The sequence below is a fragment of the Roseibium limicola genome, from assembly GCF_017313085.1.
GTDB classification, from domain to species: Bacteria; Pseudomonadota; Alphaproteobacteria; order Rhizobiales; family Stappiaceae; genus Roseibium; species Roseibium limicola.
Genome location: NZ_JAFLNF010000004.1, coordinates 1 through 115343, shown reverse-complemented (window position 1 = coordinate 115343; position 115343 = coordinate 1). Strand labels below are relative to the sequence as shown.

Sequence of the window (115343 nt, the reverse complement as noted above, 5' to 3'; positions counted from 1 at the left end):
GTCGATGACATCGAGATGCGTTTCCGCCCGTCGTTCTTCCCCTTCACCGAGCCGTCGATGGAGGTCGACATCCAGTGCGACCGCTCAGGCTCTGAGCTGAAGATCGGCGAAGGCAGCGACTGGCTGGAAATCCTCGGCTGCGGCATGGTCCATCCGAATGTCATCCGCAATTGCGGTCTGGATCCGGACGTCTATCAGGGCTTTGCCTGGGGCATGGGCATCGACCGCATCGCCATGCTGAAATACGGCATGCCGGATCTGCGCGCCTTCTTCGACGCTGATGTCCGCTGGATCCAGCACTACGGGTTCCGCCCGCTGGATCTGCCGACCCTTTTCGGCGGTCTGTCCGCTTAAACCGATTTTCGGCCCACCCGGGCGCAGCCGCAAGCGTGCTGCCCGGGACCGACAGGCCCCAGAGATGCAAAGAGCAGAAACATGAAATTCACTCTCTCCTGGTTGAAGGACCATCTGGACACCGACGCCAGCCTTGACGAGATTGTCGAGAAGCTGACGATGATCGGTCTCGAGGTCGAGGAAGTCACCGACCGCGCCGCGCCGCTCGCCCCGTTCAAAACCGTCAAGGTTCTGGAAGCGACCCAACATCCGAATGCCGACCGACTTCAGGTGCTGAAGGTCGACACAGGCGAAGGCGAACCGATGCAGGTCGTCTGCGGCGCTCCGAATGCCCGCGCCGGCATGATCGGCGTTCTCGGCAAGCCCGGCGACTATGTTCCCGGCCTCGACATCACTTTGTCCGTTGGCAAGATCCGCGACGTGGAAAGCTACGGTATGATGTGCTCGGAGCGCGAGCTGGAACTCTCCGACGCGCATGAAGGCATCATCGATCTGCCGGACGATACACCGGTAGGCATTCCCTTTGCCCAGATCGCCGGCATGGACGATCCGGTCATCGAGATCGGCCTGACACCGAACCGCCCGGATTGCACCGGCGTTTACGGCATCGCCCGTGATCTGGCCGCAGCCGGTCTCGGCAAACTGAAGGAACGCTCACGCGAACAGATTCGTGGTGAGTTCCCTTGCCCGACAACCGTGACACTGGACAACGACGGCGACACCCCGTTCTGTCCGGCCTTCGGCCTGCGTCTGGTGAAGGGCGTGAAGAACGGCCCATCGCCGAAGTGGATGCAGGAACGACTGCTGGCGATCGGCCTGCGCCCGATCAATGCGTTGGTCGACATCACCAACTACATGACCTTCGATCAGAGCCGTCCACTGCATGTGTTCGACGCAGCAAAGGTGGCAGGCAACCTGACCGTGCGTCGGGCCAAGGCCGGCGAAAGCCTGGAAGGCCTGAACGGCAAGTCCTACGATCTTGATGCAAGCGCCTATGTCATTGCCGATGACAATGGCCCGGAAAGCCTGGCCGGCATCATGGGCGGCGAGCATTCCGGTTCGACAGCGGAAACCGTCGACGTGCTGATTGAATCCGCTCTTTGGGATCCGGATGCAATTGCCGCAACGGGCCGCAAGCTCGCCATCAACACCGATGCCCGCTACCGGTTTGAGCGCGGGGTGGACCCGGACTACATGATGCCGGGTCTCCATGCGGCCACCCGTCTGGTGCTGGACATCTGCGGCGGCCAGCCGTCCGAAGTTCATGTCGCCGGCGCGGTGCCGGAAGACGCCAAGATCATCGACTTCCCTTATGCGGAAGTGAAGCGCCTGTCGGGCATCGATGTGGCGACGCCTGAGATCAACATGATCCTCAAAGCCCTCGGCTTCTGGATTTCCGGCTCCGGTCCTGTGGTAAAGGTTGCGCCCCCGAGCTGGCGCCCCGACATTCACGGCAAGGCCGATCTGGTGGAAGAAGTCGTGCGAATTCTCGGCCTCGACCGGGTTATCTCCACACCGCTGCCGCGCACCGGAACGGTCGGCCAGAAAGTGCTGACCACCGGTCAAATCCGCCGCAGTCGTGCCCGCCGGGCTCTGGCGTCACGCGGCCTGAATGAAGCCATCACCTGGTCTTTCATCTCCGACGCTCAGGCCAACCATTTCGGCGGCGGTGCAGCGGAACTGAAACTCGCCAATCCGATCTCCACCGACATGTCGGACATGCGCCCCAGCCTGCTGCCGGGTCTGCTGATGGCAGCCCAGCGCAATGCGGATCGGGGCAATGGCGACGTTGGCCTGTTCGAAGTCGGTCAGATCTTTGAAACCGACACACCGGAAGGCCAGAAGATGGTCGCCGCCGGCCTGCGTCGCGGTACAGCCAAACTCGCTGGCTCCGGTCGTCACTGGTCGGCCCCGGTGGCCAATGTCGACGTCTTCGACGCCAAGGCCGATGCTGCTGCAGCCCTGGCCGCGATTGGCGCACCGGTTGAAAAGCTGCAGGTTTTCACCGATGCCCCGTCCTACTTCCATCCGGGTCGCTCGGGTGCGCTGAAGCTGGGTCCGAAGAACACGCTGGCTGTCTTTGGCGAGATCCATCCGCGCACATTGGCAGAGCTGGACATTGAAGGCCCGATTGTCGCGTTCGAAATCTTCCTCGACAATCTGCCGGCACCTAAAAAGGGCAAGTCCAGCCGCTCCAAGGGCGCGCAGAACGCCTCTGACCTGATGCCGGTACGCCGCGACTTCGCCTTCGTGGTCACGGGCGACGTCCAGGTAGAAACGCTGTTGAAGGCTGCACGCGGGGCAGACAAGGTGTTGATTAAAGACGTCACGCTGTTTGACATCTACGAAGGCAAGGGCGTGCCGGAAGGCAGCAAGTCTCTGGCCATCGATGTCACCCTGCAACCAGTGAAAAAGACGCTGACGGACGAGGAAATCGATGCCGTCGCCAAGAAGATCATCGCCTCGGTTGAAAAGGCCACCGGCGGCACTCTGCGCGGCTGAGTACCTTTTTAACGGACCCAAACTGAAGAACCGCTCCGGGCTACCGGGGCGGTTTTTTTGATGATCCACATCAGGTGAGACAGTCGGGCAGCGACGCTCATTCCCCTGTCACACGAATCCGCGCAAGATCATCATGGGGTGTTGCAAGGAACCGGCATGACGATTGATCTGACATCGGACACAGCTTACCGCGCCCGGCTCCGGGCCACTCTTGTCGCCACGCCGGACCTGATGCGCCTCATGACGACCTTGAGGTCGCTAGAATTACCCGACGCCTGGATCGTCTCGGGCTGTATCTATCAGACGGTCTGGAACCAGCTGACGGGCCGGGACTCTCTGCATGGGCTGAAGGACTATGACGCCATTTACTTCGACCCGAGCGACATCAGCTTCGAGGCCGAGGATAGGGAAATTCAACGCCTTGCGGCAGCACTTCCCGATCTGGCAGACAAGCTGGAGCTGCGCAATCAGGCACGCGTCCACCTCTGGTATCCTGAGAAGTTCGGTCAGCCCTACCCGCAACTGACCCATGCCACCCAGTCTCTGAACAATTATGCTGCCGAGACCCATGCGGTGGCCGCACGCCTGACATCCGATGACACTCTGGACATCGTCGCTCCCTTCGGCTTGTCACATATTTTCGAGCTGAGACTGGTGCCCAACTATGTGCTCGACAATTCTGCGACCTACGCCTCAAAAGGCGAGCGGATGAAGCAACTGTGGCCCGAGTTGACCGTCGTGCCCTGGGACAAGGCCGCTTAGAGGCCAACCATCTCGGCACGGATCAGACCTCGCACTGAATTTCCGACGAAGATCTTCTCCGCCATCTTCAGATCATCCGGTCGCAGGTCCGCCTCGATTGCCCTCCCGCTTTCCAGCAAGGCAGCACGCAGTGTGCCTGGCAAAAGTCCATGACGCAGGGCGGGCGTCAGCAGACGGCCTGCCTGCTGGATGAAAAGAGAGGTAAAGCTGCCTTCGGTCAGAAACCCTTCTTCATTGCTGAAAAGCACTTCCTGACAGCCCGTCTGCTTCGACAGGTCTACACGAACATCATCATAGAACGCCCTGTGCGTGGTCTTGTGCAGCCGGAAGGGCAGCTCGCCGCTGATGACCTTTGGCGCGAGTGCAAGCTTCCAGAGCGCATCCGCAGGCGTTTCTGTGAGCTGGGTCGCCGTGACGTCGATGTACCCATCGCTGTCCAGCGTCAGGCGCAGCCGCAACGGGCCATCGTGGTCTCTGATCTTATCGTGAAGCGCCCGCTCAATCTCCGCCGGAGAGTAGCGCATGCCGAAATAACTGGCGGCCGCTTCAAGCCGGCGCAAATGTCTTTGCTTCAGCAGAATCCCGTCGTCCGGCCAATAGGCCATGGTTTCCAGCAGGGCAAACTCCGGCACGCTGTCAGCCCGCATGAATTTGAGTTTCAGCTTGCACTCGTCATACTCGGGTGCCGCGCCGCTGTCGTAGACCACACCTGAGCCCGTGCCTACTTCGCCCGTGCCGTCCGTTTTCAAAACCAAAGTACGTATCGCCACGTTGAACTTGAAATCGCCATTGGGAGCAATAGCGCCGATGGAGCCGGTGTAGACCCCACGCGGGCTGGTCTCCAACGTATCTGCGATGGTCATGGCAGACAGTTTTGGCGCCCCTGTGATCGAACCGCAGGGAAACAAACGCTCGATGATCTGCGGAAACGCCATGTCGGGCAACAAAGCGCCTTCCACCGTTGATGTCATCTGATGCAAGCTCTTGTAGCGCTCCACCTCGCACAGGCTCGTCACCTTGACGCTGCCCGTCTCACTGATACGCGAAAGGTCATTGCGCATCAGATCAAGGATCATGATGTTCTCCGAGCGCTGCTTCGGATCGGCCGCCAGCTCGCGGGCAATCCGCAGGTCTTCCCGGTGATCATTTCCACGCGGCGCCGTTCCCTTCATAGGGCGCGACTCAAGCCGGTTACCCCGACGTTTCAGAAACAACTCAGGAGAGAGCGAGACGATGGAACGGTCCTGCAGCTTTACGAAAGCCGCATGAGCCACGGGCTGACGTTTAAGCAGCTCCAGGAACTGGCGCTCAGGCGTTCCTTCATGCAAGAATCTGGCGCGAAGGGTGAAATTGACCTGATAGATATCCCCGCAAGCCAGATGGGCCTGACACCGGGCAAAAGCAGCGTCGTAAGCATCCCGACCCATGTCGAAACGCGGTTCAGCCAGCCTGGGTGAGAGGGTCTCGCCCTCGTCTCCAAGTCGCGCCCGTACCTGATCGAGCGACAGCGTCTCGAACCCATCATAAACACCGAACCAGCCCAAAAGATCGCCGGTGCTTTTCCAGCGCGCCTTCAGCTTGTCCTCAAAGGCGAAGCCAAGCTCATAGGCAAGGAAACCGGCAAGATGCGCGCCTTGCCGACGATGTGCTTCGACATCTTGCAGGAATGCCTGAACGTCATCCAAATCACGGCACTGGAGGATCTTGCGCGGGCTCGTATAGAGCTGGCCGGTTCGCTCCGTCAGCGCATCCAGAAGCAGGACGCTGTTGGCTGGCAGTGAAGTCTTGGCCATATATACTTGGAGCCTTGGGGTTCACGCGACAGACGGCCAAGGACAGCCGCTTTCTTTGCTCGCGATTTGGCACCCTGCCCGCGACGCGTCAAGAGGCGGCACACCACCAAGACCCAAAAAGGCCGCTCCTTGCGGGAAGCGGCCTCCTCATCAATCACATGAAAGCAGCTTTTAGGCTGCGACATCCTTCAGGAAGTCATCAACGGCCTGCCGCATCTGTTCGGCTTCGCGCTCGAGTTCTGCTGCGACGTCAGCCACGCTGGCCGCAGAGGAAGTTGTTGTTTCAGCTGCTTCGGTCAATCCACCAACACTGCTCGCCACAATGCCGGTGCCATTTGCAGCTTCGGCGACATTGCGCGAGATCTCGTTGGTGGCGGAACCTTGTTCATCCACCGCAGCAGCAATCGTGGCCGTGTAGTTGTTGACCTGATCCATGGTGGTGGCGATGGCTGAAATTGCCTCCACCGCATCTTTGGTTTCGCCTTGAATGGCAGCGATCTGCGCGCCGATTTCCTCAGTCGCCTTGGATGTCTGTGTCGCCAGCTCCTTTACTTCGGAGGCAACGACCGCAAATCCGCGACCGGCTTCGCCCGCGCGCGCGGCCTCGATGGTCGCATTGAGGGCAAGCAGATTGGTCTGTTCGGCAATCGCCTGGATCAGCGTCACAACCTCACCGATCCGATTAGCAGATTCCGACAGGCCGGCAACTTTGCGATTGCTGGTCTGAACACTGTCGGTCGCCTGCGCCACGATCCTTGTGGTCTCATCCACCTGACGGGTGATCTCGTTGATGCTGGCCGAAAGCTCTTCAGCCGCACTGGCCACCGTCTGCACGTTCTGGGACGCTGTTTCTGCAGCCCGTGAGGCTTGCGAAGCCCGACCCGATGTATCCTCGGCAACGCCGCCCAGGTTCTGGGATGCGTCACGCATCTGCCGGACCTGCGTCGTTACAGAGGCCAGTTTGCTTTCAATCTCGTCTCGGAACTCCTGAATCCGAACCCCGATGAGAGCCTGACGCTGACGCTCCCCTTCCATCCGGTGCTCTTCCGCCTGCTGCATGCTGGAGGCCTGGATATTGGCCGCTTCAGCATCTGTGCGTGACTTTTCAACGCCGACGAAGGCGCGTTCGAGCTGGCTGACAACCCACAACAGGATGGAGGCCTCGACAACGACGATGGCAGCGTGAAAGACAACCCGGAGAAAGTTCGAGCCATCCGGGAATACGGCCCACGGCAAAGCAAAATTCAAGGTCAGGTGGTGAACCGCGACAACAGCCGAATAAGCCACGATGGAACGCCAGTCGACCCATCCAGTCAGAACCGCCATGACGGCAAAGAAGTACATATGGGCATCGATCTGGAAGGACGAGCCTTGCCCCTCGCTCGCCATGGAGGCCACCAGCAACCCAACCAGCGCCGCTAGGGAAATTGATGTGGCGAGGCGGGTTTCCGCCTTGGTTCCGAACTTGATCCAGGTGCCTGTCGCAGCAGCTCCAACCAGCAAGGCGGCGCCAGACAGGATCACGGTCGGGGCGTGTGGATGCCACCAGCTGCTGACCATGATCAGCAGGACATTCATCCAGATGAAATAGACGACGTATTTGGAAAATGCTTCTCTCAGCCGATCAAGGCTGTTGCTTACAGATGTTGTCATGATGATAACCTCCCCCAGTTTCCCGGAATCGCGCCAAGACAGCTCTGCCAAACCTTTGCAGACATGACCGCCATTGCTCCCGCGGAATAATATTGGCCGATGCTGCTCTGAGCGCCCTCCATGGACACCGCAACCCATCCGCCTGGGCTTGTCGACACGATGCGTCCGCCGGCGCGCGCGACCACTTCAGCTGCTGGCACGCCCCAGGGAGAGGACACCACAACGACTGCCTCTCCTGGCCCCGGCTGAACGGCCGCCAGGATCATGACGAGGCAAGCCCCGATGAAATAGCTGGCGATGAAACGGCGAGACATTGACCATCCCTATTAAAAAACTTTGCGACAAACTAACACATGCGGCATTTCCTTTAATATTTCCTGACTGCCCCTCTTCAGGGAAATACTAAAGTGACTTCCGCTACTTTTTTCTCGCCAAGCGTGCAATTACGCGTTGTATTTACTCATGACAAAACTCCCAAGCACCAATAAATCACGGATCTCGCACTTCAAAGTGACAGGTTTAACTCTAGGGAAAAGGCATCCCCCACTGCTCTTTTGACAAGAAAAAACGCCGCAACCCGAAGGTGCGGCGTCTCTTCAAACTGTTGCCGGATCAGCCTGTCGCAACCGGCGGATCAGCGCCTTCAGGCGAAAGCAGGACACGACACGCCTGTTCCACCGATGCCGCAATAGCCAGCAGGGTTCTTGGCCAGATATTGCTGGTGTGATGCCTCGGCATACTGGAATTCAGCCAGGGGAAGCTGACGCACCTCCGTGGTGATGTCAGCCTTGACGCCAGAGGCCTTCAAAGCATCCTGATAGACCCGCTGTGATGCCAACACCACAGCCAGATCCTCCTCGGTCTGGGCAAAGCAGGCCGAACGATATTGCGTTCCGGTGTCATTGCCCTGACGCATGCCCTGGGTCGGGTCATGGGCCTGCCAGAACACCTGCAGCAGCGCTTCAAGCGAGACCTTGGCTGGGTCATAGACCACAAGGACTGCTTCCGTATGGCCGGTTCGGCCGGTGCAGGTTTCCTGGTAGGTCGGGTTCGGCGTATAGCCACCGGCATATCCGACAGCGGTCACCCAGACGCCGTCCATCTGCCAAAAGACCCTCTCTGCACCCCAGAAACAGCCCATGCCCACGATCAGCGTCTTGAAGCCATCGGGAAACGGTCCGGTCATGGGGCGGCCTGAGACGAAGTGCGGTTCCTCGGGAACAATCGGCTGCGCCCGTCCGGGAAGAGCCTCCTCCGGGGTGGGCATGGAGAATTTTTTCATGAGTGTGGTCATGAACGACATGGCTCTCTCCTTGTCTGAAGATCGCTCCGGATCGGCCAAGAGGGCCTTGCGGATGGTGTGAACGATGGTTGTGAGAGATAGATAGGCCGGTCGAACTCAAGCTTCAATGTGCTTCAAGCTTCAAAATTTGACGGCGACGGTTCCCGCTGCAGCCGTCTGCATGGAAGGCGGGCTTTGTGCCACCTCCAGGAAGCCAAGCCTCGGTCTTCGCTCGACCTGCAGCTCAGGTCGACGGAGCCGGGCTCAAACGTATGACAGGCTGCGGGTCTGGCGCGGCCAGCCGATCCACATCAGCAGTAATCCTGCGATGGCAAACACCATGAAAACCGGAAGATAGGTCAGGAGTTCCAGCGAACTTGATGTGAAGGCCGCACTCATCGGCAGCGCCCCGGCAGATGCCGTGAGGGTCAGGCTATCACCGACTATGGTCGCCCAGAAATCTCCAAAGGAGGTGAAGGTCAGACTGGACTGGGCAATCATCTTGCTACCGTCGACAACCGCGACAACCAGCGCAGCGGCCAGAAAACCGCATCCGCCCAAACGACAAAGTACTCGTATCAACGCCAACATATTACTCTACTCACCTCCCCAGGTGACCGGGAATTACACCCGCCACCAATCGGTCTGTGCCGATCAGGTGGCAGTCCCATATTTTGCTGCAAAGTCCCGCGGAACGCACTTGGCTATTCCAACGCCGTTAAAACAGCTGCGTTCCAACAGCCAAAACAACAATTTCACAGGCCTGCAAAAACCGCAGAAAACCGCCAATAAAAATTACTATCCACAAGCTAAAATCAACCAGCCAAAAAAATCAGGCAGGCGACTTGCCATGCAGAAATCCCCGAGTATATTGCGCCACCTGAAGGCGGCAATCAACCGCTTTTAAGGACAGGTGGCCGAGTGGCTTAAGGCGCACGCTTGGAAAGCGTGTGAGCGTGAAAGCGTTCCGAGGGTTCGAATCCCTCTCTGTCCGCCATTTACTTTTTTACCCTAAAATCAGATGTTTATCATTTCCCCTCTGGGGAAAGACGATTGATTCCTGGCCAGAACTGCGGTCGAGCGGTTAAGCTTGCAGCTGGAAACCGGGCGCTTGTTTATCTTCACGTTTCAGTGTGCACCCTGATCCACCAAGGATGCGGGAGACCTGACGCATGCATGTCCAAACCACCGACTGGATCTCTCAGTTCGCAGGATTGAGCCGACTGCCGCAGGACTTGCGGGATGTGCTCGTGGGCGGGTCGCAGGTCATCTCTGTCGCTGCCGGCACCGAAATATTTGCGCCGGGTCAGTCTGCCGACAACCTCCTGCTGCTGCTTGATGGCACCGTCCGGGTGCAGCAAAAATCCGAAACCGGACGTGAAGTCTTCCTGTACCGGGTGCATGCTGGCGAAAGCTGTGTCCTGACCACCGCCTGCATGCTGGCCTATGAGGATTACTCCGCTGACGGCGTTGCCGAAACGGACATCACAGCGGTCGCCATTCCGCGCAAGACCTTCGACGACCTGGCCGGCAGGTCCCCGGTGTTTCGCGAATTCATCTTCAAGGCTTACTCCCGACGCATCACCGACCTCTTCACCCTGATCGACGACATCGTCTTTCAACGCATGGACGTGCGCTTGGCGGCGCGGTTGCTGGAGCTGGCCGACACGAAGAATGTCGTTCACGCCACCCATCAGACCCTCGGCAACGAGCTGGGTACGGCGCGCGAGGTGATTTCTCGAACGCTGGCGGAATTTCAGCGCCGCGGCTGGGTGCAACAGGCGCGCGGTGAAGTGCATCTTGTCGGCAAGAGCGGCATCGAGCGGTTGGCGCACTCCTCTGGCGAGCGCTAGACACAGATCGCCAGACAGGTAGCTCCCGCATTTCGCGCTCTCCGCATCTCCTGCAGCTGCTTCGCAGCCCTTCCCCCTGCTCGATCGAACGTCCGTTCCAATGTGACGAAGTCACCGTGGCGCAATCGGCTCACGGTCTAGGATGTCTCATCGGGTTTGTTCGAGGAGACGACATCATGAGCATGAATATCGGAAGACTGGACCGGGGACTTCGCCTCGTTGTCGCGGCCCTACTCTACGCACTTGCCTTCGCACCGCAGATTGCCTTGACCGGCTTGGCCTATTGGCTGGCTCTTCTGGTTGGCGCCATTCTCGTTCTGACCGCCCTCGTCGGCATCTGCCCGCTTTACAGCGTTCTCGGACTGACAACCTGCCGGAAGTGCTGAGCCAACGGATGGAGGATGACATGAGCTATGCAACCCATATGGAGATCCGTCCCGATGTGACCGGGTTCTTCGATGCCGCAACCAACACCATTTCCTATGTGGTCCAGGATCCCGCATCCACCGCCTGCGCGGTCGTCGATCCCGTCATGGACATCGACTATGCCGCCGGGCGCATTTCCCACGCCCATGCCGATGACATCATCGCGTTTATCCAGAAAAACGGGCTCACGCTCGACTGGCTGATTGAAACCCACGTTCACGCCGACCATCTGTCGGGCGCCCCCTACATTCAGGAGAAACTGGGCGGCAAACTAGGCATCGGCGCGAACATCATCATCGTACAGGAGACGTTCGGCAAGGTCTTCAACGAAGGCACCGAGTTCCAGCGTGATGGCTCACAGTTCGACCAGCTGTTCGAGGATGGCGATACCTACCGCGTCGGCGGCATGGAGTGTCGGGCGTTACACACGCCGGGCCACACCCCGGCCTGCATGACCCATGTGATGGGCGATGCGGCCTTTGTCGGCGATACGCTGTTCATGCCGGACGGAGGGTCTGCCCGTGCGGATTTTCCCGGCGGCGACGCCGGCACGCTTTATGACAGCATTCAAAAAGTGCTCAGCCTGCCCGACGAGACCCGTCTGTTCATGTGCCACGACTATGGGCCGAACGGACGCGATATCCGCTGGGAGACCACGGTCGCCGACGAAAAGGCCCACAACATCCATGTCGGCAACGGCACATCCCGGGAGGAGTTCGTCGCCTTCCGAACCGCACGAGATGCCAAGCTCGACATGCCGAAACTGATCATCCCGTCGCTGCAGATCAACATGCGGGGCGGCGACCTGCCACCTGCCGACGACACCGGCAAGCGGTTTTTGAAAGTCCCCATCAACGGCCTGTAAAAGGCCACGATCCCCTGACGACGGTCTGTGATGCAGACAGGAGCTGCGTCGCAGACCGTCGCGCATCCATGCCCATCTGCCGAAACTGTGAGCCCTTCCAATGTTGCGACGCTATCTGCCCGTTCTCGACTGGGGACGCAGCTATGATCGACATGCCCTGTCGAACGATCTGATTGCTGCGGTCATTGTGACCATCATGCTGATCCCACAGTCCCTCGCCTATGCGCTGCTTGCCGGTCTGCCGCCGGAAGCCGGTATCTATGCCTCCATCGTGCCGATCCTGCTGTATTCGGTTTTCGGCACATCGCGCTCTTTGGCGGTCGGGCCTGTTGCAGTGGTCTCCCTGTTGACGGCCACGGCGGTGGGGCAGGTGGCCGCGCAGGGCACTGCGGGCTATGCGGTCGCCGCGCTGACACTGGCGCTGCTGTCCGGTGGCTTTCTGGTCATTCTCGGGCTCTTCCGTCTCGGGTTCCTGGCAAACTTCCTCAGCCATCCGGTGATCGCCGGGTTCATCACCGCCTCCGGCCTGTTGATTGCAGCCAGCCAGTTGAAGCATATCCTGGGCATTCCCGCCGAAGGGCACACGCTGTTCGAGATCCTGGCTTCGCTGGCAGGGCACCTTTCCGAGATCAATCTGCCGACCGTGTTGCTCGGCGTCGGCGCCACCGGGTTCCTGTTCTGGGTGCGCAAGGGACTGAAACCCCTTTTGATCCGGCTTGGCCTGGGGCCGCGCCTGGCCCACGTCATTGCAAAGGCAGGGCCGGTGGCCGCCGTCATAGTCACCACCGTTCTTGTCAGCCAGTTGCAGCTTGACCGGGAGGGCGTTGCCATCGTCGGCGCCGTGCCGCAAAGCCTGCCGCCGTTCACCCTGCCCGACCTGTCCCTGGATCTGGTGCGTCAGCTCTGGCTTCCGGCGGTGCTGATTTCTATCATCGGTTTTGTCGAGAGCATGTCCGTGGCACAAACCCTGGCTGCCAAAAAACGCCAGCGGATCGGTCCCGATCAGGAGTTGATCGGGCTGGGCATGGCCAACATCGGCGCGGCCTTCACCGGTGGCTATCCAGTGACCGGTGGCTTTGCCCGCTCCGTCGTCAACTTCGATGCCGGGGCCGAGACCCCTGCTGCCGGCGCCTTTACGGCGCTCGGATTGGCCGTGGCTGCTGTCGCCTTGACGCCGTTGGTGTTCTTTCTGCCCAAAGCCACGCTGGCTGCGACCATCATCGTCGCCGTGCTCAGTCTCGTCGACCTCTCGACGCTGAAGAAGACCTGGTCCTATTCGCGCTCAGACTTTGCAGCTGTTTCCGCCACCATCGTTCTCACACTTGGACTCGGCGTCGAGATCGGCGTCGCCTCGGGTGTGCTCCTCTCGGTGCTGCTTCACCTCTACAAGACATCGCGCCCGCATGTGGCCGAAGTCGGGCTGGTTCCCGGCACCCAGCACTTTCGCAACATCGACCGACACGCCGTCGAAACCGATCCCCACCTGCTCAGCCTGCGGGTCGATGAGAGCCTTTATTTCGTCAACGCACGGTTTCTGGAGGATCTGATCCTCGACCGGGTGACGGACGGCTGCCAGATCCGCCATGTGGTGCTGCTTTTCTCCGCGGTCAACGATCTGGATTACTCGGCTCTGGAAAGTCTGGAAGCCATCAATGCCCGCTTGCGCGACATGGACATCAGTCTGCACCTGTCGGAGGTCAAGGGCCCGGTGATGGACAAGCTGCAGACCGGCTCTCTTCTGGCAAGCCTCAACGGCGAGGTGTTTCTGTCGCACTATTGCGCCTGGCAACGGCTGGCCTCACCCGTACCTCTCCCACCCGCTGGGGCATAGGTCAGACCCCGTGCGTCCGGCAGCTGTTTTCCTCGTGGACGCGGACATTGCCGAGACGCGATGCCGTTCGCCCGCCACCGGCGTCATCCTCGGGCTTGACCCGCTGCTGTTTGGGATTCCATGCCGCTCCCGTGCCACACATTCGGGCTCCCATTGACCAAGTGTAACGGCATGGATGCCATGATCAAGTCATGGCATGACGGAGAGAGATGGGGAATGAGCGAAAGGCTGGCATGATTCAGGAGCAACGCCCGCACCTTTCCTCGCAGCGAGCCTCTCCTCCCCACCCGCGTCATCCTCGGCTTGACCCGCTGCTGTTTGGGGATCCATGCCGCTCCCGTGCCACACATTCGGGCTCCCATTGACCAGGTGTAACGGCATGGATGCCATGGTCGAGCCATGGCATGACGGACACGGTGGGGCATGACGGACAGAGTGCGGCAGGACTGAAGGGGGCTGCGCCAAAACACACAAAAAGCCGAGAGATTTCTCCCCCGGCTTTTCATATGTCAGGCGCGCAAATCCGGGTTAGCCGGATATGGCCTTCGCCAGACGCGGGCCGGTGTTTTCGTCGACGACTTCAGGCTTGTCGGCGTTCACATCGCCGTTCCAGCCGCCACCCAGCGCCTTGTGCAGCGAGATGTAGTAGGTCGTCAGCAAAACCTGGCTCTGGATCAGAGTGTCTTCGGCCGAGTAGGTCGAGCGGTCTGTATCCAGAACGTCAAGGAAGCTGACCGCACCGGTCTTGTAAAGCGACTGGGACAGCTTGGAGGCTTCGCGGTAGCTGTCGGCAGACTTGGACAGGGCCGCCAGGCGGCGGCGTTCCTGGGTAAAGCCGACGAGGGCGTTTTCCACGTCCTCAAGCGCCCCCAGAACCGAGGCCCGATAGGCCAGGAACGACTGGTCGCGCTGAGCTTCGGCCAGCTCCACCGCAGCCGCCAGTTTGCCCGCATTGAACAACGGGACGCTGAGCGATGGCCCGAAGGACCAGCTGATGGAAGAGTTCTTGCCGATATCGCCCAGATCCGTCGCCGAGGTGGCGATGGCGCCTGTCAGGCTGACCGACGGATAACGCGCTGCCTCGGCCTGACCGATGGCAGCTGTCGACTGCGCCAGCTGACGCTCTGCCAGGCGCACATCCGGACGGGCCAGAAGCACATTGGCCGGAACGCCGGCCGGGAGCGGCAGACGTGGACGCGGGATCCGCTTGGACGCCGCGAGCTGTGAGGTCAGAGCCGTCGGCTCCTGCCCGGTCAGCACCCCGAGACGGTGAACGGACGCCGCCAAAGCCGTTTTCAGCGTCGGAATATTCGCCAGTGTCGAAGAGGCCTGACCTTCCGCATTGGCCACATCCACCCCGGACGAGGATCCGGCCTGGAAGCGGTTGCGGGTCAGCTTGGCGGTTTCTCCCTGAGAGTTGGCCGTACGCTGAGCCAGAGCGAGGCGCTGCTGGAAGCCACGTGCCTGAACGTAGTTGGTTGCCACGTCGCCGATCAGGGTCAGCATTGTGGAGCGCAATTCTTCCTCGGCTGCATCGAGGCCGTACTGGGCAGCCTCACGCGACCGCCGGTTGGCGCCGAACAGATCCAATTCCCAGCCGGCATCGAAGCCGCCATTCCAGACAGTGTTGACGTTGCCGGAAGCAGACGTTGCCGTCTTGGCCCGCGTTACAGCGGCCGAGCCGTCGAGGCTCGGGAACAGTGAGGCATTGGATTGCTTGTAGCTGGCACGCGCCGCCCGGATCTTGGCTTTGGCTGTGCGCACATCGAGATTGCTCTCAATAGCCTGGGCAATCAGATGGTCAAGCTGACTGTCGCCAAGCTTGGTCCACCAATAGGCCAGCTTCGGCACAGAGGCCGGAGTTGACGAATCCGCATTCTTCCAGCTGCCAGGCACCGACATGTTCGGTGTCTGATAGTCAGGGCCGACAGCACATCCACTCAGGAACGTCACCATCAGCAAGCCCGTCGCGATACGCTTGAAGCCTGACGTGCGACCAGCGGAGCTGGCCTGTCTTGCAGCCCCCGCCGGCCGTTCTCTAGTTACCCGCATGATAGTCCGCTCTTAAGTTATGTGTTTTCGCCCGAGGCCGATCCCGCAGAAGCAGGCAGCATGGCCGATTTTCCGCCGAAAATACGCCGTACTGCCACGAAGAGCAGAGGCACGAAGAAAATGCCGAGGACAGTGGAGGCAATCATGCCGCCCATCACCCCGATACCGATGGAGTTCTGCGCTCCCGAGCCTGCCCCGGTTGCAATTGCCAGTGGCAACACACCCAGAATGAAGGCGAAGGACGTCATCAGGATTGGCCGCAACCGCTGGCGGGCCGCGTCCAGAGTGGCCTCGACAAGCCCCTTGCCCTCCCGTTGCCGCTCAATCGCGAACTCGACGATCAGGATAGCGTTTTTCGCCGCCAAGCCAATCGTCGTCAACAGACCCACCTTGAAGTAGACGTCGTTGGTCTGATCAAACAGCATGGCTGCTGCCAGTGCTCCGAAAATACCGATCGGAACGGAGAGCATGACTGCAAATGGAATCGACCAGCTTTCATACAATGCCGCGAGGCAAAGGAACACCACCAGAATGGAGATGGCATACAGCGAAGCGGCCTGATCGCCGGACAGGCGTTCCTGATAAGACAGGCCCGTCCATTCCTTGACAAAGCCGGATGGCAGCTGGCCGACCAGGTTTTCAATCTCGTCCATTGCATCACCCGAGCTGACCCCGGCAGCAGCCTGGCCTTGCAGCTCTACAGCAGACGACCCGTTGAAGCGCTCGAGACGTGGCGATCCGTATGCCCAACGCGACGTGGCGAAAGCCGAGAACGGGACCATGTCGCCGTTGGTATTGCGCACATGCCACTGGTCGAGATCCGACGGCTGCATGCGGTAAGGTCCATCAGCCTGAACATAGACCGGCTTGATACGGCCACGATCAATGAAGTCGTTGACGTAATCCGAGCCCCAGGCAATCGACAGGGTGCTGTTGACGTTGGAGATCGACAGGTCGAGCAGGCGGGCCTTCTCAGTATCGATATCGATCTTGAACTGCGGCTCGTCTTCCTGACCATTCGGACGCGTGGCTGTCAGAAGCGGCGACTGACCGGCCATGCCGAGCAGCTGGTTGCGCACCTTGATCAGGCCGTCATGGCCGACGCCATTGATGTCCTGCAGATAGAAGGTGAAGCCGTTGGTGTTGCCCATGCCCTGGATGGCGGGAGGTGCCAATGCGAAAACCCGGGCATCATTATAGCGGAAGAAGGAGCCCATCGCCCGACCTGCGACGGCCTGGGCCGAAAGGCTCGGGTCCTGACGTTCCGAGAAGTCCTTCATGCGAACGAAAGCCAGACCGACATTCTGGCCCTGACCGCCGAAGCCGAAACCGGCAACCGTAAAGACACTCTCGACCGCATCCGGTTCATTTTCAATAAAGTGGGTCCGCACCCGATCCAGAACCTTGAGGGTCCGGTCCTGTGTGGCGCCCACCGGCAGGTTGACCATCGAGATCAAGATGCCCTGATCTTCCTGTGGCAGAAACGAGCTGGGAAGCTTGTTGAACATCCAGGCCATGCCACCGGCAATGATCAGGAAGATGACAAGGAAGGACTTGCCCCAGCGGATCATGCCGCCACTGGCCTTGCGGTAGCCATCGGCGCTGCGGTCGAAGCCGCGGTTGAACCAGCCGAACGGACCACGCTTGTGGCCGTGCTCGCTCTTTTTCAGAATCGTGGCACAAAGTGCCGGTGTGAGGACAAGCGCAACCAGAACCGACAGCATCATCGCTGAGACGATGGTGACCGAGAACTGGCGATAGATGATACCGACTGAGCCGCCGAAGAAGGCCATCGGCACAAAGACGGCGGACAGCACGACGGCGATCCCAATCAGCGCGCCGGTGATTTCCTTCATCGACTTGCGCGTGGCTTCACGGGGCGACAGCCCCTCTTCTTCCATCACACGTTCGACGTTTTCCACCACGACGATGGCGTCATCCACCAGCAGGCCGATGGCCAGCACCATGGCGAACATGGTCAAGGTGTTCACCGAATATCCGAAGAGTGCCAAAATCCCGAAGGTTCCAAGCAGCACCACCGGCACTGCCAAGGTCGGAATGATCGTCGCGCGGATATTCTGCAAGAACAGGAACATCACCAGGAAGACGAGCACCACCGCTTCGATCAGCGTGTGAACCACCTTCTCGATGGAGAGCTCGACGAAAGGCGTGGTGTCATACGGATAAACCACTTCCACGCCGGCTGGCAGTGTCGTCGACAGACGGTCAATGGTCTCACGCACGCGGGACGCCGTATCGATGGCGTTGGCGCCGGTGGCCAGTGTGATTGCGAGGCCTGAGGCGGGAAGGCCGTTGTAGGCAGCAGCCGTTGTGTAGCTCTCGTTGCCGATCTCGACCCGCGCCACATCATTGAGGCGGACGATGGATCCGTCACCGGAACTTTTCAGAATGATGTCGCGAAATTGCTGCACCGTCTGGAGACGGCTGGAGGCAGTCACCGTGGCGTTGAGCTGCTGGCCCTGCACTTGCGGCAAACCGCCGAGCTGGCCAGCGGAAACCTGGGTGTTCTGAGCTTCAATTGCCGAGCTGACATCAGTCGGCATCAGCGCGTATTTGTTCAGCTTGGCCGGATCGAGCCAGATGCGCATGGCATAGCCGGAGCCGAAGAGCCGGGTTTCGCCCACGCCTTCAACACGCTTCAGCGTATCGTTCAGGGTGTTGTCGACATAATCGGCGATGTCGGTTGAGGTCATGCGGCCGTCATTCGAGACGAAGCCCAGAACCATCAGAAAGCCGGAGGTCGACTTGTTGACCGTGATCCCGGTGGACTGAACCACCTGCGGCAACTGGCTGCTGACGAGCTGCAGTTTGTTCTGCACCTGCATCTGGGCGATGTCCGGATCGGCTTCACTGTTGAAGGTCAGCGAGATCTGGGCCGAGCCCGTGGCCGAGGACGTCGATGTCATGTAGTCGAGATTATCAATCCCCGACATGCCCTGTTCGATCACCTTGGTGACCGAGTTTTCAACTGTTTCGGCGTCGGCGCCTGGATAGCTGGCAGAAATGTTGACCGCTGTCGGTGCGATCTGCGGATACTGCGAGACCGACAACTGAGTGATGGCCAATGCGCCCGCCAACATCGTGACGATCGCGATGACCCAGGCGAAAATCGGCCTGTCGATAAAGAACGCTGACATCAGTTCGTCTTCTCGCCCTGGTTCGTGACGGCATCGCCGCGACTCTCCACCTCACCGGTGGTCTCATTGATGGTCACCAGAGTGCCGGTGGCCTCCTGTCCGGCCTTGACGAAGAGGGTTCCCTCAACGATCAGCCGTTCACCATCGGAAATACCTTCGCTGACAAGCCAGTTGTTACCGACATTGCCGTTGACCTCCAGGATGCGCTCGTCAACCTTGCCGTCCTGCCCGAGGAAAAAGGCAATCGGCTCGCCACGGGCGTTCCGGGTCACCGCTCGCTGGGGCACCAGATAGGAGTTCTGGGCAATGCCCTCCTCAACAGCTGCCTGCACATACATGCCAGGCAGCAGCAGACGATCCGGGTTGGGGAACTCGGCGCGCAAGGTGTAGGTGCCGGTGGTCGGGTCCACATAGGCTTCGGAAAACTCAAGATGACCGGTGAGCGGATATTCTTCCCCGGTTTCCAGGTCCAGGCGCACCTGGACGTTGTCACCCGTCAGCTTGACGCGACCTTCACGGACCGCTTTGCGCAGGTTCAACAGATTGGTGCTCGACTGGGTGAGATCGACGTTGATCGGATCCAGCTGACGAATGGTCGTCAATGCGGTCGTCTGGCTGGCAGTTACCAGCGCCCCAACAGACAGGCTGGAGCTTTCGATGCGGCCGGCGATGGGCGCACGGATCTTGGTGCGGTCGAGATTGATCTTCGCGGTCTGAACGTTTGCCTTGGCGGAGGCAACATCCGCCTTGGCCTGGGCCAGCGTCGCGCGCGCATCATCTAGATCCTGCTTGGCAACGGCATTCTGGCTGATCAGCTCTTCATAGCGCTCAAGCTTGGTCTGAGCACTGGGGAGTGCAGCCTCGGCGCGTGTCAGCGCGGCGACCGCACTGTCGTACGTTGCCTGATAAGCATCGTCGTCAATGCGGTAGAGAATTTCGCCAGCCTTGACTTCAGAGCCTTCCTTGAACAGACGTTCTTCGATGATGCCGCCGACCTGTGGGCGAACTTCGGCGTCAAGCGAGGCAACCGTGCGTCCCGACAGCTTTGCAGTGACCGCAACGGACTGGGGATGCAACTCAACCACGCCAACCTGCGCCTTGGGAGCTGCCTGACCTGCGCCCTGCGCGTAAACTTGTGAGTGTAATCCGGTCGCAGCAAGCAAACCTGAGATCATCAGAACGCGTGCCGCTCTTGGCACTGAAAGACGCCGGTGGGCGTGCCTAATTTCAGGAGTTTGGGTCATGATGGCCGGATCCTTTTCGCACTCGAACTCATGTCGAGTTTTACAAAACTCACGAGTACCACTAGTGTGGACTCAGCACGGGAGTCAATCAAATATCCGTATCAAACCGTAACGAATGGGGCGGAAGATGAAACCTTCCTCACATGCACTCGAAAAAGGCAGCAAGCCTGGCACCCTCAAGCTGGAGCGCACTTCTTTGTGCCGACCCAGAGGCCGACAGAAAGTGCATGAGACGGAAACCCTCAAGTCTCAAGTTATCGAGATTGCCTTCCAGACCTTTCAAAAGCATTCTTACAAGGGCACGACGATGTCCCTGATTGCAACGAATTGCGGTATTTCAAAAAGAACGCTTTACGAATTGTTTCCGTCAAAGACTGATCTATTCGCTGAATTGGCAATGCTCCACCGCTCTAATATCGTTCAACTGTCAGGGGACTATGACAACTTGCCACTTGAACAGGCTTTGTTGGAAATTTTTCGTGTCGAGCGCTGCGACGAAGAGCATCGCCAGCAATCTGCCGAGATGCGGCTTTTCTACGTCGAAGCGGTCGCCAACCCGGAACTCGGGGAAATTCTGAAGAAATTCTGCGGTGCGGATCTCCATAATCTGCTGACCGGCTGGGTCATCGGCCAGGTCGAACGCGGGAGAATCTCCTCCCCTTCGCCTCCCGATACCGCGAAGTATCTGATGGATGTGCTGATCGGCGCCCAAATATTCCGGGCCAAGGATCCTGCCAGTATTCCCGGCGTGTCAGATCTGCGCACCTATATGCGCAATGCAGTTGCCATGCTGGTTCACGGACTGGCGCCGCGCGAAGATCCCTGACGGCTCACATCACCTGGGGCTTAGAACGCAAAACGGGGAGGCTTGCATCCTCCCCGCTGGCCTTTTCTGCTTGCCGAAAGCTACTGGAAACTGATCGGAATACTGAAAGACATGCTGTTGCCCGGCATCTCGGGCGGCATCTTCGGCATGCGACCGGCCTTCCGCACCATCAGCACCGCGGCCTGATCCGTCTCGGAATTGCCCGATGACCCGCTGATGCGGATGTTGCTGACTGCCCCGTTGCGGCTGACCACGAAGCTTATGCGAACCCGTCCCTTGACCCGACGGTTGCGCACATAACGCTTCGCCCGGGCGATCTTGGAATGCACCTTGCCGGAATAATTGGAGCGGGCAGCATTGCCCTGCTGCTTCGCGTTGCCGGCGTTGGTGCCCTGACGGCTGGACTGTTGCTGCTTGGGATTGGCGTTATCCGCGCCCTTGCGGGAACTGACATTGGTGCCGCGCGGCTTGGCAGGCTTCTTCTTCGTAATCTTCTTTTTCGGTGGTTCCGGCTTGGCCATGGGCACCTGAGTGACCAGTTCCTCCGGAGTGATTTCTTCCTCGACCTCTGTCGGGGCAATGGCCGCTACAACCTGCGGCTTCACCTGCTCGACCGGCTTGATTTCCAGCGGTTCAGTCTGCTGCACCGGCTCGATCTGCTCCACCGGCTTCGCATCGAGCTGCTCAACGGGTTGGGTCGTGGGTGTCGTCACCGGAGTGGCCTGCTCGATTTCCTTTGGCGGCTCGACCGCTTCAAGCTTTTCGACAGGCTGCGTCATTTCCACCGGCTTGACCGCAGCGGTCTCGACCAGCTCGACATCCCCCAGAGGCTTCATAACCTCCATTTCGGGCTGTTCCAGCTCCGGCGGAGGGGGCAGTTCGTCGGCACTCTCTGTATTCACCGGCGCCACATCGGTGACGCCTCGCACCACAGGCTGAACAGCCGCGACCTGCATTGGTTGAACCTGGGTGACCGGCTGGATGATCTGTTCGACCGGCTCGGCCTTGACGGCTTTCACTTCCTCAAGCGGCTCTTCGACCGGTTCCAGCGGCGTGTCGGTGCCCTCAACCAGGTCTTCCAGAGAACCGATCACGGAGACCGATCCGCCGTCAGAGGCGGCGATCAGGGTTTCTTCCGGGTCCGGTGCAAAATAGGCCGATCCCGCGCCATGAACGGCAAGAGACAGCACACCACCTACAAGGAGAAGACGGTAAAACTTCACGGCTTGCCTTTCCGGGTGATCAGAACCACGTCGGTCCGTTCGATGTCGCGCAGCTGGGCGAGCACTTCTTCCAGCCGATCTGCCGGCAGGTTGCCGTCGGCAGCGATCTTCAGTGGCTCATCCGCCAGGTCTGAAACAGCATGGGCGGCGACAAAGTCTGCGACCGTCGTCTCCTGGTCCTGCGACAGCAGCAGGCCATCGAAGGTCAGGATCATCGCCCCGGTGGAGCGGATGTTTTCGTCCTCGGAAATATCTTCCGGTGGCTCGACCTGACGCGCGTCGTCACGCGCCACGGAGCCGGCGAACAGGAAGAAGATCAGCATCAAGAACACCACGTTGATCAACGGAATGGTATTCTCGGGCGGCTCTCGCCGTACCGGGCGCTTCATGCGCATGGGGGCAATTCCCTATCTTCTGGCTTTGCAATCAGGCCCGACCCGAAGGTTCCGGCCCAAGGCCTTACTTTCCAGTCACAATGACCGCGTCCAATCCGGACCTGCGGGCAGCGGACATGACATCAACCACATTCTGGACGGTGGCTTCCGGACCCGACCAGATCGCCACCAGCTTGCCTTCGGCAGCGGCTACATCGGCGAAACGGGCTGGCATTTCCTCACGGCTCAAGGGGCGCCCATTGAGGTCCATCTTGTCGGCCGTGTGAATGCGGAAGTAGGCTGGCCTGACCTCGGCTCCCCCCCCTTGCGCCCCGCTGGCCAGTGGCAACGACTGATAGCGGGTGAAACTGGAAGCAAGCATGAAGAACAAGAGCAGCAGGAAGATCACGTCGATCAACGAGGTCAGACCAACCGCCTTGCGCTTGACCCTCGGCTTAAACCGCATAGCGCGATTCCGCCGGGGCGACCTGCTTGTCGAGAGGCACCACGCGGGACGTGCCACGATCGGCAGCAGCCCCGGTGAAGAACGCCGTGACCATGCTTTCCATCTCAGCCTGCTCGGCCTCGATCTTGGCATCATACCAGCCGACAATGGCCGACATCGGGATGGCGATTGCCAAACCTACGGCGGTGGTCAGCAAGGCCACCCAGATGCCGCCAGCGAGCACGGAAGGATCCACCGCAGCACCTGCGCCCTGCATTGACTGGAACGCCTGGATCATGCCGAGAACTGTTCCCAGAAGGCCGATCAGCGGCGACGTCTGGGCGATCATGTCCATTGGGCGCATGTAGGCGCGCAGCGTGTTGATGCGGGCATTGCAGACACGCTCGATGTCTTCCTTCAGAAGCTCACGGTCCACCCCGGACGTCGACGCCCCCTGCATCAGCTTCTGCAAGATGCCAGCCGAGACCGACTTGCTGGAAAATGCCCGCTTCATCGCATCGGACTGACGCCCTTCCAACCACAGGCCGAGGGCCTTGCGGGATGCGCCATGGCTGCCGACACGCAGAACCTGAAACTGCAGGAACTTGGCGATCACCAGCGCCACAGCCACAACGGACAGGCACAGCAGGATGGAGACGACCGATCCACCCGACTGGATCAATTCGGCCAGAGGCTGGGCAAAGGGCGGAAGGCTGTTCAGAAACTCTGCGAACATGGTTGGATCCATCGCTTGGGTCATTTGATCAGGAACAAGACCGATCATCCGAAACAAGGACCGGTCCGCTCGACCAGACTTCATGAGAAGCCCGTCGCTACTTCCTGAATTTTATAGTCAAGTTTGCTGTGGCGCAACATGCGCTTTGCAGTCGAGATGTCAATCCCTTTTCAACCCTAAAATAACGGCTTTTCCGCTCCGAAATTCGGGTCAAAGCCGCCTGGGCTATGCGCTAGCACCAATCTCATTGGCAGCGTCCGCGATCAACACCGGCGCTCCCTGGCTGCAGCGTTCCAGACGTGCGGAAACACCATAGACGTCCGCCAGAAGCGCGCTGTCGATGACCTCTTCCGGCACCCCGCTGGCCGCCACGCAGCCATCTTTCAGAACGACGAGCAAATCGCAGAACCGCAGGGCAAGGTTGATGTCATGCAGCGCGGCCACGCAAATGGCCTCCCGCGAACGGGCATAGTTGCGCGCAACACTCAGCGCCGTCAGCTGCCAGCGCAAATCGAGCGCCGAAGTCGGCTCATCCAGCAGCAGGTACTTGGGTTCATTGACCATCGCCAGACACATGCCGACCAGCTGACGTTTGCCGCCCGACAGCTCATTCAGTTTGCGATGTGCATCGGGCAGGAGTCCGAGCTTGCCAAGCAGCTCGCCCATGCGATCTCCCAACTGGGCATTGGACAAACCCAGATTGGTGGCGCGGGCATAGCTTCGCAGCAATTCAAACGGCGTCAGAGTGGAACCGAGAGGCGGCGTCTGCGGCATCAACGATATGTTGGCCGCCCGTTCCGCCCGCTTCATGGCTGTCACCGGTTTGCCGCCCAGGCTGATGCCCCCTTGCGTACCATTGCCCATCGCAATGGCCCTGAGCAGGGTCGATTTTCCGGACGCATTCGGCCCGATCAGACCGACCATCTGGCCTGCCCGCATTTCCGGCAAGGAGATGCCTTTGAGGATCTCGCGCCCCGACAACCGGACATGGAGATCAGCAACGCTCATCACTGCCATGAGGCTTCCTTCCGTCGCCAGGAGATCAGGACCAGGAACACCGGCACGCCGATGATCGCGGTGATGATGTAGACCGGCACGATGGCGCCGGGAACCAGCACCTTGGACAGGCAGGACGCCAGCGAAAGCAACGCCGCCCCCGTCAGGCAGGCACCGGGTACGAGGAACCGATGATCCTCCCCCAGCAACATGCGCGCAATATGCGGCCCGACGAGGCCGATGAAACCGATAGTGCCGACAAAGCAGACTGCCACGGCGGAGAGGATCGCCACACGGATCATCACCACCAGCCGGATGCGGTTGACGGACAGGCCGGAACTGCGGGCCTGGTCCTCGCCCCCGCGCAGGGCAGTCAGGATCCAGACATCGCGCAGACTGAGAGGCAGCACCAGGGCAAAAACCGCAGACACCACGGCAACCTCTGTCCAGCCGGCACGGGTCAGATTGCCCATGTTCCAGAACACGATCTGCTGAATGACTTCCGCACTCGCCACATATTGCAGGGCTGCGGTCAAAGCCTCACAGAGGAACACCAGCGCAATTCCGTAAAGCACGATGGTGGTCGACGATCCGCCATGCAGGGTCGACAGGGTCAGGATCGCCATTGCTGCCATCATGGCAAACGAAAAGGCGAAAGCCGGCAGCATCAACGTCTGGCTGAAGCCGCCGACATTCGGTGCCACCACGATGAAAAAGGCCGCGCCCAGTGTGGCTGCCGCCGAGATGCCCAGTGTGAAGGGACTGGCCAACGGGTTGTTCAGTGTCGTCTGGGTTTCCACACCGGCAAGGCTCAGGGCCCCGCCGACGGCCAGAGCGATCAACGCATCCGGCAAGCGTACCGACCAGATGATGACATAATTGCGCTGATCCAGGCTGGACGGACTGAAAATGCCCTTCAGAACATCAAGCAGCCCGAGGTTCGCCGGGCCTGCGGTGATGTCCATCAGAAACGCCAGGCACATCAACGCAAACAGACAGATGAGAACCATTGTCCGACGCGCGGCGATCAATCTGTAATGTTCAAACAGCCCCGCGCCGGCGTTACCCGGTTCAGATATTTCCTGCTGGCTCATTCAAAAACCTTCAGGGAATACAACCCCGGACGGTCAAGCGGCAAGAACTTCTCGTGGACTTCGCGGAAGGTGGCTTCCGGATCGAGGTCTTCAAACAGTTCCGGGTGGAACCACTTGGCGAAGACCTCCAGCACGTAGATGTTGAAAGGCGAATTGTAGAAGCCATGCCAGATGGTGTAGGCGCGATGATTTTTCACTGCATCCAGCACCTCAAGCCCTGCACTGTCGAGACCGGCCTTGGCAGAGTCACGCGCCAGCTTCTCATCGACATGCATTCCGAGCACCGCGTAGGGCTTGCCGGCAGCATAATCTTCCGGCGTGCCGGAGGCTGTGCCAATCCAGACGTCCGGATTGCCGGCCAGCAGAAACTCCTGCGTGTGGCGCCCGACCGGGCCAGGAACGGCTTCAGCGGAAATATTACGTCCACCAGCAGCCTCTACGAAGGGCCCAAGCATGCCGTTGGCCATGCCGACACAACACTCGAAGCGACCGATATGGGCCTGAAGGAACACCGTCGGGCGTTCGCCAGTGAAACCCGCCAGGCGGCTTTCGATCAGCGCCTTGCGACCATTGTAAAATTCGGCAAACTCCTCGGCCTGAGCATCTCGGCCAATAACCTTGCCCATCAGCTCCAGCGACGCGACGGTGTTCTCCATCGGGTTCATGCGGAAATCGATGAAGACGACCGGAATGCCCGCGGCTTCCAGCTGGGCGACAAATTCCTCGTCCTCGACGCTTGGGCCATGACCCGACAGCGACAGGATCGCGGCATCCGGTGCAAGAGCAATCACGCCTTCGGCCGACGCGCCGGTTTCAACGCCCGTCACCATCGGAATATCTGCCGTTTCCGGATGGCGCTTGGTCATGTAGGCCAGAAGCTCAGGGTCGGTCTGTTCCAGATCCGACAGCATCGCCTTGACCCGGCTCACCGGATTTTCCGGATCCAGAATGGCCATTGCCGACAGTGCCCGACCATCGCCGAGCACGACCGTTTGCGCCGGCTTATCGAGGTTCACTGTGCGGCCGGCCACGTCGACCAGTTCAAAGGAATGAGCGGCGCCCAGTCCGCCTGCCAACAAGGCAAGCGTCCAGACTGCGATCCGTGCAAATGTGTTCAGCATCGCGCTGTCGTCTCCTGTCCGGGATAATGCTTCCGGAATTAGCTCGCTGCGGTGTCCGCAGCGATTTCTGTTACGTGCCAGTCCAGAGCCACGTCTTCGCGCCAGGCGAATTTCACCAGATGGCTGTCGATCACACCCTTGACCATCTCGGTTTTCTTCAGCTCGTCCGTGCGTGCGGCAAAGCTGAGTTCGTCGCCGTTCGCCTGAATGCAGCAAAAGCCAAAGGGGAACTGCACTTCGCCCTTCTCCGGCGTAAATTCCACGGACACCTTGTGGGCAAAGTGCTTGCAGAGCTGCTGGAGGTATTTTGAGGCGAAAGCCGTCTTGAAGGTGGCTTCGACTGTGTACATGAGCTGGCTGTCCTTTGAGATCTGACGCTGGCTGAGGAACTCTGAAATCAGGGGGCGGGACCGAACAATTGGGTCAGTCCGTCACTCAAGGCGCCGCGCCAAATGAGATAGTCGTGAGACCCGGCGTACTCCCGCATGGTGGCGGGGTAACCGCGCGCCACCAGCACATCGCGCAGGTGTCGGTTGGTGTTCAATATGTCGAGACTGCCATCCCGGGATGTCTCGAACAGGCCGGCTGTCAGGAAGACCCGAAGCTCTTGCTTGGGGGTTGTCGCAACCCTGTAGGCCGTGTGTTCGCCATGCGCGGGATCTGCATCCTTCGGCGCCCACCAGAAGGATCCGGACATGGAAATCACGTTGCCGAAAGTGTCGGGATGATCCAGCGCCAGGCGCATGGAGGCCAACCCGCCGTAACTTGACCCGGCCAGAACCGTGCGCACCGCCGGCACCTGAAGACCGAGCTGTTGCTGGGCCCAGGGCAGAAGGTCCTGCGCCATCACATCGGAGAAATCCTGACTGCCCGGCAGCTCCATGCCGCGAGCCTTCATGTCCGGATTTGAAATCAGGACGGCTGCAGTCTGCGGCAGAACGCCGAAGCCCTGCATCCGGTCGAGGATACCGGGGACATCAACAGTCTGCTGATAAGCATCCCCATCGAAGAGCACCAGCAGCACCGTCTGCGGGTCCGCCGGATCAAACCCGTCCGGACGGTAAAATGTCACGTCGCGGGTGTTGTCGAGCCGCTCGCTGGTGAACTGCAGGGTTTCAACCGTGCCCGCCGGCAGGCTGTCATCCGGCGCGACGAAAGGCTGCGCCGGGGCATCGGCAAGTTCGATCACCGACTTCTGGCGCCAGGGATCAGCTGCCTCCGCCGGCCAGGGATTGAGATTCAGGGGATCGGCTTGAGCAGTTGAGAGTATGGCAATCCGATTTTCCCAGAAGGTGCCTGGAACATCAGGAATATCCGGCGCCAACCGATAGGACAGACGCGTGTCGTTCGGCACTTCGTAGCTGCGGTACCAGACGTCGGTGCCCTCCAGCCGGTGCATGTAATCATGATCTGCCGACGGGGAACCGAGAATGCGGACATTCTGCCCGGCCCCTTGATACAGGAACGTCAGGAGGGACTTGCCCTCACCCGCAGGCTCGATCAGAGGCGTGCCGTTTGTCTGCATGTCCTGCCAGAAGGCCGCAATGGCTTGCGGATCAGATGTCTGTTCCGCCAGAGCTTGCAAGGTCGGGCTGAGCAAGGTGTCGTCGGATGCGTCGACCCCGGTCAGGTGCTCCGGTGTCACGATCTTGGCAAAGGTCAACTTGGCGCTGCCGATCGAAGCCTCCGGAGAAATTACCGCTTCCAGGTAAGTTCCAGGCGCACCGACAACGAGGTTGAAATCCCGTCGCCAGTCCGTGCTGTCCGTCAGCCGGCGGAGGAAACTTCCGTCGGCTGACTTGAGGTCCACGACCAGATCTGCCGAACCACTGTCGACAGTCACCGCAACATAGGACCCCGCAGGGAGATCCAATGCGAGCTGTGATGTCGTACCAGCAGCAGATGACACTTCCCAGACCCACCCTTGATCGACAATCGACAGAGCGATCGGCGATGCCGGAGCGGTGGCTGTCTGCGCAGATGCGGGCGTTGCCCCATCAAGCGCTGAGGCGGCCGCGATGAGCGGTAGAGCGAAGGAAAAAGCCATCAGGAGACGCGATGCAGGCCGTGATATCATTTGGACTTACCAGGTGTACTTCAGCTTGGCTGTGACCGTGCGGCCCTGGCCGAGGAAGCAGGTTGTAGTGGTGTTACAAGCCGACACGTAGCGACGATCCAGCAGGTTCGATCCGTTGACCTGAAGCTTCAGGCCTTCGAAGGAATTGCCGAACCGGCTGAAATCATAGGACGCCATTGCATCGAGGAGCGTCGCGGACTTGATCGTGTAGACGTTGTCCATGGTGGTGCTTTCGCCGATGTAACGAACACCCAATCCAAGACCCAGGCCTTCAAGCGCACCGTCAAAGAAGTCGTACTTACCCCAGACGGAGGCCATGGTTTCCGGGATCATTGCCGGGCGCAGGCCAACATTGGCTGCCTGCTCGTCCTTTGTGGTTTCCGCGTCGACATAAGAGTAACCAGCGATAACCGACAGATTGTCCGTCAATTTGGCACGGGCTTCAAGCTCGACACCCTGCGAGCGGACTTCGCCGGTCTGATAGGTGTTGATCCCGTCAGAAGAAGCGATGTTCTGCTGATACAGCTGGAAGATCGACGCGATGACCTGGAAATTGCCGCCGACCGGGGCAAATTTCACACCGGCTTCGATCTGCTGGCCGGTTGTCGGATCCAGCGGCTTGCCGTTGCTGTCGACCTGGAAGCTCGGCTCGAACGAGGTCGAGTAGCTGACATAGGGCGAAATGCCGTTTTCAAAGTTGTAGATCGCCCCGATCCGGCCCGTGAAAGCGGATTCGTCGAAGGTTTCCGTCGTCCCGGCCGACTGGTTGTTGTAGTCCTGTGTCGCCCAATCATAGCGGCCACCAACAGAAATGTTGAGGTTGCCGATCTCGATCTGGTCCTGGGCATAAAGGCCGATCTGCTGCGCTTCCGCTTCATACTGAGACTGCACAGACCAGTTCGGCGTGTAGGCTGGATAGTTGGACGTGGTCCAGTCCTGATCCGGTACGTTGCGGTCGAACAGGCCGAGATAATTCGTCGTGGTGTATTTGTAATCAGCACCGGTCAGCAGCGTGTGGGTCAGCGCGCCTGTGGCGAAATCCGTCTGCAACTGGTTGTCGACCACGACCTGCTGCAGATCGGTGTCACGGTTAGTGGCCACACCGGATGTGAGCAGATTGCCGGAGACGCCGCGATGCAGCACCGACGTGAAGGCCGTGTCGATGTTGTTATAGGCTGCGTTCTGGCGGAACTTGAACATGTCGTTGAAACGATGCTCGAATTCGTAGGCGACTTGGCCCTGCGTCACGATGGATTCGTCAACGTTGGGGTTGGAGAACGGCACATCCGCCGGGATCCAGCCACCGGAAGAGGCAAACAGCGTACCGGCTGCCGTGCGGAAGTTCTTGTAGCCCGCATCCGGCTCATGATTGTACATGGCGCTCAAGGTCAGGGATGTGTCGGCAGTCGGCGACCAGCGCAGGCTTGGCGAAATGGCGAAGCCCTGTTCGATGATATCGTTGACTTCGGAGTCTTCGCGCTGCGCTTGCCCGACAATGCGATAGCTCCACACGCCCGCATCGTCGATCGTGCCCTGCCAGTCGACGCCAACGCCGATCTTGTTGTCCAGGCCTGTCAGAATTTCGACTTCGCGCTTGTTCAGACCCGTCGGCTTCTTCGTCACCAGATTGACGAGACCACCCGGTGTTGCTGCACCGTAAAGAACGCTGGACGGCCCGCGCAGAACTTCGACGCGCTCCAGCAAATAGGAGTTCCAGCTGCCCAGGCGGTTGGTGCCATAGTCCAGTCCGTTGACAAAGACCGGCACATACTGGAAGCCCCGCATGAAGACTTCGTCGAGCACCGTCTGGTCGCCACGATAATCGGAGTAGACGCCGGGCGTGTAACGCAGGGCTTCGGCAATGTTCTCGGCGCCCTGATCCTCGATCTGTTCGGTCGGAACAACGCTGATCGACTGCGGCGTCTTGGAAAGAGGCGTATCGGTCTTGGTGCCCGTCCGGCTCAGCTCTGCGACATAGCCTTCCACCGGACCGGTGGCGGTTTCTGCACTTGAATTGACCGTTACCTTTTCAAGCTGAATTTCCTGCGCTTGCGCCCGCGTCTGGGCACTGGCCAAAGCAAGCACGCTGACCGATGCAGCCAGCGAGAAAGTCAGAAGGTTTTGACGGAAGTTACTCATTAGGACACCTACCTGCGCGGATTACGCGCTCCCCTGAAGCCCCCCAAAGGCTTCTTTTTGACCGGATAGCGCTAAACATGAATTATGAACTCAGATTTATTTCGCTTTTCCGGGTAGAGTCTACTGGATGGGTTTCGCGCGAACGCCAAAACCTTACGTTCAAACGCCAACGGCTCTAATATTTGACAGTGGGACATCTGCGCCACACCAAAAATCTACCGCCACGTCACGAACCGGAATTCCGCCGCAGGATCTTCCAAGGTCCTGCGGCGTCAGGTTTTTTTGCGTCGTGAGCTGAGGGACTACCAGCTGTACTTCAGTTTGGCGCTCAGAGCACGGCCCGGGCCATACCAGCAAGCGTACTCTGATGCGCAGCTTGCCGTGTAGCGCTTGTCGAGCAAATTAGAGCCGTTGAGCTGCAGCTTCACGCCCTCGAACCTGTCGGACAGGCCGCCGAAGTCATAGGATGCCATGGCATCCACCAGCGTTGCTGTTGGCACAGTCAGGCTGTTGTCGCTGCTCATGCTTTCGCCAATGTGGCGAACGCCAAGTCCCAGGGACAGACCGTCGAGTGGGCCTTCGAAGAACTCGTATTTGCCCCAGATGGATGCCTGCTGTTTCGGAATCCGGTCCTTGGTCAGGCCGACATTTGTCGGATCACGATCTTCGGTGATTTCTGCATCGATGTAGGAGTAGCTGGCGATGAGCGAGAAATTATCGGTGACCTCGGCGTGGCCTTCAATCTCGAAGCCGCGGCTTCGGACTTCCCCGGTCTGATAGGACGACTGGGTCCAGCTGCCGCTTGCTGCGTCATAGGCCCAGGCGGAATTGATGACATTCTGCTGATAGATCTGGAAAACGGAGGCCGTCAGCTGAATGCGGCTGTCTGCCGGAGCGAACTTGACGCCGGCTTCCCACTGCTGGGCTGTGGTCGGATCAAACATCTTGCCGGCAGAATCCGCAGAAAGCGCCGGTTCGAAGGATGTCGAGTAGCTGACATACGGCGAGATGCCGTTGTCGAAGGCGTAAAGCGCCCCGGCGCTCCAGGTAAAGGCACCATCATCATAGCTCTGATCGGCGCTTGAGGCGTTGTCGATCTCGGTTCCGGCCCAGTCATAGCGCGCACCGAAGTTCAGGTGCAGGTTGCCGACTTCGATCTGGTCCTGCGCATAAAGGCCAGCCTGCCAGGCGGTGGTCACATGGCTGTCGGTCTCCGTCAGAGTGATCGCGCCCAGATTTCCATAGACCGGGTTCGCCCAGTCGATGCTCTGTTGAGCGCCGCTGCCCCACCAATAGTTGCGCATGGAGTGCTTGAAGTCGAAGCCTGTCAACAGCGTGTGTCTGAAGGCACCGGTGTCAAAATCGCTCTGCAGCTGATTGTCAGCCACGAACTGGTTGAGATCGTCACCACCACCGCGCGGAGAGCGGGTGATCGTCGTGCCGGTTGTTTGCGAGCCCCAGATCAGCGACTGATGGTAGGTGTCGATGATGTTGTAGGAGACGTTCTGGCGGATCTTGAAGGCCTCGTTCAGGCGGTGCTCGAAGTTGTAGCCAACCTGAAACTGGGTGCGGCGGTACTCTTCGAAGTCCGGATCTGAAATCAGGAAGCTTTCGGGGATGTAGCCATTCGCGGTCGGATACAACAGACCCGACGCATCGCGGAAGTTCCGGAAACCGGCTTTAGGCTCATGTGAAAACAAGGTGATCAGGGTCAGCGCGGTGTCTTCACTCGGTGCCCAGCGCAAGGTCGGCGAGATCGAGAAGCCTTCCTGGTTCAAGCCGTCTTCCACCAGATCGAAGCGCTCTGCCGTACCTGCAACCCGGTAGGACCAGACGCCAGCGTCATCAAAGGTGCCCTGAATGTCGAAGGCGCCACCGACGCGCGCGTCCGTTCCGGCACTCAGCTCAACTTCGCGCTTGGTCGCGCCGCTCGGCTGCTTGGTGGTCATGTTGACGATGCCGCCGGGGCTGGCCTGTCCGTAAAGGATGGAGGCCGGGCCTTTGAGCACTTCGACGCGCTCCAGCAGGAAGGGGTTGATCTTGCCCGATGAGGCCCAACCGTATTCCAGGCCGTTGACGTAGCGCTGCACATAACCGAAGCCACGAACGTACATCTCATCATGGAAGTTTGACTGACCACGGTATTCCGTCGCTACGCCCGGCGTGTAGCGCAAGGCTTCTGAGACCGAGCCGGCATCCTGATCTTCAATCTGCTCGCGCGACACCACACTGACTGTGCGCGGTGTTTCGATCAGCGGCGTATCGGTCTTTGAGGCTGATGCGCTGCGCTCGGCAACATACCCTTCGACAACACCGGCACCTTGCTCGGTTGCTGCCTCGATGGTCACTTGCTTCAATTCCACCGTGGCCGCAGATTGCGCCCAGGCGGAACTCAACGCCATAAGGCTGACGGTTGCAGCCAGATGAGCTGCGGTCATCGTTTTTGTCAGACGGACCATATGCCTGCGTTCCTTGTATTTTTGGCACTACGAAGCCCCCCATGGGTTTCAGAGCGCGGCGGTCAAAACTTGACTTTCTGGCTCAACTATCTAGAATTTGATGCAACCCATGTCCATCGGACGATTGCTGCAAGAACGCCAATCTTTGCTTCGTCCGCGCCATTCAACTCTCTGACGTAACGGTAATTTTGTGAGTAGGCTCATGAGTGCTCATCCGGTTCACGCTGGCCAGAAACGCAAGCTGGTCGAAGTCGACTGCCGAAGCTGGGAAGCGACCAGCATCAGCACGGTGAAGTGCTCGCGGGTTCAGACGAAATTCCAGACGTTCATCTTCATGGAAGGTGAGCAGAGCTTCTGGCTGGACGGAGCCTTCTTCCACATCTCTGCGGGGCATGGGGCTCAGACGAAGCCCAAGGCGCTGACGTTCGTGCTCAATCAGGAGACCGACATTCGGCTGCTGCGCGGCACCAACCGCCCCTTGCGGAAAATCTCGCTGACTTCGCCAATTTCGTGGATGGACGATATGCATATCGATCCCTCCGCCTGCCACAAGGAGCTCACGCGTTTTCTCTCCGGCCATCTCAATTATCTGATTTGGGAGCCTGGGCCCGATGTCCTGTCCCTCTGCAAACAGATCCAGTCCCCGCCAACCTGGCTGGAAGGCGAGATGCGGGAGCTGTATCTCTCCGCCCGCGGGCTTGAGGTCATGATGGCGGTCTGCCAGCGAATTTCCGGCTCCGGCGACGAGCAGGCCGAGCCGGTGTTTGCCTCGAAAAACCAGATGAACAAGGTCCGTGACTACCTTCTGGCGCATCTTGACGATGATCTGAACATCGGCACAGTGGCGCGCGAGACCGGCACAAGCGTGCGGTCGCTGCAGCGGAAATTCCGCGAGCATTTCGGCGAGCCGGTGTTTGAATATGTGCGGCAAGCACGGTTGTTCAAGGCCCGCGAGGCCCTGCTGAGGGAAGGCGTCAGCGTTTCCGAGGCAGCGACTCTTGCCGGCTACAATCGGATCGGTAGTTTTTCCGCAGCTTTCAAGCGCCAGTTCGGCGAATGCCCGAGCACCAGCCGCCTGAAAACCTGAGCAGCAAAGCCGCCGCAGTCATCAACACCCCAAAACCGCCAGCTCGACTGGCGGCCATTTCGGCTGATGTCAAATTCAATCCAGAAGCTTGATGTCGGCCATCATGTCGGCCGCTGTTTCCTGCAAGGCATCACTGAGCGCTGCCAGGTCCTGTCCGACAGGCAGCCGCAAGTCGGCGGTGGCCTTGAACAGGCTTTCGCCGGACATGGAGCCTGCGGCCACTTCGGTTTCCAGATTCTCGATGCTGACATTATGGTCGGTCAGCACCTTCGTTACCTTGCGCAAGATGCCCGGATGATCCTGGGACACCAGATCCAGATGGGCCAGTTTGCCTTCCGGTGCCTGCTGCCTGCTGGCGCCGGCACGACGTGAGATGGACAGGCCTTCGGATTCAAGCGCGGCGAATCGCGTCTCCAGGTCGCTCAGGGCATCGGCGGCGATATCAACGCTGACGATACCGGCGAATTCGCCCCCCAGACGCGCCATAGAGCTTTCAACCCAGTTTCCGCCCGCAGCCGCAATCGCTTCCGCCAGGCGGTCGACCAGACCGGGGCGATCCTTGGATATCACGGTGAAAACCAGGTGGCTTTGCATAAGGTTACTCCTCCAACGGCGCATTATCTTGGCGGGCGCTGACGCGGAGCCTAACGGCAAATCAAACGCCCGTCGAGTTCTCTGGATAGCTGCTTATCTGAGCCCTTCAACCCGCGCTGGAGCGCCTCACGAGGCCGCCCAGCGCTCGGCATCGCCGCGGGCGCCGATCAGAGCCAGACCGTTGGCAATCGACGAGAGCTCCTCCCCGCCGGTGATTTTGTCTGCCCCGAACCGGTGGGCAAACATCGAGCGTACAGCGGGCACAAACGAGGTGCCGCCGGTGAGAAACACCTGATCAATGTCTGTATCTGCAATATTCGCCCGAGCGATGGTGTCGTCCAGAGCCTTGTCCATGCGCGCCAGATCCCCGGCGATCCAGGTGTCAAAATCAGCCCGTTCCACCGTGACCGCAAAATCCCGACCGATGGGAGCGAACCTCAGCTCCACCGTTTCCTCAAACGACAGTTGTGCCTTGACGTCGGAGACCGCCTTGTAGAGCGGATAGCCCTGATCTTCTTCCACCAGCTCGATGAACAACTCGATCTTGTCGTCATCCTCGCAGTAGCGCAGCAGCTTTTTCAGCTCGGCAAAATCCTGCGATTGCTTGAAAAACGACAGCTGGTGCCAGCGGGCAAAGTTGGAAAACAGATTGGGCGGCACTTCCAGCGTCTTGCCCATGCTGGCGTAATGCGACCCCTTGCCCAGCTCCGGCAAAACCACCTTGTCGATGATGCGGTAGTCGAAAGTATCGCCGGCAATGCCGATGCCGCCGCGACTGACCGGCTCGGCCTGCAAAACACCGCCGTGACGTGAAAACCGCATGATGGAATAATCGCTCGTACCGCCGCCGAAATCGGCAACCAGCACCGTGGCATCGCGCTCCAGCCGCTGGGCGAAGGAGAAAGCCGCCGCGACCGGTTCATAAACAAAATGCACGTCCGAGAAGCCGAAGGTTGCAAGCGCCTTGCGATAGCGTTCCATCGCCAGCTGCTCGTTCGGCGCACTGCCGGCAAAGATCACCGGACGGCCAACGACGATGCGTGACCCTTTCAATTCTTCCTCGACACAGGTCTTGGCAAACGCTGTCCCCAGAAGGGTGCTCATCAGACCCTCGAAATCGTAACGCTTGCCGAAGACGCCTGTGCCCTTGAACTGGCCACTGGCAACAAAGCTCTTCAGCGACTGGATGAAGCGCACGTCGCCCATGTGCTCGATGAACTGACGAATGGCCCAGGGTCCAACTTCGGGGACCGGCGTCTGAAAAGCGTCAGGCCGCAGAAAGCTGAGGATGGAGGCAATGCCGTCGTGACTGTCGTCGCCATTGCCAAACGTCACACGCTCGACCGTTTCGGTGGTGCCACTTTGGGCCAGCACTGTGTTGGAGGTCCCGAAATCGAGACCGAAAGAGCGGGACATGGAGACCTCGTGAGCAGCAGACAAAGGGCAAGCGGGGCGCGCCTTCTAACCGCTGAAGCCAGTACCCGCAAGGGGGCAACCGGCATTTCGCGCCGCGCCGCAACCTATGCCGCCATGGATTGCCCGAATATGACGATGACCACGCCGAGCAGGACAAGGCCAGCGAAGCCCGCAGCCCGCGCCTTGCGTTGGCTGCGATAGGCACTCAGACATGCGATGGCAGCTTGCAGCAGATAGTAGAACGCAAAAGCCTTGGAAGCGTAGGTGATGATTTCAAAAATATCGGCTGTCCAGGTCAGCGCCAAGGCGAAAAGTCCAAGGACCAGATACGACATCCGTTCCGAGACACGCCCACCACTCGCTTCCATGATCAGTCCACCGGACCCACCGGTGTCGGCAATCGCGGCACTGAACTGGGCGGCAAGCGCTGCAGCTACCAGCAGTATGGGCAGTACCGGCGACACCACCTGCATCAGATCGATGATCGCGGTTTCGCTCAGCTGCAGACTGTCAGCCTCGAACACATAGGCAATCAGCAGAATGTAAGCGATGTAGATCACGCTGGCGAGGATCTGCGCCCAGCGCATCGAGCGGATGCGAAGCTCTGCCTTGTACTCATGGCCGAGGTATCTTGAAGTCTCAAACCCCTGCACCGTGATCAGCAATCCGAAGGCCAATGTCAGTGCGGGCCAGCCTGTCAGGTTCGATGCATGCAGGAGGAGACCGGCGGACCCGACAGTTTCGCCAAAGAAGACCCCCAATCCGACCAGCAACCCGGCGATGATCGCCAGTTTGACCGTCACAGAGGCATATTCCAGGGTTTCCAGCGACCGAAAGCCCTTCACCCAACCAACCACGACGATCAGCGCCAGCACGGCACTGGTCAGCAGCCGTGGCCAGATGTCGCCTTCCAGAGGCAGCATATCAAGACCGAAAGCACCAAAAAGGTTGAGATAATAAGCCACGGAAATGAAGTAGGCGAAAGCCAGCGCCCAGGAGGAGATTTGCTCCAGCATCTTATGACTGAGCGTTTCTGCATCGCCATCCTCGCGGCTGTCATAAAAGGCAATATTGAAACGGATGGCAGAGCCGAAGGCGTATGCTGCAGCACACAGGCCCAGCATCACCAGCGGCGCCCAGGCGCCATAACTGTGCAGCAGGATCGGCCCGAGAACCAGAAAACCGCTGCCGATGATCGAGGCCAAAGGCGTGACCATGGCGCGCCATGGTCGGGACGTTCTGAGCTTGGGCGAAAACAGATAAATCGCCGTCATGAGAACGGCCAGCACGATGGTGGCTGCAAGAAGCATAGTGGAGGACACTGTCCTTTGATTTTTCGAAGCCGGGATTGGCGGAATGCCGTGGCGAGACTGCGCCACTGAAGCAGCGAACGGCAGTCGCTGCCGCGACATAGATCAAATCGTCCAGTGAAGGATCCGGTTCCCCGCAAGAAACGCCTAAGGCAAATCCAACACATCAGAAGATCAGCCGGGACCAGCAGACAACCGGAGTTTGTGCGGCGATGCAAAAACTTCTGCTCTGGCAGTTGATTGCATCCCCTGCCTCGCATAGCTTGAGCGCCAACAACTGGACAGCGTCCGTGGACGGACTGAAAGCTATTCCGGTGACGGTTGACCCATGTCGGGGACCCAGTCCGGAGCTGTCGGCGCATTTTCTATTTCCCCTGCCCCTCGACGGCAGGCGGGTATGCGCATGCTTTCCCTCATGTCCACGATCGTTCTGTTCCGGTATGACGCGCGGGCACGACGAAGTGTGAGGGAACCACAGACATGAGCCAGCATCAAAACCGATCGGCAACTGCATTTGCCTGCACACTTGTCGTCGGTCTCATGACGACCGCGACCAGCCTTGCCCTGCTGCCGGCCACAGCCCAGGCCCACGTCGGTCATCTGGGCGAACTCGCGGGTCACTCCCATTGGGCCGGTGCTGCCCTTCTGGCAGGTGCTGCGGCCCTGGCAGGTATTGCGGCGCTCAAAGGGCGCAAGAGATCTGCCGACACCCCTGAAGACACTGCGGAAGAAGCCTCTGACGCCGCTGAAACGGAGGCCGCATAATGGCTGAAAAACTGGGCCTGATGATCTGCGGTCATGGTTCCCGCAACCGTGGCGCCGTCGGTCAGTTCGCCAAGCTGGCAGAAGGCCTGAAAAGCCGCTTTCCCGACTGGCCAGTCGAATACGGCTATCTGGAATTCGCCAACCCGGTCATTCACGACGGACTGAACAAGCTGCGCGAGGCAGGCTGCACCCATGTGCTGGCCGTTCCGGGCATGCTGTTTGCCGCCGGTCACGCCAAGAACGACATTCCCAGCGTGCTGAACACCTATCAGGCGCAGCATCCGGACATGAAGATCACCTATGGCCGCGAACTGGCCGTTGACGTGCGCATGGTGCGCGCGGCCGCCGAGCGTATTCAGGAAGCACTGGACGCGGCGCCGACCAACGTCGATCCGCATGAGACCCTGCTGATGGTTGTCGGGCGCGGCGCCTCCGATCCGGACGCCAACTCCAACGTCTCGAAAATCATGCGTCTTCTGTGGGAAGGCATGGGCTTCGGCTGGGGCGAAACCTGCTATTCCGGCGTTACCTTTCCGCTTGTGGGCCCTGGCCTCGAACACGCGGCACGGCTCGGCTACAAGCGCATCATCGTCTTCCCGTATTTCCTCTTCACCGGCGTTCTGGTGCAGCGGATCTACTCGGCAACCGACGAAGTGGCGGCCAAGCACCCCAACATCGAATTCCTGAAGGCAGGATATCTCAACGACCACCCGCAGGTGATCGACACGATGGCCGACCGGGTGCAGGAAATCCTGCAGGGCGCCAACGTGATGAACTGCCAGATGTGCAAGTACCGCGAACAGGTTCTCGGCTTCGAAGCCGAAGTCGGTCTGGCGCAGGAAAGCCACCACCATCATGTGGAAGGCCTCGGCGCGGAGGCCGAGTGCAAGCTGTGTGAGGAGCTGTGCACCGGTGCCTGCGAGGAGCAGGTGCGCAAGGCCGGCGCCCATCATCATCACGACCATGATCACACGCATGATCATGGGCACGGGCATTCCCACGATCACAAACATGACCACGGGCATGATCACGGGCATGACCATTCTCATGATCACCACCATCATCCCTATCCGCATGCGGACCATCCGCTCGGCCCGAAGTCGATGGACAAGGCGGACTGAGCCCGATGAGCACTGCCCCTGCCCGGCTTTATGACTATGAGCGCGACCCGGCTGCCATCTACCGGCAGTCGTTCGCGACCATTCGCGACGAAGTCGATCTCTCCGCTGTGCCGGAAGATCTTCAGCCGCTTGCCGTGCGCCTGATCCATGCCTGCGGCATGACGGATGTGGTCGAGGACCTGACCTGGTCACCGGACGCTATGGCACGCGGCCGTGAAGCCTTGCAGGCCGGAGCACCGATCTTCACTGACGTGGAAATGGTCGCCCATGGCATCATCCGCTCGCGCTTGGACGCTGCAACCCAGGTCATCTGCACGTTGAATGATCCTGGTGTTCGTCAGCGCGCCGAGCGAATGGGCACCACCCGCTCGGCGGCCGCCGTCGATCTGTGGCAAGATCAACTGGAAGGCGCCGTGGTGGCCATCGGCAACGCTCCGACAGCTCTGTTTCACCTGATGGAGCGGATCGCCGAAGGGTTTCCCAGGCCCGCCGTCATTCTCGGCTTTCCTGTCGGCTTCGTCGGCGCGGCGGAATCCCGGGACGCTTTGGCGAAGAACCCCTTCGGACTCGATTTCGTCTCGCTCAAGGGACGACGGGGCGGCTCGGCCATGGCGGCTGCCGGCGTCAACGCACTCGCCGCCGGCCTGCCGGAAGACCGCGCGCCATGAAGAAATCGACGCCCCCAAAATTCGGACTGCGCTCGGCTGCCGGGCAAAAGGACGTTCGTCGGGCAATCGGATCGCTGTCCCACGGGTCGCCGCAGTCTCCCGACATTCCCCGCGATGCCGATGGCGCGCCGCGCAAGGCCCGCGGCATCCGCCAGGTTACGCCGACATCCGACGCCTCCCCCGACCAGCTGGACAAGATCCCGGTCAAGCCATTCTCACTCAAACCAAAGCGCGGCCAGTGATGGGCCTTTTCTTTTCCCTCCGTCATCCTCGGGCAACGTCCCGAGGATCCAGAACGCACAGTGCCGGCTGGATGCTCGGGACAGGCCCGAGCATGACGCCTCGTGGGGGGAAGGTTGCGATTAAAACAAACCTTTCCTCCGTGATCCCGGCCAAGCGCAGCTCCGAGCCGGGACCGGTGAGCCGCGACGTCTACGTGTTCATCCAACGCCTACGGCGCACCGATCCCGGATCTGCGTCCGGGATGACGAAGGAGAGCGTATCTGAAAAGGGAGCTGCCCTATGACCGCAGCGTGGCTGACACTGATCGGCATGGGCGAGGATCGAGTCTTGTCGCCTGCGGCGCGGGATACGCTGGCGCAGGCGAAGGTGGTTTACGGCGGGGCGCGGCATTTCGAGCTGTGCGGTGCCGAGATCACCGGAGAGGCCCGGCAGTGGCCATCGCCTTTCGCATCGGTCTATTCGGACCTCGCCGCCTTGAAAGGCACGCCGACGGCCATTCTCGCCACCGGCGACCCACAGTGGTACGGCATCGGGTCGGCGCTTGCTGCCCATGTTTCACCTGAAGAAATGCTTGTGCTGCCGTCGCCTTCCGCCTTTCAGCTGGCGAGCGCCCGGATGCACTGGCCGCTGCAGGACGTGACCTGCCTGTCCTTGCATGGGCGCGCCCTGGAAACCCTGAACGGTTACCTGCAACCGGGCCGCAAGATCCTTGCGCTGACCAGCAATGGCGAGACGCCGGGCAAGGTCGCGCGACGGCTCACCGATGCAGGCTTTGGCCCCTCCCGCATGACCCTGATGGAGCATATGGGGGGTGCGCAGGAGCGGCTTTGCTCAGCCACTGCGGCTGAGTGGCGCGAGGCCTGTGCCGACTTCAACACCCTGGCCATCGAGCTTTTGCCAGGCCCCGATGCAAAAGCCTTTGCGCGGGTGCCGGGGCTGCCCGACAGCGCTTTCCGTCACGACGGCAAGATGACCAAGCGCGAAGTCCGCTCCGTCACCATGAGCGCCTTGCAGCCGATGCCCGGCCAGCTTCTCTGGGATGTCGGCGCCGGCTGCGGATCGATTGGTATCGAATGGCTGCGCGCTGCAGAGCAGACCAGCGCCATTGGTCTGGAGCCCCACACTGAGCGCCGGGCCATGGCGGCGGAAAACGCCCTGGCGCTGGGCACTCCGGCGCTCAAACTGGTGGATGCAACCGCGCCGGATGGGCTGACGAACCTGCCCGACCCGGACGCCATCTTCATCGGCGGTGGACTGACCACCCCGACGCTTGTTGCCACCTGCCTGTCGCGCCTGAAGCCGGGCGGGCGTCTGGTCGCCAATGCGGTGACCCTGGAAGGAGAAGCCGTGCTGTTGAGCGCGCATCAAACCCACGGCGGCGATCTGATCCGCCTGACTATCCAGCGCGCCGACAAGGTGGGCGGACTGACCGGATGGCGCCCCTTCATGCCGGTGACCCAGTGGAGCCTGACCAAGCCGCATGGAGACATCGCATGAGCGGGGTTCTGTATGGCGTCGGTCTTGGCCCGGGCGACCCGGAGCTGATGACCCTGAAGGCGCACCGGCTGATCTCTTCGGCGCGTGTGGTCGCCTATCCCGCACCGGATACGGGCGAGAGTTTCGCCCGTTCGATCGCGACCGATGTCATTTCCAAGGATGCGCGGGAAATCCCGATGGTTGTTCCCATGCGGGTCGACCGGTTTCCGGCCAAACAGATCTACGATGAGGCCGCCAAAACCATCGCCGCGGAACTGGAGACCGGCGAGGATGTCGTCGTGCTGTGCGAGGGCGACCCGTTCTTCTACGGCTCCTTCATGTATCTGTTTGAGCGGTTGTCAGAGCGCTTCACGTGCGAGGTCATCCCCGGGGTCACCTCGCTGACGGCTTGTGCGTCGCGGCTGCAACGACCGCTGACCAGCCGCAACGATGTGATGACGATCATTCCCGGGCCCCTGCCCGACGAAGCGATCCGTGCCCATATCGACAGTGCCCAGGCGCTGGCGATCATGAAGGTCGGTCGTCACCTGCCGCGCCTCAAGGCGCTGTTGCAAGACATGAACCTGCTCGATCGTGCCGGATACGTCGAACGCGCCAGCCTACCGAGCCAGAAGGTTCTGCGGCTGGAAGACGTTGCTGACGATGCCGCGCCGTATTTTTCCATGATCCTGATTTACAAGGGAGACGAAGCGTGGACGCTGCCCCCATCATCGTCGTTCTGAACGAGGCTGGTCTCGACACGGCCCGCAAGCTGGAGGCCGCCGTCCCCGGCGCTGTCCTGCACGGGCTGGCCGGGCGTATCCGGGATGCGGATACCCTGTTCAATGAGACCATCGCCCACCTGCAGCAGCTGTTCAAAGCCGGTCATCCGATCATCGGCATCTGCGCCAGCGGCATTCTGATCCGGTCCCTCGCTCCGCTGCTCAGCGACAAGCGCAAGGAACCGCCGGTCCTTGCGGTCTCCGAAGATGGCGCCAGCGTGGTGCCGCTGATCGGCGGCCATCATGGCGGCAATGATCTGGCGCGCGCGCTTGCCCGTGTCCTCGAGGGTCATGCGGCGGTGACAACGGCCGGTGATACGGCCCTCGGCATCGCACTGGATCAGCCGCCACAAGGCTGGACGCTGGCCAACCCGGAAGACGCCAAGCCGGTGATGGCGGAACTGCTTTCGGGCGCCAGCATCACCATCAATGGCTCTGCGCCATGGCTCGCAAGCGCCAATCTCTCTCAGGCCACCGATGCAAGCCTGAAGATCACAGTCAGCGAGCAACCGTCAAAAGGCTCGCCGACGGAACTGGTGTTCCATCCGCGGACCCATGTTCTCGGGCTGGGATGCGCCCGCGGCTGCGATGCGAGGGAGCTGATTGATCTTGTAGATCAATGCCTTGACCAGGCCAATGTTGCCCAGGGCGCGGTGGCCTGCGTTGCCAGCCTGGATCTGAAGGCCGATGAAGCGGCCATGTCGGCAGTGGCAGACCATCTTGGTGTTCCGTTCCGGGTGTTCACGGCGGAGCGTCTGGAACAGGAAACCCCACGGCTGAAAAATCCGTCCGATGTGGTGTTTACCGAAGTCGGCTGCCACGGGGTGTCGGAAGGCGCTGCCCTGGCCGGCGTTGGGGCAGAGGGCGCGCTGGTGCTGGAAAAGCACAAGACCGCCAATGCGACGGTGGCGATCGCCCGCGCATCCGTACCGGTGGACCCGGCCACCATCGGTCGCGCCCGTGGAAAGCTCTCCGTCGTCAGCCTGGGGCCGGGACAGGACGACTGGCGCTCGCCTGAGGCAACGCGGCTGCTGGCACAGGCGGAAGACGTGGTCGGCTATTCGCTCTATCTGGACATCGTTCGCCCGCACATCACCGCCAAGACCCACCACAATTTCAAGCTCGGCGAAGAGCAGGAGCGCGTGCGGTTCGCGCTGGAACTGGCCGGTGAAGGCCGTAACGTCGCGCTGATTTGTTCAGGCGACGCAGGCATTTACGCCATGGGCGCCCTGGTCTATGAGCTGATTGACCGAGACACGGACAACGGCGGGGCAACGGATGCCGCCAAGCGGGTGGAGATCGTCAACGCACCGGGCATTTCGGCACTCCAGGCAGCCTCTGCGCGCATCGGTGCGCCGCTGGGTCATGACTTCTGTGCCATCTCCCTGTCGGATCTGCTGACCCCGTGGGAGGCGATTGAAAAACGGCTGAAAGCTGCGGCGGAAGGCGATTTCGTCATTGCCTTCTACAACCCGGTTTCCAAGCGCCGCCGCACACAATTGGCCGCAGCGCGCGAAATCCTGCTGCAACATCGCCCGAAAGACACGCCGGTCGTTCTGGGAATCAACCTTGGCCGTCCGGAAGAAATCGTCCGGGTGACCACGCTGGAAGCCCTGACTGTCGATGAGGTCGACATGCTGACCACCGTTCTCGTCGGCTCGTCCAATTCCAAGGCTGGCCTGCGCGGCGACGGAAAACCTTACGTCTTTACCCCGCGCGGCTATGCCAAGCGGATCGACGCGCCAGAGACCGCCCCAGACACAACCTCTGAAGGAGACCCGGCATGACCGTTTATTTCATCGGCGCCGGTCCCGGCGACCCGGATCTGATCACCGTGCGCGGCCTGAAGCTCATTCAGGCCTGTCCGGTCTGTCTTTATGCAGGTTCCCTCGTGCCGGAACAGATCGTCGAGGCGGCCCCGGACGATGCTAAGGTGATCGACACCGCACCCATGCACCTTGATGAGATCATTGCGGAAATCGAGTTGGCTCATGCTGCGGGGCAGGACGTTGCCCGGGTGCATTCCGGGGATCCGTCGATCTACGGCGCGACGGCAGAACAAATGCGTCGGCTGGACCGACTGGAAATTCCGTATGAGGTTGTGCCGGGGGTTCCGGCCTTTGCAGCAGCGGCGGCTGCACTGAAGATGGAGCTGACGATCCCGGAAGTCGCGCAGACCGTCATCGTCACACGCACCACGATGCAAAGCTCGGCGATGCCGAACAACGAGGACCTGGAAACGCTGGGCAAAAGCGGTGCAACGCTGGCCATTCACCTGTCGATCCGAAATCTACGCGAGATCGAGCGCAAGCTGACGCCGCTGTACGGAGCAGAGTGCCCGGTGATCGTTGCTTACCGGGTCGGGTGGCCGGATCAGTCGTTCATCCATGGCACGCTGTCCGACATTGCCAGCAAGGTCCGCAAATCGAAGATCACCCGCACCGCGCTGATCTTCGTCGGCCACGCTCTGAAGCCCGCTGCGGACTTCCGCGACAGCGCCCTCTACGACGCCGAACACGTGCATGTGCTGCGGCCGAAAAAGAAGGCCTGACGGCATTCAAATGACCACGGTCATTTTCAGAAACGAAAAATGACCGTGGTCAAATCAGAGCATCAGTTGTTGGCGGCAATGATGCTGGCGATCACGCCGCTGCCGATGGCGATCAGCACATATTCATTGTTGTAGCGCACCCAGCGATGGTTCTGCGGCGGCTTTTTCAGGCCATGCTTGCGGTAGTCAACCTTGGACCACTTCGCGGAGTTCGGCATCTTGCCGCCCTTGCGATGCCAGTTGGCGTGTTGCTGCTGCTTCGCATCCTTCTTGTGGTCCTTGTTGGTGTGCTGGGCCTTGGTGTCCTGCTTCCGAGGAGCCTGCTTGGAAGCGTGGCCCTTCTGATCCCGGCATTCACCCTGCTTGTGGCAATCAGGCTTGGACCCCGCAGCAAAAGCAGACGACGTGGCGGGGACAGCGAGAGACAACGCCAGAACCGCTGAAACGGCAATCTTTCTGAAAGTCATACTTGAATTTTCCTCAGTAATCATCCTGGAAATACTCGGAAATGAATAGAAATACATCGCCTCCGAAGACTCAAACCAAGAACATTTGAGGAAAGATAATAGTTCCGAGATTATTTGTAACAGAGCGGCTACAAATTAGACACCCTGACAGATCACATGGGCAAAGGAGCCCATGACCCGGCCACAGCGCAGGCCCATGTCGGGCATGGCCGTACCTTCCGCATCCGTTGCGGAGAAAAGCCGCTCTGCCGGGCCTTCCGAGATGATGCTGGCATAGTGAAACTCATGCCCCATCAGAGGCTTGCCAGCAAGGCCCGGCCAAACGTCCAGGTTCAGGGGAGTCAGAACCCGGTAGCCAAGGTGGCGCTTGCGCGCTGCAAAGCTTGTCACCAGCGGCAGGAGTCCCAGCATCGGGTGGGACCCGCCGTCAGCATCGATCAGAGCTTCGCCCAGGGTCATGTAGCCACCGCACTCCCCGTAGATGAGCGCGCCGCGCTCAGCGGCTGCCATCATGCCACTTCGAAAAGTCTCGGCAGACACCAATGGACCGGCATAGAGTTCGGGATAACCACCTGGCAGATAAACGCTTTCTGCATTTTCCTCTGGCGCTTCATCCGCCAGGGGCGAGAAGAAACTCAGCGCTGCGCCCGCGCGCCGCCAATCGTCCAGAAGATGCGGATAGCAAAAGGCAAAAGCCTGATCCCGGGCAATTGCGATACGTTGAGCAGGCGGTGGCAGCAGGAGCTTCGGTTCGGCTCGGCCTGCAAGCGCCAGCGGCGTCGCAAGTTTATCGAGCAGATCAAGGTCGAGACATTCTCTCACCCGCTCTGCTGCCGTCTCAAGAAAGCGCTCAAGGTCCCCATGTTCCGAGGCTTGCACCAGCCCGAGATGGCGATCCGGAAGATGCAGGGCCTCGTCGCGCGGCAGGGCACCGACCACGGGAATATTCAACGGCAACAATGCCTTGCGAAGCATCGCCTCATGACGGGCACTGCCGACCCGGTTGAGCACAAGCCCGGCGACTTTCACATCCGGTCTGAAATTGGCAAAGCCGGACACCAGAGCGGCGACGGATTGAGACTGACGGGCGCAATCCACCACCAGAACCACCGGCACGCCGAGACAGGCCGCCAGATCGGCAGCCGACCCAGTGCCATTGGCCGCGCCATCAAACAGTCCCATCGCCCCTTCGACAATCAGCAGCTGAGCATTTTCGGCCTGAACGCCAGCCAGATGCCGAAGTTGTTGCCCTGACATGGCGAAGGCATCGAGATTGACGCAAGGCGTTCCGCAGGCGGCTTCGTGGAACTTCGGGTCAATGTAGTCCGGGCCCGACTTGGCACTGGTAACCGCGCAGCCCTTGTTCTTCAGCGCGCGCAGAAGCGCCAGGGTCACTGTCGTCTTGCCCGCCCCCGAATGCGGCGCAGCGATCAGCAGACCTTTTGGGGCATTCGGGGCAACGGACATCATGCGGTGGTTTTGGCTGCGTCGCGCAGGTTCAGCGGATCGGAGACCAACACCTTGCCATCGAGGGCGCCGAGCCAATCCAGGCCAGCACGCAGGCGGACAACTTCGCCGACGCAAACAATAGCCGGTGGCTGCAGGCCCGCGTCTGCTGCATCCTCGACGCAGCGTCCAAGAGTGGTTTCGAGCACCTGCTGTCCAGCTAAGGACGCATTGCACACGATACCCACAGGTTCATCCACAGGGCGACCTGCTTCGATCAGTTTGCCGGCAATGGACCCCAGATGCTTCATAGCCATATACATGATCAGAACCTGCGAGCCCTTGGCCACGCCATCCCAATTGATGGCCCCGGGCATCAGGCCGGTGTGATCATGGCCGGTCAGGAAGGTCACCACCTGATTGCAATCGCGGTGCGTCGCGGGAATGCCGGCATAAGCCAAGCCGCCAATGCCTGCGGTCACACCGGGCACGATGCGGAACGGCACCCCGGCGGCAACCAGACCCAGCGCTTCTTCACCGCCCCGGCCGAAGACGAAAGGGTCGCCGCCCTTCAAGCGCAGAACCCGCTTGCCCTCCTTGGCGTAGTCAATCAGCTTCAGCGTGATGTCGCGCTGCTTGGGGCTGGGCTTGCCCCCGCGCTTGCCCGCGAAGTCCTTGATTGCACCGGGCTTTGCCCACTCCAGAATGCTTTCATCGACCAGCGCATCATAGACGACTACATCCGCCTGGCGCAGCCCGTTCAAGGCATTCAGCGTCAACAGACCCGGATCGCCTGGGCCGGCGCCGGTCAGCCAGACCCAGCCGGGCTCCAGAGAAGGCAAACCGGTGGGTGCGGTGGGTATGATATCTTCTGAGGTCATAAGGATTTTTAGACCTCCCTTGAGCTCGCGCCAAGCCTTCTTCCACCCGATGAGACGATCTATCCCGCGCAGAGCACGCGAAAAGAGCGTGGCGCCGGAAATTTCTCGGTTATAAACGGCGCATGGAACGACGACAGACGGCAGAGTTGAGACGGGGGTGGACCACCGGCGCTTGTGCGACAGGGGCTGCAAAAGCAGCTTACTTCGCTCTTCTGACGCAGCGTTTTCCAGACCCTGTGGAAATCTCTCTCCCCAAGGGTGGAACCACCCATTTCGCCCTCGCCCATCACACCCTTTCCGATGACACCGCAGAGGCTGCCATCATCAAGGATGCGGGCGATGATCCGGACGTGACCCACGGTGCTCTGGTGCGCGCCAGCGTGCGCAGGCTGCCACCAGGGTCGGGCGTTCTGTTCAAGGCTGGGCATGGCGTGGGAACAGTGACACGGCCCGGACTTCCCATTCCACCCGGCGAGCCCGCGATCAACCCGGTGCCGCGGCAGATGATGCGCACCGCTATGGCGGAAGTTGCACAGGCGACAGGTGCCGCTGCCGACGTGGAGATCACCATTTCCATTGATGAAGGTGAAGCGCTGGCGCTGAAGACCATGAATCCCCGCCTCGGCATCCTCGGCGGTCTGTCGGTTCTGGGGACGACAGGGATTGTCCGGCCGTTTTCTTGCGCCTCGTGGATCGCCTCGATCCACAGGGGCGTTGACGTGGCCCGCGCCGCCAACCTTACCCATGTGGTGGGCGCGACCGGAGCAACCTCTGAAGACGCCGTGCGCGCGCGCTACGATCTGGATGAGGTTGCCTTTCTCGACATGGGAGATTTTGCCGGTGGCCTGCTGAAATACCTGCGCGAGCATCCGGTGCCCCGGCTGACGTTGGCCGGAGGCTTTGCCAAGTTCACCAAACTGGCGCAAGGGGCGCTCGATCTGCACTCCGCCCGCAGCCAGGTCGACTTCAGCTTTCTGCAGGACCTTTTGCGCGACATGCAAGCGCCTCAGGGCCTGCTGGAGGGCTGCGTCACCGCAAACACGGCGAAAGAGGTGCTGGACCTTTCGCTACAGGCAGACCTCGACCTGAGCACGCCTCTGGCGCATGCCGCAAAACAAGCTGTGCTGGAGATCCTGCGCGGGGCGCCCATTGAGGTGGAAGTCTTGATTGTCGATCGTCAGGGCCGTGTGACCGGCGAGGTCGGCTTTGACGACTGACGCGCGCATTCTGATCCTCGGTGGTACACCGGAGGCGCGCCAGCTGGCGCTTCTGTTACAGGCGCGCGCGCCTGCACCGGACCAGGTCATCCTGTCATTTGCCGGGGCCGTTCGCGATTTGCCGGAAACGTCCTGCGAAATCCGCGTTGGCGGCTTCGGCGGGGCGGAGGGCTTGGCCGATTATCTGCTCAGTCGGAAGATCACCGCGCTGGTGGATGCCACGCATCCGTTTGCGGCCAGCATCAGCGCCAATGCTCAGGCCGCGTCAAGCGCAACAGGCATACCTCTGCTGCGCCTGTTGCGTCCTGCGTGGGCGCCAATGCAAGGCGATGACTGGACCGACTGCGCCAATTCTGCCGCCGCGCTGGAAGCACTGCCAGCGAGCTGTCGTCCGTTTCTCGCGCTTGGCCGTCAGGAGCTGCGGCAGATCTTTTCCAAAGCCGCCCATCTGCCAGCGTTGTTCCGCAGCATCGAGCCTGCCGACTTCCCCATTCCCGAGGGCTGGAGATGGATCGAGGGACGCCCGGCGCGCAGCATGACGGCAGAGTTGCAGCTGTTAAGAGACGCCGGCATCACCCACATGGTGACCAAGAACAGTGGCGGCGATGGTGCCTACCAGAAAATTGCCGCGGCCCGTGCCTTGCAGATCCCCATGCTGATGGTGTCACGCCCTGCGGAGCCGGCACAGGCCGTTCTGCCGGACGCTGAAGCCACCTGTGACGCCTTGATGGCGATCTTCACCACGCGCTCCTGAACGAAAAAACCCGACCACCGGGGCCGGGCTTTGAAATTCTTGTGCCTTGTCCATCCACCGGGACGCACCGCTGGTCAGGCTGCGTTGGACGACGCCAGCGGCTGAGTCAGCAAAGTGTACATATCAGCCGGGTCGGTGGTGTTGCGCAGTCCTTGCACAACCGCACTGTCACGCAGCTGCCTGGCAATTCGGGCCAGCGCCTTCAAATGGTCTGCACCGGCACCTTCCGGCGCCAACAGCAGAAACACCAGGTCCACCGGCTGATCATCCAGCGCATCGAAGTCGACCGGCTTGTCCAGGCGTGCGAAAAAACCGATGAGCTTGTCGAGGCGGGTCAGCTTGCCATGCGGAATGGCGATGCCATGCCCCACACCAGTGGACCCAAGTCTTTCGCGCTGAAGCAGCGTATCGAAAATCTCACGCTCCGAGAGGCCGGTTATTTCTGCAGCCTTGCAGGCCATTTCCTGAATTGCCTGCTTCTTGCTCTTGGCCTTCAGCCCGGCAACCACTGCCTCTTTCGTAATAAGATCACTCAGATCCATCATTCATGCCTACAACTTACAGGTACCGGATTTGCCTGATAAATCATGTTGCCTTGCTTCGGGCCGCAGATCCCATGCAAGCAAAACCGGTACCAGTTTCTTTAATTGGCTGTCTGTTCCGCCAACAACGCTGGGTCTATCCAGCCGACATTCCCGTCGGGACGGCGATAAACGACATTCACGCCACCATTCGCCGCATTCTTGAACAGAACCACCGGTGCTTCGGTGAGATCCAACTCCATGACGGCCATGCCCACGGTTAGGGTACGAACCTTTGCCGAGGTTTCGGCAATCACCAACGGATTGAAGTCCGCCGGCAACTCTTCCTCTTCCTCAGTCGATGCCAGCACGTAGGACGCTGCATCCATCGCATCACGACCGTTGCCGTTATGCAAATGGTGGTCCTTCAGCTTGCGTTTGTATCGACGCAGACGCTTCTCGATCTTGTCCGCAGCCTGATCGAAGCTGGGTCGGGGATCGTGGTCCTGCGCTGATGCCTGAAGTACGATGCCGGTATCGAGACGTAGAATACATTCCGATTTAAAACCTGCACCTTCGCGACTCACAGTGACGTGGCCGTCGAACCCTCCATCGAAATATTTCGACAAAGCATCCGCAATACGATCGGTCACATGCGTCCGCAGGGCTTCTCCTACGTCGACGTTTTTTCCCGAAATCCGCAAAGTCATGGGGACCTCTTATTCTCGTTAGGACCAAAAGGCCGCCGGGTAATCCGGCGCTTGAGACAGGCCGTGCCTCAAGCCTACAGAATGGACCACTCAGCGCCGAAGCGCCATCCCCTCGTCTGTCATCACTTGCGGGCGAGCCTATACGCGAGAGTCTGGGCGGCTGTCAACGCATCGCCCGATTTCGCGCGTTTGCCTGTTGAGAATTGATTCGGCCAAAGCCGCGCCTCAGGCCAAAAGAACCTGCTAAAGATCGCTTCAAGGCACTGGTTTTGCTGAAGTTATCGACGGGCGCGTTTTTCGCGACGGCGCTGCACCGACGACGGGATGTGCATTGCTTCGCGATATTTCGCAACCGTGCGTCGCGCGATGTCCACGCCGTCTTCTTTTAAGATTTTAACAATCGTGTCATCAGAAAGAATGGCATCCGACGATTCCCCGTCGATCATCTGGCGAATGCGATGACGCACGGATTCGGCCGAATGAGCATCACCTCCCCCAACCGTTGCAGAGATTGCGGAGGAGAAGAAATACTTCAGCTCGAAGATGCCACGCGGGGTCATCATGTACTTGTTCGACGTGACCCGGCTGATGGTGCTTTCGTGCATCCCGACGGCGTCGGCAACCGTCTTCAGATTGAGCGGACGAAGGTGGGCAATACCGTAGGTGAGGAAGCCATCCTGCTGGCGGACGATCTCACTGGACACCTTCAAGATGGTCTTGGCCCGCTGGTCGAGGCTCTTTACCAGCCAGTTGGCGGTCTGCAGACAATCCGTCAGATATTCCTTTTCGCCCTCTTTGCGGGCGGTGGTCGCCACGCGGGCATAATAAGTCTGGTTGACAAGCACCTTGGGCAGGGTGTCGGCATTCAGCTCGATCGCCCAGCTGCCGTCGCTTGCCTGGCGTACCAGAACGTCGGGCACCATCGGTTGGAGAGGTGCGCCACCGAACATGCGTCCAGGGCGTGGATCGAGCGCCTTGATCTCGGCAATCATCTCTTCGAGATCTTCCTCATCGACACCGCAGACCCGGCGCAAGGCGGCATACTCATACCGGCCGAGCAGCTCAAGATTGTCGAGCAGCGCTTCCATCGCAGGATCGAAGCGGTTCCTGTCCTTCAACTGAAGACCCAGGCACTCAGCCAGAGATCTGGCAAACATTCCAGCCGGCTCGAAGGTCTGCAGGATCACCAGAACCGCCTCGACACGAGCCTCCTCCACCCCGAAAAGTTCGGCGGCCTCTTCCATGTCGATCAGAAGATAGCCGCTCTCGTCGAGAGAATTGATCAGATGTTGGGCAATGATCTTGTCGACCGGGTCGCTGATGACGAGGTGCATCTGCTCTTCGAGCATTCCCGTCAGGGTCTCATCCTGGGCGACGAAGGCCTCCAGATTATAGCTTTCACCCGAGGATGAAGACGTGCTGCTCGACTTGAAGGCATCGCCTTCGCTGGTCAGGCGGGTGTTGCTTTCGTTGGCCGAAATACCGGGATCGTCAGGAAAGACATTGCCGAGATCCGCGTCCATGTTGCCGGCGATCTGCTCGGAACCCGGCTGCAGGTCCTTCTGCAGCCAATCCTCTGCCGATGACTCAAACGTTCCGCCATCACTATCGGACGGGGAGCCGCTGTCAGATCCATCGCCGGAAAAGTCGTTGTCCGTGGCTTCGTGAACCGGTTCACCCGGCCCGTCGCCCTCGCTGGTGCCCTTTTCCAGCAGCGGATTGCGCTCCAGCTCCGCATCGACATAGGCGGTGAGGTCGAGATTGGACAGTTGCAACAGCTTGATCGCCTGCATCAGCTGCGGCGTCATTATCAGCGACTGACTGTGTCGCATCTCAAGCTTGGGAGAAAGTGCCATCTACCTGAAGAATCGCCTTGCTGGTCTGGGTTGGTCCGCTTCTTGCTTATAACCTACCCTTGGACCTGTCATCAAAGCGTAAATTGTTCTCCCAGATACAATCGGCGAACATCCGGGTTGGCGACGATTTCATCTGGCCGTCCTTCGGTGAGCACTTCACCGGAGGCAATGATGTAAGCCCGGTCGATCAGACCCAGTGTTTCCCTGACATTATGGTCGGTGATCAACACGCCGATGCCACGCTGGGTGAGATGGCGAACAAGCTGCTGAATATCCCCGACGGCAATCGGATCGATACCGGCGAAAGGTTCATCCAGCAACATGAAAGCCGGTTGACTGGCCAGAGCACGGGCAATCTCGACGCGTCGACGCTCACCACCCGACAAGGCGATGGAGGGCGACTTGCGCAGATGGGTCAGGCCGAATTCCTCCAGAAGTTCATCCAGCTGTTGCTGGCGCTTCTTGCGGCTCGGCTCGATCACCTCCAGCACGGCGCGAATGTTTTCTTCCACGGTCAAGCCGCGAAAGATCGAAGCTTCCTGAGGCAGATAGCCAATGCCCAGCCGCGCGCGGCGATACATCGGCATCGTCGTGATGTCGAAGTCATCAAGGGTAATGCGCCCCTGATCCGGCCGAATGAGGCCGGTGATCATATAGAAGGTTGTGGTCTTGCCGGCGCCATTGGGGCCGAGCAAGCCGACCGATTCGCCCGGACGCACCGACAGGCTGGCGTATTTGACGACCTGGCGGCGGCCAAAGGTCTTGCCGATACCATCAACCACCAGGGCTCCCTGGCCTGCCGTCGACGACGCCAAAGGCTCCGGGGCATCCGCATCCGCAGTGCCGGTATCGCTGCCATTGGAGGGAAAGGAAAAAAGCTTCACCTGTGCCCCAGTCCTTATGTGGTGTCGGCAGTGACTGCCGTTGCCGTGGCGCCCAGATGCCCAGGGCTGGAAAACAGCCCCCGAAGCACGCATTTTTAGTGCGGCCCGAGGAACCTGTCGAGTGGAGAAGCGTCCGTCGCCTCAGTTGCCGGTCGAGCTACGTGGCTGGATCAGCACCTTCACGCGGCCGCTTTGCGGCGCCTGCAGATTGGCCTTGCCGGTTTTCAGATCAACCGTCAGCCGATTTCCAACAACAACATTGGCGCCCTGGCTGAGCACCACTTCCTTGCCGGTCATCACCATACTCTGCCGGTCCATGTCGAAGCTGGCCTCATCGCCGGTCGCGGTCTGATCCTCGGAAGAAATATAAACCCGGCCCCGCGCTTCGAGACGCGAGATGCTCTGCTGCACATCGGCCGTCGCCGAGCCGGCATAAAACACCACCAGATGCTGGGTCTTCAGCTGGGCATCGCCCTGGGTGACGACCACGTTGCCGGTGAAGGTAGCGCTGTTGGACTTGTCCTCAACGGCCAGGCTCTCGGCTTCAATCTGGATCGGTTCTTTTGTGTCGGAGCCGAACCCTGCGAAGGCATTGGAGAATGTTTGTGCCATGGCGGGCGCGGCGGCACCTGCCAGGAGAGCCACCGCGATGACTGCTATGCGAAACAGCTTCATTTTTGTACCTTCTCCTGAGCGGACGGATTCAGCACCATCTGGATACCATCCGTGAAGCGGACGACACCATTGTCCTGATCATAGTCGAGTTTCCCGGCCCGTATCTGACCCTTGTCTGATCGAATTGTAATCGGATCAGACGTTTTCAAGGCCCCGGACTTCAGATCGATCATCACATCGCTCATATCGACCGTATAGCCTTCTGACCATTCAATTTGCAGACCGTCATACATGGAAAGGGTTTCCGCACCGTTGTCATAGGTGCCCTTCAGCGCGGTGATTTGCGCATTCTGATCCTTGCTGAGGACGATCTGCGCATGGATCGTCTGCAGATCGATGATGCGTGGATCGCTCAGACGCTGCACGGCCCGCACGGCGGAGACCTTGTAGGAGCGATCGCCGTCATGACCGGAGAGCTCCGGCTGGTGCATCACCAGGCCGTCACTGGACAGGCTGATATTGTCGATGCCGAGATTAGACAGATAATTGAAAATGGCGATGAGCACGCCCATGCCGACCAAAATGCCAAGGCCGAGCAGCGGCAACAGGATACGAAAGACCCTGACCAGACGGCTGTGGCGCCGGGCCTTGCGTTGAACCCGCGACAAACCGCCGGCCCGAGCTGCTGCTGTTGATGCCATAGCCATCATGATGATGATTTCCCGCCGACAAACGTTCTGGAAGCGGATATAGGGCCGCTCCCCCACTATTACGAGTGGGCGAAGATATCGGTTTCCTCCCAGCCGATAAGATCCAGCGCTGCGCGTGTCGGCAGGAAGTTGAAGCAATTCTCTGCCAACTCCAGACGGTCTTCGCGTTCCAGCATGGCTTCCAGCCTGGCTTTCAGCGCATGCAGATGCAGCACATCGGACGCCGCATAGGCAATCTGCGCATCGGAAAGCTGCTCTGCAGCCCAGTCGGAACTCTGTTGGTGCTTGGAGACTTCAACACTCACCAGCTCGCGCAGATTGTCCTTCAGCCCATGACGATCCGTGTAGGTGCGCGCCAGCTTGGAGGCGATCTTGGTGCACCAGATCGGGTTCACGTCGATGTCGAGGTACTGAAAGAGAACCGCCACATCAAACCGGGCGAAATGAAAGATCTTGGTGATGTCCGGATCACTGAACAGGGCCTGGAGGTTGGGAGCCACTTCCTGTCCGCGCTCGATCTGAACCACATCGGCTGTGCCGTCTCCAGGTGAGATCTGCACCACGCACAGCCGGTCTCGATGCGGGTTGAGGCCCAGCGTTTCGGTGTCGACGGCAATCGCATCGACGGACTGATAGTTGGAGAGGTCCGGCAGATCGTTCTTGTGACAGCGGATGGTCATGAGGCAGGCGGGCTCCAGTCGCAAAACGTCCGACAGTTCGTTGCGATGCCGGACCTGTTATCTGATCATCCGGTTGAGGTAGAACATGCGCTGGCCCTAAGCAAGCAAAGACACAGATTGTGGTGTCGAAACTGCGCCACGGCCAAGCGCCCTCAACCTCAGGATGACGTGACGTCAAAGAACCGTCTTGGCTGGCAGGGTCAGGACGATCCGTGTCGCCGTTTCGGTGATCTCGCGGTTCATCTTGCCAGACAGCTCGTGCGTCACATTCAGCTGGATCAGGCGCGAGCCAAAGCCCTGGCGGGCGCTTTCGGGAACCGGTCCCGTTTCGCGTGTCTCGTGCCAGTCGATCTTCAGCAGCCGATTGGCGCCCTTGCCTTCAAACGACCAGGAGACCGACAGATCGCCATCCGGCCCGGTGACACCGCCGTATTTCAGGGCATTGGTGGCCAGTTCGTGGAACACCAGCCCCAAGGCTTGCGCCGCCTTCTCATTGACTTCGACATCAGGGCCCTTCGTTGCTTCTGCGGCGATCTCGTCGCCCAGAACCTGTGACAGCTCCGAAGTCAGAAGTTCCTGCAGGCGGGCTTTCGACCATTGCGAGCGAGTCAGCATGTCCTGGGCATTGGCCATGGCCAACAGACGCCCCTGAAAGGACTGCGAAAAATCTTCCAGATTGTCTGACCGGGCCGCCGCCTGACGCGCCATGGCGCTGATCCGGGCGATGGCATTCTTCAAGCGATGCTTCATTTCCTGAAGCATCAAGTCTTTTTCCTCCAGGCTGCGCCGATCCGCCTTGACCAGAGCCCGGGCATTCATCACTGCGCGAAACTGGGCGTGGCTCATGGCCGCCGCACAGAACCCCAGAAGGACAACGGCAATCCCCATGCCATAAACCGGATAATAGGTCGCAGGATCTGCAAACTGGGCCGCCGGATAGATGGTAAACTTCCACTGCCGTCCGGCAACAGGGGCTGTCACTTCGGCTGACATGCGCTCGCGCTTGGCAATCGCCTCATAGCCGGCCGAGCGATACAGCGGCAGAACCTCGCCTCCGGTGACATCGGAGGTTTCCAGCACCACAGGCAAGATGCCACTGGATTTCAGAGCGGCCTCATGCAGATCTCCGGCGCGGAATGGCGCATAGATGAACCCCGCCACTTCCAGACCGTCGGCCCCCTGCGGCGCATTGATCGCCTGACCCAGACCACCGCCTTCGGTTCGGGTCACATCACCGTCCGCCTGGACCTCCAGCTCCACCGATTTGTACCAGGGCAGATAGACAAGAAAGCCAGCCTGTTTTTCGTCGGTGATCTCCTGCACCAGCAGGACCGGCGACGTGGCAACAGCTTCTCCTGACTCGATGGCCTTTTCCATGGCTTCAAGGCGACGTGGCTCGCTGGCCATGTCAAAACCCAAGGCGGCGCGGTTGCGCTCTGATGATGGCTCGAGCAGGACGATGGCGGTGCGCAAGGCGCCAGATGCTTCGGGCCAGACTGTACGCTCGATGCCGTAGGTGCTGGCAAGCTCCGCCTCGATCTCCGGCTCCGAACCTGCGGGAACAACCCGGGCAAACCCGATCCCCTGGACACCGCGATAGCGGCCGCTCAGATCAAGCCCGGCGGCAAATGCCCGGAATGCGTCGGGACTGACGTCCTCCTTGAAGGCGGTATAGAGTGCCTTGGTGGATTGCAGCAGAGAGACATGCTGCTCAGTGCGCGCAACGATGCGAAGCGCTGCTTCCTGAGCATAGCTTTTAAACCGGGCCTCTTCGGCCAAACGCAGATTTTCATTGTAGGAAAGGGTCGCCCCGAGGCCGATGGCCACCACAAGGGAAAACACCAGCGGTGAAATCAGCCGGTACATTTTATCTCCGTCAGAGCTTTGGCATAAGGCCATGCCCCAGAACTGTTGTTATCCAAACATGCCCCTGAAGAAAATCGCAAGTTAATTCAGTGTCCTTGTACAAAAAGATGAAATTAAGGCGTGTGTTTGAAGACGTTGTTCCGCGCGGCGCCGGGAACTTCTGTGCAAGCTGCTGCAGAAACGAAAAAACCGGCCATGAGAGGCCGGTTTTTCGATGTCTTCGATGGTAGTTCGAAGATAATTTTGGTGCCCAGGAGAGGACTCGAACCTCCACGCCCTTGCGAGCGCTAGCACCTGAAGCTAGTGCGTCTACCAATTCCGCCACCTGGGCACGTGAGAGCGGCTTTTAAGCAAGGCCATCTCTCTTGTCAATTTATATAAGCATGTTTTGCCACAGTCTTTTCTGCGAGGGCGACTTGATGGACGACCCCTGAAAAGACAGCAGGCAAAAACGAAAAAACCGGCCAGAGGCCGGTTTTTCACAAGGTCTTCGATGGTAGTTCGAAGATAATTTTGGTGCCCAGGAGAGGACTCGAACCTCCACGCCCTTGCGAGCGCTAGCACCTGAAGCTAGTGCGTCTACCAATTCCGCCACCTGGGCACGTGAGAGCGGCTTTTAAGGACGCCCCCCCACCTTGTCAATCGGATTACGACAGATTCTTCTCATTCATGCACAGGCTCGGTGGAGAAGCTCTTCACAGGGGAGACTGGAGGGGCTAAGAGACTGAGAGATACAGCCGCTTTTCTGCCGGCAAGGATTCCAGGACGCGATAGAGGCAACCCCCATGTCCAAGGCTTTCAATGGAAAACTCGTTACTGTCTTCGGTGCTTCCGGGTTTATCGGCCGGCATCTGGTGCAGGCGTTGGCAAAGCGCGGTTACCGTGTGCGTGCCGCCATGCGCCGGCCGGATCTGGCAGAGTATCTGCTGACAATGGGCCTTCCCGGCCAGGTCATGCCGATGCAGGCCAACCTGCGCTACCGCTGGTCTGTCGACCGCGCCGTTCAAGGTGCTGATGCCGTCGTCAACTGCGTCGGGCTTCTGGCGCCTTCCGGCAAGCAGAGCTTCGATGCCGTGCAAGCCTTCGGCCCCCGCGCCATCGCGGAAGCCGCCCGCTCTGCAGGCCTTTCCGGCATCACCCATGTTTCAGCCATTGGCGCCGATCCGAAGTCCGCTTCCGACTACGCCCGTTCCAAGGCGCAGGGCGAAGCTGCGGTGATGGAAACCCTGCCTGACAGCATCATCATGCGCCCCTCGATCGTGTTCGGCCCGGAAGATGACTTCTTCAACAAGTTCGCCAACATGGCCCGCTTCACCCCGGCCCTGCCGCTGATCGGTGGCGGCGAAACGAAGTTCCAGCCGGTCTACGTCTGCGATGTGGCGGAAGCCATTGCACGCGCCGTTGACGGCGAATTGAAGTCGGGTGAAACCTATGAGCTGGGCGGCTCGGAAGTCATGTCCTTCCGTGACTGCATGGAGATCTTGCTGGATGTGACCCGCCGCAAGCGCCTGTTGCTGCCGATCCCGTTCGACGTTGCCTCGCTGATGGGCAAGGTAATGCAGCTTCTGCCGAATGCCCCGATGACGGCGGATCAGGTAACCCTGCTGCGCTCCGATAATGTGGTCTCGCAGGAAAAGAGCGACCAGGGCCTGACCCTGGCGGGCATCGGCGTCCAGCCGAAGACCCTTGCCGCCATCCTGCCGACCTATCTGGAGCGCTACCGCGAGCGCGGCCAGTTCGATGCTCACCGGCTGACCGCTGACTGACGGCACCGCGCGATCGACACGTTTCAAGGGCGGCCCGTGGCCGCCCTTTTTTTGTTGTTCAAGCGAAAGCCGCACCAGGCGCATGTCACGCCCCTCATTGCCACCTTCGCACTCTGCTGACGTCACGCTGCAGGTCCACCTGGTATCCACTGACGGTGCGTTGCAGGCCAACGTCCTTCAACAGCCGTTCATCCAGCGCTTCCAGCGCGCGAAGCGACCGACGGCGGCGGTTTGCCAGAAGCAGCGCCAGAACGCCGTGACGGATGACATTCAGCACAAGCCGGAGCAGTGAAACCTGGGACCGCAGTGCTGTTGTTTGCTGATAGGCCATTTTCCTCGTCTCCCATTCAAGCCGGCGGTGATGTTTGCCGGGGATAGAGAGAAGATGGCAGGGCATACCTGACAGCAGAGAGTCAGGTATGATCGGGCAGATTGAATTTTCTTCTCCCCTCCGTCGTTTTTTTGACGGGCAATGCATTTCGGCAGATCCATGAATTCGATTGAACGCGCCCTTGCCATCCTGCTGCTTCTGACCGGCGGACGTCTGATCACCGCGACAACACTGTCTGAGCGTTTTGAAGTCTCCCTGCGGACGATCTACCGCGACATCGACCGGCTGATTGCGCTGGGTATTCCGGTGGAAGCAGAACGTGGCTCGGAAGGCGGCTATCGGCTGGCAAAGGACTATCTACAGCCACCCGTCGCGCTGAGCCGCAACGAGACCGCCGCCCTGCTGACGGCGCTGGCGCTGGTGCGCAGCTTGCGCACGCTGCCGTTGAAGGCTGACCTGGAAGCAGCCGAGCGCAAGTTGATTGCCAGCCTGCCGAAATCTGTGCTGACCTTGCTTGGCGATGCGGAGCGCGTCATCGGCATCGAGCCCATGCCGGCGGACATCTTTCACTACAGCACCAAGGCGGAGCCGACCGAGCATTGGCAAACTGCACTGGACGGTTTCATGATCGGGCTGCTGGAAAGCCGGCGGGTGCGCTTCGAGCATCACAACCCGGCACGGCCAGCGGCGCGTCCGCATGATGTGGAGCCTTATGGCGTGCTGTTTGACCGGGACCTGTGGTATCTCGCCGGCCGCTCAGTCGACACCGGAGAGTTCAAAATCTATCGGGCCGACCGGGTGCGACAGATCGAGGTCAGCGGATTTCGCTTCCGCCCCGACCCGGAGTTTCATGTCTCAAGCCTGCTTGGCGGTGCCTGGTTGTCAGAAGCCATGCGGCGTTGGGAAAAGGAAGGCCCGAGCACCCGGATCCGCATGCACAAGGATCAGATCAAGCGGCTGGCGCAGGACTGGTATTATCGCCACGCCACCGTGACGGCAGACGGCCCCGAGCACGCCGTTCTGAGTTTGCCGAATGTTGCCGCGGTGCGGATCCTGCCGCTGGTGCGCTGGCTGGGACCGGGCGCGGAAATTCTGGAGCCCGTGGAACTGCGCGACCAGCTGAACGCAGAACTGGAAGAGCTGATGCAAGCGCACCAGTCTTCCTGAACTCAGGCCAGAATCAGCCCAAGAAATACAATCCGGCAAAGCCGGCCAGACCGGCAAAGATCCGCCACCAGGCAAACGGTGCAAAGCCGTGCCTGGAAACGAAGTTCAGCAGACCCTTGACGACGAAAACCCCGGCAATGAATGACGTGACGAAGCCGACGCCGATAATCATCGCGTCGTCCATGGTGAGCACATCGCGGTTCTTGTAGAGATCATAGGCGAAGGCCCCGGCCATGGTCGGCATGGCGAGGAAGAACGAAAACTCCGCCGCTGAGCGCTTGTCCGTGCCCATCAGGAGGGCACCGGCGATGGTCGAGCCCGAGCGCGAGACGCCAGGCACCATGGCAAGACACTGGCAGAAGCCGATCTTCAGGCACAGGCTGAGAGGATATTCGGTGACGTCGGTGTAGCGTGGTGTCAACGGCAGACGGTCGATCCACAGAAGGATGACACCGCCGATCAGCAGGGTCGAGCAGATCAGCGCCGGGCTTTCAAACAGCACTTGCTTGATGAAATCGTGAGCCAGCGCGCCGATAACAGCCGCCGGCAGAAAGGCCAGTAAAATGCCCGCGACAAAGCGTCGGCTCTCATTGCTGCTCGGCAGGGTAATCAGGAGATTCCACAATCTGGCGAAATAAACTGTGAGTATAGCCAGAATCGCACCGAGCTGGATCAGCACCTCGAAGGTCTTGCCCGTGCTCTCGAAGCCGAGAAAATGCCCGAGCAACAAAATGTGACCGGTGGAAGAAACCGGGATGAATTCCGTCAGTCCTTCAACAATCCCTAAGATAAAGGCGTTTACAATCGTCTGGTCCGGCATCAAAGGCATTCCTTCAGCAGTCCCGTCGGGCATGACGAGCTTCCGGTGGTAAGATCCTGAAGTTAATTCCCTGCCTTTGTCGGTTTGTCAAAGGCTTGATAACCAAGCTTAAGACACAATTGTCAGATAGCGCCGGGGTCAGGGTCTTCCCGCCATGATCCCAGCCATCCACCCCCAGTCGCGTTCAGGCGTTCATGTACACGCTCTATCATCACCCGTTCTCTCCCTCCTCTCGCTTCATCCGGCTTATCCTTCGGGAATATGGCGCAGAGTTCGAGGAAAAGCCCATGAACCCCTGGGAGCGCCCGCAAGAATTGTTGCTGCTCAATCCGGCAGGGACCGTTCCCGTGCTTGTGGAAAACGAGGGGCCGCCGATCTGTGGTCCCTTGCCGATCATGGAATATCTGGACGAAACGCGCGGCTATGCGGTCGGTGACCGCCGCCTCATGCCGGATCACCCGGAGGCGCGGGCCGAATGCCGACGTATTGTCGACTGGGCCCTGACCAAATTCGACAATGAAGTTGTCGGCCATCTGGTGCGCGAGCGGATCTACAAGCAGACGATGCCAAAGTCGGCAGGCGGCGGCGAGCCCGATTCGGCCGCGCTGCGCGTGGCGCGGGCCAACATCCACCATCACATGAAATATTTCGGCTACCTGGCCGCTTCACGCCGCTGGATTGCCGGCGAACGTCTGAGCTTCGCCGATTTCGCCCTGGCGGCGGAAATCTCCTCGGTCGATTATCTGGGCGAAGTGCCCTGGGCGGCAGAAGAAAACGTCAAAAACTGGTATGCTCGGGTCAAATCCCGGCCTTGCATGCGCCCGCTGCTCCTGGAAAAAGTGCTCGGCATGCCGGCCAGTTCCACCTATGCGGATCTTGATTTCTGACGGACCAGATGCCCACCACACGGCAGACCGAGCGCTTGCTGAGAGGCTTGCGCGAAAAGGCTTTTGCGCTCGGCTTTGAAGACGTGAAGATTGTCCGGGCCGACACGCTGCCGCATGTCAGGGAACGCCTGCAAAGCTTCGTCGACAACGGCTATCATGGCGATATGGGCTGGATGGCGGAAACGCTGGAGCGCCGCGCCGCGCCGACATCGCTGTGGCCCGAAGCCCGTTCCGTGTTGATGCTGGCGATGAACTATGGCCCCGAAGACGATCCGCTGGCCCATCTGCAATCTCCGGATACTGCCGGTATCTCCGTTTATGCGCGAAACCGCGACTATCACGACGTCATCAAGGGGCGATTGAAGGAAATCGCCAGCCATCTGGTGTCGCGTGGTGGCGGGGATGTGAAAGTCTTCGTCGACACGGCACCAGTAATGGAAAAGCCTCTGGCGGCAGCAGCCGGCCTCGGCTGGCAGGGCAAGCACACCAATCTGGTGTCACGCAAGATCGGCTCCTGGTTCTTCCTCGGGTCAATCTTTACCACCCTGGATCTACCGGAAGACGGCGCCGAAAAAGACCACTGCGGCTCGTGCCGAGCCTGTCTCGACAGCTGTCCGACCAGCGCCTTCCCTGCGCCCTATCAACTTGATGCCCGACGCTGCATCTCGTATCTGACGATTGAGCATGGCGGGCCTATTCCCGAAGAATTCCGCAAGCCGATGGGCAACCGCATCTACGGCTGCGACGACTGTCTGGCCGCCTGCCCCTGGAACAAGTTCGCCGTGTCGGCGCGCGAGGCCAAGTTGCAGGCGCGCGACGACCTGAAAGCCCCGTTGCTTGAAGATTTTCTCGGGCTGGACGATCCGTCGTTCCGCAAGCTCTTCTCCGGCTCGCCGATCAAGCGCATCGGCCGCAACAGGTTCTTGCGCAATGTGCTGGTGGCAGCTGGCAACTCGCACCAACCGGAACTGCTTGCAAGAGTGCGCCCCTTGCTGGACGACGCCCATCCCCTGGTGCGCGGCAGCGCCGTCTGGGCGTTGAAGCAACTGGCCGCGCCGTCCGACTATGCGGCTGAGAAACAAGCACGGCTGAAGTCAGAAAGCGATGACGACGTGCGCCGGGAATGGCGCTAACTGCTCGCCTTACGAAGCAACCAACAATCCGCCGTCGATAGGAATAACCGCACCGGTCATATAGGATGAAGCATCGGAGGCAAGCAGCAGAAACGGACCATCGAGGTCCTGCATCTCCCCCTTGCGCCGCATCGGGATCTGCTTGAGAAGCCGCTCTCCCTTGTCCGTCTGGAAGAAACCCTCGTTCAACCCTGTCTCGAAATAGCCCGGCGCCAGTGCGTTGACACGGACATTGTGGCGCGCGAATTCGAGCGCCATGGCCTTGGTCATCTGAATGACACCTGCCTTCGACACGGAGTAGGACGCGAGTTCCGCCCGCACGCGGATCCCGGCAGTCGAGGCGATGTTGATGATGTTGCCGGGTTCCTCGCTGTCACGCCAATGACGGCCACAGGAGATCGCCATCAGCCAAACACCGCGCAGGTTCACATCCATGACGGCGTCGAAATCCTCTGCTGTCTTGTCGAGGGCCCGACCTTCACGAATGATGCCAGCGTTGTTGACCAAAAGATCCAACCCGCCAAAGGCCTCAACCGCCTTCGCACGGCAGGCGTGGATCGAAGCCCCGTCGCTGACGTCCAGCTCGATCGCACGCGCTCCGCTGGCTCCCAGACCCACAAGCTCCTGCTCGAGCTCGTCCAGGCGATCCGTTCGCCGGGCAGCGATGCCGACATAGGCGCCGCTTTTGGCACACAGACGGGCGAAATGCTCGCCCAGGCCACTGGAGGCTCCGGTGATGAGCACACGCTTTCCGTTGAGATCCTGGGTCAGGTTCATATCGGGCTTTGTTCCTCCGGGTCAGATTTTCTACCCCTCACCCGGCCAGCGGGGGCGCTTTATGCTGTCAAAGGCGCGAAGATTGCGACCACTTGCGCATAGACGTCACGCTTGAACGGCACGATCAGATTCACCAGATTTGCCGCTCGCTCCCAGCGCCATTCGCCGAATTCGGCAGAATGACCTTCAGGCGGTTGCAACACGTTGATTTCGCTATCGGGACCTTCGAAACGAAAGGCATACCACTTTTGCGCCTGGCCGCAGAACTTTCCTTTGCGGGTGTCGGCCAGGATCTCCGTCGGATAGTCGTAGGTCAGCCAGTTCTCTGTCTCGCCCAGATAGCTGACGGACCGCACAGAGGTTTCCTCGTAAAGCTCGCGCAAGGCCGCCTTGCGCGGGTCTTCTGAAGGGTCAATCCCGCCCTGAGGCATCTGCCAGGCGAAGTCATAGGTCGATTGGCCCTTGCCGTCGTCCCGCTTGCCGGTCCACACCAACCCGTCCTGATTGATCAGCATAATGCCGACGCACGGACGGTAAGGCCGCCCTGCCTTTCCAGCCGGAAAACCAGGGATCACATCTGTTTCGCTCACGGGCGGCTCTCTTAACGGTCGATGGTTGCGCTCACGGGGACAAGCTGAAGGCCGCGCTCTTCCAGATCACGGCTCCAGATCTCCAACTGACGAATGGTGACAGGCAAGGCCGAGGACGATGCAACAGCGACGCCTCGGGCGCGGGCGACCCCTTCCAGTTGCAGCAGCTTGGCGTTGATCTCGTCTTCACGCGGCACACCGTCGAGCACCACATCAACGCCGGAGAAAGGCGTCTTGGTTTCGGCGGCGACTTCACCGGCAACACTGCGCGACGACGTTCCGTCATCGACGAACATCAGTCCGCGGTTGGTCAGCTTTTCGAAAAGAAATTGCATGGAAGGGCGCGTCGACATGAAGCGGGCCCCCATCTGATTGATGATGCCGACGTAATTGGTGACGCGGGTCAAAAGCCACTGGAAGCGGTCCACCATCTCGCGCTCTTGCAGGCTGATCAACAGCGTATGCGGGCCGGGATCATTGTCAGGAAAATCGAACGGCTCCATCGGCATCTGCAAGAGCAGCTCATGGCCCTTTTCACGCGCCTGCTGCATCCAGCGATCGAGGTTGGCGCCATAGGGCGCCAAGGCAAGGGTCACGTCGCTTGGCAGGCTGGCAAGCGCATTCTCCGTGCCGGTCTGGCTGAGGCCCATACCGCCAACGATAATCGCAATCTTCGGGATGGAGTGGAATTCGGTAGCGACCGGCCGGGCATAGACATCAAGCGGGCGCAGGCCTTCGTTGCTGACGGTCGGGAGATAGCCCTGGCCCGAACGCTCAATGACGCGTGGGTCCGGGTTGACCAGATCGACACGGGTGATCTCGCTCTGGCCGGCGGGCTTTTGCAGCTCGTAACGCGGACCAAGGCGGTTGGACGCTTCGTCGGGTCGAAGGTTCGGGCCCAGCTCCTCGCCATCAAGGGACGGGCGAATTTCGACCACCTCGATGTCGCGCTGACTCAGACCCTCAATGGAGTTCTCAAGCGGCACAACCGCGATCGGCTCACCGCCGAGCGGATCGTCGACCACCATCATCCAGACGATGCCCGTTGTCACGACAACGCTGAGAAGACCTGTCCCGATCAATCCGAAGGGAAGACGCACAAAGCGTCGTTTTCCCAAGCCTAAGGGCGCTGTGAGGTCTTCGCTTGCCATCGTTTCCCGGTGGAGCCTCCTGTATCCGGTCGAACAAGACCCCGGGCAGCCGCTTTGATCCTGTCAAAACCGCTGCCCGGGGTCGATCTCAATCACTCGGCGCTGTTAGACGCCTTGTCACCCATCGGCGGGAACGAGCTGTCGACCTTCACGCCGCGCAGCAGATCCAGAGCCAGGTTGAGCTGGGTGTCGTCCTTCGGATCGGCTGGCACGTAGGCCTGGCTGCCGGACCCCTCGTCGCCTTCACCTTCGGCTTCCAGGTGACCGCGCAGACCGGCTTCACCCTTGGTCTCCGTGGTCCGATCCTTCAGCTCGTCCGGCAGCTCCTGCAGAGCTTCGATGTCCGGCTGAATGCCCTTGGCCTGGATCGACACGCCCGACGGGGTGTAGTAGCGCGCCGTGGTCAGGCGGATGGCACCATTGGCGCCCAGCGGAATGATGGTCTGCACCGAGCCCTTGCCGAAGGACCGTGTGCCGAGAATGGTCGCCCGACGATGATCCTGCAGCGCACCGGCCACAATTTCAGACGCCGAGGCAGAACCACCGTTGACCAGAACAATCACCGGCTTGCCGTTGCTCAGATCACCGGCACGTGCGTTGTAGCGCTGGGTTTCTTCAGCGTTGCGGCCACGGGTGGAGAGAACTTCACCCCGTTCCAGGAAGGCATCGGAAACGGCAATCGCCTGATCCAGAAGACCGCCCGGGTTGTTGCGCAGATCAAGAACATAGCCCTTGAGCTTGCCCGCATCGATCTGCGTTGAGAGCTCTTCGATTGCCTTGTTCAGACCATCCATCGTCTGTTCGTTGAACTGGCTGATGCGGATGTATCCGACATCGTCCTCTTCACGCCAACGCACGGACTTGATGCGAATGATATCGCGAGTGATCGTCACGTCGAGTGGCTTGTCCATGCCTTCGCGAATGATGCCGACCTTGATGTCGGTACCGACAGGCCCGCGCATCTTTTCAACGGCATCCTTCAGCGTCAGGCCCTGGACCTGCTCCCCATCGATATGGGTGATCATGTCGCCAGCCAGAACGCCAGCATGGAACGCCGGTGTGTCATCAATGGGCGAGACAACCTTGACCAGGCCGTCTTCCATAGTAACCTCGATGCCGAGACCGCCAAATTCACCGCGTGTCTGCACCTGCATGTCGCGGAAGTTCTTCGGCGACAAGTAGCTGGAGTGCGGATCGAGAGACGTCAACATGCCGTTGACGGCATTCTCGATGAGCTGGGCATCATCGGGCACTTCGACATAATCGGAGCGGACGCGTTCGAAGATGTCTCCGAACAGGTTCAGCTGGCGATAGGTGTCCGAGGCTGCCGCGTTCGCCGAATCGCTCATGCGAATAGGCAGTTGCGACAGGGTTGTTACCGCAGTCGCCCCCATCAAGGCACCAACGAGCAGCAGAGAAGCTTTCCGTATCATCCGCGAGCCTTTTCCTCTTCTGTGCGCGCCCACCAGGGTGTGGGGTCTATCGCACGTCCATCTTTTCGAAATTCAACATATAGAATCGGCTGCGAAGAGCCAAAACCGATTGTGGAGGCACTGGCCCACTTGGTCGTGCCCATGACGCCTACCGGCTCGCCGGCGAGGACAAACTGCCCCAGTTCAGCGTCGATTCGATCCATCCCAGCAAGGAGAACATGGTAGCCCCCGCCAGCGTTCAGGATCAAGAGCTGTCCGAAGGAGCGGAAGGGGCCTGCATAGACCACCCATCCGTCTGTCGGACTGGTGACAGGCGAGCCCGCGCGCACGGCGAGGGATTGCCCTTCACTCAAACTTCCAAAGTCGTCCGCCTGGGCGAAATCCCGGACCATCGCGCCTGAAACAGGCAGCGGCAGGCGGCCACGGGTGTCGCTGAAGGCTGCAGCCGGAGCAAGACGCCCCGGATCGGCAAAGGGATCGGAGAACCGGTGGCGCTCACTCTTGGCCACGAGGGCCGCCTTGCGCGATTCTTCCGCAGCCGTGCGGGCGCTTTCAATTTCACTTTCCAGAGAGGCGATCAGTCCCTGAAGCGACTTGGCTTCATTGGCCAGTTGTTCGGACCTCTGCTTTTCCTCGTTCAGCACCTCAGCCGTCTTGCTGCGTTGCTGACGCTTGGCGCTGAGCAGCAGTTCCAGCCGGGATTTTTCTTCCGCCAGGCTTGTGGCGTCGCCCGTCAGACGGGTCTTTTCCCCGGCAATTTCGGACTTCAGATTCGACAGCGCGCTCAGGTCGGCGGCGAGAGCCTCGGTTTCCACCCGCAATTCCGGCATGACCGCATTCAGGAGGATCGCACTGCGTACAGCCGACAAGGCGTCGCTGGGGCGCACCACCAGAGCCGGAGGCGGCCGCCGGCCGATACGCTGCAACCCAGCCAGAACATCCGACAGGACGCCCCGGCGGTTTCGAAGCGATGCCTGGACAGCCCGTTCGTTCTCTTCCAGACGCAACAACCGACGCTCGGTGTCGGTCAGGGCGGTGTCGAGTTCCTTGATCCGGTCGGCAGTCACAAGGATCTTCCGGTTCAGGCTTTCCCGATCCCGGTCGATCAGGGCGATCTCCTGCTCAATCTCACCCTGCTTTTCATTTGAGAGCGAGATATTGTTGCTGAGAGCCCGTAATTCATCTTCACGCTGTTTTTTCTGTAGCAGCGCCTGTTCCATTGGAGAGACATCGGACGCAGAGACTTCCGGGCTTTCCGACGCCTGCTGCTCTTCCAGTGTTTCCGTAGCCCCAGCCGGTGGCACGGGCGCCATCGACAGAATACCAAAGGACACGACGGTCAGTGCGGTGATGACGGGCAGGCAGGCGCACAAAGAGGCTGAGGCGCTTTTACGCCAGGACCCACTGCCCCCATTTCTGCGCCGGCCATGTCCCACCGCTGTTTCGGCAACCGGGACAGCCAGGCCCTTGCCCGCCGTTCGAACCATCATGCTCTTTCGATACCCAGCCCACCGTTAAGGAACGGTTCACCAAAACAAAGATGTTCGGGTCGATAGGCTGGAAATCAAACTACGAGCAGATTGCGGCGACAAACAGGCATGTCCTCTCGGCAGTTTTGCCCGATACTCACAGACCCCACAGACGAGATACAATAAGCCCTACCCTGTTACAGACCAGCTGCGAGGCAGGCTGCGCGCTGATGCGGGGACCGTTCTGAACGGATCCGCTTTTTACTCGCGATGATAGGGATGGCCGGACTGGATGGTCAGGGCCCGGTAGACCTGCTCCACCAGCAGAATGCGGGCGATCTGATGCGGCCAGGTCATGGCCCCGAAGGCCAATTTCTGATCCGCACGGCTCAACAGATCCGCCCCGTGCCCGTCGGCACCGCCAATGGCAAAGACGACATCCGGCACGCCTTCCATTTTCCAGTCGTCGATGCGGCTGGAAAACTGCGGGCTGGTCATGGTCTTGCCGTGCTCGTCGAGAACGACAAGTCTTGCGCCCGGAGGCAAAAGCGCGAGAAGCGCCTTGGCCTCATCGGCCTTGCGGTCGGAAGCCTTGCGGGCCGGGCTCTCCGCCAACTCCTTGATCGACACGGAAGTCACGCCCAGGGGGCGACCGATCTTCTGCGCCCGATCCAGGTAACGGTCGAACAAGTCTCTCTCGGCGCCGGACTTCATCCGTCCGACGCAGGCTATTGTTATGCGCATGGTGTCCCTGGCCGGTACGCGACCGGCATTTTCTCATCTGCCCAGCTGCGACCAGGGCCGCATAACATTCCGAACCGGTTTTAGATCACCAGTTGCGGAGCTGTGTCATCTTCCGGGGCCCACATCTTTTCCAGATTGTAGAAACCGCGAACTTCCGGGCGGAAGATATGGACCACCACGTCTCCAGCGTCGATCAACACCCAATCACAGGTGGTCTGACCTTCAACGTTGGCATTGCCACCGCCAGAAGCCTTGATGTCGCGCAGAAGATGGTCGGCAATCGCTCCGACGTGACGATGAGACCGTCCGGAAACGATCACCATGTTGTCCGCCAGGGCGCTTTTGCCACCGATGTCGAGGGACACGACGTCCTCAGCCTTGCTATCGTCAAGGCTTGCGAGAACTGTGTCGATGAGTTCACCCGGCAGCGCTGCGCCGGCGGGAGACTGGATTGAAGCAGACGCTGGGGTCTGCTCGCCTTCAAAGGTCATGGTCAGGTGTTGTGCCTTTCGCCTAAAAATGCCCGCCGGTTGTCCTACTCGGTCCGGCGGATTGACCCTTACCCCGGCCGCCAACTCGGACGACCAGGTTCAAGGATACCCCTGCCTGTTTGGCGTTTTCAAGACACCGTACAGCGCAGGGCGCTCACTTTCCGTTACGTTGTCTGGCGCTTTCTCAGCTCCGTGGACGAATTTCCGTCCAGCGGCGCGTGTAAAAACGTCCAGGCGGGTGCCGCCAGATGGGGCAAAATCACGGCGTCACCTTCGTCAATCCGGGCGTAGCCATAAGTTTGTGCCATGGGGGCAAAGAGCACCGACAAGGACGCGTGCGGGCGGTCGACAACCGCAACCGGCACGCTGTCCATGATGGTGCGCCAGTCCTGCCAGCGATGAAAGCTGGCGAGATTATCTGCGCCCATGATCCAAACAAAGTTTAGATCCGGGCGCTTTCGGCAAAGGCGTTTCAGCGTCTCGGCCGTGTAAGGAGTGCCCAGCACCACCTCATGCGCTGTAACGCGCATCCTCGGGTGGTCCGCCAAGGCACTGGTCATATGGATGCGCTTGTCGAGGGGCGCAAGATCCGCTGCGTCTTTCAGCGGGTTTCCCGGTGTGACCAACCACCACACCTGATCGAGTTTCAGACGCTTCATCGCCGTCATCGCAACAGCGCGATGACCGGAATGCGGCGGATTGAAAGACCCGCCAAAAATGCCGATGCGATTGCCAGCCTCGGCATGGGGCAGTTTGACCCAATCCGGATGGCTTGTCCGCGTCGCCGCAGGACTACTCATGAACGGGTCTGTCCCTCGCCGCGCACCTGATACTTGAAGCTGGTCAATTGTTCAACGCCAACCGGACCACGGGCATGCATTCGCCCGGTGGCGATGCCGATTTCAGCACCCATTCCAAACTCGCCGCCATCGGCGAATTGGGTCGAGGCATTGTGCAGGACAATGGCTGAGTCCACGGTTGCCAGGAACAGCGCCGCTGCCTTGGCGTCCTCGGTGAGGATACAGTCGGTGTGACCGGAGCCATATTCCGCAATATGCGCCATGGCTTCGGCCTGGTCGGCCACCACCTTCACAGCCAGAATCTTGTCGAGGTACTCGGTGCGCCAGTCTTCTTCCGTCGCAGCCACAATGCCCTCGCCGATCGCCTGCACCGTTGCATCGCCCCGAACCTCGCAGCCCGCGTCCTGAAGTGCCTTGAGGATCGCCGGCAGATGGCTCTGGGCGACCTCACGGTTCACCAGCAGCGTTTCCAGCGCGCCGCAAATACCGGTTCGGCGCAGCTTGGAATTGACGACAATCGCAGCGGCTTTTTCCACGTCGGCGGCCTTGTCGACATAGATATGCACCAGACCTTCGAGATGGGCAAAGACCGGAACACGCGCATCAGCCTGAACGCGTGCGACCAGGCTCTTGCCACCGCGCGGGACGATCACGTCGAGATTGCCGTTCAGCCCCTGCAGCATTTCGCCAACGGCGGCACGGTCCGTCACCGGCACCACCTGAATGGCATCTTCCGGCAGACCGGCAGCCTTGAGCCCCTGACGCAGCGCTGCATGCAGCGCGCGGTTCGAGTTGATCGTGTCGGAGCCGCCTCGCAGAATGACTGCGTTGCCAGCCTTCAGGCACAGAGCCCCTGCATCGGCGGTGACATTCGGGCGGCTTTCATAGATCACACCGATGATACCCAACGGTGTGCGGACACGCTCGATCTTCAGGCCATTGGGCCGATCCCAGGCAGCCAGGACGCCGCCCACCGGATCCGGCAGCTCGACGATGGCTTCCAAAGCCTGGGCAATCGCCTCGATCCGGCTGATATCCAGTGTCCCGCGGTCAAGAAAGGCCGCCGTCTGGCCATTGGCCTTCATCGCCTCGATGTCACGGGCGTTGCCGGTCAGAATGTCGGTCGCTGATGCGCGCACGGCCTTGGCCATCTCACGCAGCGCAGCGTTCTTCTGCTCCGTTGGCGCAAGGCCGAGCACCTGGCCTGCAGCGCGGGCACGTCTGCCCATATCCGCCATCAGATCCTTCAGGTCTTCAGTTTCAACCTTGTCCAGCATGCCGTGTCTCTCTTATGTCCAGTGGCCCTGATCACAGGGCCCTATGTGTGCCGTCTTATCGGGTTTCCGCCAAAAACGCATCATCCAGCGCCATGTCGTCGCGATGGACCATTTCCGCCCGTCCCGGATAACCGACAATCGCCTCGATCTCGCGGCTGTTGCGTCCGGCAATCATCTGCGCATCGTCGTGGTCGTAAGCCACGATACCGCGACCGACAATCCGTCCATCGCCGCCCAGAATAATCACGGCATCGCCGCGATAGAACTCGCCATTGACCCGGACGACGCCGGCTGGCAGCAAGCTCTTGCCGGAGCGCAGCGCATGAAGCGCTCCATCGTCCAGCAGCAATTCGCCTTTTGGTTCCAGATGGCCGCCGATCCAGGCCTTGCGGGCGCTGGCGGCCGAGGCTTGCGCCGGAAACCAGGTACACCTTGCGCCTTCGACCAGAGCCTTCAGCGGATTGAGCGTCTTGCCCGAGGCAATGACCATCGTCGTGCCGGCCGCCGTGGCGATCTTTCCGGCGTCGATCTTGGTCTTCATGCCCCCACGTGACAGCTCCGAGGCCGCACTGCCGGCCATCGCCTCAATCTCCGGCGTGATGCTGGGGACCAACGGCAGGAAGACAGCATTCGGATCGAGATGCGGCGGAGCCGTGTACAGCCCGTCGATGTCGGACAGCAGCACCAGGCAATCAGCGCTCACCATGGTGGCCACGCGAGCCGCAAGGCGGTCGTTGTCGCCATAGCGGATAACGGATGTAGCGACAGAGTCGTTTTCGTTGATGATCGGCACTGCGCCAAGCTTCAACAGTGTCGACACGGTCGCACGCGCATTGAGATAACGCCGCCGCTCTTCCGTGTCGCCGAGGGTCAGCAGGATCTGCCCTGCCTTGCGGTTGTGCCGACCGAGCACAGCCGCATAGGTCTTGGCCAGCTCGATCTGCCCGGCGGAAGCTGCCGCCTGACTTTCCTCAAGCTTCAGCGGACCTTTTGGCAGGCCGAGAATGTTCCGCCCCAGGGCAACGGAGCCCGACGAAACAAGCATGATTTCGGCGCCATTGTCTGCAAGCGCGACCAGATCAGCGATCAGGGCTTCCAGCCAGGCCGTCTTCAGACCCTGCTCGTCAACGAGCAGGGCAGAGCCGATCTTGACGACGATGCGGTGAAAATCACCCAGGCGATATGTATCGGACATCAAGGGCGCCAACCCTCCTCCGGCTTGGATGGCACCGCATTGGCAGCATCCTGTTTATCCTTGTCGATTGCGCGCATGATCATGCGCAGAGCCCGCTCGACATTGAGGCCACTGGCAGAAGACAAGATCAATGGCTTCTGGCCGCAGGCCGCTTCCAGCGATGCGCTCCGCTCGGCAATCAGGTCGTCGGTCAAGGCGTCGGACTTGGACAGAGCCACGATTTCCGGCTTGTCGATCAGGCCGCCGCCATAAGCTTCGAGCTCGCCACGAACGACCTTGTAGGCCTCGCCCGGATCTTCCTGGCCCGAGCCGTCAACCAGATGCAGCAGCACACGGGTGCGCTCAACGTGACCCAGGAATCGGTCACCAAGGCCGGTGCCTTCATGCGCGCCTTCGATCAGCCCGGGAATATCGGCCATGACAAAGGAGTTGCTGTCGATCTGGACGATGCCGAGGTTCGGATGCAGCGTGGTGAAAGGGTAATCGGCAATCTTCGGTTTGGCCGCAGATACGGTCGCCAGGAAAGTCGATTTACCGGCATTCGGCAAACCCACAAGACCGGAATCCGCAATCAGCTTGAGACGCAGCCAGAGCCATTTTTCCTGGGCTTCAAGACCCGGGTTGGCATGGCGCGGCGCCTGATTGACCGAAGACTTGAAGTGCGCATTGCCAAAGCCGCCGTTGCCGCCCTTGAGCAGATGCACCCGCTGGCCGATGGTGGTCAGATCGGCGATGACCGTCTCGTTGTCTTCTTCAAGAACCTGGGTGCCAACGGGCACACGCAAGGTTACATCCTCGCCAGCTGCACCGGTGCGGTTCTTGCCCATCCCGTGAACGCCTGTTCCGGCTTTGAAGTGCTGCTGATAGCGGTAGTCGATCAGCGTGTTGAGGCCATCGACGCATTCGATGATCACATCACCGCCGCGCCCGCCATCACCGCCGTCCGGACCGCCGTATTCTATGTATTTCTCGCGACGGAAAGACACGCAGCCCGCCCCGCCATTGCCGGAACGCACGTAGACTTTTGCCTGATCGAGGAACTTCATTGCTCTAGGTCTTTCTTTTATTCGTCGTGGCCATCACGCTGAGCGCGCGGCCGCGAATTCCTGTCTGGTCGCTCCAGATGCCAGTCGGCTGCGGCTTCGCCGCGCGCCAAGCTCATGGAAGCGCCTTCTCCAACCACGGAAAACCCGAGTTTCGTCGCCAACTTGGCAAGGCTGGACGGCCCTGAAGGACCTCTGCCCGCACACTCGAAACGTCCGTGACCTCAAATAACCAGCAAAGCGTTGCCCCCAACGCCTCGCTCTTGAAACCCCTGCCCCAAAAAGGCTCGCCCTGCCAATACCCGATCCGCAGGGCGTCATGCAACTCCCGCAGGACAATGACACCGATCAAACAACCGTCTTGGCTAACGGCAAACCCCGTGTGTCGCGACGTCCGTCAAGCCTGTTGCCCGCAACGGCCGTCAAAGTCTTTTCGGTCCAACCGCATGACAACGCAATTGACCTTCTGACCAAGTGCTTCGGCAAAGCGCATCGTGCTGCCGCACGGCCGGAAGCCCAGCTTTTCCAGCACGTTGATCGAGGCCTCATTGTCCTCATACACCCGTGCGCCAATCCCCTCGCAGCCATGCGCCTCAAACCCCCAGGCCAGCGCCGCCTCGGCAGCTTCGGTGGCATAGCCCTCGCCCTGAAACGCCTTGCCGATCCAATAGCCCAGACTTGGATACTCCGGCAGTTCTTCGAGTTCTCCGGTCGCATCCACACCAATGCAGCCGATGGTCACCCCGCCGAGCGTGATGGCAAAAACCGCTTCATGCCGCAGCGGATCGCTGACCAGGACCTGATCGACAAAGCTTTCCGCATCGCCTTCCTGATACGGCCAGGAACTTCCGCTGAGCCAGCGTGCAATCTCGAACTCACGCCCACCCAGCTCTGCGACGGCTTCCGCGTCGGTCTTGCGCAACGGGCGCAAGACCAGACGCTGTGTCGACAAGGAAGGCAGGGCATCGCCCTGCCCAACGTCGTAGCTCATGAGGCAACCCTTCCCCAGGTGCGCAGCGATTTCCAGATCGCGCGCTCAAGATTGTAACGCTCGATCGGCACCGAACCGCCAGCCCCCAGCGAACGGATCATCGACTGATCGCGATACTGGAAGCCGGACTTGACCAGCACCCGGCGCGAGGCCGGATTGGTCACCCGGCAGGCGGCCGTCAATTCATCCATGGTGCCATGGGTGAAGGCATGATCCACCAGCGCATGAACAGCTTCAGTTGCAAATCCCTGACCCCAGAAGGGCTCGCCGAGCCAATAGCCGACGTGGACAGGCATGCCCTCCTCGACATTGGCATAGCGCGCCACGCCGATGAACCGGCCGGTGGTACGCAGGCGAATGGCGAAAAACGCCGAATTTCCGTGCGCTGCCTCAGCCTTTTGCACCAGAGCCTTGGCGTCTTCCAGGGAAAACGGGTGGGGCATGGTCGCCAGGTTTGCAGCAATGCGGTGATTGTTTGCCAGATACATGATGTCCGGCAGATCGTCCCGGCGCGGCAAGTCGAGCCGGACACGGTCAGCTTCCTGCGGCAAGGGGGCCGCACCCCGACAACTCTCGTCTAAGAGTTCATCTCTCTCAACAACCATTTTACACTCCGATCAAAGAAAATAAGAAAAGGGGAGATGGCGCCCCATCTCCCCTTTGATCTTTGACCGGTTCAGTTCGAACCGCCGGGGCTATGGGCGCCGGCGGTTTGAATGACACGTCGGCTTTACTCCGCTGCTTCCGCCATTGGAAGCACGTTAATGAAGGTTCGGCCGTTGGCTTTGGCTTGGAACTGCACATTGCCTTCTACGACGGCAAAAATTGTGTGGTCCTTGCCGATGCCAACACCGTTGCCCGGATGCCACTGCGTGCCACGCTGGCGCGCAATGATGTTGCCCGGAATCACGGCTTCGCCACCAAACTTCTTGATGCCAAGACGACGACCAGCTGAGTCGCGGCCGTTACGTGATGAACCGCCTGCCTTTTTATGTGCCATGAGGTTGCTCCTCGTTTTCTCTAGAACGTAAGGATAGAAACGGCGGCTTAGTTGCCAGCCAGTTCCTTGGCCTGTTCAATCCAGTTGTCGCGCTCGATACGGCCCTTGAAGTTCAGGACATCATCGACGCGGGCGATATCTTCAGCAGAGAAGTTGATGATCTGGTCATACTTGGTGATGCCCAGTTCGTTCAGCTTCTTTTCCAGAACCGGGCCAACGCCGGAGATCTTTTTCAGATCGTCCTTGTCGCCTGCCGGAGCGGTGAAGAGCGGCGCAACAGTTTCCGTTGCAGCCGGAGCTTCTTCAGTCTTCTTCGGCGCAGCCTTCTTGGCCGGCTTGGAACCACCGGTCAGAATGTCGGTCACCTTAAGAAGGGTGAAGGACTGACGGTGGCCGTTGCGGCGCCGGGAGTTCTGGCGGCGACGCTTCTTGAAAATGATGATCTTGCGGTCACGGGCCTGCTTGACCACTTCCGCAACCACGGTAGCGCCTTCGATGAGCGGTGCGCCAACTGTGGTGTCGGCGCCGTCGCCAATCATCAGAACTTCTTCAAAAGTCACTGACGTGCCGGCTTCGGCGTCCAGCTTTTCGACCTTCAACAGGTCGTCTGCGGCGACAGTGTACTGCTTGCCGCCTGTCTTGATTACTGCGAACATGTCTCGCACGTCCTTCTTTTCGTTCTTTGGATATGCCCACGGTTTTCCATGGACAGTCAGCTTCTCGGCGCCTGAAACATGCCATGCAAGGGGAAACCCTTGAAAAAGCAGATGCTTCAGGACTTTACGGCGGCTTTTCAGGATCAGGATCCGTGAAGTCCGCCCGGCCTTGAGCATGACGATTCTGACTGCGGAAAGAAAATACTCCCATCCGCAAGCTCGCGCACTATAGTCAGAGCGGTTTTGAAGTCAACGCTTAATGCAGCCGCGCTGCAGCAAACCTGCCCTGCGCCGGGGGCTGGCATAAACAACTCTCAACCGCCCGCCACAGCAAGCGCACACGGCAGCCGCTCAGGCAACGGCTCGGCAACCGCCCAGGCGGAAAAGCTTGTGAGCCACCCCCACCAGACACCGCAGTGGCACCTGGGTGAGGCCAGGCGAAACCCTTGATACTGCCAGCTTATCCACTGCCGGACGGACCACTGCGTAAAAAGCCGGCTTTTTATCAAACACGCCCTTGCGGGCACGCGATGCCTTGTCTATGTTCCGCGCCACTTGAGACCCATTTATCGTCAAGTACCGCGGAGAGGTGCCAGAGTGGTTGAATGGGGCGGTCTCGAAAACCGTTGAGCGGGCAACCGTTCCGAGGGTTCGAATCCCTCTCTCTCCGCCACTACATCTCATTAAGCAGCTGATTTCATAAGACTATTTTAGAGCGCATACGACACCCCCTAAAACGAACCCTATGACAAGCGTCCAGTCTCCTCCAGGCGCCCTCTAGAGTTTGTAAATCAATGAGCTGTTCGAGATCGTTCAGCCAGGATGATGGGGTTGTAAAAAATCTCAGCAAAAGCGCTACCTGGGATCAGCAACTGAATAGAACCGCGTTTTCTAGCCCCTTCGGCTTTCATCTGCCGCCAAGCTCTTTCAGGCTCCGTTAATGAAAGTCCCGGCTCGGGAAAAGCTTCTTGGCCTGTTCTCGGGGATGGCGGGCCGTCGGGCTCGGCCGCGACAGACGGGGGGCGTCATCTGCCTGAGGGAGCGTGATACCGACAGCGTCGTCCATCGGATGACCAAGCTCCGACAGCCGATGCGACAGGTCTTCGATGTGGTCTGCAATCAGATGAACAACGATCCCTGCTCGCTCGAGCCGTCCGTTGACGCGCAGAAGGCGCCCACTCATGACTGTACGACGGAAACGCTCGTAAACCTTTGGCCAGACAACGATGTTGGAAACGCCTGTCTCATCCTCAAGGGTCAGGAAGATAACACCGGACGCTGTTCCCGGACGCTGACGGGTTATGACAAGCCCACACACATTCGTCCGTCTGAGGGGCGCACTGACAAGTTGATCATGCGGCGTCAAACCCGGAATTCCCGATCGCAGCAGTTCCATCGGATGGGCCCGCAACGTCAAACGCATTGAAACATAGTCTTCAACCACCTCCTCCCCCAGATGCATTGGCGGCAATTGGACATTCGGCTCGCGCCCTCCTTCGCCGTCCAGCGGATCAGAGAACAGTGGCAGCGGTTTTGGTGCCCGTATTGCGCGAACCTGCCAGAGTGCGTCGCGGCGTGTCAGGCCCAGCCCGAGAAAGGCATCCGCCTCGGCAAGCCGCTCAAGCACGGCAGGCGCCAATCCAGCCCTGAGCCAAAGACTTTCTGGGTCAGGATAGCCATTACCGCGGGCAGCCACGATCCAACCGGCATCGTCCTTGCGAAACCCCTTGATCTGACGAAAGCCTAGGCGCAACGCCCAGGCACCATCCGAGCGGCGCGCCAACGTGTTGTCCCAGGAACTGTTGTTGACGCAGATGGGCCGCACCTCCACCCCATGCTCGCGCGCATCACGTACGATCTGAGCCGGCGCATAAAAGCCCATCGGCTGGGAGTTCAGCAGTGCGCAGGCAAAGATCGCCGGATGATGGCATTTCAGCCATGACGAAACGTAGGTGAGCATGGCGAAGGCCGCTGCATGACTTTCAGGAAACCCATAATCCGCGAACCCCTCGATCTGAGAAAAACAGGCCTCTGCCGTCTCAGCAGAATAACCGTTTCCCAGCATGCCTTTGACGAAACGCTCCCGGTGCTCGGCGATGGTCCCCATGCGCCGGAAAGCAGCCAGCGAGCGACGCAATTGGTCTGCCTCCTCAGCGCTGTAGCCAGCACCAACCACAGCGATTCGCATGGCTTGCTCCTGAAACAATGGCACGCCAAGCGTACGACGTGTCACCTCAGCCAGAGCGGGACCGAAAGGCTCCGGCTTTTCAAGGCCCTGACGCCGCCGAATGTAGGGCTTCACCATCCCTCCCTGGATTGGCCCTGGACGGACAATCGCCACTTCAATTACCAAGTCGTAGAAGGTTCTGGGCCGCATGCGCGGCAGGAAATTCATCTGCGCCCGGCTTTCCACCTGAAACACACCGACAGCATCCGCCCGGCACAGCATGTCGTAAGTCGCAGTGTCCTCCTGGGGTACCGACGCCAACGAGAGCTGCCGCTTTTCGTGCTGCTCCAGCAAGTCAAAGCTCTTGCGCAAACAGGTGAGCATTCCCAACGACAGAATATCGATCTTGAGGATGCCAAGCGTGTCGATGTCGTCCTTGTCCCACTCGATCACTGTGCGGCCTTCCATTGCCGCATTTTCGATCGGGCAGAGCTCATCAAGCCGCCCGCGCGTGATGACAAACCCGCCAACGTGCTGACTGAGATATCGGGGAAAGCCAATAATCTCTTCAATAAGACGCATCGTCAGCGCAAGCCGTCGTTCCTTTGGATCCAGCCCCAACTGACGTGCCTGCTGGAGGTCGGCTCCCTTGTTCGAAAGCCCCCAGATCTGTCCGGACAGACTGCCAGTCACATCCTGACTGAGCCCCATGACCTTGCCGACCTCACGGATGGCCGCACGGGTGCGAAAATGAATGACTGTTGCGCAGAGCCCGGCCCGCTCACGCCCGTACTTCTCATAGATCCATTGAATCACTTCCTCTCGACGCTCATGCTCGAAATCAACATCGATGTCCGGCGGCTCACCGCGGTGCCGAGAGATAAAGCGTTCGAAAACCATGCCGATCATGTCCGGCGACACATCGGTGATGCCAAGCAGATAACAGAGGATCGAGTTGGCAGCGGATCCCCGTCCCTGACACAGGATGCCGCGAGACCGGGCTTCTTGCACAATGTCGTGAACGGTCAGGAAATAAGCGGCATAGCCGAGCTCACCGACCAGGCCGAGTTCCTTGTCCAGAAGGTCATAAACCCGTTGAGACGCGCCTTCCGGATAACGCCGTCTGATGCCGTCTTGGGCGAGTCGCTGCAGGCGCTCCTGCGGGGTTTCGTCTCGCGCGATCTCATCCGGGTACTCATAACTAAGCTCCGACAGGTCGAAGCAACACCGTGCCGTGATTTCGAGTGTCCGACGCAGGGCTGCGGGATGATTACGGTAAAGCCTTGCCACATCCGCAAAGCCCTTGAGCCGTCGCTCCGCATTCGGCAAGGCGCGTGTGCCGATCTGGTCAATGGTCACGCCCTCCCGCATGCAGGTGAGTACATCGGCGAGCTGGCGTCGCGATCCATGATGCATCAGCACATCGCCAAGAGCGACCATCGGTGCAGATGCCCTCAAGGCAAAAGCGGCACAGGCATCAAACCAGACTTGATCCGAGCCATCATAACGCGGCACCGCGCCCGTAAAGATCCTGCCCGGGAAACACCGCTGCAGCCGCTGCACCGATTCGCTCGCACCAGCTAAATCCCGAGGTGGTATAGCAATCAGAAGCATCCCCTGGCATCCCTGCTCCAGATCGGCCAGATCGAGGTGACAGTTGCCCTTACCCGCCCGTCGCTTGCCCAGTGTGAGCAGCCGCGCAAGCCGGTGATAGGCTTCCCGGTCGGCTGGCAAGGCAATCCACTCAACAGGGCAATCCCGCAACACCAGACGGGTCCCGACGATCAGCTTTGGCAACTTGATACCGGAAAGCCGATGCAAATCGACAGGCTGCCCGACCTCCTGGCGTGAACTGTGGTCAATTTGATGTGTGGAGCGCACGCGCAACGTTCTTTCCGCTTCCTTGCAAAGCGTTTTCAACGCCGAATATGCCCGAACCACGCCCGCAAGCGTGTTCCGGTCGGTGATGGCAATGGCCTCAAGCCCCAGCTCGGCAGCACGCAGCACCAGCTCTTCCGGATGGGACGCGCCTGTCAGGAAGGTGAAATTCGAGGTCACGCAGAGCTCGGCGTAGCACTGGGATACGCCCTCATTCCCTACTGCCACCGGAGTATGGTGAGAGTTCAAGCGAACTCTCCTTGCACGTACCACCCCGGGTTTTGCGGCGTGTAAAAAAGCCACAGACGGCGGCCTTGCCAGGTTTCCACCTTCCAGTAATCACGGATGCCGGCACACCAGTTGTCATCATCAAGCCACCATTCGGGCGCGATCCGCTCCGGCCCCGTGCGCCGAGCCGTCGTAAAAGGCATCCGCCGCCACCGGAAGCTGTCAGGCGGAAGATTTCCCTGCCCCACAATAGGTTCTGGCGGGAACAGCCGAACCGGTCTCGGACGCTCCACGGCCCACCCCCCTGGCTGTGACTTCAAGACAGCGGGAACTATGGCGAAAGCCCGCTCAGGGATGTGGCTTTCAACAGGTAGAAACCGTTGAACATTCTCAAGGCCAATTCGTGTCCCAATCCGACTGATGAGATCATCAAGCTGGTTCTGGCGATCAGAGCTCACATGGCTGACCTGTTCAGGAGGCAAATGAGCCACTTCAACGGCCTCAAGCCGCATCTGATCAATGCCGAACCCGGCGTCGACCTCACTGATCCCACGAGCAAACAAGGAGAGGATGCGCTGCACATCACACAAGGGACGCGCCAACCTCAATTCAACCGTGTGCGCTCCCTGATCAACCCGGTACAGAGTCAGATTGAGAATGCGGACTCCCGCTTCATTCCGGATCAGCTTGGCGCAAAGTCTCTCAAGCAACCGCTCTGTCACCCCTGTCACATCGTCGACCAGACCGATCGGCTCGGGCAGCGTCATCCGAACCCCGTAATGCACTGGATCCGCCAGTGGAGAGACCTCCTCGGGCTGACGCCCCATCGCCTGATCAAGACGGCGAAGCAGTGCAGGACCAAAGCGCCGGGCAAGCGGCGCGCGCTCAGTCTCTTCGATGTTGCCTATGGTCCGCAGGCCGAGACGCTGGAGGGCAGTCACAGTACCTTGTTCCAGGCGTAGAGCAGCGACCGGCAGATTAGCCAAAGCGGCCAGTGGATTGCCAGGTTCACCAACGCCCTCGCCATGATGGGAAAGTGCCCAGGCAGCGCCGCGCGTATCCGCCAGGCCAAGCCGAACGGAAATCCCGGCACGCATCAACCTTTGACGTATATCGGCCAGCATTCTGTCCTCGCCGGCAAAAAGATGCGCCGACCCGGTAATGTCGAGAACCAGCCCGTCATCCCCCTCGATGCCAACCCAGGGGCAATAGCGCACGGCCCATCGCCGCAATGTATGCAGAAATCGTGTATCCGCCAGAAGATCGGCAGGTGCACTCTGCAAGTCAGGACAAAAGGCGCGAGCATCAGAATAGGACATGCCACGGTGGAGCCCCTGACGATCAGCTCTCGCATTCAGGCAGTACAGGCGGTTGGCATTGTCCGTCTTGAGCGTCAAAGCAAAAGGTCCATCAACCGCACGCACCCTCAAGATTCGGTCACTTGCCAGGCGAGGAAACCACATGGAGATGACGCGTTTTCGGATCCCATTGAACATTCCAGGCTCCAAGCGTTCCTGTTTTGTTCTTAATAATCTCCCAGCGCATGAGAGTCGAGTCTTCCCTCTGCCGGTCAAAAACCGGAATGACGCGCCACCGCGTTTCCGCCGAATTCGAGCCCATGCCCTCAGGCAGAATACAAAGGCCGATCGAGCTCCCCGTTCTAGCTGCAAGTTGCAGGCGTTGGCCTTCCTTCAGGGTCAAGGGACGATGGATCTCAATCATGACAAAGGGCATCGCCCGGCTCCGCAACGCTTCTTCAGCCACACCAAGCGTTTCTGCCTGAGAGCCGGTTCTGGCCAAGAGCAACCTCGACGGATCAAGGAAGGACGCAAAGCCCGCTGGGCATAGCGTGTCCGAAAGCCAGTTTTCTCGGACCCACAAGGCAGAGGCCCGGGTCAACTCGGCTGCAATGACTGCAAAAAACGGCGCTGCCGGACCACAGACCTCGTGAATGCGAGAACCGCGCAAGGGAAAACCAATGATGTTGTTTCTGGACATGAGCATCGAATGACAGCGGATGGGAATTGACCTCAGCTTCGGCATATACCACAGCAAAGGCGATGTTGCAGTTCGTAGCGCTGACGTATTTGACTAGTCTGAATAGCGTCGGAGTTCACGGAAGCCTTCCTAATTCTAGGACAAGGAGGTGCTCAGACAAGGGTACCCGATGGAACGTCTTTACCTTCATCGGCTGGGCCGGAACGGTCCAGATCCCCGGCGCAGACCAAGTTCGAGCCACCCCACCTCCCTCACTTCGCCTGAGCGCTCTGCCGTGATTAACTGGATTTCCAGCATGAGTCTGGTTTGAGTGCTACGCCCGCCACGCAGAATACTCTGCACGACACCCGGACATCACGCCAGGGCACTCTTGTTTCACCCGCGATGCGGTTTCAGGCTTGGTCAACCAGAACGGCTTCAACGCTCCCGCGAAGTCGGCGGCCGACAGGTTCGCAACTTGCATGTTGCCGATGAACGAGAAGAGATAGGTCTCAAGCGTCGTAATCCACTGCGCAGCGTGCTTTTCGTTTCTGAAACCGGGAGACCAATCTGCATGAACCTGCCGATCTCGCTCCGCCACAAGGTCTTTTTCAGCCCTCAACAGTTTACGAGCCTGAAAGACAAGGTCCCTCGCCTCCTATATCTAAACGACCGGATCGCTCCCAAACCCATATCTCGCCGCTTCGTGGCTTCTGGTGACTTGAAGCGCAGGATCCCTTTCCCCGCCCCGCCACTTCCCTCAGGGAACAGGAAAAAGCCCGTCACCACTCCATCTGCCACGGGCTTGTCGCCGGGTTTATCTTCCTGGCTTTCGCGTCACTCGCACCCACTCCTCTTCCAATCCCGTGCCCGGCTGATTTAGAATACGAGGCGTTGATGTCGTCTGAGATACCGATAAGTAAATTATGTAATATAAAACAATAAACTGACGCCATCCGCGTGGGTCAGAACGGACTTCTTTGCCCCCCTATTAGGCGGACACTCTCCGCGAGTTTCACCGCCGCGAGGACCTTCTCGGGTTCTTTGTCCCAACAGGCAGCAATACCTCTGAACTGTTTAAGCGTACTGAAGAACCGCTCCACCAGATTGCGCTGCCGGCAGACCTATGAACCGAATGGAAGACTGTCTTTTGGGCTGCTCATGGCAGGAATATTCGCCCAGGCCTGCTTTTGCTTTGCCATGTCACGGAGGGCATTTGTGTATGGTCTTGTCGGCCAACAGAACTGCGCCCTTGCCAATGTCCCACAACATCATTTGGCCCATTTTTCCATCATGGGTTTGGCCAACGGTCAGGTCAAAGCAACGAAGGATCAAACAGGGCCTCCTAATCAAGGCTCTAGTGAAACGCGACATGCCTCCCATTGGAAACCCGTTTATGAGTTTACGCTTAGCGCCCCGGCGCCTTACTGCGTTACTCCTCCGGTCCAACCGCGGACGAGGTGTTTCATGATCTTTTCGCACTGGTGCAGGCGGTCGAGGGAGATCCATTCGTTGGTCTTGTGGACGCACTCGGGGTTTCCGGGACCCAGGATGATCGTCGGCGGGTTGCCCAAAGGGGCCGTCAGGACGGAGGCATCTGTAAAATAATTGACGCTCGACGGCTTGAAGGCATGCTCCGCATGCGCTTGGACGACCGTCGCAACCTGGCCAACCCAGACGTTCTCCGGCGCTGTCCAGACAGGTGGAAGGTCTAGAAGTGGCACAACGACCGCGCCGTCTCCTGCAGTCTTTTCGCCCCCCTCTCCGGCAATCTCTTCGGCCAACGTTCTGATCTGCGCCAGCAAGGCATCATGCTGCACATTCGGATTGGTACGCAGATCCAGGGTCAACTCGCAAAAGTCCGCGACTGAATTGATGTTCGCCCCGCCCTGGATCGTGCCGACGTTGCATGTCGGTTGTCCCATCACGACATGACCCTGGCCAAGGTCCTGCTGTTTCAGCCTTTGCAGGAACGCACTCGCCAGACCGATGGCATTGACGCCCAGCTCCGGCATGGCCCCGTGGGCGCTGACGCCGTTAAAGCGCACAGACAGCCAGAGAACGCCCTTGTGGCCGAGCACCAGCTCATTGTCGGTGGATTCTGCCACGATCAAAGCTCCGACAGGCGGCAGGCCGCCAGCTGCCCCGAGCTCCCGTGCCCCGTCGCAGCCGGTTTCCTCGCCGGACGTCAGCAGGACGGCAATGCCACCCGGCGGCGTGAAGGGATCGAAACAGGCCTGCAGAAAGGCTGCAACACCGCCCTTCATGTCCGAGGCCCCACGACCGTAAAGCCGGTCGTCGCGCACGATGCCGCCAAGCGGTGGATTGCTCCAGGTGGCGGTTCCCAGCGGCACCGTGTCGAGGTGACCGCTGAACGCGATGGCCTGACCGGAACCTACATCTCGGGTCGCCACAAGATTGGCCCGCCCGGCCCCAAGTGTCGGTTGAAGCACGCAGGTGAACCCGGCGCTTTCCAGCAAGTCGGCACAGAAGCCCATGGCCTCGGCTTCGTTGCCCGGTGGATTGACCGTGTCGAAGGCCACCAACTGCTGCGTCAGGCTCACCACATCAGGAAACGGACCGGCCATCAGACCCAGCCTCGCGCATTATCACTTCCCAGCATCTCGTCATAGACATCCGTCCGCCGGTCTCTCAGCGGCTGGTTGAAGTCGTTCCAGTTCCGCTTGCGTCTGGCATCGGCCAGATTGACGCGCGCAATCAGGGTTTCCTCGTCCTCTGCACTGGCCGGACCGGCAACCGGCCAACCGGTCTGGGAAACAATCACCGACTGACCGATAAACGGCTGGCCGCGCTCCGTGCCGGTTCGGTTGGCGGCAACCACAAACACCGAGTTGCAATGGGCGGCCCCCATGACAACAATGTTCGCCATGGCTTCGCGGTTCGGATCCTGCCCCGGAATCGGCACCCAGTTTGTCGGCACGCAGATCAGTTCAGCCCCTGCAAGGGCCTGAAGCCGCCAGACTTCCGGGAACCAGCAATCATAGCAAATGTGGCAAGACAGACGCCCCAGCGGCGTGTCAAACACCGGCACGCCGAGGTCTCCAGGCGTGAAATAGAGCGCCTCGTCGCCCCACAGGTGAAGTTTGCGGAACGTCCCCATGTAGCCATCCGGCCCGATGATGACCGCCGAGTTGAACAGCTTGTCCCCGTCCCGCTCGGTGATGCCCGCAACCAGATAGACCCCAAGGCGTGCAGCCGCTTCGATCCAGCGAAGACAGCTCTGCCCGGAGGGGACCGGCTCGGCCAGCCCAAAGGCTTCGCTACGACTTTGAAACACGTAGCCGGTGTTACAAAGCTCGGGCAGCACGATGACCTGAGCGCCTTGCGCTGCGGCTTCTTCCATCCGCTCGATCGACAAGGAGACATTGTCTTCGGTCAGACCGAACCTGGGCTCCATCTGAATGGCGGCAACACCGACTTCCGCCTCGGGATTTGCCATGGGGTGTTCCTTTCAATCAGTCGTTGCTCAACCAGGTGAGGAAGTTGATCCACATCTGACGATAGCCGGGCCAGTCAGAGAAGTCCGCAGGAACCCAATGGGGCGACATGTCGGACATCCAGGCCAGCGTACGCCCCTTGCCATATGTGGTGGTCGCCAGCAGGGGATGAGTGCCTTGCGCGGTTTGCGCACTGGCGACAAGCTCGGCGTTTTCCGCCAACACAACTTCGTTCAAACCAAGCAAGGCAGGCCACTGAGCCGGCACGCCAGCCAGCAGCGGATGATCTGGCTGATCCAGAACAACCGTCGTGCCTTCGGGAACCTCGATGCGATCATCAAAGGCATGACAGCGAACCGGCAGGGTCTTTTCCACCGGCGTGTTGCGCCAGCGCCCCTTGCCATCGATCCCCTGGAAAGTCAGGTAGCCACCGATCATCGCCAGGCCGCCGCCCTGCTCCACATAATCCTGCAGCAGAGTCAGGCGGTTGGCGACCGGCTTGGAGTGCAGCCACACGTCGGGATGCAGCAACAGCGAGCTTGAACCAATGTCCGACAGAATGATGCTATCCCACTGCTGCAGATCCTTCAGCGTCAATGGAAAAGCCTCAGGCACATCATGCGCGGGCATATGGGTAACTTCGAATTCCGTTCCTTCCATCGCCTTCAGGAACGGGGTGGCGCCACTGTGAAATGTCGCTGAACCGAAGTGATCGAATCCCTTGAAGTGTGTGGACGAGCTGACCCAGCTCTCACCAACCAGCAGGATCTTCTTGGACTTGTTTTTCATGTCTACCCTTGAGCGTTTGACTGCGAACCGAAGATTGAACTTCAAATTATATTGAAACGATTCAACTCATCGTTGATATCAACAAAAATCGCTGAATATCAAGATATTTTCTCTCTATTTTTTTTATTGACAAAATCAACTTGAATGCATTCACTAAGACGATAAGCGAAATCAAAACCTTCCAAAAACGCTTAAGGGGAACCCGATGAAATTCACGAGACGCGCATTGTTTGCCTCTGCGGCCGCCATGGCTTCGGCTGCCATCCTGACCTGCACGACACCCTTTTTCGCAGCACCGGCTGCGGCGCAGGATCTCACCAAGTTGACCTTCATTCAGGAATGGCCGACCCCGGACGGGTTCTGGATTCCGTGGATCGTCGGCTCGGACAAGGGCTTTTATGCCGAAGAGGGCATTGAACTCGAAATCGTCACACCACCGACCGTTGCCGACACCATGAAGTTCCTCGGCACAGGCCGCGCACAGGTCGCCTTCACGACCAGCATGGACATCGTCTTCGCCAAATCCGAAGAAGCACCGGTCGTCGCGATTGGCCGCTACGGCCTTGGCAACAACTGGGGCATTCTGTCGCCAACCGGCACAAGCCTTTCCGTCGCCGACCTCAAGGGCAAGACCATCGGCATCTACAATGATGCCTGGACGATGGCGCAGCTTGAGATGATCCTGGCCGACGCCAGCCTCACCATGGACGACATCAAGACTGTTGCTGCTTCCGATGACACTGTTCCGCTGCTGCTGCAGGAACGTGTTGATGCGATCACTGGCATCACCAATGCCGAAGGCACCGAGATCGTCACAGTCACAGGCAAGGCGGGCGAATTCCTGCCTGCCATTGAGCACGGCGCACCGAACGCACCGATCTTCGCGCTTGCCGCCAACACCGACTGGCTGAGCGAGAACCCGGAGCTGGCCAAAGCCTTCCTGCGCGCCACCACCAAGAGCATCGCCTACGCCGTCGAAAACCCGGATGTTGCCGTCGAAGCTTTCGCCAACCGGTATGCCAAGGCCTATGATCCCGCCTTCATTAACCAGCAGTGGCTCGACACCATTCCCCTTTTCGGCAAAACCGACGACAAGACGCTGATGAACAACGAAGCCGACTGGGAAACCCTCGTGACCGCCTTGAGCAAGTTCAAGGTTCTCGAGACCCTGTTGCCGGCCACCGACTATTTCACCAACGACTACCTGCCGAAGTGATCCGTGCCAAAGCTATCTGATGGAAGTATCGTCCCGCCCTGGACCTATCGTCCCGGGCCGGACGTTTCCCCCGCCCCTCCAATTGGCCTGGTTGCCGCGCAAGAAATTGCGCGGCACGCCGCACAGGCCGGATGCGCGGCAGCCGTCGTCGGCGCTACCGAAATCGACATTCTGCATGCCGTCAGTCGCGTTCTCGACGCACAGGGCGTCAAGGACGTCTGGACCATCACCAACGTCGGTGTCGGCGCCAATGCCCACACCTGCTTTCCAACGCAGGGCCCGAGCGATCTGGCCTTGACGGAAACCGACCTGGCGATGATCGATGTGCATCCGATTACCGCTGACGGCTTCTGGTCCGACTGCACCCGCTGCGCAGTGGTTGGCAACAACAAGGCAGCGCAATCGGCCCTGGACGACCTGACCGCGATCTACAGGGAAGTCATGTCCGTCGCACGGCCCGGCGTTCCGGCCTGCGAACTTTTCGGCACCATGAATTCAAAGATGGTGAGCGAAGGCTTTGTCCTGCTGGATACACTGGCCAACATCGGTCACTCGCTGTCCGCTGGCTCGGCCTATTTGAATGAATTCATCGATGCGAACAACGCCACTCCCATGTGGGGAGCCTGGGCGGTGGAACCGTTTGCCGCAAGAGATGGCGCCGCCGTCAAGGTGGAAGATCTGTTCTGGTTCGGCCGGGAAGACTGCATCCTGATCTAGGCAGCCTTTCAAGACTGCCTGTGCCCCTTTCCACCAACACCTAAACTACTCAGGATTTGAGGAATACCAGATGTCAGAAACTCCGCAGCCCAAGCTGAAGTTGACGGAAGTCTCGCGCCTATTTGAAAGCAATCTGGCTCTGGCGCCAACAAGCATAAGCATCAACGAAGGCGAATTCATCTGCGTGGTTGGTCCCTCCGGCTGCGGCAAGAGCACGATGTTCAACATCATCGCAGGCGTCCTGCAGCCCAGCTCCGGCACGGTGGAAGTCGACGGGCAGGACATCACCGGCCGCGCGGGACAGGTCGGTTACATGCTGCAGAAAGACCTGCTCCTGCCGTGGCGTACGGTACTCGACAACATCTGCCTCGGCTCGATCCTGCATGGCAAGGCGAGCAAGAAGGAACGCGAGGCCGGCGTCGAACTGGCAGAGCGCTACGGGCTGGGTGATTTCATCAACCACTACCCTGCAGCCCTTTCCGGCGGCATGCGCCAACGCGTGGCCCTGATGCGCACTCTGGCCATGCACCGCGATGTCCTGCTGCTCGACGAGCCTTTCGGTGCGCTGGACAGTATGACACGCATGGCGATGCAGCAATGGTTGCTGTCCGTGTGGAAAGCCGAAAAACGCACAGTGGTCTTTGTCACCCATGATATCGACGAGGCGATTTTCCTGGCCGACCGGGTTGTGGTCATGTCGCCTCGCCCCGGACGCATCCGCGACATTCTCGCCGTCAACCTGGCGCGACCGCGTGGACGCGACGTCTATACAGCTCCTGAGTTCCTTCAGCTGAAGGACCAGATCATGACCTATGTCTATGACGAGAAAGACAGCTCCGATGCAGCCTGAGAAACAGCCCTTGTGGAGGTCTATCCTCTATCCCGTCATCGCCTTTGCTCTGGTCATCTCCCTCTGGTGGGGCTCGGTCGAATACTTTCAGGTTCCTCGTTATGTGATGCCAAGCCCAGGAGACGTCTGGGCCCATATCATGAGCGATTACGCAACGCTCTGGCAGGGCTTCCAGGTCACCTTCATGGAGTTCCTGATCGGCTTCGTTGTCGGCGCGTTCTCTGGCTTCTTCATGGCGGTACTGATGGATGCCTCCAAAACGATCCGCGGCGTGCTCTACCCCATCCTCATCGTCAGTCAGGCGGTTCCGATCATCGCCATCTCGGCGGCCCTGACCATCTGGCTCGGCTTCGGTCTGGCCCCCAAACTGGTCATCGTCGCGCTCGTGGTGTTCTTCCCCGTGGTCGTCAACGTGCTGGATGGGCTCCGCTCGGTCGACAGTGACCTGCTGCGTCTGGCCCGCTCCATGGGTGGCAACAGCTGGTCGATTTTCCGGCATGTCAAAATGCCCGCAACGCTGACGCCGTTGTTTTCCGCCCTCAAGCTTTCAGCTACTTTCAGCGTCACCGGCGCCGTCATCGCCGAATGGTCCGCATCGACCAGTGGCGGCATTGGTGCCTATCTGATGCAGGCAAATTCCCGCCTGAACACCTCCGGCACATTCGCCGCCATCGCCTATCTGGCAGTGCTTGGCCTGGTCGCCTTCCTGCTTGTCATTCTGGTTGAGTATCTGGTGACACCGTGGCGCACCAAGCCTGTCGTTCCACGTTGGTCGACGCGCTTCTGGCAGAAATAACCACACGATGCTAAACAGCCTCAGATACTGGAGGAATTTGGTTTGACGGTGGATCGAAACAGCACGCGCAAGTCTGCGCCGACCATCAAGGATGTCGCAGCTGAAGCGAATGTCTCGGTCGGCACCGCAAGTGCTGTTCTGAACGATCGAACCAATGTGGCCCAAGCCACACGGGATCACGTCAAGGCGGTCATGGACCGCCTTGGCTATGAACCCAAAAGTGCTGCCCGCGCCTTGCGCCGCAAGTTCATCTCTTCCATCGGGCTGATCGTGCCCGATCTCAACAACAGCTTCTTTTCGCAGGTGGCGGAAGGCGTGCAACGTGGCATCGCCGAACACGACATCCTGATGAACCTTTGCCTCAGCTGGGCCCAGCCAACGCGAGAAGAGTATTTTGCGCAGCTTTTACGCGGGCAGAGAATGGACGGGGTCATTTACCTGTCGGGAACAGGCTTGCCCTCAGCCTCGCTGGTGGAACTGACCAAAACCCGATCGGTCGTCTTCGTCGACGAAGTGCTTCCCGGCATCGAGTGCCCGTCGGTGCTTTGCGACAACCGACGCGGTGCACGGGAAGTCATGCGCTGCGTCGTTGACGCCGGACATACGGCCATTGCCGTCGTCGAAGGTCCGCGCCGGCTTTGGACCTCCGACCAGCGGCTATCCGGCTTCCGGGAGGCGCTTTATTCCGGCGGTCAGGACCCGGACAAAATGACCTTCGTGACCGGGGACTATTCGGAAAAATCCGGATATCAGGCCGCCACCGAGCTGTTTTCCGGCGACAAGAGCGGCTGGCCCACCGCCGTCGTCTGCGCCAACGACCAGATGGCGCTTGGCGTTATTACCTATTGCCGCGAAGCCAGCATTTCGGTGCCGCACTCGGTCTCGGTCACCGGCTTCGATGACATTGCCGAAACCCGGCTGATGCATCCGGCCCTGACGACGGTTTCCCAGCCTGGTTTTGAAATGGGCCGCTCTGCCGCCCAATTGCTGCTGTATCTGATCGGCGTTCAAAGCGAGCCGCCCAACACCACCAACTTCGACACCACTCTCCGCCTTCGCAAAAGCGTCTCGCCACCCACCAGCCGTTGATCCCGCTGTGACGAAAGCGTTGTGCTTCGACGCCCCTCCTCGCCCACTCGGCAGAGGCTATTTGTAAATATCGAATAATACGATATAAACTCCTTGCTTCGATACAAAGCCAGGAACCAGTTGATGAACCCAAACTTCCTCGTCGTCGATCCTGAAAAGGATACCGAGATCATTCAGGGACTGGCCTCTCAGGCGCGACTTCAGTTGCTTCGGGTGCTGTGCCGGGAGCCGGGCATGAATGTGAATGCCCTGGCCAAAACCTCCGGGTTTCCGCAATCCTCGGTCTCGTCCCACATTCAGATCCTCGAAGAGGCCGGGCTGGTGCGCACCGAAGTCCAGAAGGCCAAGAAGGGCAGTCAGAAGATTTGCTTTGCCGTCTATGACGAGCTGATCCTGGCGTTCAAGCGCACCGAAGAGAAGATCCAGCCAAACCAGATCGAAGTCTCCATGCCCCTCGGCCTCTACACCAACAGTCAGGTGACCGGCCCCTGTGGCATTTGCTCCACCGAAGGCATCATCGGCCTGCTGGATGTGCCCGAGACTTTCCTTGATCCGGAGCGGATGAAGGCTACATTGCTGTGGTTTACCAGCGGCTTCGTTGAGTATCAATTCCCCAACAATGCCAAGCTCACCGGCGTCGGAATCGACAGTCTCGACGTGGTTCTGGAAGTCAGCTCCGAAGTGCCGGGGACGATGAGCAACTGGCCCTCGGACATCGTCCTGTCCATCAACGGCAAAGAGATCGGCGTCTGGACATCGCCCGGCGATTTCGGCGACAAACGCGGCACCTATACGCCGGACTGGTGGAAGCTCTCCGGCTCCCAATACGGCATGCTCAAGACCTGGAACGTCGGCCCTCAGGGCACCTTCGTCGACGGCCACAAAATCTCCCAGGTAACCGCTGCAGAGCTGGAACTGGACGATCACCGTTCCATCCGATTGAAAGTGGAAGTGAAGGCAGAAGGTCGCCATCCGGGTGGGATCAACGTCTTTGGCCGAGGGTTCGGCAATTATGATCAGGATATTTTGCTGCGCTTGCACACCAAAAACTGAGCGGAAATCCGGGTTTCCTACACGCTCGATGAAAGTTAAGGTTGCAGCGCAACAACTTAACCGCTTGACAAAACTGCCACCCAATCCATTCTTATCGAAATTTCAGATTTAAATCTGTTTTTTCGATACAGTTTGGAGGACGTTTATGAAAGCGCGTGTGGCCGTACACCGAGATTTCCGGATCAGCACAATCGACGAGCGGCTCTACTCCGCCTTCATCGAGCATATGGGCCGGGCGATCTACTCCGGCATTTACGAGCCAGGCCATCCCCAGGCGGATGCCAACGGGTTCCGCAAGGACGTGCTGAAGTTCGTTCAGGATCTGAAGGTGCCGGCCATCCGCTATCCTGGCGGCAATTTCGTCTCTGCCTACAATTGGGAAGATGGCATCGGCCCCAAGGACCAGCGTCCTGTGCGGCTTGATCTGGCGTGGCGCAGCAAGGAAACCAATCAGGTCGGCATTGATGATTTCGCCATTTGGGCTGAGCAGGCCGGCATTGACATGATGCTCGCGGTCAACCTCGGCTCTCGCGGCCTTGAGGACGCCCGCAATTTCCTCGAATATGTGAATTTTCCCGGTGGCACGACCTGGTCGGACAAGCGTCGCGCCAACGGTCGTCAGGATCCCTATGACGTGAAAATGTGGTGCCTCGGCAACGAGATGGACGGCCCCTGGCAGATTGGCCACAAGGTTGCGACCGAATACGGCCGGCTGGCAAATGAGACCGCCAAAGCCTTCAAGGGGTTCGATCCGACGATTGAAACGGTGGTCTGCGGCTCGTCAAACGACGGCATGCCGACTTACCCGGAATGGGAACGGGAGGTGCTGGAAGAGTGCTACGAGAATGTCGATTACATCTCCCTGCACAAATACTTCGGCAACAAGAGCAATGACACACTGAACTATTTCGGCAAGATCGAGGAAACCGGCCGTTACATTCAAACCATCGGCGGTGTCATCGATTATGTGAAGGCCAAGAAACGAGCCAAGAACGATGTCCATATCTGCTTTGATGAATGGAATGTCTGGTACCACGTCCGCGAGGATGACAACCGCCGCATCAAGGAATGGGACTGGCCGGAAGCCCCGGCTCTGCTCGAAGAGAACTACAACTTCGAGGATGCGCTGTTCGTCGCCGGCCTGCTGAATGAATTCATTCGACGCTCGGACCGGGTGCGCATTGCCTGCATTGCCCAGCTGGTCAATGTCATCGCTCCGATCCGTGCGGAGAAGGGCGGCCCGGCCTGGCGCCAGACCATCTACTATCCGTATCAGTTCGCGTCTCTCTATGGCCGCGGCGACGCCTTGAACATCGCCGTCGATGCGGGAACCTATGATTGCCGCGTGGCAGATGACGTCAGCTATCTCGACGTTGCCGGTGTGCATGACAAGGAGGGCGGTATGTTGACCCTCTTCATCGTCAACCGCCACCTGACGGAGGCCGCCGATCTGGACGTCGAGTTGAACGGATTTGCCTCCCCGTCCCTGTCAGAGCATCTCGCCATGGAAGGCTATGATCTAAACCAGACCAACGGCCCGACCGCGCCTGACAGAGTTGTGCCGGGCAAGGGCAGTGGCGTTGGTGTGGAAGATGGCCGCCTGAAGGGCAAGTTGAAGCCCTTGTCCTACCACGTGCTGCGTCTTAGCGTGGCGTAAGGAGGCTCCCATGGCTGTGCAGCTTCGCAATGTTCGAAAGGCCTTCGGAACGGTTCAGGTCATCCATGATGTCAGCATGGATATTGCCTCCGGTGAATTCGCCGTCTTCGTTGGCCCTTCCGGCTGCGGGAAGTCCACGCTCCTCCGAATGATCGCCGGGCTGGAGGATACCAGCTCGGGCAAGGTCTCCATTGAGGACGTTGATGTTACCGAAACCGAGCCGGCGAAACGCGGCGTCGCCATGGTGTTCCAGTCTTATGCGCTCTACCCGCATCTGAGCGTCTACGAGAACATGGCGTTTTCCCTGCGACTGCGCCACGCACCCAAGCAGGAAATCGAAGAGAAGGTTCGCGAAGCTGCCGGTATTCTGCGGCTTGAAGAACAGCTCCACAAGAAGCCGTCACAGTTGTCCGGCGGTCAACGTCAGCGGGTTGCCATCGGGCGGGCCATCGTGCGCCAGCCGAAGGTGTTTCTGTTCGACGAACCGCTGTCCAATCTGGATGCCGAACTGCGGGTTCAAATGCGGCTGGAACTGGCCCGACTGCACAAGCAGATCGGCGCCACCATGATCTATGTGACCCATGATCAGGTGGAAGCCATGACCCTGGCCGACAAGATCTTCGTGCTGAAGGACGGTGTGGTGCAACAGACCGGACGGCCATTGGATCTCTATCGAAATCCCGACAACAGGTTCGTTGCGGGGTTCATCGGTTCTCCGGCCATGAACTTTCTGACAGCCACCGTCACCGGTCGCGAGGGCGACCAGCTGGCGCTTCGTGTCGGCGACACGACGTTTTCTGCCCAAACCCAGGAACCCATCGCGACGGGGACCATCGTCACCATTGGCTTGCGGCCGGAACACCTCGTCATTTCAGAGACAGGTTTACCGGTGAAGATGGAAATGGCCGAAGAGCTCGGAGGGCTCGCCTATCTGCACACACGCCGCCCCGAGGGCGAGGAAATCGTCGTGGAATGGCGCGGCGACGAACACGCCGTGATGGGCGAGACGCTGAAGCTCACCTGCCCCGCAGACAAGATCATGGTCTTCGACAGCGAAGGCTTGCGCGTGAGGTAGCCGCACGGGTCACCTCAGACTTTGGAATCCGGTGGAAATGGGAGTGACCGCTGGAACAGAAAAGGGAGGAATACATGAACTACGTGAAAAGCCTTTTGGCTGCCGGGGCAATGAGCCTTGTCAGTCTGCCAGCCTTCGCCGCACAAGAAGTGACCTGGTGGGACTTCCTCAGCGGCGGCGATGGCGTCCGCATGAAAGCGCTGATCGAGCGCTTCAACGACGAGCATCCCGACATTACGATCAGCGGAACCACGCTGGAATGGGGCGTTCCCTTCTACACCAAGGTGCGCACCTCCGTCGCCGTCGGTCAGGGCCCGGATGTCATGACCTATCACCTGTCGCGCATGCCGCTCGGGTTGGAAGAAGAAGTCCTCGATACGATCTCCGAAGACGATCTTGCGGCAGCCGAATTGTCGAAGGAGGATTTTTTCCCCGCGTCAATCGCAGCGGCAAGTGACGAAAAAGGTGCGCTCCACGCTGTTCCTTTCGACATCCATTCCATCGTTCTCTACGTCAACAAGAGCTATCTGGAAGGGTCGCGGTTCCTCGATGGAGACGGCAACCTGACTGGCATCGACAATCTGGAAGACTTTGAAGAAGCGCTGGCGCTGGCCAAGGAAAACGGCTCCAGTGCGCCTGTCTCCTATGCAACTGGCGATGACGGCGGCACCTATCGCGTCTTCTTCACCCTGCTCAAGCAATTGGGCGGCGAGCTGATTGTCGACGGCGAAGTTCTGCCCGGCGACAACATGGAAAAGGCCGCAAAGGCCATTGAAGTCATGACCCGCTGGCATGAAAACGGCTGGCAGCCGGAACAGGCAGAATATGCAGCGTCCGTGGCGCTGTTTACCTCCGGCAAATCGGCCTTCCACATGAACGGGGTGTGGGAAGTGCCCACCATGGTCGACATGGAAACAAAAGACACACTCGGCTTTGACTGGGGCGCCGTTCAGATCCCCAACCTGATGGGCACTACTGCGACCTGGGCAGATTCCCATGCGTTCGCCATTCCGGCCGGTACAAACATGAGCCCCGAGAAGCGCAAGGCAGTGATGACCGTCATTGGCTGGATGGAAAAGAACTCGCTTGCCTGGGCCAATGCCGGCCACATTCCGGCATACAAGCCGGTGGCCAACAGCGACGCCTTCAAGGAAATGGAGCCGAACGCCACCTACTCCAGTCTGGCGGAAACCGCCGCCTATGACCCGCGCTCGGCCATCGCCGGTGTTGCCTCTCCGGTTTATGACGCAGCCATCAACATCATCTCTCCGGCCATGCATGGATATATGGATCCACAACAGGCCGCCGAGCAGATCAAGAGCGAACTGCAGTCCAAACTTCAGTAGCCATCAACACGCTTCGCCGCACGGTTCAGTCCGTGCGGCGGGGCATCTGACGCTTGTTACCAGGATCAAGGAGACCCGGACCCGTGGCCATGATTACCAATCGGCGCAGAGATGTGGCCGTTGCCATGACGCTGATTGCGCCCTTCGTGCTCACCTTCGCACTGGTGTTCCTCTACCCCACCCTGCGGATGATCGCGCTCAGCTTTACCGACGCGCCACTGATTGGCGAAGGAGAGTGGGTTGGCCTGGCCAACTTCAAGCGCCTGCTGAGTGACCGGCTGTTCTTTACATCGCTGAAAAACAACGGCTACTTCGTCCTGCTCACGGTTGTTCCGACAACCGTCCTGGCACTTGCCATTGCGCTGACCATCAATCGCCTAAAAGGCGCATTGCAGTCGCTTGTCCTGGCGCTGTTCTTCCTGCCCTACATCTTGCCGGTCTCGGTTGTGACCGAAATATGGATGTGGATGCTCGACTTCCAATTCGGCATCCTGCAGCCGGTTTTCGAATTCTTCTTCGGCAAGTCCATTCCGGTGTTCAAGAACCCCTATTGGGTCATGCCCACGGTGGCTGCTGTCACGATCTGGTGGACCAACGGATTCAACGTGCTGCTGTTCATCGCCGGTCTGCGCAACATCCCGACCGATTTTTATGAAGCTGCTGCCCTGGATGGCGCCACGCGCTGGCAGATGTTCCGGCGTGTGACCTGGCCCCTGCTGTGGCCGGTCACCGCTCTGGTTCTGACCCTGCAGCTTATTCTTCAGCTGAAAATCTTCGATCAGGTCTACCTGATGTCTTCAGGCGGCCCATTCAACTCGTCCTATGTGCTGTTGCTGATGGTTTACCGGGAGGCTTTCCAGCTCAACCACGGCGGTTATGCCTCCGCCATCGCCTTGATCCTGTTTGTGGTGATCATGGTGGTCTCGGTGCTTCAATTCCAACTGCTGCGGGCCAGGGGGACAAAATGACACGAACCAGAAAACTGGAGAACTGGATCCTGACGGGCGGCAGCCTGCTCGCCGCAGCCATCTGGACCTTTCCGCTCTACTGGGCCTTCATCACCTCCATCCGCACGGAAGATCGGGTGGTCAGTGACGGCGCCGGAGTGGTTCCGGACGAGTTCAACCTGTCATCCTACGTGGAAGCGCTGTTCAATACGAAGCTGCTGACCTGGTACTGGAACTCGATTGCCACCTCGGTGATCATCACGCTGGTGGTTCTGATTTCCGGCATGATGTGTGCCTACGCCATTTCCCAGATGCGTTTTCCTGGCCGACGCCTGCTCTACGGCATCGTTCTGGCAAGTTTCATGGTTCCCTCGCAGGCTCTGGTCGTCACCCAGTTCATACTCATGAACGACATGGGGCTGATCAACACCTGGGCCGGGATTATCCTGCCGCAGCTCATCGTTCCGGTGGTGATCATTGTCTACAAGCAGTTCTTCGATGCGGTTCCCAAGGAAATGCGCGAGGCGGTCGTGCTGGATGGCGGAGGCGACTACACCCTGCTCTTCAAGATCTATCTGCCGTTGAATTGGGGGATCACCACGGCGCTGGCCATCATCACCTTCATCATGTCCTGGAACCAGTTTTTCTGGCCCTTTCTGGTGGTCACCACGGAGAACATGATGACGATCCCGGTCGGCATTACCCAGGTGAATGATGCCTTCGGCGTCTACTACGCCCGCCTGATGTCAGTCGCGCTGCTCGGCGCCATGCCCGTCGCCATTGCCTATCTGATCTTCCAGAAAAAGGTGACTGAGGCCGTGATGATCTCCTCCGGCGTCAAAGGCTGATCTGCCGGAGGATCGTAAAGACAGGGATGGGAATCAAAGGCTAGTCTGACTGCTTCGCCTTATCACCCTCAGCCGGCCGTTCCCGGACAAACAGCGCCGCTGTCCACCCAGGCCCGAGTGAGAGCGCCGAACAGTTCCTGCGTGCCAGGCGCGGGTTCCCGCCCGACCCCGGGGGTCCAGGCCCAGCCGACCAGCGTGTCTTCGCTGTTGTGCTCCACCAACTCGTCCAAGCTGCGGTCGCCGTTGCGCTCCGGGTCTCTCAACTGCTCGCAGATCCCTTTCAGGCTGCTGCCCTGCCAGGCCATGGTCGCGGGCGCGAGATGCCAGGCGGGATGACCGGGAATGCTGCCTTCACCGTTGGTGAAGGTGACGTTCTCCTCGCCGTGGCAGGTCGAACACTGCAAGCCTTCTGCGCCCATGCCGCCGACGCCGCGCGTGACAGGCGGTGTGTGCGGCCTGCCCTCACGCTGTGTCGGGCTGTCGGCCTTTGGATGGCAATTCATGCAGCGCGGGCTTTCGATCACCTTGCCCATTTCCCGAAACAGCGCTTCTGAGCGTTCAGCGTTATCGGGAATGTCGGAGAACGCCTCGGGGCCACGCAAGCGCTCCTCGTGTCGGTCAACCATCTTTCCCCCCAGCGAATAGGCAATGGAGTAGTCGAGGTTGATATAGGCGAATGCTCCAGCCAGGACGAAAGCGGTTGTCGTGATCACACGACGATTGATCCACGGTCTCATGCCATCACTCCTCGGGAAAACGGAAGGGTCCGGATGCTTTTGCCGGTAAGTGCCCGCCAGGCGTTGGCGACCGCCGGTGCAATCGGTGGAACCCCTGGCTCCCCCACACCAGTCGGATCGGCGGTGGACTTGACGATAGACACCTCGATCTCCGGCATTTCAGACATGCGGATGGAGCGAAAGAGGTCAAAATTGCCCTGTTCCGGGCGTCCGCCCGCTCCGATCGTGATTTCGCTGTACATGGCCGCGCCAAGGGCAAAGCCGATGCCGCCCTCCATCTGCGCCCGGATCACATCGGGATTGATCGCAACCCCGCAATCTACGGCGCACCAGACCTTGTGGACTTTCGGCAGACTATCCTCACCGCGCGAGACTTCGACGATTTCGGCAACGTAGCTTCTGAAGCATTTGACGATAGCCACCCCCAACGCCCGGCCCGGTTTGCCTTCAACACCAGACCAGTCCGCCATGTCGGCGGCCCGCTCAAGCACGTTTCGCAACCGGGTTTCTTCGTCGCTGATCAAGGACAGGCGCCCCTGAACCGGGTCCACCCCGCCCAGAGCAAACAGCTCATCAAGAAACGTCTCGACGGCAAAACAGGTGTGGCTGCTTCCGACTGAACGCCAAAAATTGCCGGTGACACCGTTTTCCATCAGGTGCAAGCCGACGTGGAAATTGGGAATGTCGTACGCGACGCCGCGCGCGCCCTCAACTGCCGACCGGTCGACGCCGTTGCGTACGGCACCGTCAAAGGCTGTCCCCTTCAGGAACGACTGAATGGCAATCACTTGATCCCATGCGGTCACATTGCCCTTCTCATCGATGCCGCCGCGCAGCCGGTGGACTGACATCGGCCGGTAGCGCCCGCCACGAATGTCGTTCTCGCGACTCCAGAGGTGCTTGACCGGTCCCTTGCCCCAGGCCTTGCCGATGGCAGCCACTTCGGCAGCAAACTCGGCGTCAGGCGTTCCCAGACGACCAAAGCTGCCGCCGGCAAACATCGTATGGATATCGACCTGCTCGGGCTGCATCCCGAGAACCTTGACGATCTCGGTCTTGTCGCGGGTGACAAGCTGACTGCCCATCCAGAATTCGGCTTTCTCAGACTGCACATCGACAACCGCGCCCATCGGTTCCATCGGGGCGTGTGCCAGGAACGGAAACCGGTACTCCGCCTCCACCTGCCTGACCGTACCCTCCAGGCCCTTGGCACCCAGACCACGGGTTTCGGTGTCGGCGCCGGGTGTCTTCGTGGCCTCCGCATAGGTGCGAAACATCTCCTCGCTTGAGCGCGTTTCAGCCGCAGACATGTCCCAGTCGGCTTGAAGCGCTGCGACACCCCGCTGGGCGGCGAACCGCGTCTGAGCGATCACGCCAACACCCCGGTCAAGCTGAACCGTGGCCAGAACACCTGGTATTGCATCAGCCGCCGCTGCATCCAGTTGCTTGAGCGTGGCGCCAAAGACCGGCGGATGCAGAACAGCGCTCTGCACCATGTTTTCACGTTCGACATCAATCGAGTAGACTGCCTTGCCCGTCGACTTTTCGTCACCGTCGATGCGTGGCAGGTCCGTGCCAATCAGCCGAAATGTCTCCGGATCCTTGAGGTCGGGTTGCAGCATCAACGGCATCGTGGCGGCCAGTGTGGCAAACGCACCAAAACCGGACGAGCGCCCGCTGGCTGCATGAGAAATCACGCCGCGCTCGACCAGAATCTCCTTAACCTGAACATTCCACTCCTGCGCGGCGGCAGCCACCAGCATGCTGCGCGCGGCAGCGCCTGCCTTGCGCATCTGATAGTAGCTGTTGGCCATCGCCGAAGAGCCACCCGTGCCCTGCATGCCCATGTTCAAATTGGCATAGAGCGTGACTTCCGAAGGAGCCGCCTCGACCCGCATCTGGCTCCAGTCCGCATCCAGTTCTTCGGCCGCCAGCATGGCGAGACCGGTAAACGTTCCCTGGCCAAACTCGATGTGCTTGGAGATCACGGTGACGCTGTCATCTTCGCCGATCCGCAAGAACGCACTGGGTGCAGCCGGCGCCTCCCGCATTTCGGCCGGGGTCATCCGGCGGATCGCCTGTGCCCGTGCCAGGCTCGGCAACACCACAGCAATGACGAGTTCCGTACCCGCCCGTGCAAGAAAGGAACGACGTGTCAAATGGCTGGTCATGTCAGGCCTTCACTTTCTGTGCTGCCTGCAGAATGGCACTGCGGATACGTCCGTAGGTGACACAGCGGCAGATGTTTCCAGCCATAGCCGCATCGATGTCCGCATCGCTGGGGTCTTCGATCAGTCCAAGAAGTCCAATGGCGGACATGATCTGTCCGGATTGACAATAGCCGCACTGGGGCACGTTGAGCGCCACCCAAGCGCCTTGAACAGCCTCTGCGACGGCACCGGTCAACCCCTCGATGGACGTTACAGAGCGCCCTTCCATGGAAGAGACAGGCGCGACACAGGCGCGCCGGTTCATGCCATCGACATGCACGGTGCAAGCCCCACATTGGGCAACGCCACAGCCGTATTTGGTTCCCTTGAGACCAAAGTCGTCCCGCAAGGCCCACAGCAATGGGGTGTCGGGATCCCCGGAATAGGTGACGGCCTTGCCATTCAGTTCGAATTCGATTGTCATCAAACAATCCCTCAGCTGTTCGGCCGCGCCATCGGATTTGCCGAACTGGCAGGCCCTTGTTCAGCTTCGTGTTTTAGAGGGCGTGCTTCACACAGGTGTGCCGGAAGACCCGAAACTTGTAGCGTTTGTCGCAAGCCAAGCTTGGACAAACGCCATCAAAACACCGCCATGCAAGACCATGAACACCGCACTGCCCAGCGCCTGACATCAGCACTTTTCGCGGGGCCCATCGTGTGAGGCAGCACCGAAAACACAAGGAAAATCCTGACATTTAGAAAGATCCAACAGCTTCGCCCGGCAGACGTTCATTGTCGCTTAAGGCTGATGCCAGAGAGCTGTGTGGCTTGACGCAGTTTGATACAAATACTGCGATGCTTGTTGTCCAGTGACCCGCTATCTTTTGGTCTGGACCAACATCAAACGAGCACCATGAAAGACACGCCGCACATCATCATCGTCGATGACCATCGGGATATCCGCGATCTGGTCGGAGAGTATCTCTCCCGCCACGGCTACCGGGTGAGTTTGGCCGAAAACGCTGCCGCGCTTCGCAAGATCCTGCGGCACAGCGCGCCGGATCTGATCGTGCTGGACGTCATGATGCCCGGTGAGGACGGCCTGGATATTTGCCGCAAGCTCCGGGCCGACACCCAGATACCGGTGATCTTCCTGACGGCGCTCGCAGATGACACGGATCGCATCCTTGGGCTGGAAATGGGGGCGGACGATTACATCGCCAAGCCATTCAACCCACGTGAAATCCTGGCACGCATCAAGGCCGTGTTACGGCGGTCGGAGAGCATGCCGGTCAGTCGCGGAAAATACGACAAGGAAATCATCGCCTTCGACCAGTGGACTCTGGACATGAAGCGGCGGGAGCTGGAAAGCCCCACCGGCCTGAGCGTCGCCCTCAGCACCGTGGAATTTCGGCTGCTCAAGGTGTTTCTGGAGCACCCGCGTGCAGTCCTGACCCGCGAGAAGCTGCTTGACCTGACAGTCGGGCGGCAATCCGAACCCTTCGACCGGAGCATCGACAACCAGGTGAGCCGGCTGCGCAAGAAAATCGAGGCAAATCCAAAATGCCCAACGATCATTCAGACACACTGGGGCGGCGGATACAGCTTCGCAGCGGACGTCGAAACCAAGTGACCGCATGGTGGAGCCGCAGCCTGGGGCGCCAGATCATCGGCTTGATGCTGATAGCCCTGGTCATCGGACAAACGATCGGTTTCGGCATCTCCTGGACCAATCGCCGGGCGGCCCTGAAAGAAGCCGCACAAAGCGAGTTTGTCAGCCGCACAGCCACTCTGAGCGAAGTGATTCAGACCATGCCGGACGACTTGCAGCGCAATGTTCTGCAAGCCAGCGCCACAATGCATACCCGCTTCTGGACGACGCCGGACGACCCCCGCCCGGAGGGCCGGACATGGTACTTCAACGCGCGTTCTCATCTGCTTGAACCGCTCTCGAACATCATGACCAATCCGAAGGCCCTGGCAGATCAAGCCGAAGACGAGGCGGTCATCGAACACATCCGCAACAAGCCCTTCGCCGGATGGTCCGATCTGGACAACCCGTTGTGGACATACGCCATCCCGGCAAGCGTTCTGCCGTTTGCCGATGAGATCGGGATGGGGCTGGTCGTTCCCCTGCCAAATGGCGCGTGGCTGAACGCGGTCTTCTACAAATCCCACATTCCGGATCTCGGTACGATTGAGTCCCTTGCCTCGACCATCGCCGCCGCGCTCGTCCTGTGCCTCTTCGGCTTCATCTCCACCCGGCGGATCGCCCGCCCCCTGCAGGCTCTGGCCCAGGCCGCAGAAGGTCTTGGGCGCGGTGAAGGCGTTTCCCCCGTGACAGAGCGCGGGTCTGATGACATCCGCAATCTCTGTGTGGCCTTCAACCAGATGCAGCACCGGCTGCATCGCTTCATCGATGACAGGACGCGCATGCTGGCCGCCATCGGGCACGACCTCCGCACGCCTCTGACCACCCTCCGGCTGCGAACGGAACTTGTAGCCGACGAGGAGCTGAAAGCCAGGATGGTCGAGACCATCGAGGAAATGCAGGCGATGACCGCCGCGACACTGACGTTTTCCAAAAACGATGCGGCTGTCGAAGACACGCGCAATGTCGACCTCGGGGCACTGGTTGGAAGCCTGTGCGACGACATGGCCGAACTCGGGCACGACATCGCCTTTGTCGACAGCGGCGTTATCGCCTACCGCTGCCGTCCCGATGGCCTCAAGCGGGCCGTCCGCAATCTCATCGAGAACGCCTGCCGATATGCAGACAGCGCCACCGTTTCGCTGGCTCTCACCGGCAACAGCGTGGACATTTGCGTCGACGATCAGGGGCCAGGCATCCCGCTGGAGGAGATCGAACAGGTGTTCGCCCCGTTCTATAGGCTGGAGCAGTCGCGCAGCCGGGAGACTGGTGGCGTCGGTCTCGGCCTGTCGATTGCCCGCGCAATCGCCCGACAGCACGGCGGCAACATTCACTTCTCCCCCAACACCCCCGGCCTCCACGCCGTTCTGTCGCTGCCACGGATTTGAGAAGGTTAAGCAATCAGGGCAGCTGGAGAGCCGATTCAACCTGCAACACCACCGCCTTAGAAATCCAACCGATTATTGCATTCGAGGCAATTGCATCCCTCACTTGTTCCCTGAAAGCATAAATGTATCAAACCATCCTACTGCTTGCGGGGCGGGGGAAGTGATGTAGACTAACTCTCGCTGGGGAGGAAACTTCCGAGTGCTGCTGCTTTCGTTTGGAGGAATGAAAGCACTTTCAGCACTGTACCGTCAGCACCTGTGTAGACGAAAGTTTAGGAGGAACTTCCGTCTTGCTCACTGGATGCTTTGACCGGGATTTCCCCTCCCTGGCCTAATGGGAGGAAAGCATGAAAAATCTTACAACCCGCAGACAGGCTTTGCGGAGCCTTGCCGGTGCTGGTGCCGCAGGAGCTGCAACACTTGCAGCACCGCATATCGCATCCGCACAAGGTGCCACCAAGACCTGGAAGATCCAGACCAGCCACACCGGCGGTATCGGACTGCAGACGTTCAAGGACTGGTGCGGCACCATCGAAGAAAAGACCGGTGGCGAACTGGCGTTCCAGCCGTTCGGTGCCAATGACGTCGTTGGCGACTTCCAGCTTTACGATGCTGTTAAAAATGGCGTCTTGGACGCGGTGAACCCTTTCACCATTTACGCTCAGGGCATCATTCCGGCTGCAACATTCCTGACCAGCTATCCGCTGGGCCTGCGCAACCCGCATGAGTGGGACGTCTTCTACTATGCGCTCGGCGGTCTCGAAATTGCCCGTGAGCTCTATGCGGCTCAGGGCATGCATTTCGTCGGTCCGATCCATCACGGCCCGAACATCATCCACTCGAAGGTGCCGATCCGCTCCGTCGACGACTTCCGCGGCCTGAAAATGCGCATGCCAGGCGGCATGGTGGCCGAAGTCTTCAGCGAACTGGGTGCAGAAACTACGGTTCTGCCGGGTTCCGAAATCTTCCCCGCCCTTGAAAAAGGCACCATCGATGCCGCCGATTACGTCGGTCCGGCCGTGAACTACTCCCTCGGCTTCAGCCAGGTGACCAAGTACATCTCCATGGGCCCTCCAGGCTTCATGTCGCTGTATCAGCCGGTCGATCTGATGGACATCACCGTCGGCGAGCGCGCCTGGCAGGAACTGAGCCCGCAGATGAAGACCTTCGTGGAAATGGAAACGCACGTCTATTCCGACATGCACCATGCCGCGATCCAGAAGGCCGATCAGGAGTCCTGGGCGAAGTTCGAGGCCGATGGCACCGAAGTATCGCGCCTCAGCCAGGACGACGTGGAACTGATGACCGAAGTCGCCATTCCGATCTGGTTTGCCTATGCAAACCGCGACCCGAACGCGGCGCGGATCTTCAAGATCCAGCTCGACTACATGATGTCCGGCTCGCTCGGCTACGTGCAGCCTGACCTGGTCGAAGGCTACGAACTGGACCTCTAAGGTTCCCTACTTCGCAACTTGAAGACCGGGCTCGCGCGGATTACTGCGCGGGCCCGCTGTAACTCAACCTGGGCCGCGTGCCCCTGGGGAAGGTAGAGGCATGCCTCACTTGGATTTCACATTGCCGCACTGGGCCTATTGGGTCGGACTGATCGTCTTTCCGATCGTCGCGGCAGCACTGGCGAGACGGCCAAAACCGAAAGAACGCCGGTATTCACTCGTTCTGGGATATTTCATCCTGATTACCGGGGGCATTCTGGGCCTGCACAGGCTCTATCTGAAGAGCCTCCTCGGGCTGGTCTATATCCCGGTCTTCATCTGTATTCTGTTTGCCAATGCGCAGGGGCAGGACGCCCGTTCGACGGTCTCTGACATGAGCAACCTGGTGCGCCAGGCGGAACGCACGTTGAGCCGAGAAGGCGACCGTGTCACGGCAGCAGAAGCCGACCTTCCTGCCTTGCGGGCGGAGCTGGCCGAAGTTGAAGAAGGCAGCATTCGCGAGCGTCGTGCGCAGCGCAATGTTGACCGCGCCGAGCAACGCATCGAACAGGGACGTGAGCGTCTGGCCGAGGCCGAGGCCGGGCTGGAAACAGCACGTCCGGCGGTAGAAAAGGCCGTTGCCGACCTGAACTTCTGGGCTGACTTTGCCAAATACGCCTTCTGGGTGCTGATGGCCGGTGTGGTGATCGACGCCGTCCTGTTGCCGGGTCTGGTGCGCCGGGCCAATGCCCAGATCCCGCCGGAACCTGAGCTGACAGAAGTCGAAAAGGCTCTGAAAAAGATGGAAGCCGAAGAACGGCAGGAAGATTCCCGCTTCGTCTCCACAGGATGGACCGGCAAGATCGACCAGTTGTCGCTGTTCTGTGGTGAGTTCGTCAGCTACTGGGCCGTCATCGCGGTCATCGTCTACTATTTCGAGGTGATGGGACGATACGTCTTCAACAGCCCGACGAACTGGGCGCATGAGGCCATGTATCTTATGTTCGGCATGCAATATCTCATTGCCGGGGCCTATGCGGCGCTGACGGAGGCGCATGTGCGGGTGGACATCTTCTACGCACCGCTGTCGCGCCGACGCAAAGCCGTCGTCGACCTTCTGACATCCGTGTTCTTCTTCATTTTTGCCGCCACTCTTCTCGGCACGTCCTACATCTTTGCCTTTGACGCTATCGCGGTGCCTTCGGGCAACTCGGTCATCTCCGACTGGGCACGCGGCGAGCTGAGCTTTGGCGAAATGGTGGCCGGACTGAACCTCGGTCAATGGACCGATCCGAGCATCCGCTGGGGTGAGATCAGCTTCAACGAATGGGAAGTTCCGCTTTGGCCGATGAAGTGGGTCATGGTGGTGGGCGGCCTGCTGCTTTTGCTGCAGGGCATCTCAAAATTCGCGCAGGATCTGCGCAGGGTCATGGATAAGGCTTAAGGCATGGGACTCGATATCGGAATTGAGTGGCTGACACTCATCATGTTCGGCTCACTGCTGGTCCTGCTCATGGCAGGCCTGCCGTTGGCCTTCGTCACGGGGGGACTCGCATGTGTCTTCCTGTTCATTCTGGGAGACGAGCGAGCGCTCAACATCGTGCCCTCGCGGATTTTCCCGCTGATGACCAACTATCAGTTGTCGGCGATCCCCCTCTTCATCTTCATGGCATCGATGCTGGAGAGGGCGGGCATCATCAACGAGATGTTTGATGTCATCTACAAGGTGCTTGGCGGCGTCAAAGGCGGTCTTGCGGCTGCAACGATCATCGCCTCCACCGTGCTGGCCGCGATGGTCGGCGTCATCGGAGCGGCTGTGGTGACCATGGGCATCATCGCCCTGCCTGCCATGCTGAAGCGGAATTATGATCCAAAGATTGCCATGGGCTCGATCATGGCGGGCGGCACGCTCGGCATCCTGATTCCACCGTCGATTCTGGCCATCATCTATGCTGTCGTGGCCGAGCAATCGGTTGGGGAACTGTTCATCGGCGCGGTTGTGCCGGGGTTGTTGCTGTCAGGCATGTACATTGCCTACGTCATCATCGTCTGCACCATAGACCCTTCCAAAGGTCCGCCGATCCCGGTGGAAGAACGCATCTCCTTCAAGGAGAAGGTGCGGTTGATGTCCAACATGTCGGCCCCTATTGCGCTGATTGCCATCGTGCTCGGGGTCATCTTCACCGGCGTGGCAACGCCCGTGGAGGCCGCCGGCATCGGCACTTTCGGCGCCATCATCGTGGCGGCCATTCACCGGAACCTGGACTGGCAGACCCTGCGTGAGGCTTCGATCACCACCTTGAAGGCTTCGGCCATGGTGATCTGGATCATGTTCGGCGCCACCATCTTCGTCGGACTTTATGTTCTCGAAGGCGGGCAGCAGTTCGTTCAAGGCGCTCTGGAAGCAACCGGCCTTGGCCCCTGGGGCATCCTGATCATCATGCAGGTGGTGCTGGTGGTCCTGGGCATGTTCCTCGACTGGGTCGGCATCCTGCTGCTCTGCGTGCCGATCTTCGTGCCGATCATCAAGGCGCTTGGCGCGGCCTCCTTCGGGCTCGACAATCCGGATGATCTGGTGCTGTGGTTCGGGGTGCTCTACCTGGTCAACATGCAGATGAGCTTCTTGTCGCCACCATTCGGCTATGCGCTGTTCTACCTGCGCGGCGTTGCCCCCCCGGAGATCCCGATGACCGATATCTTCAAGTCTGCGTTGCCGTTCCTGGCGCTGCAGATCGTCGGGCTGGTGCTGTGCATGATGTTCCCGGACATCGTCACCTGGCTGCCGAGGCTGGTCTACGGCTAACAGCCGAACCGAGCCTTAAAAACAGAAAAAGCCCGGCGGAGCGATCCGTCGGGCTTTTTTCTTGAGGGACAAGCATGGTCACCCGCCAGACAGGGCTGCCACCGGATCCAGCCGTGAGGCGTTACGCGCCGGCAAATAGCCAAAGACGATGCCGATCAGGCTGGAAACGCTAACCGCCGCAATCATCGAGGTCGATGAGTAGATCAGCTGGAAGCTGGAGCCGAGAAGCGAAAACAGAAAGCCAAAGCCCAAGGCCACCAGAATGCCCAGCACCCCGCCAACCACACAAACCAGCACAGCCTCGATAAGGAACTGCTGAAGGATATCCCCCTGCCGGGCACCAACAGCCATGCGCACCCCGATCTCATTGACACGCTCCGAGACGGTGACAAGCATGATGTTCATCACTCCAATGCCGCCAACGAACAACGAGATGACCGCAATCGCCGCCACCAGAAGTGTCAGCGTCTGGGTGGTCGCGGTGATGGTCTCGCGTATGTCGTCGGTGTTGAGGATGAAAAAGTCCTTGGTGCCGTGGCGGCGGGTAAGGAAATCCGTCACCGCCTGCTCGACAATCGAACTTTCCACCTCCTCGGTCATCCGCACGGTGATGCTGCGCAAGCTCATGTCACCCAGCATCCGGGTCTGCAACGTCGTGTAGGGTAGATAAACCGACAGGTTCTGACTGCCGCCAAACCCGCCTTGCTGCTGTTCCATCACGCCAATGACTTTCGCCGGCACATCTCCCAGAAGTATGGTTGATCCGAGAGCCGCGTCCGCTTCACCGTCAAACAGGGCGTCCAGCGTGTTTTCATCAATCACTGCCTCTTGCGCACGGCGCTTGACGCTGGATGCATCAAAGAAGCTGCCAGCCAGCACCTTGGCGCCTTTCGCGTCAAAGTACCCGGCGCCAACACCACTGACCTGAGCCGAGGCTTCCTGCCCCCGGTAGCGCATGGTGGAGCTGGTTGAGACGGTCGGCGTGACCGCCACCACATAGGACTGTTTGGCCAACTGATCCGCATCGGCCACCGTCAGTGTGGTGATCTTGCCCGAGCGAACGTCGCCGAAGCTTTTGCCGGGAAAGATCTCCAGCGTGTTGGTACCAAGGCTTGAGATGTTGGCCAGAACCTTTTGCTGCGAGCCCGCGCCAAGTGCCACGACGCAGACCACCGATGCAATGCCGATGATGATGCCGAGCATGGTCAAAACCGCACGAACCCGATGCGCCTGCATGGAGCGCAGCGCCATCTTGAAGGATTCCCCCACCCGGTCGACCTGCCCCCGCAGACTGGCAAAGATCCCCGATTTGGCCGGCGATGAGGGGGCCTCCGCCATTGGTTTCGACTGAGCCGGTATGTCTATGCCGGTGGTGGACGAACTTGAAGCCTCAGGGCTTGAAGGCCTGTTCGTCGTGTCCGACAGAATGCGACCATCCTTGATCTCGATCACACGTTCCGCCATGGCTGCGACCGAAGCATCATGGGTGACAAGAATGATGGTGCGGCCGAAGGCGTGAAGCTCCTTCAAAACGGCAAGCACTTCTTCGCCGCTGCGACTGTCGAGTGCGCCGGTTGGCTCATCAGCCAGAATGATATCGCCGCCGTTCATCAAAGCACGGGCGATGGAAACCCGCTGCTGCTGACCACCCGAAAGCTGACCGGGGCGGTGCTCTTGCCGATCTTCCAATCCGAAGCGGGTCAAAAGGTCCGAGGCCCGCTGTTCACGTGCACCGGATGCCACCCCGGCGTAGATGGCCGGCATTTCGACATTCTCCAACGCCGTCAGCTCATTCAACAGGTGATAGCGCTGGAAGATGAAACCGAAATGCTCGCGCCGCAGGCGGGCCAGCTGATCAGCCTCAAGATCCCCTGTTACCTGGCCCTCCACCCGGTAGCTACCCTGGCTCGGGCGGTCGAGACATCCGAGAATATTCATCAAGGTGGATTTGCCTGACCCGGACTGGCCGATAATCGCAACAAACTCGCCCCGGCCAATGTCCAGATCGACAGCCGACAGCACTTCCACCTCGCCGTCGCCTGCGGGAAATGCGCGGCTGATGCCACGGAGTTCCAGAACCGTGTCACTCATTTTCTTGGTCACCATTGATTTCACCTCACAGCCCCATCGGGGGGCCGCGCATTTCGCCACCGGAGGACACGGTCGTTGCCCCTTCGCCGATGACCACGGTTTCGTCAGGGTCCAGTCCGGTCGTGATCTCGGCGTTGACCTTGTCATTCAGCCCAACGGTGACGTCCCGCTCCTGCATCCGCTTGTCAGCACTCACCACCATGACGGTGTTGGTGCCGGAAGCGGTCGTGCGCAGCGCTGTCGACGGCACAGTCACCACGTCCTGCGCCTGACCGAGGATGACCTCCACCTCAGCCGTCATGTAGGTGCGCAACCGCCCTTCCGGGTTCTCTACGTGAAAAATGCCGTTGTAATAGATGGCTGAAGTGTCGGTACTGGAAGAGCTGTCAGAGGAGATGGCGCTGTCAGAGGTAATACTTTCCGGCGCAGGCTCAATGCTCTCCAGCGTGGAGGAATAACTCTTTTCCGGCTCGCCGATGATGGTGAAGCGGACGGGCTGTCCCGGACTGACGTTGACCACATCCGCCTCGGAGATTTCTGCGCGCACTGTCATCACCGAGAGATCCCCCAGAACCACGATTGTCGGGGCGGACTGGGCGGCATTCACGGTCTGACCTTCCTGGTTGACGATGGCCAGAACGGTGCCCGCCTTGGGCGCGGTGATCCGGGTGTAGTCGAGATTGGCCTCGGCCGTTTCCACCGCGACTTCTGCCGCATCGACCTGCGCCTCCAACGCAGCAATCTGGGCTTCGACGACCTTGACGTCAGCCTCTGCGGATTGCAGTTCGGAGACCGCCGTGGCGTTTTGGCTCGACAGGGTTTTCTGGCGTTCGAACACCTGACGCGAGAGCCCCAGATCAGCCTGCCGCTCAACCAGCTGTGCCTTGACTTGTGCAAGGGAGGCTTCTGCCGTGCGCAGATCATTGACCTGGGTGACGCTGTCGATCTCTGCGACCAACTCCCCCGCCTCTACCTTATCGCCGATCACGACATGCACGCCGGTGATCCGTCCCGACACCTGAGCCCCGACCGCGACCAGCGTGCTGGGACGTATGATGCCAGTGGCCAGCACGGTTTCCTCGATGTCGGCTCTTTTGGCTTTCGCGGTCAGCAAGCTGGCTGTCGGGTCCTCCGGGGTAAACGTGCCCCTTTGCCACAATACGGCTGCCACCACAGCACTGACCACCAGCAGCCAGGCCAGCCAGCGCAATGGACTACGACGGGTTTTACGGGGAGCCATCTGTTTGTTCTCTCAATCGATGTCAGGACGCTGCGGAGTCCAACCAAAACGGCGGAAGGCAGCGCAGGCTTGAATGGGATGCCGTGAGCCGGAATGTTTCCTCTTTAACCGCTTTGCCCGCAGCCGCAGTGCCCGAATTATCGGCCACACGGCGATCAGGCGCGAAAAAAGAACGCCTTTCAAAAAAAGCGATGGCAAATTCTGCCCACCAGTTGGTCTGTATTTAAGCTCATACAACTGACAAACAACGGCTTTTTTGTATCAAAACTGTCAAAGTTTCCTTTTGGGAAACACCGTGATGAAACCTGACATGAAGGGAAATAGTCCCCCTGGATCCTGCTGCGATATCGGTAGGTTAGACGATGTAAATTCTTTGGAAATTCGCAAAGCCGGCAGCTTCTCCCCTGTCCGCAGGGGAGAATAGGGTTTAAACACTTACTTAACCATTTCAGTTCCCGCGCTTCGGCGATATTCGCCATCACTTGGAAAAACCAAGATCATGAGTGTCTTCCAGTCCAGTATTTTTAAATTCACGGGACATCTCGAAGTTTATTTTCGAGAATTAACTATGGAATACTTCTAGTCATGCACATCAAACTGGAGACTAGGCATTATTTTCCCAGCATTAGGCACTTATTTCCTAGTAAAAATATAAAAATTACTTCATTTACTGCGCCTGATTTCTTTTTGGCGGTCGTTAAAGGAGTGGAAGCGGTTCCGATAGGGCCCGCAGTGTCACTTTTTCAAGGGATTGCCTTATGGGCATCGCCAACCCGTCAACGGCTCAAGCTCAAGCTGCGCATCCGGAAGATGCATCGGCAACGCTGCCTGTCGACCGGCAGGCAGCCAACGTGGCGATCCAGCGCTTGTCTGCGGCCGAGTGGCGTAGCATGAACGACGATGATCTTCTCACCAGGATCAAGTCAGACGACGAAACCGCCTTTCGAGAGCTGGTAGAACGTCACGTCGATCGCGGCTACGCAGTCGCCTACCGTATCCTGCACAACGCTACGGATGCGGAAGATGTGGTGCAGGACGCGTTTTTGCAGCTCTGGACCAAGCGTGAGAAGTGGGAAACCGGCCGGGCGAAGTTTTCGACCTGGCTTTACCGCGTTGTCACCAACCGGTGCATCGACCAGCTCCGCCGCCCCCGCGTCGAGGTCATGGACGACCTGCCCGAGCTGGAAGACGACAGCTGCGACCAGATGGACATCCTGGAACGTCAGGAAGCAAGTGATCTTCTGGCCAAAGCAATTCAGGAACTTCCAGAGCAGCAACGCGTTGCATTGGTGCTGTCCTACACAGAAGGTCTGAGTAACTCAGAAGTGGCGGATATCATGGAGACTTCGGTCTCTGCGGTTGAAGCACTTCTCAAGAGAGCCAGACAAAAACTAAGGCATCTACTGAGAAATCACGGTGGCGAGATACTTGCGATGTTTACAAACCGTTAAACATAGCCAGCAATTCCACATCTATATTACCGCCTGATTTGACTGACTCCTCTCGTTGTAACGACAGGTGCGCGGAATCCCGTGCCTGAACCACGCCTATGTTTGGGGCGTGGCCCCAACAGTTACTGGAGTGCGTAATGCCTGTTATCTCGACGAACACCGCAGCGAACACCGCTGTTCGCTACCTGAACATGAACTCTGCTCAGCAGTCCGAGTCCCTCAGCAAGCTGGCTTCCGGTTCGCGTATCACCACCGCATCCGACGATGCAGCTGGTCTGGCGATTGCCACCAAGCTGTCTTCCGACGTGACCGCTCTGGAACAGGCTGCGACGAACGCGTCCCACGGCATTTCCATTTTGCAGACTGCCGATGCCGGTGCTTCCAACACGTCCGACATTCTGGAACGTATGAAGACCCTGGCCTCCCAGGCAGCTTCCGGCACGGTGACCGACACCGAGCGTACATACATTCAGGCTGAATTCGACGAGCTGATGGACGAAATCGACTCCATCTCGACAGCGACCCGCTACAACGGCCAGTCCCTGCTCGATGGTACGTCCGACTTCGCTGACGACACTGTCAAGACAGCCGCTGAAGTGACGACCGGCGTAACAAGCGCTGCTACTGTCGAAGGTACGAACGGCGTTGCTGCCTCTGTCACCAGCGGTAGTGATATTTCCGCTTGGACGCTTGAGGACGGAC

General features: G+C 59.7%; 104 protein-coding genes, 4 tRNA genes and 1 pseudogene (1 of these 109 running past the window's edge). 44 read left to right on the top strand and 65 right to left on the bottom strand.

From position 1 onward, the window contains the following. The 3 genes from pheS to J0X15_RS10370 form a co-directional block, all read left to right on the top strand. Positions 1-354, top strand: partial view of a phenylalanine--tRNA ligase subunit alpha gene (gene pheS / locus J0X15_RS10380; RefSeq protein WP_206940430.1) — the 3' end only. The gene continues 729 nt to the left of window position 1, outside the view; 354 of the gene's 1083 nt are visible here — the last part of the coding sequence; its start codon lies beyond the left edge, outside the window; the stop codon is at positions 352-354. A gap of 81 nt (positions 355-435) precedes the next feature. After that, on the top strand, positions 436-2856 hold the full coding sequence (gene pheT / locus J0X15_RS10375) for a phenylalanine--tRNA ligase subunit beta (protein ID WP_206940428.1): 2421 nt from the start codon (positions 436-438) through the stop codon (positions 2854-2856). Positions 2857-3012: 156 nt separating this feature from the next. Next, positions 3013-3618 (top strand): nucleotidyltransferase family protein, encoded by a 606-nt coding sequence (locus tag J0X15_RS10370; protein ID WP_206940426.1) that lies wholly within the window; start codon positions 3013-3015, stop codon positions 3616-3618. On the opposite strand, the gene pabB is transcribed toward J0X15_RS10370, so the two are convergent. The 5 genes from pabB to J0X15_RS10345 form a co-directional block, all read right to left on the bottom strand. Further along, complete coding sequence (pabB, locus tag J0X15_RS10365; RefSeq protein ID WP_206940424.1) at positions 3615-5411, bottom strand: aminodeoxychorismate synthase component I; 1797 nt, start codon at positions 5409-5411, stop codon at positions 3615-3617. The two genes, J0X15_RS10370 and pabB, sit on opposite strands and share 4 nt — an antisense overlap. A 171-nt stretch (positions 5412-5582) precedes the next feature. After that, a complete protein-coding gene (locus J0X15_RS10360; RefSeq protein WP_206940422.1) occupies positions 5583-7064 on the bottom strand; it encodes a methyl-accepting chemotaxis protein in 1482 nt (493 codons plus the stop codon). Then, positions 7061-7378, bottom strand: coding sequence for a hypothetical protein (locus J0X15_RS10355; protein WP_206940420.1), 318 nt, complete (start codon positions 7376-7378; stop codon positions 7061-7063). Before J0X15_RS10355 ends, J0X15_RS10360 begins: the two co-directional genes overlap by 4 nt. Positions 7379-7707: 329 nt before the next feature. Then, positions 7708-8367, bottom strand: coding sequence for a peptide-methionine (S)-S-oxide reductase MsrA (gene msrA / locus J0X15_RS10350; protein WP_206940418.1), 660 nt, complete (start codon positions 8365-8367; stop codon positions 7708-7710). 243 nt (positions 8368-8610) lie between these two features. Beyond that, positions 8611-8937, bottom strand: coding sequence for a hypothetical protein (locus J0X15_RS10345; RefSeq protein WP_206940416.1), 327 nt, complete (start codon positions 8935-8937; stop codon positions 8611-8613). Positions 8938-9046: 109 nt separating this feature from the next. Here J0X15_RS10345 and J0X15_RS10340 point away from each other — a divergent pair, with 109 nt between their 5' ends. The 6 genes from J0X15_RS10340 (at position 9047) to J0X15_RS10315 (ending at position 13321) form a co-directional block, all read left to right on the top strand. Then, positions 9047-9253 (top strand): hypothetical protein, encoded by a 207-nt coding sequence (locus J0X15_RS10340; RefSeq protein ID WP_206940414.1) that lies wholly within the window; start codon positions 9047-9049, stop codon positions 9251-9253. Next, a tRNA-Ser gene (locus J0X15_RS10335) sits at positions 9254-9343 on the top strand. 175 nt (positions 9344-9518) lie between these two features. Then, entirely contained in the window at positions 9519-10199 is a 681-nt protein-coding gene (locus tag J0X15_RS10330; RefSeq protein WP_206940412.1) for a Crp/Fnr family transcriptional regulator, read from the top strand. 176 nt (positions 10200-10375) lie between these two features. Continuing rightward, a complete protein-coding gene (locus J0X15_RS10325) occupies positions 10376-10585 on the top strand; it encodes a YgaP family membrane protein (RefSeq protein ID WP_206940410.1) in 210 nt (69 codons plus the stop codon). 20 nt (positions 10586-10605) lie between these two features. Beyond that, on the top strand, positions 10606-11490 hold the full coding sequence (locus tag J0X15_RS10320; RefSeq protein WP_206940408.1) for an MBL fold metallo-hydrolase: 885 nt from the start codon (positions 10606-10608) through the stop codon (positions 11488-11490). Positions 11491-11590: 100 nt separating this feature from the next. After that, a complete protein-coding gene (locus J0X15_RS10315) occupies positions 11591-13321 on the top strand; it encodes a SulP family inorganic anion transporter (protein WP_206940406.1) in 1731 nt (576 codons plus the stop codon). Between the two features lie 528 nt (positions 13322-13849). Here the strand turns inward: J0X15_RS10315 and J0X15_RS10310 are convergent. Genes J0X15_RS10310 through J0X15_RS10300 form a run of 3 tightly spaced genes read right to left on the bottom strand, consistent with a single transcriptional unit; the run spans position 13850 to position 19706 of the window. Further along, a complete protein-coding gene (locus J0X15_RS10310; RefSeq protein ID WP_206940404.1) occupies positions 13850-15373 on the bottom strand; it encodes an efflux transporter outer membrane subunit in 1524 nt (507 codons plus the stop codon). A gap of 17 nt (positions 15374-15390) precedes the next feature. Continuing rightward, positions 15391-18531 (bottom strand): efflux RND transporter permease subunit, encoded by a 3141-nt coding sequence (locus tag J0X15_RS10305; RefSeq protein ID WP_206940402.1) that lies wholly within the window; start codon positions 18529-18531, stop codon positions 15391-15393. Beyond that, positions 18531-19706, bottom strand: a complete 1176-nt coding sequence (locus J0X15_RS10300) for an efflux RND transporter periplasmic adaptor subunit (protein ID WP_206940995.1) — start codon at positions 19704-19706, stop codon at positions 18531-18533. Before J0X15_RS10300 ends, J0X15_RS10305 begins: the two co-directional genes overlap by 1 nt. A 196-nt stretch (positions 19707-19902) precedes the next feature. Between J0X15_RS10300 and J0X15_RS10295 the strand changes: the two genes are divergently transcribed. Beyond that, positions 19903-20601 (top strand): TetR/AcrR family transcriptional regulator, encoded by a 699-nt coding sequence (locus J0X15_RS10295; RefSeq protein ID WP_206940400.1) that lies wholly within the window; start codon positions 19903-19905, stop codon positions 20599-20601. 80 nt (positions 20602-20681) lie between these two features. On the opposite strand, the gene J0X15_RS20365 is transcribed toward J0X15_RS10295, so the two are convergent. The 11 genes from J0X15_RS20365 to J0X15_RS10240 all read right to left on the bottom strand — a co-directional run bounded on the left by J0X15_RS20365 (position 20682) and on the right by J0X15_RS10240 (position 33265). Next, positions 20682-21824 carry an energy transducer TonB family protein gene (locus tag J0X15_RS20365; protein WP_206940398.1) on the bottom strand — a complete coding sequence of 381 codons (1143 nt, stop codon included), beginning with the start codon at positions 21822-21824 and terminating at the stop codon, positions 20682-20684. Further along, positions 21821-22219, bottom strand: coding sequence for an ExbD/TolR family protein (locus J0X15_RS10285; RefSeq protein ID WP_206940396.1), 399 nt, complete (start codon positions 22217-22219; stop codon positions 21821-21823). The genes J0X15_RS20365 and J0X15_RS10285 overlap by 4 nt, the downstream gene beginning before the upstream one ends. A 64-nt stretch (positions 22220-22283) precedes the next feature. Continuing rightward, entirely contained in the window at positions 22284-22664 is a 381-nt protein-coding gene (locus tag J0X15_RS10280; protein WP_206940393.1) for an ExbD/TolR family protein, read from the bottom strand. Next, complete coding sequence (locus J0X15_RS10275; RefSeq protein ID WP_206940391.1) at positions 22654-23379, bottom strand: MotA/TolQ/ExbB proton channel family protein; 726 nt, start codon at positions 23377-23379, stop codon at positions 22654-22656. Before J0X15_RS10275 ends, J0X15_RS10280 begins: the two co-directional genes overlap by 11 nt. Positions 23380-23604: 225 nt before the next feature. Further along, the gene (locus tag J0X15_RS10270) at positions 23605-24396 is read right to left on the bottom strand and encodes an ABC transporter ATP-binding protein (RefSeq protein WP_206940389.1); all 792 of its coding nucleotides are present in this window, start codon (positions 24394-24396) and stop codon (positions 23605-23607) included. After that, the gene (locus J0X15_RS10265; RefSeq protein ID WP_206940387.1) at positions 24387-25469 is read right to left on the bottom strand and encodes a FecCD family ABC transporter permease; all 1083 of its coding nucleotides are present in this window, start codon (positions 25467-25469) and stop codon (positions 24387-24389) included. The genes J0X15_RS10270 and J0X15_RS10265 overlap by 10 nt, the downstream gene beginning before the upstream one ends. Continuing rightward, positions 25466-26590 carry an ABC transporter substrate-binding protein gene (locus J0X15_RS10260; protein WP_206940386.1) on the bottom strand — a complete coding sequence of 375 codons (1125 nt, stop codon included), beginning with the start codon at positions 26588-26590 and terminating at the stop codon, positions 25466-25468. Before J0X15_RS10260 ends, J0X15_RS10265 begins: the two co-directional genes overlap by 4 nt. 38 nt (positions 26591-26628) lie before the next feature. Then, complete coding sequence (locus J0X15_RS10255) at positions 26629-26940, bottom strand: DUF2218 domain-containing protein (RefSeq protein ID WP_206940384.1); 312 nt, start codon at positions 26938-26940, stop codon at positions 26629-26631. Positions 26941-26987: 47 nt separating this feature from the next. Further along, positions 26988-28637: an alpha/beta hydrolase-fold protein gene (locus J0X15_RS10250; RefSeq protein ID WP_206940383.1), complete on the bottom strand. Its 1650-nt coding sequence runs from the start codon at positions 28635-28637 to the stop codon at positions 26988-26990. Positions 28638-28673: 36 nt separating this feature from the next. After that, a complete protein-coding gene (locus tag J0X15_RS10245; protein ID WP_206940381.1) occupies positions 28674-30806 on the bottom strand; it encodes a TonB-dependent siderophore receptor in 2133 nt (710 codons plus the stop codon). 302 nt (positions 30807-31108) lie between these two features. Further along, complete coding sequence (locus tag J0X15_RS10240; protein ID WP_206940379.1) at positions 31109-33265, bottom strand: TonB-dependent siderophore receptor; 2157 nt, start codon at positions 33263-33265, stop codon at positions 31109-31111. Positions 33266-33467: 202 nt separating this feature from the next. Between J0X15_RS10240 and J0X15_RS10235 the strand changes: the two genes are divergently transcribed. Further along, complete coding sequence (locus J0X15_RS10235) at positions 33468-34352, top strand: helix-turn-helix domain-containing protein (RefSeq protein ID WP_206940378.1); 885 nt, start codon at positions 33468-33470, stop codon at positions 34350-34352. Between the two features lie 75 nt (positions 34353-34427). Here J0X15_RS10235 and J0X15_RS10230 read toward each other — a convergent pair whose 3' ends face one another. From J0X15_RS10230 to J0X15_RS10220, 3 genes are all read right to left on the bottom strand, one after another. Next, a complete protein-coding gene (locus J0X15_RS10230) occupies positions 34428-34946 on the bottom strand; it encodes a glycine cleavage system protein R (RefSeq protein WP_206940376.1) in 519 nt (172 codons plus the stop codon). A gap of 126 nt (positions 34947-35072) precedes the next feature. Then, positions 35073-36362, bottom strand: a complete 1290-nt coding sequence (locus tag J0X15_RS10225) for an Hsp70 family protein (RefSeq protein ID WP_206940374.1) — start codon at positions 36360-36362, stop codon at positions 35073-35075. Positions 36363-36466: 104 nt separating this feature from the next. Then, entirely contained in the window at positions 36467-37672 is a 1206-nt protein-coding gene (locus J0X15_RS10220; RefSeq protein WP_206940372.1) for an APC family permease, read from the bottom strand. Positions 37673-38152: 480 nt separating this feature from the next. Here J0X15_RS10220 and J0X15_RS10215 point away from each other — a divergent pair, with 480 nt between their 5' ends. From J0X15_RS10215 to cobM, 8 genes are all read left to right on the top strand, one after another. Next, positions 38153-38437 (top strand): DUF6732 family protein, encoded by a 285-nt coding sequence (locus tag J0X15_RS10215; RefSeq protein WP_206940370.1) that lies wholly within the window; start codon positions 38153-38155, stop codon positions 38435-38437. Then, positions 38437-39558 (top strand): sirohydrochlorin chelatase, encoded by a 1122-nt coding sequence (locus J0X15_RS10210; protein WP_206940368.1) that lies wholly within the window; start codon positions 38437-38439, stop codon positions 39556-39558. The genes J0X15_RS10215 and J0X15_RS10210 overlap by 1 nt, the downstream gene beginning before the upstream one ends. 5 nt (positions 39559-39563) lie before the next feature. Then, positions 39564-40226, top strand: a complete 663-nt coding sequence (locus J0X15_RS10205; protein ID WP_206940366.1) for a precorrin-8X methylmutase — start codon at positions 39564-39566, stop codon at positions 40224-40226. Further along, positions 40223-40468, top strand: a complete 246-nt coding sequence (locus J0X15_RS10200; RefSeq protein WP_206940364.1) for a hypothetical protein — start codon at positions 40223-40225, stop codon at positions 40466-40468. Before J0X15_RS10205 ends, J0X15_RS10200 begins: the two co-directional genes overlap by 4 nt. 280 nt (positions 40469-40748) lie before the next feature. Then, the gene (gene cbiE / locus J0X15_RS10195; RefSeq protein ID WP_206940362.1) at positions 40749-41966 is read left to right on the top strand and encodes a precorrin-6y C5,15-methyltransferase (decarboxylating) subunit CbiE; all 1218 of its coding nucleotides are present in this window, start codon (positions 40749-40751) and stop codon (positions 41964-41966) included. Further along, entirely contained in the window at positions 41963-42688 is a 726-nt protein-coding gene (gene cobI / locus J0X15_RS10190) for a precorrin-2 C(20)-methyltransferase (RefSeq protein WP_206940360.1), read from the top strand. The genes cbiE and cobI overlap by 4 nt, the downstream gene beginning before the upstream one ends. Further along, positions 42658-44514, top strand: coding sequence for a precorrin-3B C(17)-methyltransferase (gene cobJ / locus J0X15_RS10185; RefSeq protein ID WP_206940358.1), 1857 nt, complete (start codon positions 42658-42660; stop codon positions 44512-44514). The genes cobI and cobJ overlap by 31 nt, the downstream gene beginning before the upstream one ends. Then, a complete protein-coding gene (cobM, locus tag J0X15_RS10180) occupies positions 44511-45278 on the top strand; it encodes a precorrin-4 C(11)-methyltransferase (protein WP_206940356.1) in 768 nt (255 codons plus the stop codon). The genes cobJ and cobM overlap by 4 nt, the downstream gene beginning before the upstream one ends. A gap of 62 nt (positions 45279-45340) precedes the next feature. Here cobM and J0X15_RS10175 read toward each other — a convergent pair whose 3' ends face one another. From J0X15_RS10175 to cobA, 3 genes are all read right to left on the bottom strand, one after another. Then, on the bottom strand, positions 45341-45745 hold the full coding sequence (locus J0X15_RS10175; protein ID WP_206940354.1) for an RcnB family protein: 405 nt from the start codon (positions 45743-45745) through the stop codon (positions 45341-45343). 135 nt (positions 45746-45880) lie between these two features. Continuing rightward, a complete protein-coding gene (locus J0X15_RS10170; RefSeq protein ID WP_206940993.1) occupies positions 45881-47212 on the bottom strand; it encodes a cobyrinate a,c-diamide synthase in 1332 nt (443 codons plus the stop codon). Next, positions 47212-48072 (bottom strand): uroporphyrinogen-III C-methyltransferase, encoded by an 861-nt coding sequence (cobA, locus tag J0X15_RS10165; RefSeq protein WP_206940352.1) that lies wholly within the window; start codon positions 48070-48072, stop codon positions 47212-47214. Before cobA ends, J0X15_RS10170 begins: the two co-directional genes overlap by 1 nt. Before the next feature lie 122 nt (positions 48073-48194). Here cobA and J0X15_RS10160 point away from each other — a divergent pair, with 122 nt between their 5' ends. Together J0X15_RS10160 and J0X15_RS10155 are read left to right on the top strand one after the other, a co-directional pair. Then, complete coding sequence (locus tag J0X15_RS10160) at positions 48195-49289, top strand: cobalt-precorrin-5B (C(1))-methyltransferase (RefSeq protein WP_206940350.1); 1095 nt, start codon at positions 48195-48197, stop codon at positions 49287-49289. Then, complete coding sequence (locus tag J0X15_RS10155) at positions 49279-50043, top strand: cobalt-precorrin-6A reductase (RefSeq protein WP_206940348.1); 765 nt, start codon at positions 49279-49281, stop codon at positions 50041-50043. The genes J0X15_RS10160 and J0X15_RS10155 overlap by 11 nt, the downstream gene beginning before the upstream one ends. Before the next feature lie 74 nt (positions 50044-50117). Here J0X15_RS10155 and ptsN read toward each other — a convergent pair whose 3' ends face one another. From ptsN to J0X15_RS10105, 10 genes are all read right to left on the bottom strand, one after another. Beyond that, a complete protein-coding gene (gene ptsN, locus J0X15_RS10150) occupies positions 50118-50585 on the bottom strand; it encodes a PTS IIA-like nitrogen regulatory protein PtsN (protein ID WP_206940991.1) in 468 nt (155 codons plus the stop codon). 101 nt (positions 50586-50686) lie between these two features. Continuing rightward, positions 50687-51274, bottom strand: a complete 588-nt coding sequence (gene hpf, locus J0X15_RS10145) for a ribosome hibernation-promoting factor, HPF/YfiA family (RefSeq protein ID WP_206940346.1) — start codon at positions 51272-51274, stop codon at positions 50687-50689. Positions 51275-51552: 278 nt separating this feature from the next. Continuing rightward, positions 51553-53130 (bottom strand): RNA polymerase factor sigma-54, encoded by a 1578-nt coding sequence (gene rpoN / locus J0X15_RS10140; RefSeq protein WP_206940344.1) that lies wholly within the window; start codon positions 53128-53130, stop codon positions 51553-51555. A gap of 71 nt (positions 53131-53201) precedes the next feature. Then, a complete protein-coding gene (lptB, locus tag J0X15_RS10135; RefSeq protein WP_206940989.1) occupies positions 53202-53945 on the bottom strand; it encodes an LPS export ABC transporter ATP-binding protein in 744 nt (247 codons plus the stop codon). A gap of 210 nt (positions 53946-54155) precedes the next feature. Continuing rightward, complete coding sequence (gene lptA, locus J0X15_RS10130; protein WP_206940342.1) at positions 54156-54689, bottom strand: lipopolysaccharide transport periplasmic protein LptA; 534 nt, start codon at positions 54687-54689, stop codon at positions 54156-54158. After that, positions 54686-55339: an LPS export ABC transporter periplasmic protein LptC gene (lptC, locus tag J0X15_RS10125; RefSeq protein WP_209015244.1), complete on the bottom strand. Its 654-nt coding sequence runs from the start codon at positions 55337-55339 to the stop codon at positions 54686-54688. The genes lptA and lptC overlap by 4 nt, the downstream gene beginning before the upstream one ends. 59 nt (positions 55340-55398) lie before the next feature. Then, complete coding sequence (locus J0X15_RS10120) at positions 55399-56019, bottom strand: ribonuclease D (protein WP_206940340.1); 621 nt, start codon at positions 56017-56019, stop codon at positions 55399-55401. A gap of 174 nt (positions 56020-56193) precedes the next feature. Beyond that, positions 56194-57885: a CHASE domain-containing protein gene (locus J0X15_RS10115; protein ID WP_206940339.1), complete on the bottom strand. Its 1692-nt coding sequence runs from the start codon at positions 57883-57885 to the stop codon at positions 56194-56196. Between the two features lie 244 nt (positions 57886-58129). Further along, a tRNA-Leu gene (locus J0X15_RS10110) sits at positions 58130-58216 on the bottom strand. A gap of 183 nt (positions 58217-58399) precedes the next feature. Beyond that, positions 58400-58486: transfer RNA gene (locus tag J0X15_RS10105), tRNA-Leu, on the bottom strand. A 184-nt stretch (positions 58487-58670) separates the two neighbouring features. On the opposite strand from J0X15_RS10105, the gene J0X15_RS10100 reads away from it, so the two are divergent. Next, positions 58671-59651 (top strand): complex I NDUFA9 subunit family protein, encoded by a 981-nt coding sequence (locus J0X15_RS10100; protein ID WP_206940337.1) that lies wholly within the window; start codon positions 58671-58673, stop codon positions 59649-59651. Between the two features lie 94 nt (positions 59652-59745). On the opposite strand, the gene J0X15_RS10095 is transcribed toward J0X15_RS10100, so the two are convergent. Then, complete coding sequence (locus J0X15_RS10095) at positions 59746-59982, bottom strand: DUF1127 domain-containing protein (protein WP_206940335.1); 237 nt, start codon at positions 59980-59982, stop codon at positions 59746-59748. A 159-nt stretch (positions 59983-60141) separates the two neighbouring features. Between J0X15_RS10095 and J0X15_RS10090 the strand changes: the two genes are divergently transcribed. Next, entirely contained in the window at positions 60142-61149 is a 1008-nt protein-coding gene (locus J0X15_RS10090; protein ID WP_206940333.1) for a helix-turn-helix transcriptional regulator, read from the top strand. A 13-nt stretch (positions 61150-61162) separates the two neighbouring features. On the opposite strand, the gene J0X15_RS10085 is transcribed toward J0X15_RS10090, so the two are convergent. Then, positions 61163-61969, bottom strand: a complete 807-nt coding sequence (locus J0X15_RS10085) for an undecaprenyl-diphosphate phosphatase (RefSeq protein WP_206940985.1) — start codon at positions 61967-61969, stop codon at positions 61163-61165. Positions 61970-62163: 194 nt separating this feature from the next. Between J0X15_RS10085 and J0X15_RS10080 the strand changes: the two genes are divergently transcribed. Continuing rightward, a complete protein-coding gene (locus tag J0X15_RS10080) occupies positions 62164-62856 on the top strand; it encodes a glutathione S-transferase family protein (RefSeq protein WP_206940331.1) in 693 nt (230 codons plus the stop codon). Positions 62857-62864: 8 nt separating this feature from the next. Beyond that, entirely contained in the window at positions 62865-63989 is a 1125-nt protein-coding gene (gene queG / locus J0X15_RS10075) for a tRNA epoxyqueuosine(34) reductase QueG (RefSeq protein WP_206940330.1), read from the top strand. 9 nt (positions 63990-63998) lie between these two features. Here the strand turns inward: queG and J0X15_RS10070 are convergent, their stop codons facing one another. The 16 genes and pseudogenes from J0X15_RS10070 to J0X15_RS09995 form a co-directional block, all read right to left on the bottom strand. Continuing rightward, complete coding sequence (locus J0X15_RS10070; protein WP_206940328.1) at positions 63999-64766, bottom strand: SDR family NAD(P)-dependent oxidoreductase; 768 nt, start codon at positions 64764-64766, stop codon at positions 63999-64001. Between the two features lie 59 nt (positions 64767-64825). Next, positions 64826-65356: an RNA pyrophosphohydrolase gene (locus tag J0X15_RS10065; protein ID WP_206940326.1), complete on the bottom strand. Its 531-nt coding sequence runs from the start codon at positions 65354-65356 to the stop codon at positions 64826-64828. 11 nt (positions 65357-65367) lie between these two features. Next, positions 65368-66507, bottom strand: coding sequence for a divergent polysaccharide deacetylase family protein (locus tag J0X15_RS10060; protein WP_209015243.1), 1140 nt, complete (start codon positions 66505-66507; stop codon positions 65368-65370). Between the two features lie 92 nt (positions 66508-66599). Then, positions 66600-67940: a S41 family peptidase gene (locus J0X15_RS10055; protein WP_206940324.1), complete on the bottom strand. Its 1341-nt coding sequence runs from the start codon at positions 67938-67940 to the stop codon at positions 66600-66602. Then, on the bottom strand, positions 67937-69430 hold the full coding sequence (locus J0X15_RS10050) for a murein hydrolase activator EnvC family protein (protein WP_209015242.1): 1494 nt from the start codon (positions 69428-69430) through the stop codon (positions 67937-67939). The genes J0X15_RS10055 and J0X15_RS10050 overlap by 4 nt, the downstream gene beginning before the upstream one ends. 240 nt (positions 69431-69670) lie before the next feature. Continuing rightward, positions 69671-70153: a 23S rRNA (pseudouridine(1915)-N(3))-methyltransferase RlmH gene (rlmH, locus tag J0X15_RS10045; RefSeq protein ID WP_206940322.1), complete on the bottom strand. Its 483-nt coding sequence runs from the start codon at positions 70151-70153 to the stop codon at positions 69671-69673. Positions 70154-70233: 80 nt separating this feature from the next. Further along, complete coding sequence (rsfS, locus tag J0X15_RS10040) at positions 70234-70644, bottom strand: ribosome silencing factor (RefSeq protein WP_206940320.1); 411 nt, start codon at positions 70642-70644, stop codon at positions 70234-70236. Positions 70645-70808: 164 nt separating this feature from the next. Beyond that, positions 70809-71444: a nicotinate-nucleotide adenylyltransferase gene (locus J0X15_RS10035; RefSeq protein WP_206940310.1), complete on the bottom strand. Its 636-nt coding sequence runs from the start codon at positions 71442-71444 to the stop codon at positions 70809-70811. Beyond that, positions 71441-72721 (bottom strand): glutamate-5-semialdehyde dehydrogenase, encoded by a 1281-nt coding sequence (locus tag J0X15_RS10030; protein WP_206940308.1) that lies wholly within the window; start codon positions 72719-72721, stop codon positions 71441-71443. The genes J0X15_RS10035 and J0X15_RS10030 overlap by 4 nt, the downstream gene beginning before the upstream one ends. A 55-nt stretch (positions 72722-72776) precedes the next feature. Beyond that, complete coding sequence (gene proB / locus J0X15_RS10025; RefSeq protein WP_206940306.1) at positions 72777-73916, bottom strand: glutamate 5-kinase; 1140 nt, start codon at positions 73914-73916, stop codon at positions 72777-72779. Next, positions 73916-74962, bottom strand: a complete 1047-nt coding sequence (obgE, locus tag J0X15_RS10020) for a GTPase ObgE (protein ID WP_206940303.1) — start codon at positions 74960-74962, stop codon at positions 73916-73918. The genes proB and obgE overlap by 1 nt, the downstream gene beginning before the upstream one ends. A gap of 112 nt (positions 74963-75074) precedes the next feature. Then, a pseudogene (locus J0X15_RS20430) lies at positions 75075-75335 on the bottom strand (GNAT family N-acetyltransferase); the annotation flags it as partial. 21 nt (positions 75336-75356) lie between these two features. After that, a complete protein-coding gene (locus J0X15_RS10010) occupies positions 75357-75950 on the bottom strand; it encodes a GNAT family N-acetyltransferase (RefSeq protein WP_206940299.1) in 594 nt (197 codons plus the stop codon). Beyond that, on the bottom strand, positions 75947-76555 hold the full coding sequence (locus J0X15_RS10005) for a GNAT family N-acetyltransferase (protein WP_206940297.1): 609 nt from the start codon (positions 76553-76555) through the stop codon (positions 75947-75949). The genes J0X15_RS10010 and J0X15_RS10005 overlap by 4 nt, the downstream gene beginning before the upstream one ends. Positions 76556-76680: 125 nt before the next feature. Beyond that, positions 76681-76950: a 50S ribosomal protein L27 gene (gene rpmA / locus J0X15_RS10000; protein WP_206940295.1), complete on the bottom strand. Its 270-nt coding sequence runs from the start codon at positions 76948-76950 to the stop codon at positions 76681-76683. A gap of 47 nt (positions 76951-76997) precedes the next feature. Further along, the gene (locus J0X15_RS09995; protein ID WP_206940294.1) at positions 76998-77606 is read right to left on the bottom strand and encodes a 50S ribosomal protein L21; all 609 of its coding nucleotides are present in this window, start codon (positions 77604-77606) and stop codon (positions 76998-77000) included. A gap of 583 nt (positions 77607-78189) precedes the next feature. Between J0X15_RS09995 and J0X15_RS09990 the strand changes: the two genes are divergently transcribed. Then, positions 78190-78279 (top strand) — tRNA-Ser (locus J0X15_RS09990). A 264-nt stretch (positions 78280-78543) separates the two neighbouring features. Here the strand turns inward: J0X15_RS09990 and J0X15_RS09985 are convergent. The 7 genes from J0X15_RS09985 to J0X15_RS09955 all read right to left on the bottom strand — a co-directional run bounded on the left by J0X15_RS09985 (position 78544) and on the right by J0X15_RS09955 (position 88103). Beyond that, entirely contained in the window at positions 78544-81900 is a 3357-nt protein-coding gene (locus J0X15_RS09985) for an error-prone DNA polymerase (protein ID WP_209015241.1), read from the bottom strand. Then, positions 81897-83276, bottom strand: coding sequence for a Y-family DNA polymerase (locus J0X15_RS09980; protein WP_231710372.1), 1380 nt, complete (start codon positions 83274-83276; stop codon positions 81897-81899). The genes J0X15_RS09985 and J0X15_RS09980 overlap by 4 nt, the downstream gene beginning before the upstream one ends. Positions 83277-83316: 40 nt before the next feature. Continuing rightward, positions 83317-83643 (bottom strand): hypothetical protein, encoded by a 327-nt coding sequence (locus J0X15_RS20030; RefSeq protein ID WP_209015301.1) that lies wholly within the window; start codon positions 83641-83643, stop codon positions 83317-83319. A gap of 547 nt (positions 83644-84190) precedes the next feature. Then, positions 84191-84457: a phage integrase central domain-containing protein gene (locus tag J0X15_RS20425; RefSeq protein WP_408015341.1), complete on the bottom strand. Its 267-nt coding sequence runs from the start codon at positions 84455-84457 to the stop codon at positions 84191-84193. 823 nt (positions 84458-85280) lie between these two features. Next, complete coding sequence (locus J0X15_RS09965) at positions 85281-86444, bottom strand: M20 family metallopeptidase (RefSeq protein WP_206940290.1); 1164 nt, start codon at positions 86442-86444, stop codon at positions 85281-85283. Then, positions 86444-87316, bottom strand: coding sequence for a nitrilase family protein (locus J0X15_RS09960; protein WP_206940289.1), 873 nt, complete (start codon positions 87314-87316; stop codon positions 86444-86446). Before J0X15_RS09960 ends, J0X15_RS09965 begins: the two co-directional genes overlap by 1 nt. Before the next feature lie 16 nt (positions 87317-87332). Further along, positions 87333-88103 carry a glutamine amidotransferase gene (locus J0X15_RS09955; RefSeq protein WP_206940288.1) on the bottom strand — a complete coding sequence of 257 codons (771 nt, stop codon included), beginning with the start codon at positions 88101-88103 and terminating at the stop codon, positions 87333-87335. A 205-nt stretch (positions 88104-88308) separates the two neighbouring features. Between J0X15_RS09955 and J0X15_RS09950 the strand changes: the two genes are divergently transcribed. The 11 genes from J0X15_RS09950 to J0X15_RS09900 all read left to right on the top strand — a co-directional run bounded on the left by J0X15_RS09950 (position 88309) and on the right by J0X15_RS09900 (position 99697). Then, positions 88309-89319 carry an ABC transporter substrate-binding protein gene (locus J0X15_RS09950; RefSeq protein ID WP_206940286.1) on the top strand — a complete coding sequence of 337 codons (1011 nt, stop codon included), beginning with the start codon at positions 88309-88311 and terminating at the stop codon, positions 89317-89319. A gap of 3 nt (positions 89320-89322) precedes the next feature. Next, a complete protein-coding gene (locus J0X15_RS09945; protein WP_206940284.1) occupies positions 89323-90036 on the top strand; it encodes a M24 family metallopeptidase in 714 nt (237 codons plus the stop codon). Between the two features lie 70 nt (positions 90037-90106). Further along, positions 90107-90886, top strand: a complete 780-nt coding sequence (locus J0X15_RS09940) for an ABC transporter ATP-binding protein (protein WP_206940283.1) — start codon at positions 90107-90109, stop codon at positions 90884-90886. Beyond that, positions 90876-91682 (top strand): ABC transporter permease, encoded by an 807-nt coding sequence (locus tag J0X15_RS09935; RefSeq protein WP_206940281.1) that lies wholly within the window; start codon positions 90876-90878, stop codon positions 91680-91682. Before J0X15_RS09940 ends, J0X15_RS09935 begins: the two co-directional genes overlap by 11 nt. A gap of 48 nt (positions 91683-91730) precedes the next feature. Beyond that, the gene (locus J0X15_RS09930; RefSeq protein WP_331461907.1) at positions 91731-92771 is read left to right on the top strand and encodes a LacI family DNA-binding transcriptional regulator; all 1041 of its coding nucleotides are present in this window, start codon (positions 91731-91733) and stop codon (positions 92769-92771) included. Between the two features lie 123 nt (positions 92772-92894). Then, positions 92895-93824 carry an ArsR/SmtB family transcription factor gene (locus J0X15_RS09925; RefSeq protein ID WP_206940277.1) on the top strand — a complete coding sequence of 310 codons (930 nt, stop codon included), beginning with the start codon at positions 92895-92897 and terminating at the stop codon, positions 93822-93824. 145 nt (positions 93825-93969) lie between these two features. Beyond that, complete coding sequence (gene arfA, locus J0X15_RS09920) at positions 93970-95481, top strand: arabinosylfuranosidase ArfA (RefSeq protein ID WP_206940275.1); 1512 nt, start codon at positions 93970-93972, stop codon at positions 95479-95481. A gap of 10 nt (positions 95482-95491) precedes the next feature. Next, positions 95492-96556, top strand: a complete 1065-nt coding sequence (locus tag J0X15_RS09915; RefSeq protein WP_206940273.1) for an ABC transporter ATP-binding protein — start codon at positions 95492-95494, stop codon at positions 96554-96556. Positions 96557-96630: 74 nt separating this feature from the next. After that, the gene (locus J0X15_RS09910) at positions 96631-97902 is read left to right on the top strand and encodes an extracellular solute-binding protein (RefSeq protein WP_206940271.1); all 1272 of its coding nucleotides are present in this window, start codon (positions 96631-96633) and stop codon (positions 97900-97902) included. An 89-nt stretch (positions 97903-97991) separates the two neighbouring features. Beyond that, complete coding sequence (locus tag J0X15_RS09905; protein WP_206940979.1) at positions 97992-98870, top strand: carbohydrate ABC transporter permease; 879 nt, start codon at positions 97992-97994, stop codon at positions 98868-98870. Further along, positions 98867-99697 carry a carbohydrate ABC transporter permease gene (locus tag J0X15_RS09900; protein WP_206940269.1) on the top strand — a complete coding sequence of 277 codons (831 nt, stop codon included), beginning with the start codon at positions 98867-98869 and terminating at the stop codon, positions 99695-99697. The genes J0X15_RS09905 and J0X15_RS09900 overlap by 4 nt, the downstream gene beginning before the upstream one ends. A 68-nt stretch (positions 99698-99765) precedes the next feature. Here J0X15_RS09900 and J0X15_RS09895 read toward each other — a convergent pair whose 3' ends face one another. From J0X15_RS09895 to J0X15_RS09885, 3 genes are read right to left on the bottom strand one after another with little or no spacing between them, the layout of a single operon-like run. After that, positions 99766-100434: an Isoquinoline 1-oxidoreductase subunit gene (locus tag J0X15_RS09895; protein WP_209015240.1), complete on the bottom strand. Its 669-nt coding sequence runs from the start codon at positions 100432-100434 to the stop codon at positions 99766-99768. Continuing rightward, positions 100431-102605 carry a xanthine dehydrogenase family protein molybdopterin-binding subunit gene (locus J0X15_RS09890; protein WP_206940267.1) on the bottom strand — a complete coding sequence of 725 codons (2175 nt, stop codon included), beginning with the start codon at positions 102603-102605 and terminating at the stop codon, positions 100431-100433. The genes J0X15_RS09895 and J0X15_RS09890 overlap by 4 nt, the downstream gene beginning before the upstream one ends. 1 nt (position 102606) lies before the next feature. Continuing rightward, positions 102607-103068 carry a (2Fe-2S)-binding protein gene (locus tag J0X15_RS09885; RefSeq protein ID WP_206940265.1) on the bottom strand — a complete coding sequence of 154 codons (462 nt, stop codon included), beginning with the start codon at positions 103066-103068 and terminating at the stop codon, positions 102607-102609. 429 nt (positions 103069-103497) lie between these two features. Here J0X15_RS09885 and J0X15_RS09880 point away from each other — a divergent pair, with 429 nt between their 5' ends. From J0X15_RS09880 to J0X15_RS09860, 5 genes are all read left to right on the top strand, one after another. Beyond that, positions 103498-104217, top strand: coding sequence for a response regulator (locus J0X15_RS09880; protein ID WP_206940263.1), 720 nt, complete (start codon positions 103498-103500; stop codon positions 104215-104217). Next, the gene (locus tag J0X15_RS20025) at positions 104214-105623 is read left to right on the top strand and encodes an ATP-binding protein (protein WP_331461903.1); all 1410 of its coding nucleotides are present in this window, start codon (positions 104214-104216) and stop codon (positions 105621-105623) included. The genes J0X15_RS09880 and J0X15_RS20025 overlap by 4 nt, the downstream gene beginning before the upstream one ends. Before the next feature lie 347 nt (positions 105624-105970). Next, positions 105971-107077, top strand: coding sequence for a TRAP transporter substrate-binding protein DctP (gene dctP, locus J0X15_RS09870; RefSeq protein ID WP_206940261.1), 1107 nt, complete (start codon positions 105971-105973; stop codon positions 107075-107077). A 100-nt stretch (positions 107078-107177) separates the two neighbouring features. Next, positions 107178-108500, top strand: coding sequence for a TRAP transporter small permease subunit (locus J0X15_RS09865; RefSeq protein ID WP_206940259.1), 1323 nt, complete (start codon positions 107178-107180; stop codon positions 108498-108500). A gap of 3 nt (positions 108501-108503) precedes the next feature. Beyond that, positions 108504-109859, top strand: a complete 1356-nt coding sequence (locus J0X15_RS09860; protein WP_206940257.1) for a TRAP transporter large permease — start codon at positions 108504-108506, stop codon at positions 109857-109859. 78 nt (positions 109860-109937) lie between these two features. Here the strand turns inward: J0X15_RS09860 and J0X15_RS09855 are convergent, their stop codons facing one another. Together J0X15_RS09855 and J0X15_RS09850 are read right to left on the bottom strand one after the other, a co-directional pair. After that, on the bottom strand, positions 109938-111950 hold the full coding sequence (locus J0X15_RS09855; RefSeq protein WP_206940976.1) for a MacB family efflux pump subunit: 2013 nt from the start codon (positions 111948-111950) through the stop codon (positions 109938-109940). A 25-nt stretch (positions 111951-111975) separates the two neighbouring features. Next, the gene (locus J0X15_RS09850) at positions 111976-113190 is read right to left on the bottom strand and encodes an efflux RND transporter periplasmic adaptor subunit (RefSeq protein ID WP_206940255.1); all 1215 of its coding nucleotides are present in this window, start codon (positions 113188-113190) and stop codon (positions 111976-111978) included. A gap of 758 nt (positions 113191-113948) precedes the next feature. Between J0X15_RS09850 and J0X15_RS09845 the strand changes: the two genes are divergently transcribed. Both J0X15_RS09845 and J0X15_RS09840 read left to right on the top strand, forming a co-directional pair. Continuing rightward, complete coding sequence (locus J0X15_RS09845) at positions 113949-114641, top strand: RNA polymerase sigma factor (protein ID WP_206940254.1); 693 nt, start codon at positions 113949-113951, stop codon at positions 114639-114641. Positions 114642-114778: 137 nt separating this feature from the next. Continuing rightward, positions 114779-115343, top strand: a 565-nt coding sequence (locus J0X15_RS09840) for a flagellin (RefSeq protein WP_206940252.1), incomplete at its 3' end; no start/stop codon positions are given.

What these genes read in the sequence shown, in the direction of transcription:
- pheT (WP_206940428.1), top strand. Translation starts at nt 436, where the DNA reads ATGAAATTCACTCTCTCCTGGTTGAAGGACCATCTGGACACCGACGCC.
- J0X15_RS10370 (WP_206940426.1), top strand. Translation starts at nt 3,013, where the DNA reads ATGACGATTGATCTGACATCGGACACAGCTTACCGCGCCCGGCTCCGG.
- pabB (WP_206940424.1), bottom strand. Translation starts at nt 5,411, where the DNA reads ATGGCCAAGACTTCACTGCCAGCCAACAGCGTCCTGCTTCTGGATGCG.
- J0X15_RS10360 (WP_206940422.1), bottom strand. Translation starts at nt 7,064, where the DNA reads ATGACAACATCTGTAAGCAACAGCCTTGATCGGCTGAGAGAAGCATTT.
- J0X15_RS10355 (WP_206940420.1), bottom strand. Translation starts at nt 7,378, where the DNA reads ATGTCTCGCCGTTTCATCGCCAGCTATTTCATCGGGGCTTGCCTCGTC.
- msrA (WP_206940418.1), bottom strand. Translation starts at nt 8,367, where the DNA reads ATGTCGTTCATGACCACACTCATGAAAAAATTCTCCATGCCCACCCCG.
- J0X15_RS10345 (WP_206940416.1), bottom strand. Translation starts at nt 8,937, where the DNA reads ATGTTGGCGTTGATACGAGTACTTTGTCGTTTGGGCGGATGCGGTTTT.
- J0X15_RS10330 (WP_206940412.1), top strand. Translation starts at nt 9,519, where the DNA reads ATGCATGTCCAAACCACCGACTGGATCTCTCAGTTCGCAGGATTGAGC.
- J0X15_RS10325 (WP_206940410.1), top strand. Translation starts at nt 10,376, where the DNA reads ATGAGCATGAATATCGGAAGACTGGACCGGGGACTTCGCCTCGTTGTC.
- J0X15_RS10320 (WP_206940408.1), top strand. Translation starts at nt 10,606, where the DNA reads ATGAGCTATGCAACCCATATGGAGATCCGTCCCGATGTGACCGGGTTC.
- J0X15_RS10315 (WP_206940406.1), top strand. Translation starts at nt 11,591, where the DNA reads ATGTTGCGACGCTATCTGCCCGTTCTCGACTGGGGACGCAGCTATGAT.
- J0X15_RS10310 (WP_206940404.1), bottom strand. Translation starts at nt 15,373, where the DNA reads ATGCGGGTAACTAGAGAACGGCCGGCGGGGGCTGCAAGACAGGCCAGC.
- J0X15_RS10305 (WP_206940402.1), bottom strand. Translation starts at nt 18,531, where the DNA reads ATGTCAGCGTTCTTTATCGACAGGCCGATTTTCGCCTGGGTCATCGCG.
- J0X15_RS10300 (WP_206940995.1), bottom strand. Translation starts at nt 19,706, where the DNA reads ATGATCTCAGGTTTGCTTGCTGCGACCGGATTACACTCACAAGTTTAC.
- J0X15_RS10295 (WP_206940400.1), top strand. Translation starts at nt 19,903, where the DNA reads ATGAAACCTTCCTCACATGCACTCGAAAAAGGCAGCAAGCCTGGCACC.
- J0X15_RS10285 (WP_206940396.1), bottom strand. Translation starts at nt 22,219, where the DNA reads ATGCGCATGAAGCGCCCGGTACGGCGAGAGCCGCCCGAGAATACCATT.
- J0X15_RS10280 (WP_206940393.1), bottom strand. Translation starts at nt 22,664, where the DNA reads ATGCGGTTTAAGCCGAGGGTCAAGCGCAAGGCGGTTGGTCTGACCTCG.
- J0X15_RS10275 (WP_206940391.1), bottom strand. Translation starts at nt 23,379, where the DNA reads ATGTTCGCAGAGTTTCTGAACAGCCTTCCGCCCTTTGCCCAGCCTCTG.
- J0X15_RS10270 (WP_206940389.1), bottom strand. Translation starts at nt 24,396, where the DNA reads ATGGCAGTGATGAGCGTTGCTGATCTCCATGTCCGGTTGTCGGGGCGC.
- J0X15_RS10265 (WP_206940387.1), bottom strand. Translation starts at nt 25,469, where the DNA reads ATGAGCCAGCAGGAAATATCTGAACCGGGTAACGCCGGCGCGGGGCTG.
- J0X15_RS10260 (WP_206940386.1), bottom strand. Translation starts at nt 26,590, where the DNA reads ATGCTGAACACATTTGCACGGATCGCAGTCTGGACGCTTGCCTTGTTG.
- J0X15_RS10255 (WP_206940384.1), bottom strand. Translation starts at nt 26,940, where the DNA reads ATGTACACAGTCGAAGCCACCTTCAAGACGGCTTTCGCCTCAAAATAC.
- J0X15_RS10250 (WP_206940383.1), bottom strand. Translation starts at nt 28,637, where the DNA reads ATGGCTTTTTCCTTCGCTCTACCGCTCATCGCGGCCGCCTCAGCGCTT.
- J0X15_RS10245 (WP_206940381.1), bottom strand. Translation starts at nt 30,806, where the DNA reads ATGAGTAACTTCCGTCAAAACCTTCTGACTTTCTCGCTGGCTGCATCG.
- J0X15_RS10240 (WP_206940379.1), bottom strand. Translation starts at nt 33,265, where the DNA reads ATGGTCCGTCTGACAAAAACGATGACCGCAGCTCATCTGGCTGCAACC.
- J0X15_RS10235 (WP_206940378.1), top strand. Translation starts at nt 33,468, where the DNA reads ATGAGTGCTCATCCGGTTCACGCTGGCCAGAAACGCAAGCTGGTCGAA.
- J0X15_RS10230 (WP_206940376.1), bottom strand. Translation starts at nt 34,946, where the DNA reads ATGCAAAGCCACCTGGTTTTCACCGTGATATCCAAGGATCGCCCCGGT.
- J0X15_RS10225 (WP_206940374.1), bottom strand. Translation starts at nt 36,362, where the DNA reads ATGTCCCGCTCTTTCGGTCTCGATTTCGGGACCTCCAACACAGTGCTG.
- J0X15_RS10220 (WP_206940372.1), bottom strand. Translation starts at nt 37,672, where the DNA reads ATGCTTCTTGCAGCCACCATCGTGCTGGCCGTTCTCATGACGGCGATT.
- J0X15_RS10215 (WP_206940370.1), top strand. Translation starts at nt 38,153, where the DNA reads ATGAGCCAGCATCAAAACCGATCGGCAACTGCATTTGCCTGCACACTT.
- J0X15_RS10210 (WP_206940368.1), top strand. Translation starts at nt 38,437, where the DNA reads ATGGCTGAAAAACTGGGCCTGATGATCTGCGGTCATGGTTCCCGCAAC.
- J0X15_RS10205 (WP_206940366.1), top strand. Translation starts at nt 39,564, where the DNA reads ATGAGCACTGCCCCTGCCCGGCTTTATGACTATGAGCGCGACCCGGCT.
- J0X15_RS10200 (WP_206940364.1), top strand. Translation starts at nt 40,223, where the DNA reads ATGAAGAAATCGACGCCCCCAAAATTCGGACTGCGCTCGGCTGCCGGG.
- cbiE (WP_206940362.1), top strand. Translation starts at nt 40,749, where the DNA reads ATGACCGCAGCGTGGCTGACACTGATCGGCATGGGCGAGGATCGAGTC.
- cobI (WP_206940360.1), top strand. Translation starts at nt 41,963, where the DNA reads ATGAGCGGGGTTCTGTATGGCGTCGGTCTTGGCCCGGGCGACCCGGAG.
- cobM (WP_206940356.1), top strand. Translation starts at nt 44,511, where the DNA reads ATGACCGTTTATTTCATCGGCGCCGGTCCCGGCGACCCGGATCTGATC.
- J0X15_RS10175 (WP_206940354.1), bottom strand. Translation starts at nt 45,745, where the DNA reads ATGACTTTCAGAAAGATTGCCGTTTCAGCGGTTCTGGCGTTGTCTCTC.
- J0X15_RS10170 (WP_206940993.1), bottom strand. Translation starts at nt 47,212, where the DNA reads ATGTCCGTTGCCCCGAATGCCCCAAAAGGTCTGCTGATCGCTGCGCCG.
- cobA (WP_206940352.1), bottom strand. Translation starts at nt 48,072, where the DNA reads ATGACCTCAGAAGATATCATACCCACCGCACCCACCGGTTTGCCTTCT.
- J0X15_RS10160 (WP_206940350.1), top strand. Translation starts at nt 48,195, where the DNA reads ATGGAACGACGACAGACGGCAGAGTTGAGACGGGGGTGGACCACCGGC.
- ptsN (WP_206940991.1), bottom strand. Translation starts at nt 50,585, where the DNA reads ATGGATCTGAGTGATCTTATTACGAAAGAGGCAGTGGTTGCCGGGCTG.
- hpf (WP_206940346.1), bottom strand. Translation starts at nt 51,274, where the DNA reads ATGACTTTGCGGATTTCGGGAAAAAACGTCGACGTAGGAGAAGCCCTG.
- rpoN (WP_206940344.1), bottom strand. Translation starts at nt 53,130, where the DNA reads ATGGCACTTTCTCCCAAGCTTGAGATGCGACACAGTCAGTCGCTGATA.
- lptA (WP_206940342.1), bottom strand. Translation starts at nt 54,689, where the DNA reads ATGAAGCTGTTTCGCATAGCAGTCATCGCGGTGGCTCTCCTGGCAGGT.
- lptC (WP_209015244.1), bottom strand. Translation starts at nt 55,339, where the DNA reads ATGATGGCTATGGCATCAACAGCAGCAGCTCGGGCCGGCGGTTTGTCG.
- J0X15_RS10120 (WP_206940340.1), bottom strand. Translation starts at nt 56,019, where the DNA reads ATGACCATCCGCTGTCACAAGAACGATCTGCCGGACCTCTCCAACTAT.
- J0X15_RS10115 (WP_206940339.1), bottom strand. Translation starts at nt 57,885, where the DNA reads ATGTACCGGCTGATTTCACCGCTGGTGTTTTCCCTTGTGGTGGCCATC.
- J0X15_RS10100 (WP_206940337.1), top strand. Translation starts at nt 58,671, where the DNA reads ATGTCCAAGGCTTTCAATGGAAAACTCGTTACTGTCTTCGGTGCTTCC.
- J0X15_RS10095 (WP_206940335.1), bottom strand. Translation starts at nt 59,982, where the DNA reads ATGGCCTATCAGCAAACAACAGCACTGCGGTCCCAGGTTTCACTGCTC.
- J0X15_RS10090 (WP_206940333.1), top strand. Translation starts at nt 60,142, where the DNA reads ATGAATTCGATTGAACGCGCCCTTGCCATCCTGCTGCTTCTGACCGGC.
- J0X15_RS10085 (WP_206940985.1), bottom strand. Translation starts at nt 61,969, where the DNA reads ATGCCGGACCAGACGATTGTAAACGCCTTTATCTTAGGGATTGTTGAA.
- J0X15_RS10080 (WP_206940331.1), top strand. Translation starts at nt 62,164, where the DNA reads ATGTACACGCTCTATCATCACCCGTTCTCTCCCTCCTCTCGCTTCATC.
- queG (WP_206940330.1), top strand. Translation starts at nt 62,865, where the DNA reads ATGCCCACCACACGGCAGACCGAGCGCTTGCTGAGAGGCTTGCGCGAA.
- J0X15_RS10070 (WP_206940328.1), bottom strand. Translation starts at nt 64,766, where the DNA reads ATGAACCTGACCCAGGATCTCAACGGAAAGCGTGTGCTCATCACCGGA.
- J0X15_RS10060 (WP_209015243.1), bottom strand. Translation starts at nt 66,507, where the DNA reads ATGGCAAGCGAAGACCTCACAGCGCCCTTAGGCTTGGGAAAACGACGC.
- J0X15_RS10055 (WP_206940324.1), bottom strand. Translation starts at nt 67,940, where the DNA reads ATGATACGGAAAGCTTCTCTGCTGCTCGTTGGTGCCTTGATGGGGGCG.
- J0X15_RS10050 (WP_209015242.1), bottom strand. Translation starts at nt 69,430, where the DNA reads ATGATGGTTCGAACGGCGGGCAAGGGCCTGGCTGTCCCGGTTGCCGAA.
- rlmH (WP_206940322.1), bottom strand. Translation starts at nt 70,153, where the DNA reads ATGCGCATAACAATAGCCTGCGTCGGACGGATGAAGTCCGGCGCCGAG.
- rsfS (WP_206940320.1), bottom strand. Translation starts at nt 70,644, where the DNA reads ATGACCTTTGAAGGCGAGCAGACCCCAGCGTCTGCTTCAATCCAGTCT.
- J0X15_RS10035 (WP_206940310.1), bottom strand. Translation starts at nt 71,444, where the DNA reads ATGAGTAGTCCTGCGGCGACGCGGACAAGCCATCCGGATTGGGTCAAA.
- J0X15_RS10030 (WP_206940308.1), bottom strand. Translation starts at nt 72,721, where the DNA reads ATGCTGGACAAGGTTGAAACTGAAGACCTGAAGGATCTGATGGCGGAT.
- proB (WP_206940306.1), bottom strand. Translation starts at nt 73,916, where the DNA reads ATGTCCGATACATATCGCCTGGGTGATTTTCACCGCATCGTCGTCAAG.
- obgE (WP_206940303.1), bottom strand. Translation starts at nt 74,962, where the DNA reads ATGAAGTTCCTCGATCAGGCAAAAGTCTACGTGCGTTCCGGCAATGGC.
- J0X15_RS10010 (WP_206940299.1), bottom strand. Translation starts at nt 75,950, where the DNA reads ATGAGCTACGACGTTGGGCAGGGCGATGCCCTGCCTTCCTTGTCGACA.
- J0X15_RS10005 (WP_206940297.1), bottom strand. Translation starts at nt 76,555, where the DNA reads ATGGTTGTTGAGAGAGATGAACTCTTAGACGAGAGTTGTCGGGGTGCG.
- rpmA (WP_206940295.1), bottom strand. Translation starts at nt 76,950, where the DNA reads ATGGCACATAAAAAGGCAGGCGGTTCATCACGTAACGGCCGCGACTCA.
- J0X15_RS09995 (WP_206940294.1), bottom strand. Translation starts at nt 77,606, where the DNA reads ATGTTCGCAGTAATCAAGACAGGCGGCAAGCAGTACACTGTCGCCGCA.
- J0X15_RS09965 (WP_206940290.1), bottom strand. Translation starts at nt 86,444, where the DNA reads ATGGCCGGTCCGTTTCCTGATGTGGTGAGCCTGACGCAGCAGTTGGTG.
- J0X15_RS09960 (WP_206940289.1), bottom strand. Translation starts at nt 87,316, where the DNA reads ATGGCAAATCCCGAGGCGGAAGTCGGTGTTGCCGCCATTCAGATGGAG.
- J0X15_RS09955 (WP_206940288.1), bottom strand. Translation starts at nt 88,103, where the DNA reads ATGAAAAACAAGTCCAAGAAGATCCTGCTGGTTGGTGAGAGCTGGGTC.
- J0X15_RS09950 (WP_206940286.1), top strand. Translation starts at nt 88,309, where the DNA reads ATGAAATTCACGAGACGCGCATTGTTTGCCTCTGCGGCCGCCATGGCT.
- J0X15_RS09940 (WP_206940283.1), top strand. Translation starts at nt 90,107, where the DNA reads ATGTCAGAAACTCCGCAGCCCAAGCTGAAGTTGACGGAAGTCTCGCGC.
- J0X15_RS09935 (WP_206940281.1), top strand. Translation starts at nt 90,876, where the DNA reads ATGCAGCCTGAGAAACAGCCCTTGTGGAGGTCTATCCTCTATCCCGTC.
- J0X15_RS09925 (WP_206940277.1), top strand. Translation starts at nt 92,895, where the DNA reads ATGAACCCAAACTTCCTCGTCGTCGATCCTGAAAAGGATACCGAGATC.
- arfA (WP_206940275.1), top strand. Translation starts at nt 93,970, where the DNA reads ATGAAAGCGCGTGTGGCCGTACACCGAGATTTCCGGATCAGCACAATC.
- J0X15_RS09915 (WP_206940273.1), top strand. Translation starts at nt 95,492, where the DNA reads ATGGCTGTGCAGCTTCGCAATGTTCGAAAGGCCTTCGGAACGGTTCAG.
- J0X15_RS09910 (WP_206940271.1), top strand. Translation starts at nt 96,631, where the DNA reads ATGAACTACGTGAAAAGCCTTTTGGCTGCCGGGGCAATGAGCCTTGTC.
- J0X15_RS09905 (WP_206940979.1), top strand. Translation starts at nt 97,992, where the DNA reads ATGATTACCAATCGGCGCAGAGATGTGGCCGTTGCCATGACGCTGATT.
- J0X15_RS09900 (WP_206940269.1), top strand. Translation starts at nt 98,867, where the DNA reads ATGACACGAACCAGAAAACTGGAGAACTGGATCCTGACGGGCGGCAGC.
- J0X15_RS09895 (WP_209015240.1), bottom strand. Translation starts at nt 100,434, where the DNA reads ATGAGACCGTGGATCAATCGTCGTGTGATCACGACAACCGCTTTCGTC.
- J0X15_RS09890 (WP_206940267.1), bottom strand. Translation starts at nt 102,605, where the DNA reads ATGACCAGCCATTTGACACGTCGTTCCTTTCTTGCACGGGCGGGTACG.
- J0X15_RS09885 (WP_206940265.1), bottom strand. Translation starts at nt 103,068, where the DNA reads ATGACAATCGAATTCGAACTGAATGGCAAGGCCGTCACCTATTCCGGG.
- J0X15_RS09880 (WP_206940263.1), top strand. Translation starts at nt 103,498, where the DNA reads ATGAAAGACACGCCGCACATCATCATCGTCGATGACCATCGGGATATC.
- dctP (WP_206940261.1), top strand. Translation starts at nt 105,971, where the DNA reads ATGAAAAATCTTACAACCCGCAGACAGGCTTTGCGGAGCCTTGCCGGT.
- J0X15_RS09865 (WP_206940259.1), top strand. Translation starts at nt 107,178, where the DNA reads ATGCCTCACTTGGATTTCACATTGCCGCACTGGGCCTATTGGGTCGGA.
- J0X15_RS09860 (WP_206940257.1), top strand. Translation starts at nt 108,504, where the DNA reads ATGGGACTCGATATCGGAATTGAGTGGCTGACACTCATCATGTTCGGC.
- J0X15_RS09855 (WP_206940976.1), bottom strand. Translation starts at nt 111,950, where the DNA reads ATGAGTGACACGGTTCTGGAACTCCGTGGCATCAGCCGCGCATTTCCC.
- J0X15_RS09850 (WP_206940255.1), bottom strand. Translation starts at nt 113,190, where the DNA reads ATGGCTCCCCGTAAAACCCGTCGTAGTCCATTGCGCTGGCTGGCCTGG.
- J0X15_RS09845 (WP_206940254.1), top strand. Translation starts at nt 113,949, where the DNA reads ATGGGCATCGCCAACCCGTCAACGGCTCAAGCTCAAGCTGCGCATCCG.